111 protein-coding genes and 1 pseudogene (2 of these 112 running past the window's edge) are annotated in these 112,818 nt (G+C 54.3%); 73 read left to right on the top strand and 39 right to left on the bottom strand.

Features of this window, described 5'->3' with window-relative positions; translation table 11 throughout:
* The 12 genes from GXP72_RS12475 to GXP72_RS12420 all read left to right on the top strand — a co-directional run.
* On the top strand, nucleotides 1-90 hold the end of the coding sequence (locus GXP72_RS12475) for a DUF4128 domain-containing protein (protein ID WP_100121980.1). 321 nt of this gene lie to the left of the window's left edge; the window shows 90 of its 411 coding nt (coding positions 322-411); the start codon falls outside the window, past its left edge; the stop codon is at nucleotides 88-90.
* Nucleotides 91-159: 69 nt separating this feature from the next.
* Nucleotides 160-831, top strand: a complete 672-nt coding sequence (locus tag GXP72_RS12470) for a phage tail protein (RefSeq protein WP_100121981.1) — start codon at nucleotides 160-162, stop codon at nucleotides 829-831.
* Between the two features lie 65 nt (nucleotides 832-896).
* Nucleotides 897-1,208, top strand: a complete 312-nt coding sequence (locus GXP72_RS12465; RefSeq protein ID WP_100121982.1) for a phage tail assembly chaperone — start codon at nucleotides 897-899, stop codon at nucleotides 1,206-1,208.
* The gene (locus tag GXP72_RS12460) at nucleotides 1,205-1,519 is read left to right on the top strand and encodes a DUF1799 domain-containing protein (RefSeq protein WP_084832933.1); all 315 of its coding nucleotides are present in this window, start codon (nucleotides 1,205-1,207) and stop codon (nucleotides 1,517-1,519) included. The genes GXP72_RS12465 and GXP72_RS12460 overlap by 4 nt, the downstream gene beginning before the upstream one ends.
* Nucleotides 1,516-4,428: a phage tail tape measure protein gene (locus tag GXP72_RS12455; protein WP_100121983.1), complete on the top strand. Its 2,913-nt coding sequence runs from the start codon at nucleotides 1,516-1,518 to the stop codon at nucleotides 4,426-4,428. The genes GXP72_RS12460 and GXP72_RS12455 overlap by 4 nt, the downstream gene beginning before the upstream one ends.
* A 335-nt stretch (nucleotides 4,429-4,763) precedes the next feature.
* Complete coding sequence (locus GXP72_RS12450; protein WP_100121984.1) at nucleotides 4,764-5,111, top strand: phage tail protein; 348 nt, start codon at nucleotides 4,764-4,766, stop codon at nucleotides 5,109-5,111.
* Nucleotides 5,108-5,863 (top strand): phage minor tail protein L, encoded by a 756-nt coding sequence (locus GXP72_RS12445; protein ID WP_208762933.1) that lies wholly within the window; start codon nucleotides 5,108-5,110, stop codon nucleotides 5,861-5,863. Before GXP72_RS12450 ends, GXP72_RS12445 begins: the two co-directional genes overlap by 4 nt.
* 1 nt (nucleotide 5,864) lies before the next feature.
* Nucleotides 5,865-6,587, top strand: coding sequence for a C40 family peptidase (locus tag GXP72_RS12440; RefSeq protein ID WP_100121985.1), 723 nt, complete (start codon nucleotides 5,865-5,867; stop codon nucleotides 6,585-6,587).
* A complete protein-coding gene (locus GXP72_RS12435) occupies nucleotides 6,587-7,177 on the top strand; it encodes a tail assembly protein (protein ID WP_100121986.1) in 591 nt (196 codons plus the stop codon). Before GXP72_RS12440 ends, GXP72_RS12435 begins: the two co-directional genes overlap by 1 nt.
* 48 nt (nucleotides 7,178-7,225) lie before the next feature.
* Nucleotides 7,226-10,438: a host specificity protein J gene (locus GXP72_RS12430; RefSeq protein WP_208762932.1), complete on the top strand. Its 3,213-nt coding sequence runs from the start codon at nucleotides 7,226-7,228 to the stop codon at nucleotides 10,436-10,438.
* Nucleotides 10,438-11,391 (top strand): DUF6453 family protein, encoded by a 954-nt coding sequence (locus tag GXP72_RS12425; RefSeq protein WP_265350051.1) that lies wholly within the window; start codon nucleotides 10,438-10,440, stop codon nucleotides 11,389-11,391. The genes GXP72_RS12430 and GXP72_RS12425 overlap by 1 nt, the downstream gene beginning before the upstream one ends.
* A gap of 47 nt (nucleotides 11,392-11,438) precedes the next feature.
* Nucleotides 11,439-12,554: a tail fiber domain-containing protein gene (locus tag GXP72_RS12420; RefSeq protein WP_208762931.1), complete on the top strand. Its 1,116-nt coding sequence runs from the start codon at nucleotides 11,439-11,441 to the stop codon at nucleotides 12,552-12,554.
* A 13-nt stretch (nucleotides 12,555-12,567) separates the two neighbouring features.
* Here the strand turns inward: GXP72_RS12420 and GXP72_RS12415 are convergent, their stop codons facing one another.
* Complete coding sequence (locus GXP72_RS12415; RefSeq protein WP_238599003.1) at nucleotides 12,568-13,020, bottom strand: hypothetical protein; 453 nt, start codon at nucleotides 13,018-13,020, stop codon at nucleotides 12,568-12,570.
* 364 nt (nucleotides 13,021-13,384) lie between these two features.
* On the opposite strand from GXP72_RS12415, the gene GXP72_RS12410 reads away from it, so the two are divergent.
* The 3 genes from GXP72_RS12410 (at nucleotide 13,385) to GXP72_RS12400 (ending at nucleotide 15,805) form a co-directional block, all read left to right on the top strand.
* Entirely contained in the window at nucleotides 13,385-13,942 is a 558-nt protein-coding gene (locus tag GXP72_RS12410) for a recombinase family protein (RefSeq protein ID WP_100122122.1), read from the top strand.
* Between the two features lie 172 nt (nucleotides 13,943-14,114).
* The gene (locus GXP72_RS12405; RefSeq protein WP_100122046.1) at nucleotides 14,115-14,534 is read left to right on the top strand and encodes a translesion error-prone DNA polymerase V autoproteolytic subunit; all 420 of its coding nucleotides are present in this window, start codon (nucleotides 14,115-14,117) and stop codon (nucleotides 14,532-14,534) included.
* A 2-nt stretch (nucleotides 14,535-14,536) separates the two neighbouring features.
* On the top strand, nucleotides 14,537-15,805 hold the full coding sequence (locus tag GXP72_RS12400; protein WP_100122047.1) for a Y-family DNA polymerase: 1,269 nt from the start codon (nucleotides 14,537-14,539) through the stop codon (nucleotides 15,803-15,805).
* A gap of 376 nt (nucleotides 15,806-16,181) precedes the next feature.
* Here GXP72_RS12400 and GXP72_RS12395 read toward each other — a convergent pair whose 3' ends face one another.
* Together GXP72_RS12395 and GXP72_RS12390 are read right to left on the bottom strand one after the other, a co-directional pair.
* Complete coding sequence (locus GXP72_RS12395; RefSeq protein ID WP_126328652.1) at nucleotides 16,182-16,520, bottom strand: hypothetical protein; 339 nt, start codon at nucleotides 16,518-16,520, stop codon at nucleotides 16,182-16,184.
* Nucleotides 16,521-16,693: 173 nt separating this feature from the next.
* Nucleotides 16,694-16,921 (bottom strand): hypothetical protein, encoded by a 228-nt coding sequence (locus GXP72_RS12390; RefSeq protein ID WP_025910815.1) that lies wholly within the window; start codon nucleotides 16,919-16,921, stop codon nucleotides 16,694-16,696.
* 148 nt (nucleotides 16,922-17,069) lie between these two features.
* Between GXP72_RS12390 and GXP72_RS22640 the strand changes: the two genes are divergently transcribed.
* Nucleotides 17,070-17,234 carry a YnfU family zinc-binding protein gene (locus tag GXP72_RS22640; RefSeq protein ID WP_213758942.1) on the top strand — a complete coding sequence of 55 codons (165 nt, stop codon included), beginning with the start codon at nucleotides 17,070-17,072 and terminating at the stop codon, nucleotides 17,232-17,234.
* Nucleotides 17,235-17,474: 240 nt separating this feature from the next.
* Here the strand turns inward: GXP72_RS22640 and GXP72_RS12385 are convergent, their stop codons facing one another.
* Nucleotides 17,475-17,693, bottom strand: a complete 219-nt coding sequence (locus tag GXP72_RS12385; protein WP_126328651.1) for a cold shock domain-containing protein — start codon at nucleotides 17,691-17,693, stop codon at nucleotides 17,475-17,477.
* 288 nt (nucleotides 17,694-17,981) lie between these two features.
* On the opposite strand from GXP72_RS12385, the gene cspF reads away from it, so the two are divergent.
* Nucleotides 17,982-18,194, top strand: a complete 213-nt coding sequence (gene cspF / locus GXP72_RS12380) for a cold shock-like protein CspF (RefSeq protein WP_244319915.1) — start codon at nucleotides 17,982-17,984, stop codon at nucleotides 18,192-18,194.
* 51 nt (nucleotides 18,195-18,245) lie between these two features.
* On the opposite strand, the gene GXP72_RS12375 is transcribed toward cspF, so the two are convergent.
* A complete protein-coding gene (locus GXP72_RS12375; protein ID WP_208762930.1) occupies nucleotides 18,246-18,920 on the bottom strand; it encodes an SOS response-associated peptidase in 675 nt (224 codons plus the stop codon).
* Between the two features lie 531 nt (nucleotides 18,921-19,451).
* Between GXP72_RS12375 and GXP72_RS12370 the strand changes: the two genes are divergently transcribed.
* The 9 genes from GXP72_RS12370 to GXP72_RS22635 all read left to right on the top strand — a co-directional run bounded on the left by GXP72_RS12370 (nucleotide 19,452) and on the right by GXP72_RS22635 (nucleotide 25,285).
* Nucleotides 19,452-19,772 carry a cupin domain-containing protein gene (locus GXP72_RS12370; RefSeq protein WP_208762929.1) on the top strand — a complete coding sequence of 107 codons (321 nt, stop codon included), beginning with the start codon at nucleotides 19,452-19,454 and terminating at the stop codon, nucleotides 19,770-19,772.
* Nucleotides 19,773-20,055: 283 nt separating this feature from the next.
* On the top strand, nucleotides 20,056-21,579 hold the full coding sequence (locus tag GXP72_RS12365) for a cyclic diguanylate phosphodiesterase (protein WP_208762928.1): 1,524 nt from the start codon (nucleotides 20,056-20,058) through the stop codon (nucleotides 21,577-21,579).
* Between the two features lie 95 nt (nucleotides 21,580-21,674).
* Nucleotides 21,675-22,019, top strand: coding sequence for a DUF1294 domain-containing protein (locus GXP72_RS12360; RefSeq protein WP_048991959.1), 345 nt, complete (start codon nucleotides 21,675-21,677; stop codon nucleotides 22,017-22,019).
* A gap of 72 nt (nucleotides 22,020-22,091) precedes the next feature.
* Nucleotides 22,092-22,532, top strand: coding sequence for a VOC family protein (locus GXP72_RS12355; protein ID WP_024907226.1), 441 nt, complete (start codon nucleotides 22,092-22,094; stop codon nucleotides 22,530-22,532).
* Between the two features lie 153 nt (nucleotides 22,533-22,685).
* Complete coding sequence (locus GXP72_RS12350; RefSeq protein WP_024907227.1) at nucleotides 22,686-23,135, top strand: hypothetical protein; 450 nt, start codon at nucleotides 22,686-22,688, stop codon at nucleotides 23,133-23,135.
* 258 nt (nucleotides 23,136-23,393) lie between these two features.
* Complete coding sequence (locus GXP72_RS12345; RefSeq protein ID WP_208762927.1) at nucleotides 23,394-24,425, top strand: methyltransferase; 1,032 nt, start codon at nucleotides 23,394-23,396, stop codon at nucleotides 24,423-24,425.
* 90 nt (nucleotides 24,426-24,515) lie between these two features.
* Nucleotides 24,516-24,713, top strand: coding sequence for a hypothetical protein (locus GXP72_RS12340; protein ID WP_023312007.1), 198 nt, complete (start codon nucleotides 24,516-24,518; stop codon nucleotides 24,711-24,713).
* 3 nt (nucleotides 24,714-24,716) lie between these two features.
* A complete protein-coding gene (locus tag GXP72_RS12335; RefSeq protein ID WP_032647497.1) occupies nucleotides 24,717-25,139 on the top strand; it encodes a GFA family protein in 423 nt (140 codons plus the stop codon).
* A 68-nt stretch (nucleotides 25,140-25,207) separates the two neighbouring features.
* A complete protein-coding gene (locus tag GXP72_RS22635) occupies nucleotides 25,208-25,285 on the top strand; it encodes a hypothetical protein (RefSeq protein WP_223239581.1) in 78 nt (25 codons plus the stop codon).
* A gap of 61 nt (nucleotides 25,286-25,346) precedes the next feature.
* Here the strand turns inward: GXP72_RS22635 and GXP72_RS22775 are convergent, their stop codons facing one another.
* The 3 genes from GXP72_RS22775 to nifJ form a co-directional block, all read right to left on the bottom strand.
* A complete protein-coding gene (locus GXP72_RS22775) occupies nucleotides 25,347-25,472 on the bottom strand; it encodes a hypothetical protein (RefSeq protein WP_280115393.1) in 126 nt (41 codons plus the stop codon).
* 147 nt (nucleotides 25,473-25,619) lie between these two features.
* On the bottom strand, nucleotides 25,620-26,729 hold the full coding sequence (ompC, locus tag GXP72_RS12330) for a porin OmpC (protein ID WP_024907230.1): 1,110 nt from the start codon (nucleotides 26,727-26,729) through the stop codon (nucleotides 25,620-25,622).
* Between the two features lie 388 nt (nucleotides 26,730-27,117).
* Nucleotides 27,118-30,642 carry a pyruvate:ferredoxin (flavodoxin) oxidoreductase gene (gene nifJ, locus GXP72_RS12325; RefSeq protein WP_208762926.1) on the bottom strand — a complete coding sequence of 1,175 codons (3,525 nt, stop codon included), beginning with the start codon at nucleotides 30,640-30,642 and terminating at the stop codon, nucleotides 27,118-27,120.
* Between the two features lie 271 nt (nucleotides 30,643-30,913).
* Here nifJ and GXP72_RS12320 point away from each other — a divergent pair, with 271 nt between their 5' ends.
* Nucleotides 30,914-31,180, top strand: a complete 267-nt coding sequence (locus GXP72_RS12320; RefSeq protein ID WP_024907232.1) for a DUF333 domain-containing protein — start codon at nucleotides 30,914-30,916, stop codon at nucleotides 31,178-31,180.
* On the opposite strand, the gene hslJ is transcribed toward GXP72_RS12320, so the two are convergent.
* The 6 genes from hslJ to GXP72_RS22630 all read right to left on the bottom strand — a co-directional run bounded on the left by hslJ (nucleotide 31,181) and on the right by GXP72_RS22630 (nucleotide 35,268).
* Entirely contained in the window at nucleotides 31,181-31,618 is a 438-nt protein-coding gene (gene hslJ, locus GXP72_RS12315; protein ID WP_208762925.1) for a heat shock protein HslJ, read from the bottom strand.
* Nucleotides 31,619-31,746: 128 nt separating this feature from the next.
* The gene (locus GXP72_RS12310) at nucleotides 31,747-31,875 is read right to left on the bottom strand and encodes a DUF2474 domain-containing protein (protein WP_090416742.1); all 129 of its coding nucleotides are present in this window, start codon (nucleotides 31,873-31,875) and stop codon (nucleotides 31,747-31,749) included.
* Nucleotides 31,875-32,885 (bottom strand): cytochrome d ubiquinol oxidase subunit II, encoded by a 1,011-nt coding sequence (gene cydB, locus GXP72_RS12305; protein ID WP_090416744.1) that lies wholly within the window; start codon nucleotides 32,883-32,885, stop codon nucleotides 31,875-31,877. Before cydB ends, GXP72_RS12310 begins: the two co-directional genes overlap by 1 nt.
* On the bottom strand, nucleotides 32,885-34,285 hold the full coding sequence (locus GXP72_RS12300) for a cytochrome ubiquinol oxidase subunit I (RefSeq protein ID WP_090416746.1): 1,401 nt from the start codon (nucleotides 34,283-34,285) through the stop codon (nucleotides 32,885-32,887). Before GXP72_RS12300 ends, cydB begins: the two co-directional genes overlap by 1 nt.
* A gap of 120 nt (nucleotides 34,286-34,405) precedes the next feature.
* Complete coding sequence (locus GXP72_RS12295; RefSeq protein ID WP_244319914.1) at nucleotides 34,406-34,900, bottom strand: YbjP/YqhG family protein; 495 nt, start codon at nucleotides 34,898-34,900, stop codon at nucleotides 34,406-34,408.
* Nucleotides 34,897-35,268: a hypothetical protein gene (locus GXP72_RS22630; RefSeq protein ID WP_090416748.1), complete on the bottom strand. Its 372-nt coding sequence runs from the start codon at nucleotides 35,266-35,268 to the stop codon at nucleotides 34,897-34,899. Before GXP72_RS22630 ends, GXP72_RS12295 begins: the two co-directional genes overlap by 4 nt.
* 459 nt (nucleotides 35,269-35,727) lie before the next feature.
* On the opposite strand from GXP72_RS22630, the gene GXP72_RS12290 reads away from it, so the two are divergent.
* The 9 genes from GXP72_RS12290 (at nucleotide 35,728) to GXP72_RS12250 (ending at nucleotide 44,245) form a co-directional block, all read left to right on the top strand.
* Nucleotides 35,728-35,916: a hypothetical protein gene (locus tag GXP72_RS12290; protein WP_032645155.1), complete on the top strand. Its 189-nt coding sequence runs from the start codon at nucleotides 35,728-35,730 to the stop codon at nucleotides 35,914-35,916.
* A gap of 82 nt (nucleotides 35,917-35,998) precedes the next feature.
* Complete coding sequence (locus tag GXP72_RS12285) at nucleotides 35,999-37,408, top strand: PLP-dependent aminotransferase family protein (RefSeq protein WP_090416750.1); 1,410 nt, start codon at nucleotides 35,999-36,001, stop codon at nucleotides 37,406-37,408.
* A 271-nt stretch (nucleotides 37,409-37,679) separates the two neighbouring features.
* Nucleotides 37,680-38,825 (top strand): putative ABC transporter substrate-binding protein YdcS, encoded by a 1,146-nt coding sequence (gene ydcS, locus GXP72_RS12280; protein WP_024907240.1) that lies wholly within the window; start codon nucleotides 37,680-37,682, stop codon nucleotides 38,823-38,825.
* A 17-nt stretch (nucleotides 38,826-38,842) separates the two neighbouring features.
* Complete coding sequence (locus GXP72_RS12275) at nucleotides 38,843-39,856, top strand: ABC transporter ATP-binding protein (RefSeq protein ID WP_090416751.1); 1,014 nt, start codon at nucleotides 38,843-38,845, stop codon at nucleotides 39,854-39,856.
* Between the two features lies 1 nt (nucleotide 39,857).
* On the top strand, nucleotides 39,858-40,802 hold the full coding sequence (locus tag GXP72_RS12270; RefSeq protein ID WP_061715038.1) for an ABC transporter permease: 945 nt from the start codon (nucleotides 39,858-39,860) through the stop codon (nucleotides 40,800-40,802).
* On the top strand, nucleotides 40,792-41,598 hold the full coding sequence (locus tag GXP72_RS12265; protein WP_024907243.1) for an ABC transporter permease: 807 nt from the start codon (nucleotides 40,792-40,794) through the stop codon (nucleotides 41,596-41,598). Before GXP72_RS12270 ends, GXP72_RS12265 begins: the two co-directional genes overlap by 11 nt.
* A 24-nt stretch (nucleotides 41,599-41,622) precedes the next feature.
* Nucleotides 41,623-43,047 carry an aminobutyraldehyde dehydrogenase gene (gene patD / locus GXP72_RS12260; RefSeq protein WP_208762924.1) on the top strand — a complete coding sequence of 475 codons (1,425 nt, stop codon included), beginning with the start codon at nucleotides 41,623-41,625 and terminating at the stop codon, nucleotides 43,045-43,047.
* Nucleotides 43,048-43,229: 182 nt separating this feature from the next.
* Nucleotides 43,230-43,403 (top strand): GhoT/OrtT family toxin, encoded by a 174-nt coding sequence (locus GXP72_RS12255; RefSeq protein WP_013096478.1) that lies wholly within the window; start codon nucleotides 43,230-43,232, stop codon nucleotides 43,401-43,403.
* A gap of 86 nt (nucleotides 43,404-43,489) precedes the next feature.
* Nucleotides 43,490-44,245, top strand: coding sequence for an alpha/beta hydrolase (locus GXP72_RS12250; RefSeq protein ID WP_208762923.1), 756 nt, complete (start codon nucleotides 43,490-43,492; stop codon nucleotides 44,243-44,245).
* A 71-nt stretch (nucleotides 44,246-44,316) separates the two neighbouring features.
* Here GXP72_RS12250 and GXP72_RS12245 read toward each other — a convergent pair whose 3' ends face one another.
* From GXP72_RS12245 to GXP72_RS12235, 3 genes are read right to left on the bottom strand one after another with little or no spacing between them, the layout of a single operon-like run.
* Nucleotides 44,317-46,494 carry a virulence factor SrfC family protein gene (locus tag GXP72_RS12245; protein WP_208762922.1) on the bottom strand — a complete coding sequence of 726 codons (2,178 nt, stop codon included), beginning with the start codon at nucleotides 46,492-46,494 and terminating at the stop codon, nucleotides 44,317-44,319.
* Nucleotides 46,491-49,472, bottom strand: a complete 2,982-nt coding sequence (locus GXP72_RS12240; protein WP_048991988.1) for a virulence factor SrfB — start codon at nucleotides 49,470-49,472, stop codon at nucleotides 46,491-46,493. Before GXP72_RS12240 ends, GXP72_RS12245 begins: the two co-directional genes overlap by 4 nt.
* A 4-nt stretch (nucleotides 49,473-49,476) precedes the next feature.
* Nucleotides 49,477-50,823, bottom strand: a complete 1,347-nt coding sequence (locus GXP72_RS12235) for an SrfA family protein (RefSeq protein ID WP_208762921.1) — start codon at nucleotides 50,821-50,823, stop codon at nucleotides 49,477-49,479.
* A gap of 283 nt (nucleotides 50,824-51,106) precedes the next feature.
* Here GXP72_RS12235 and GXP72_RS12230 point away from each other — a divergent pair, with 283 nt between their 5' ends.
* Nucleotides 51,107-52,705, top strand: a complete 1,599-nt coding sequence (locus GXP72_RS12230) for an ABC transporter substrate-binding protein (RefSeq protein ID WP_090416762.1) — start codon at nucleotides 51,107-51,109, stop codon at nucleotides 52,703-52,705.
* Nucleotides 52,706-52,801: 96 nt separating this feature from the next.
* Nucleotides 52,802-53,035: a YdcY family protein gene (locus tag GXP72_RS12225; protein ID WP_032647472.1), complete on the top strand. Its 234-nt coding sequence runs from the start codon at nucleotides 52,802-52,804 to the stop codon at nucleotides 53,033-53,035.
* Between the two features lie 3 nt (nucleotides 53,036-53,038).
* On the opposite strand, the gene GXP72_RS12220 is transcribed toward GXP72_RS12225, so the two are convergent.
* Together GXP72_RS12220 and GXP72_RS12215 are read right to left on the bottom strand one after the other, a co-directional pair.
* On the bottom strand, nucleotides 53,039-53,488 hold the full coding sequence (locus GXP72_RS12220; protein WP_008501299.1) for a DMT family transporter: 450 nt from the start codon (nucleotides 53,486-53,488) through the stop codon (nucleotides 53,039-53,041).
* Nucleotides 53,485-54,003, bottom strand: coding sequence for a GNAT family N-acetyltransferase (locus tag GXP72_RS12215; protein WP_032647470.1), 519 nt, complete (start codon nucleotides 54,001-54,003; stop codon nucleotides 53,485-53,487). Before GXP72_RS12215 ends, GXP72_RS12220 begins: the two co-directional genes overlap by 4 nt.
* A 148-nt stretch (nucleotides 54,004-54,151) precedes the next feature.
* Here GXP72_RS12215 and GXP72_RS12210 point away from each other — a divergent pair, with 148 nt between their 5' ends.
* The 3 genes from GXP72_RS12210 to GXP72_RS12200 all read left to right on the top strand — a co-directional run bounded on the left by GXP72_RS12210 (nucleotide 54,152) and on the right by GXP72_RS12200 (nucleotide 56,757).
* Nucleotides 54,152-54,727 carry a helix-turn-helix domain-containing protein gene (locus GXP72_RS12210; protein WP_008501301.1) on the top strand — a complete coding sequence of 192 codons (576 nt, stop codon included), beginning with the start codon at nucleotides 54,152-54,154 and terminating at the stop codon, nucleotides 54,725-54,727.
* A 65-nt stretch (nucleotides 54,728-54,792) separates the two neighbouring features.
* Nucleotides 54,793-55,833, top strand: a complete 1,041-nt coding sequence (locus GXP72_RS12205; protein WP_090416764.1) for an NADP-dependent oxidoreductase — start codon at nucleotides 54,793-54,795, stop codon at nucleotides 55,831-55,833.
* A 255-nt stretch (nucleotides 55,834-56,088) separates the two neighbouring features.
* The gene (locus GXP72_RS12200) at nucleotides 56,089-56,757 is read left to right on the top strand and encodes a GntR family transcriptional regulator (RefSeq protein WP_024909654.1); all 669 of its coding nucleotides are present in this window, start codon (nucleotides 56,089-56,091) and stop codon (nucleotides 56,755-56,757) included.
* A 118-nt stretch (nucleotides 56,758-56,875) separates the two neighbouring features.
* Here GXP72_RS12200 and pqqU read toward each other — a convergent pair whose 3' ends face one another.
* Nucleotides 56,876-58,990, bottom strand: coding sequence for a TonB-dependent receptor PqqU (gene pqqU, locus GXP72_RS12195; protein ID WP_024909653.1), 2,115 nt, complete (start codon nucleotides 58,988-58,990; stop codon nucleotides 56,876-56,878).
* A 242-nt stretch (nucleotides 58,991-59,232) separates the two neighbouring features.
* Here pqqU and GXP72_RS12190 point away from each other — a divergent pair, with 242 nt between their 5' ends.
* Nucleotides 59,233-60,294: a YncE family protein gene (locus GXP72_RS12190; RefSeq protein ID WP_090416766.1), complete on the top strand. Its 1,062-nt coding sequence runs from the start codon at nucleotides 59,233-59,235 to the stop codon at nucleotides 60,292-60,294.
* Nucleotides 60,295-60,345: 51 nt separating this feature from the next.
* Here GXP72_RS12190 and ansP read toward each other — a convergent pair whose 3' ends face one another.
* Both ansP and GXP72_RS12180 read right to left on the bottom strand, forming a co-directional pair.
* Nucleotides 60,346-61,842, bottom strand: coding sequence for an L-asparagine permease (gene ansP / locus GXP72_RS12185; protein ID WP_024909651.1), 1,497 nt, complete (start codon nucleotides 61,840-61,842; stop codon nucleotides 60,346-60,348).
* Between the two features lie 304 nt (nucleotides 61,843-62,146).
* A complete protein-coding gene (locus GXP72_RS12180) occupies nucleotides 62,147-63,061 on the bottom strand; it encodes a LysR family transcriptional regulator (RefSeq protein WP_063621792.1) in 915 nt (304 codons plus the stop codon).
* A 108-nt stretch (nucleotides 63,062-63,169) separates the two neighbouring features.
* On the opposite strand from GXP72_RS12180, the gene GXP72_RS12175 reads away from it, so the two are divergent.
* Entirely contained in the window at nucleotides 63,170-63,568 is a 399-nt protein-coding gene (locus tag GXP72_RS12175) for a cupin domain-containing protein (RefSeq protein ID WP_024909649.1), read from the top strand.
* Here GXP72_RS12175 and GXP72_RS12170 read toward each other — a convergent pair.
* Complete coding sequence (locus GXP72_RS12170) at nucleotides 63,565-65,100, bottom strand: methyl-accepting chemotaxis protein (protein WP_061715049.1); 1,536 nt, start codon at nucleotides 65,098-65,100, stop codon at nucleotides 63,565-63,567. The two genes, GXP72_RS12175 and GXP72_RS12170, sit on opposite strands and share 4 nt — an antisense overlap.
* 345 nt (nucleotides 65,101-65,445) lie before the next feature.
* Here GXP72_RS12170 and GXP72_RS12165 point away from each other — a divergent pair, with 345 nt between their 5' ends.
* The 11 genes and pseudogenes from GXP72_RS12165 (at nucleotide 65,446) to GXP72_RS12110 (ending at nucleotide 75,715) form a co-directional block, all read left to right on the top strand.
* Nucleotides 65,446-65,985 (top strand): AAA family ATPase, encoded by a 540-nt coding sequence (locus GXP72_RS12165; RefSeq protein WP_090418162.1) that lies wholly within the window; start codon nucleotides 65,446-65,448, stop codon nucleotides 65,983-65,985.
* A gap of 110 nt (nucleotides 65,986-66,095) precedes the next feature.
* On the top strand, nucleotides 66,096-67,097 hold the full coding sequence (locus GXP72_RS12160) for an LLM class flavin-dependent oxidoreductase (protein ID WP_208762920.1): 1,002 nt from the start codon (nucleotides 66,096-66,098) through the stop codon (nucleotides 67,095-67,097).
* A complete protein-coding gene (locus GXP72_RS12155) occupies nucleotides 67,094-68,215 on the top strand; it encodes a M20 peptidase aminoacylase family protein (RefSeq protein ID WP_090416769.1) in 1,122 nt (373 codons plus the stop codon). Before GXP72_RS12160 ends, GXP72_RS12155 begins: the two co-directional genes overlap by 4 nt.
* Nucleotides 68,216-68,231: 16 nt before the next feature.
* Nucleotides 68,232-70,495: pseudogene (locus GXP72_RS22625) on the top strand (NtaA/DmoA family FMN-dependent monooxygenase).
* Nucleotides 70,496-70,504: 9 nt separating this feature from the next.
* Nucleotides 70,505-71,014, top strand: coding sequence for a GNAT family N-acetyltransferase (locus GXP72_RS12140; RefSeq protein WP_008501765.1), 510 nt, complete (start codon nucleotides 70,505-70,507; stop codon nucleotides 71,012-71,014).
* Nucleotides 71,015-71,023: 9 nt separating this feature from the next.
* Nucleotides 71,024-71,950, top strand: a complete 927-nt coding sequence (locus GXP72_RS12135) for an amino acid ABC transporter permease (protein WP_023327573.1) — start codon at nucleotides 71,024-71,026, stop codon at nucleotides 71,948-71,950.
* The gene (locus tag GXP72_RS12130) at nucleotides 71,934-72,707 is read left to right on the top strand and encodes an amino acid ABC transporter ATP-binding protein (RefSeq protein WP_208762919.1); all 774 of its coding nucleotides are present in this window, start codon (nucleotides 71,934-71,936) and stop codon (nucleotides 72,705-72,707) included. The genes GXP72_RS12135 and GXP72_RS12130 overlap by 17 nt, the downstream gene beginning before the upstream one ends.
* Nucleotides 72,708-72,716: 9 nt before the next feature.
* Nucleotides 72,717-73,604, top strand: coding sequence for an ABC transporter substrate-binding protein (locus GXP72_RS12125; protein ID WP_032647448.1), 888 nt, complete (start codon nucleotides 72,717-72,719; stop codon nucleotides 73,602-73,604).
* 41 nt (nucleotides 73,605-73,645) lie between these two features.
* On the top strand, nucleotides 73,646-74,263 hold the full coding sequence (locus tag GXP72_RS12120) for a glutathione S-transferase family protein (protein WP_090416774.1): 618 nt from the start codon (nucleotides 73,646-73,648) through the stop codon (nucleotides 74,261-74,263).
* A gap of 37 nt (nucleotides 74,264-74,300) precedes the next feature.
* Nucleotides 74,301-74,531, top strand: coding sequence for a tautomerase PptA (gene pptA, locus GXP72_RS12115; protein ID WP_024909599.1), 231 nt, complete (start codon nucleotides 74,301-74,303; stop codon nucleotides 74,529-74,531).
* Between the two features lie 182 nt (nucleotides 74,532-74,713).
* Nucleotides 74,714-75,715: a Kdo(2)-lipid IV(A) acyltransferase gene (locus GXP72_RS12110; RefSeq protein WP_048992015.1), complete on the top strand. Its 1,002-nt coding sequence runs from the start codon at nucleotides 74,714-74,716 to the stop codon at nucleotides 75,713-75,715.
* 44 nt (nucleotides 75,716-75,759) lie between these two features.
* Here the strand turns inward: GXP72_RS12110 and GXP72_RS12105 are convergent, their stop codons facing one another.
* Nucleotides 75,760-77,445 carry an NAD-dependent malic enzyme gene (locus tag GXP72_RS12105; RefSeq protein ID WP_090416776.1) on the bottom strand — a complete coding sequence of 562 codons (1,686 nt, stop codon included), beginning with the start codon at nucleotides 77,443-77,445 and terminating at the stop codon, nucleotides 75,760-75,762.
* Between the two features lie 32 nt (nucleotides 77,446-77,477).
* On the bottom strand, nucleotides 77,478-78,425 hold the full coding sequence (locus GXP72_RS12100) for an AEC family transporter (RefSeq protein WP_024909596.1): 948 nt from the start codon (nucleotides 78,423-78,425) through the stop codon (nucleotides 77,478-77,480).
* A gap of 405 nt (nucleotides 78,426-78,830) precedes the next feature.
* Here GXP72_RS12100 and GXP72_RS12095 point away from each other — a divergent pair, with 405 nt between their 5' ends.
* Nucleotides 78,831-80,162 carry a 2-hydroxycarboxylate transporter family protein gene (locus GXP72_RS12095; protein ID WP_033145663.1) on the top strand — a complete coding sequence of 444 codons (1,332 nt, stop codon included), beginning with the start codon at nucleotides 78,831-78,833 and terminating at the stop codon, nucleotides 80,160-80,162.
* A 121-nt stretch (nucleotides 80,163-80,283) separates the two neighbouring features.
* Complete coding sequence (locus GXP72_RS12090) at nucleotides 80,284-80,919, top strand: helix-turn-helix domain-containing protein (protein WP_024909594.1); 636 nt, start codon at nucleotides 80,284-80,286, stop codon at nucleotides 80,917-80,919.
* A 26-nt stretch (nucleotides 80,920-80,945) separates the two neighbouring features.
* On the opposite strand, the gene GXP72_RS12085 is transcribed toward GXP72_RS12090, so the two are convergent.
* The gene (locus GXP72_RS12085) at nucleotides 80,946-82,424 is read right to left on the bottom strand and encodes a PLP-dependent aminotransferase family protein (RefSeq protein WP_157189248.1); all 1,479 of its coding nucleotides are present in this window, start codon (nucleotides 82,422-82,424) and stop codon (nucleotides 80,946-80,948) included.
* A gap of 164 nt (nucleotides 82,425-82,588) precedes the next feature.
* Here GXP72_RS12085 and GXP72_RS12080 point away from each other — a divergent pair, with 164 nt between their 5' ends.
* Nucleotides 82,589-83,044: a GNAT family N-acetyltransferase gene (locus GXP72_RS12080; RefSeq protein WP_048992019.1), complete on the top strand. Its 456-nt coding sequence runs from the start codon at nucleotides 82,589-82,591 to the stop codon at nucleotides 83,042-83,044.
* Between the two features lie 58 nt (nucleotides 83,045-83,102).
* Here GXP72_RS12080 and GXP72_RS12075 read toward each other — a convergent pair whose 3' ends face one another.
* The gene (locus GXP72_RS12075) at nucleotides 83,103-83,405 is read right to left on the bottom strand and encodes a helix-turn-helix domain-containing protein (RefSeq protein ID WP_024909591.1); all 303 of its coding nucleotides are present in this window, start codon (nucleotides 83,403-83,405) and stop codon (nucleotides 83,103-83,105) included.
* 160 nt (nucleotides 83,406-83,565) lie between these two features.
* Between GXP72_RS12075 and fusA the strand changes: the two genes are divergently transcribed.
* Nucleotides 83,566-85,665: an elongation factor G gene (gene fusA / locus GXP72_RS12070; RefSeq protein ID WP_032647431.1), complete on the top strand. Its 2,100-nt coding sequence runs from the start codon at nucleotides 83,566-83,568 to the stop codon at nucleotides 85,663-85,665.
* Nucleotides 85,666-85,742: 77 nt separating this feature from the next.
* On the opposite strand, the gene GXP72_RS12065 is transcribed toward fusA, so the two are convergent.
* From GXP72_RS12065 to GXP72_RS12055, 3 genes are all read right to left on the bottom strand, one after another.
* Nucleotides 85,743-86,168, bottom strand: coding sequence for a DUF3828 domain-containing protein (locus tag GXP72_RS12065; protein ID WP_090416784.1), 426 nt, complete (start codon nucleotides 86,166-86,168; stop codon nucleotides 85,743-85,745).
* The gene (locus tag GXP72_RS12060; RefSeq protein ID WP_024909588.1) at nucleotides 86,168-86,530 is read right to left on the bottom strand and encodes a hypothetical protein; all 363 of its coding nucleotides are present in this window, start codon (nucleotides 86,528-86,530) and stop codon (nucleotides 86,168-86,170) included. Before GXP72_RS12060 ends, GXP72_RS12065 begins: the two co-directional genes overlap by 1 nt.
* A gap of 126 nt (nucleotides 86,531-86,656) precedes the next feature.
* The gene (locus GXP72_RS12055; RefSeq protein WP_033145657.1) at nucleotides 86,657-87,229 is read right to left on the bottom strand and encodes a flavin reductase family protein; all 573 of its coding nucleotides are present in this window, start codon (nucleotides 87,227-87,229) and stop codon (nucleotides 86,657-86,659) included.
* 108 nt (nucleotides 87,230-87,337) lie between these two features.
* Here GXP72_RS12055 and nhoA point away from each other — a divergent pair, with 108 nt between their 5' ends.
* Complete coding sequence (gene nhoA / locus GXP72_RS12050; RefSeq protein WP_090416786.1) at nucleotides 87,338-88,183, top strand: N-hydroxyarylamine O-acetyltransferase; 846 nt, start codon at nucleotides 87,338-87,340, stop codon at nucleotides 88,181-88,183.
* A gap of 38 nt (nucleotides 88,184-88,221) precedes the next feature.
* On the opposite strand, the gene GXP72_RS12045 is transcribed toward nhoA, so the two are convergent.
* Nucleotides 88,222-89,151, bottom strand: coding sequence for a LysR family transcriptional regulator (locus GXP72_RS12045; protein ID WP_090416788.1), 930 nt, complete (start codon nucleotides 89,149-89,151; stop codon nucleotides 88,222-88,224).
* Between the two features lie 154 nt (nucleotides 89,152-89,305).
* Between GXP72_RS12045 and GXP72_RS12040 the strand changes: the two genes are divergently transcribed.
* The 12 genes from GXP72_RS12040 (at nucleotide 89,306) to GXP72_RS11985 (ending at nucleotide 102,590) form a co-directional block, all read left to right on the top strand.
* Entirely contained in the window at nucleotides 89,306-90,394 is a 1,089-nt protein-coding gene (locus GXP72_RS12040) for a 4-oxalomesaconate tautomerase (RefSeq protein WP_090416789.1), read from the top strand.
* A gap of 73 nt (nucleotides 90,395-90,467) precedes the next feature.
* A complete protein-coding gene (locus GXP72_RS12035) occupies nucleotides 90,468-91,712 on the top strand; it encodes an MFS transporter (RefSeq protein ID WP_032647424.1) in 1,245 nt (414 codons plus the stop codon).
* 70 nt (nucleotides 91,713-91,782) lie between these two features.
* On the top strand, nucleotides 91,783-92,646 hold the full coding sequence (locus GXP72_RS12030) for a fumarylacetoacetate hydrolase family protein (protein ID WP_090416791.1): 864 nt from the start codon (nucleotides 91,783-91,785) through the stop codon (nucleotides 92,644-92,646).
* Nucleotides 92,647-92,664: 18 nt separating this feature from the next.
* Complete coding sequence (gene citC, locus GXP72_RS12025; RefSeq protein WP_208762918.1) at nucleotides 92,665-93,732, top strand: [citrate (pro-3S)-lyase] ligase; 1,068 nt, start codon at nucleotides 92,665-92,667, stop codon at nucleotides 93,730-93,732.
* 24 nt (nucleotides 93,733-93,756) lie between these two features.
* Nucleotides 93,757-94,047, top strand: a complete 291-nt coding sequence (gene citD / locus GXP72_RS12020) for a citrate lyase acyl carrier protein (protein WP_032647419.1) — start codon at nucleotides 93,757-93,759, stop codon at nucleotides 94,045-94,047.
* Entirely contained in the window at nucleotides 94,047-94,922 is an 876-nt protein-coding gene (citE, locus tag GXP72_RS12015; protein ID WP_090416793.1) for a citrate (pro-3S)-lyase subunit beta, read from the top strand. Before citD ends, citE begins: the two co-directional genes overlap by 1 nt.
* Nucleotides 94,923-94,950: 28 nt before the next feature.
* Entirely contained in the window at nucleotides 94,951-96,471 is a 1,521-nt protein-coding gene (gene citF / locus GXP72_RS12010) for a citrate lyase subunit alpha (protein WP_090416795.1), read from the top strand.
* A 5-nt stretch (nucleotides 96,472-96,476) separates the two neighbouring features.
* Nucleotides 96,477-97,016 (top strand): citrate lyase holo-[acyl-carrier protein] synthase, encoded by a 540-nt coding sequence (gene citX, locus GXP72_RS12005; RefSeq protein ID WP_090416797.1) that lies wholly within the window; start codon nucleotides 96,477-96,479, stop codon nucleotides 97,014-97,016.
* Nucleotides 96,991-97,866 (top strand): triphosphoribosyl-dephospho-CoA synthase CitG, encoded by an 876-nt coding sequence (citG, locus tag GXP72_RS12000; protein WP_090416799.1) that lies wholly within the window; start codon nucleotides 96,991-96,993, stop codon nucleotides 97,864-97,866. Before citX ends, citG begins: the two co-directional genes overlap by 26 nt.
* 27 nt (nucleotides 97,867-97,893) lie before the next feature.
* Complete coding sequence (locus tag GXP72_RS11995; RefSeq protein ID WP_090416801.1) at nucleotides 97,894-98,442, top strand: alpha/beta hydrolase; 549 nt, start codon at nucleotides 97,894-97,896, stop codon at nucleotides 98,440-98,442.
* A 17-nt stretch (nucleotides 98,443-98,459) separates the two neighbouring features.
* Complete coding sequence (locus GXP72_RS11990) at nucleotides 98,460-101,054, top strand: bifunctional aconitate hydratase 2/2-methylisocitrate dehydratase (protein WP_208762917.1); 2,595 nt, start codon at nucleotides 98,460-98,462, stop codon at nucleotides 101,052-101,054.
* A gap of 96 nt (nucleotides 101,055-101,150) precedes the next feature.
* Nucleotides 101,151-102,590 carry an anion permease gene (locus tag GXP72_RS11985; RefSeq protein WP_090416806.1) on the top strand — a complete coding sequence of 480 codons (1,440 nt, stop codon included), beginning with the start codon at nucleotides 101,151-101,153 and terminating at the stop codon, nucleotides 102,588-102,590.
* Between the two features lie 57 nt (nucleotides 102,591-102,647).
* Here GXP72_RS11985 and GXP72_RS11980 read toward each other — a convergent pair whose 3' ends face one another.
* Nucleotides 102,648-103,241 (bottom strand): TetR family transcriptional regulator, encoded by a 594-nt coding sequence (locus GXP72_RS11980; protein WP_090416809.1) that lies wholly within the window; start codon nucleotides 103,239-103,241, stop codon nucleotides 102,648-102,650.
* A gap of 116 nt (nucleotides 103,242-103,357) precedes the next feature.
* Here GXP72_RS11980 and GXP72_RS11975 point away from each other — a divergent pair, with 116 nt between their 5' ends.
* The gene (locus tag GXP72_RS11975) at nucleotides 103,358-104,845 is read left to right on the top strand and encodes an MFS transporter (RefSeq protein ID WP_090416811.1); all 1,488 of its coding nucleotides are present in this window, start codon (nucleotides 103,358-103,360) and stop codon (nucleotides 104,843-104,845) included.
* Nucleotides 104,846-104,934: 89 nt separating this feature from the next.
* Complete coding sequence (locus GXP72_RS11970) at nucleotides 104,935-106,818, top strand: KUP/HAK/KT family potassium transporter (protein ID WP_090418165.1); 1,884 nt, start codon at nucleotides 104,935-104,937, stop codon at nucleotides 106,816-106,818.
* Nucleotides 106,819-106,854: 36 nt separating this feature from the next.
* Here the strand turns inward: GXP72_RS11970 and GXP72_RS11965 are convergent, their stop codons facing one another.
* The 7 genes in view from GXP72_RS11965 to GXP72_RS11935 are tightly spaced (at most 28 nt apart) and all read right to left on the bottom strand, a layout consistent with a single transcriptional unit that may run on beyond the window.
* Nucleotides 106,855-108,081 carry a Zn-dependent hydrolase gene (locus tag GXP72_RS11965; RefSeq protein WP_090416813.1) on the bottom strand — a complete coding sequence of 409 codons (1,227 nt, stop codon included), beginning with the start codon at nucleotides 108,079-108,081 and terminating at the stop codon, nucleotides 106,855-106,857.
* Complete coding sequence (locus GXP72_RS11960) at nucleotides 108,078-108,560, bottom strand: L-2-amino-thiazoline-4-carboxylic acid hydrolase (protein ID WP_090416815.1); 483 nt, start codon at nucleotides 108,558-108,560, stop codon at nucleotides 108,078-108,080. The genes GXP72_RS11965 and GXP72_RS11960 overlap by 4 nt, the downstream gene beginning before the upstream one ends.
* A 17-nt stretch (nucleotides 108,561-108,577) precedes the next feature.
* A complete protein-coding gene (locus GXP72_RS11955; protein WP_090416817.1) occupies nucleotides 108,578-109,735 on the bottom strand; it encodes a branched-chain amino acid ABC transporter substrate-binding protein in 1,158 nt (385 codons plus the stop codon).
* A 28-nt stretch (nucleotides 109,736-109,763) separates the two neighbouring features.
* Nucleotides 109,764-110,483: an ABC transporter ATP-binding protein gene (locus GXP72_RS11950; protein WP_208762916.1), complete on the bottom strand. Its 720-nt coding sequence runs from the start codon at nucleotides 110,481-110,483 to the stop codon at nucleotides 109,764-109,766.
* Nucleotides 110,476-111,243, bottom strand: coding sequence for an ABC transporter ATP-binding protein (locus GXP72_RS11945; protein WP_208762915.1), 768 nt, complete (start codon nucleotides 111,241-111,243; stop codon nucleotides 110,476-110,478). Before GXP72_RS11945 ends, GXP72_RS11950 begins: the two co-directional genes overlap by 8 nt.
* A complete protein-coding gene (locus GXP72_RS11940) occupies nucleotides 111,240-112,346 on the bottom strand; it encodes an ABC transporter ATP-binding protein (protein WP_208762914.1) in 1,107 nt (368 codons plus the stop codon). The genes GXP72_RS11945 and GXP72_RS11940 overlap by 4 nt, the downstream gene beginning before the upstream one ends.
* 8 nt (nucleotides 112,347-112,354) lie before the next feature.
* Nucleotides 112,355-112,818, bottom strand: the 3' end of a protein-coding gene (locus tag GXP72_RS11935) for a branched-chain amino acid ABC transporter permease (protein WP_208762913.1). It continues 487 nt past the right edge of the window; only the last 464 of its 951 coding nucleotides appear in the window; its start codon lies off the right edge, out of view — the gene reads right to left on this strand; its stop codon occupies nucleotides 112,355-112,357.

Below are 112,818 nucleotides of genomic sequence, written 5' to 3'. Positions count from 1 at the left end.
AGCGAGCCTGGTATATTCCGCGGGATCCCTACACCAGTGTCCTACACCGTCCCTGTCAGCCTGAATTATCGGGCAGACATTACCAGCTGATTCCCTCTCTGATGTTCCACAACTGACCGGCCTTGAGCCGACTTTCCCGTTTCTAAAGGAGTAACCAATATGGGCTTTGCATTGCCTAACGGCGCTCACGTCTATCTGGCATCGGGTTATGGCCCAGCCATTACTTTCACCGGGGCGACTAACGCCGAAAATATGGTGATCACCGTGAGTGAAGCGGATGCACTGAAGGTGGGTGATATTGTTCATGTGAACTGCAACTGGTCCGGTGTTGATAACGTCATTGCAAAAATTGATGCGATTGCAGAAAGCGCCGTAACTCTTCGCAACATCAATACCACCAACAAAAACAAATATGCCGCTGGTGGCGGTACCGGTTCGATCCGCAAGGTGCTTGAATGGACCGAGCTGCCACAAATTACTGAGGTGTCGAAATCTGGTGGCGATCAGAACACCACACAGATTCAGTTCCTCAGCGATGATCGCCAGCGCAACCTGAATACCTATAAATCCGCTGTCTCTCAGACTTACTCGATCGCTCACGACTCCACGCTCCCGGTATATCCGTTGCTGCGCCAACTGGACGAAGACGAAGAGACTGTTGCGGCTTACATGTACGTGCCGAAGGCGAAGGAGAACCGGTATTGGGCGGCCACGGTATCCTTTGATGACACGCCGACTACTGCGGTTAACGAGGTAGAGACAGTGAGTGTGGTGCTAAACCTGCAGTCACCGGCGATGACGTTCTACAAGGTGACTGACGCTGCCGCCTAACCCGTCAGAGCTTTCAATATTCTATGCCTCCCATTGTGGAGGCTTTTTTCCGTTAAGAGGTATCGATGGCGACCAAATTCACTCTTCAGCCCAAACCAACATTTAAAGCCAATGTCTCGATCCCCCGCGCTGGCGATGAGGATGGCGTGCTGACGTTCACTTTCAACCACAAGCCACTTAAAGAACTGGCTGACCTCGAAAAACTCGAAGGTAAAACCGCCACAGATTTTCTGATGGAAATCATTGCTGGCTGGGCACTTCCCGATGCATTCAACGCGGAAAACCTGTCGGTGCTGCTGGAAAACTATCCGGCGGCGATGAAGGCCATCCCGGAAATCTACTACCGCGAGCTGATGGGGCAGCGTGAAAAAAACTGATAGCGGTTGCCTCTGCGTTCTATACGCCTGAACCCACAGCGGCAGACCTGGCGCCTTACGGGCTTACGCCGGATGACTATGACGATAATTTCGTCGATGTCTGGCCCGATATCTGGCCTTCATTCCTGGTGTTTCAGGCTGTCAGCACGCAATGGCGAACGGGAATGGGCGGCGCGTCCGGGCTCGACTATAACGTTTTGCCCTGGGTAATGCGCCTGCACCACGTCGACGACGAGGCAACCGCGCTTTCGGACATCCGAATCATGGAGAGCGCCGCACTAAAAGTTATGCATAAAGAGAGGGCGGAATGAGTAACGATATCGCCACGATTTCCCTGCGTGTAAATACCAGTGAGCTGGAGCGTGGTAACCAGGCACTGGATCGCTTTCAGGAGACCGCGTCCGCCGCGGCAGGTAAAGCGGATGACCTGAACAGTACGTTCCGTACCGGTATCGATAACCAAAAGAAAAACAGTGAAAGCCTGAAGCAACAGCGCCAGGAGCTGCAGAACCTGCTGAATAAAATTAGCCCGGTGAACAAGGCGCTGGATGAACTGGACACGATCCAGGAGAGCCTGGCGAAGTTTCGTGGTAAAGGGCTGGTAGGGGATGAAGACTTTACTCGCTACAACAGCGTGCTTGAGACGACCCGAGCTAAACTGGCGCAGGTTATGGAGTCTGAGACCGCAGAGGGGCGGGCTCGCATTGAACAGGCACAGGCAGCGCAGCGTGCAGTTGCGGCGGGCAAAACCTTTATCGATTCGCTGGAAGAGCAGGTCACAGCAATCGGAAAAACGCGCGCAGAACTGTTAGAGCTAAAAGCTGCCCAACTCGGCGTATCCGATCGTGCTGCACCAATGATCGCAAAGCTGAAAGAGCAGGAAGAAGCATGGAAGTCTGGGGCTATCAGCGCGGGCCAATATCGCAATGCTATGCGTTATCTCCCGATGCAAATGACCGACATTGTGACTTCACTGGCTTCCGGTATGCCGGTTTATATGGTTGCTATTCAGCAGGGCGGTCAGCTCCGTGACTCGTTTGGCGGTGTAGGCAATGCTCTGAAAGCGATGTTGTCGATGGTGACTCCTGCCCGAGTGGCCATTGGTGGCCTGGCTGGTGCCGTTCTGATTGCGGCAAAAGCGGGGTCGGACTACTTTACCGCCTACGACGAAATCAACAAGGCCATTATCAGGACTGGCAACATTGCCGGCACGTCAGCGCTCCAGATTATGGCTTCCTCCCAGTCTATTGCTGCCTCTACTGGCGCGACTGTAGGAACCGTTCAGAGTTTGATGACTGAGCTGGTTGGCATGGGATCGCTGACACAGCAGCAACTTGAAAAAGCAGCGGGCTCCACGGCGCTGGCGGTTCAGACCGGTATAGTCTCGGCGCAGGACATCACCAAAGCCTATAAGGACATCGAAAAAGACCCTGTTAAAGCGCTGCAGAGTCTCAACGAACAATATAATTTCCTGACCGTTTCACAACTTAAGCATGTTGACGATCTGATAAAGCAAAAGGACCAGACCGCGGCCGTTACGCAGGCTATGGACCTGTTTGGCGATACGATGGCAAAACGCGGAGAGCAGGCTTACGACTCGCTGACACCGTTTGGTCGCCTGTGGCTGGATATAAAGGGCTGGGCGTCTGAGGCCATGCAGAGTATCGGTCAGTGGGTAGCTGAGCTGGCATCAAACACTCTGAAGGAATTCAACGCAATTTATTACAGCGTTGCGATCGTTTTCCAGAAGCTGAACCAGATCATTTCTTCCTCTATCGCTGCCGCGATTAACCTCGTTCCCGACTGGGCGAAAACAGATACTTTGCAGGGATGGCAGGACTACAACAAACAAATGGCCGGCGCTTATGGCGACAGCGTTTCTCAGCTGAAAAAAGAATGGGATGCGGCTGATTTTAGTGCAGGTAAATACCTCGATACGTCCAGAAAGATAAGTACCGCAACCACCCAGAAGGATCGGGAAGGAGTCGCTTCTTTTGGCAAAAAGACCAAAACCGGAAAGCAGGGCCCTTTATCGGCTGGCGATCGCAGCACGGATGCTGCCCAGGCCGAATTACTGGCGCTTCAGGCACAGTTACGCGCGCTGCAGCAGCATAAAGGGCTGAACGACACTATCAGCCAGCAGCGCAAAGATCTGTGGACGACTGAAGCGAAATTTCAGGTGCTGGAGGAGGCCTCGCGCTCACGTTCACTGACAAAGCAGGAAAAATCCCTGCTGGCGAGTAAAGACCAGGTGCTTCAGTTGGCACGGCAGAAAGCCCTGTTAGGTGATCAGATTACCGCACAGGAACAGCTGAACAAGCGAATGGATACCTCGCAGAAATACGGCACTCAGATGGCAGAGAAACAGGCTGCATTAGTGAACGGTGCCGGGATGAGTGACCGTCAGGCACAACGTGAGCTGGCAAAGAGCCAGGTTTCCTCTGGCTGGATCAACTCCGGCGGCACGCTTGACGACGAGGGCTATCAGAAACAGCTTAAGGCAGCTAACGATTACTATGATGCTGAGGATCAGCTACGCGGTGACTGGCTGACAGGCGCGAAAAAGGGATGGGCTGATTTCGAAGAGAGCGCGACCAATGTGTACTCCCAGGTGCAGACGGTTACTAGTAACGCGTTCACCGGGATGGCCAGCACCCTGACTGATTTCTTCACAACAGGTAAATCTAACTTCTCAGATTTCCTTTCCACTTTCCTCAAGGGCATCGCCCAGATGCTGACCCAACTGGCTCTGGTTAATGGAATGAAGTCAGCGTTTGGTGGAACCGGTATCGGCGCGTTCTTTGGTTTCTCAGGTGGTGGTTTGGTCCCCGGTTTTGATGGAGGCGGCTACACGGGAGATGGCGGTAAATACCAACCGAAAGGCGTTGTACACGGCGGTGAGTTTGTCTTTACGAAGGAAGCGACCAATGCGCTGGGTGTCGGCAATCTGTATGCGCTTATGCGTGGAGCTCAGGGGTATGCAAACGGCGGTTATGTTGGGCGCGCCCCGATGTATGGGCTGCAATCGAATGCAGCTGGTGGCGTAACCGTTCAAACTTCCGTGGTCGTTCAAAATCAGAACACACACCAGCAGACTTCCGGCAATAACGATGCTATTTCTCGGGCTTACAAACAGACCATCGATCAATCTGTTCGTGCTGGAATTGCTAAGGAGTTGCAACCCGGAAGGTTGATTTGGAACGCTATGAAAAGCCGTTGAAAAATTGATAGCAGTCCCTAGTTTGAGCCTGCTATCACAGGATTAATTATTTACGTGGCAGATACTTATGGGTTGTATATGTCCCACCCTTGTGTGAGGAGCCTTTCCCGTTTGTATAATGACCACGAGAACCTTTTGCATAAGTGATCGAGGGCGCCACAAGCATTAAAGAAAGAACGGCAACTAGTAGTGTTTTCATAAGAACTCGCTGTGTAGTGAAGTAGTGTAAAAGCCATTCAAATATACGTAATGAATAGGCAGTAGGAGAAAAAATTCTTTCTGGCACTATTCGAATTCAACCCGCTTCCGCGGGTTTTTTTATGCCCGGAGGAAAAGTGACGATCGAAACATTTACCTGGCGAACCCAGATTCAAGCGGGAATGGAAGGGGAGTTCACTTACGCAACACGCTCTGCATCCTTCGGAGACGGCTTTGAACAGATCGCCGGTGAAGGCATCAACCCTGAAAAACAGTCATGGCCGATGACCTTAACGGGGAAAAAAGCTGAGATGCTCGATGCGCTGAGGTTTTGCCGCAAGCACATCACAAAATCCTTTATCTGGACGTCTCCTGTTGGCGAAACCGGTTTATACCGGATTGAAGCTGATTCTATTAAAGCCCAGCCGCTCTCCAGCAAAGTGATGACCATAAAAGCAACCTTCAAACAGGCATATGCACCATGATTACTGAAGATTATCAACGCCTCGAACCGGGTGAAAAAATACGTCTTCTTGAGGTAGACGGTTCTGCGTTTGGTCTGGACGACGTTCTGCGCTTTCACGCTTATAACCTCCCGCATACTGAAGAAGAGATTGCGGCTGCTGGTGGCGACGAATCAAAGTTAAAGGCGAAGAGTATCTGGTGGCAAGGCGAAGAGTATAGTGCCTGGCCATATAAGCTTGAGGGACTGGAAACTTCAACCGATGGCAATAGCGCCCAGCCGACGCTAACCGTTGCCAACATTGACAGCTCTATCACTGCGCTCTGTCTGGCCTATGACGATATGCTGCAGGCCAAAGTAACGATTCATGACACTTTTGCGCATTACCTGGATGCACGTAATTTTCCGGATGGAAATCCCACTGCAGATCCCCTTCAGGTGAGGAAACGGGTTTTCTACATTGACGGTAAAAATAGTGAGTTGCCCGGCGAGAGTATTGAGTTTGTTCTTACCAGCCCGATGGACCTGCAGGGATTGATGATCCCGACGCGCCAGCTTCATTCCCTGTGTACTTGGTGCATCCGGAATAAGTACCGCATCGGTGATGGATGCGATTATACCGGCATGCTTTACTTCGACAGAAACAACAATCCGGTAAGCGATCCCTCATTGGATGAATGCAACGGCACGCTCACCGCATGCAAGCTTCGGTTTGGTGAACACAATGAACTTCCTTTCGGTGGTTTTCCGGGAACATCTTTGATCAGGAGCTAATATGCGTCAGAAAACAATTCAGGACATCCTGGCGCATGCAGCGAAAGAATATCCCCGCGAATGCTGTGGCGTGATAGCGCAGAAAAGCCGGGTTGAACGCTATTTCCCATGCCGTAATCTGTCTGCTGAACCAACGGAACAGTTTCACCTTTCACCAGTGGATTACGCCGCTGCTGAAGACTGGGGGACGATAACGGGAATCGTACATAGCCACCCTGACGCGACGACCCAACCAAGCGAACTGGACAAGGCTCAATGCGATGCAACGTTGCTGCCCTGGCATATTGTCAGTTGGCCGGAAGGAGACTTTCGTACCATTTCTCCCCGCGGAGAATTGCCGCTGCTCGGGCGCCCGTTTGTGCTCGGACACTACGACTGTTGGGGGCTGGTGATGAGCTATTTCCGGCAGGAGCATGATGTCGAACTTCAGGATTACCGTGTTGATTATCCCTGGTGGGAAAACGACTATCCGGACAACTTCTATCAGGATTGCTGGTATGAGTGCGGATTCCGTGAATTCGACGGGCCGCCAAAACCTGGCGATATGGTGATCATGCAGGTTCAGGCTGATAAGTGGAATCACGCGGGGATTCTGCTGGAAGGCAACATGCTACTGCATCATCTTTATGGTCACCTCAGTCAACGTGTGCCATATGGAGGTTACTGGATGGAGAGAACCATGAAAATTGTCAGGCATAAAAGCATAATCATGCAGGAGGGATAATGTGCGAATCCGTCCGTACTATTCGCCTATATGGTGTTTTGGGGACTACGTTTGGCCGCGAATTCCAACTTTCGGTAGCCTCACCAAAAGAAGCCATCCGCGCATTGTGCGTTATCGTGCCAGGTTTCGAGCGTTTTTTAAATACCAGTAAGCAGCGCGGGCTTACTTACGCTGTATTCAGTGGAAAGCGTAACCTGAACGATGATGAACTCTCTATGGATCAAAGTAGTGCTGATATCCGTATTGCGCCTGTTATCCTCGGGAGTAAACGTGGTGGAATATTCCAGACCATCTTAGGCGTGGCTTTGGTCGCAGTAGGTGCTGTGGCGTCATACTTTGGCGGTGGTGCTGTTGGCGTTCCTCTAATGCAATTTGGCGCTGCGATGGCCCTTGGCGGTGTCGTACAAATGCTTTCTCCACAGACAACCGGGCTCGCCAGTAAGCAATCTGCGGATAACCAAGCCAGCTACGCCTTTGGTGGAGTAACAAACACGACAGCCCAAGGGAATCCAGTACCACTTCTTTATGGCCGCCGGCGAATCGGCGGCGCGATTATTTCTGCCGGGATTTATGTCGAAGATCAGCAATAAATACCTTCTTTCAGGCCACCTCTGGGTGGCTTTTTTTATGGGCGCAATATGGCTATAGCAACCGCTATTAAAGGCCGCAAGGGCGGCAGTTCAAGCTCAAGAACTCCTACAGAACAGCCAGACGATCTGCAGTCAGTAGCCAAGGCAAAAATCCTTCTCGCGCTGGGAGAGGGGGAACTTGCTGGTGGCCTTACTGCGCGCGATATTTATCTCGATGGCACTGCACTTGAAAACGCAGATGGTTCGCAGAACTTCAGCGGTGTGGCGTGGGAGTTTCGTTCTGGAACTCAGGCGCAAAACTACATTCAAGGGATCCCGGGTACTGAAAACGAAATTAACGTGGGTACCGAAATTTCCAGCACCACTGCATGGATGCGCACGTTCACCAATACGCAGCTTTCAGCTGTTCGCCTGCGTCTAAAATGGCCTTCTCTCTTCAAACAGGAGGACGATGGCGATCTGGTTGGCTATTCGGTCAACTACGCAATTGACCTGCAGACAGATGGCGGCACCTGGCAGACAGTGCTGAATACCAGCGTGACCGGGAAAACGACGTCAGGTTATGAGCGCAGCCACCGTATTGATTTACCTCAGGCTGGCAGCACCTGGACCATCAGGCTGCGCAAGATTACAGCCGATGCCAATAGCGCGAAGATTGGCGACACGATGACGCTGCAAAGCTTCACAGAAGTAATCGACGCCAAACTGCGCTATCCGAACACCGCGCTACTGTACATCGAATTTGATTCGAGCCAGTTCAATGGCTCAATACCGCAAATTTCCTGCGAGCCTCGCGGGCGAGTTATTCGTGTGCCCGATAACTATGACCCCGAAACACGAACGTACAGCGGCACCTGGACGGGCGCATTTAAGTGGGCATGGACGGATAACCCTGCGTGGATATTTTACGATCTGGTGGTCACTGACCGCTTCGGCCTTGGTAATCGGCTAACGGCAGCCAATATCGACAAATGGACGCTTTATCAGGTCGCTCAATATTGTGATCAACCGGTACCGGATGGTAAGGGAGGTAGCGGAACTGAACCTCGTTACACCTGCAACGTATACATTCAGGATCGGAATGACGCTTACACCGTCCTGCGTGACTTCGCCGCCATTTTTCGAGGCATGACCTACTGGGGAGACGACCAGATTGTTGCCCTTGCAGACATGCCCAGAGATGTCGATTTTACCTACACGCATGCTAACGTTGTCGACGGCAAATTCGTATATTCCAGCAGCACAACCAAAAGTCGCTATACAAACGCTCTTGTATCCTGGTCTGATCCGGCAAATGGCTATGCTGATGCAATGGAGCCAGTCTTCGAACAGGAGCTGGTGGCGCGCTATGGTTTCAACCAGCTCGAGATCACCGCCATCGGTTGCACCCGGCAGTCTGAGGCTAACAGGAAAGGGCGCTGGGGGATCCTGACCAACAATAAAGATAGGATTGTAACGTTTGACGTTGGTCTGGACGGTAATATTCCTCAGCCGGGCTACATAATTGCTGTTTCTGATCGAAATCTTTCAGGGAGAGATTTAGGCGGTCGATTATCCGCGGTTAATGGTCGTGTACTCAAACTTGACCGGGTACCAAGTGCTAAGGCCGGTGACAGGATAATGGTAAACCTGCCGTCGGGTATCACCCAATCCCGAACGATTCAGTCCCTGTCAGGTGAAATGGTCACCGTGACCACCGCTTTTAGTGAACTTCCGCAGGCTGAGGCTGTATGGGTTATTGAATCTGATGAACTTTATGCGCAGCTGTACAGGGTAATTAGTGTCACCGATAACAATGACGGGACATATACCATCACGGGGGCAAATCACGATCCGGATAAATATGCCCGTATCGATACAGGTGCCGTTATAGATCAGCGGCCGGTGAGTGTCATTCCTCCTAGTAATCAGTCGCCGCCTGCGAACATCGTGATCAGCTCGTTTTCTGTGGTTCAGCAGAACATTAGCGTTGAGACCATGCGCGTGAGCTGGAATCAGGCGCAGAACGCTATCGCCTATGAAGCGCAATGGCGCCGCAACGACGGAAACTGGGTGAACATGCCGCGCAGCTCCACTACGTCATTCGACGTCCCTGGGATTTATGCCGGGCGCTACCTGGTGCGCGTGCGCGCAATCAATGCCGCTGAAATTTCCTCAGGTTGGGGATATTCGGAGGAGAAGGAGCTGACCGGCAAAGTAGGAAATCCACCTAAGCCAGTAGGATTCACGGCCACGGGCATTAACTGGGGCATTCGTCTTAACTGGGGCTTCCCTGCAAATACCGGCGATACGCTAAAAACTGAAATTCAGTACACAGCCAACAGTGACTTTTCGGATCCTCTCCTGCTCACAGACGTGCCTTATCCATCTGCGGAATACACTCAGCTCGGCCTTAAAGCTGGGCAGGAATTCTGGTACCGCGCGCAGCTGGTTGACAGAACGGGTAACGAGTCCGGGTATACAGAATGGATCAGGGGGATGTCTAACGATAACGCCGATGATTATCTGGGTGATATCGCAGACGATTTTCTTACATCTGCTGATGGGGAGCGCCTCACTGGTGACATTGATACCAACATTGAGGGAATTCTTCAGAACGCCCTGGCGAACCACGGAACAGTCGAGCACCAGTGGGCACAATACGGGGAAGTGCGTGCCGATATCCTGGTTGTCAAAACGACCATTGCTGACGTGAGCCAAGCAATGGCGGAGATGTCCACTCAGGTGCAGGCGCAGTTTAACGATGTGACGGCAGCTCTTGAAGATAAGCTGACTGCAGTCGTGGACGCCACCGGCGCATCAGCCATTTATACGCTGAAAACGGGTGTCAGGATTAATGGCGTGATGTACAACGCCGGGATGTCGATTGCCGTCCTGGCGGAGGCAGGAAAACCGGTAGTAACCAGGGTTGGATTTAACGCTAACCAGTTCGTGCTGATGAGTGGCAGTGGTGATACCCAGTATTCGCCGTTCGCTGTGGTTAATGGCCAGGTATTTATCAGCTCAGCGTTTATTCAGGATGGCAGCATTACTAACGCGAAGATAGGTAATTACATACGCTCATCAAACTATGTGGCTGGTCCTGGTGGTGCCGGGTGGAATATTGATAAGGGCGGGAATTGTGAGCTTCATGGGGCGCTTTACGCTACCAGCGGCAACTTCGCGTTCACCGGTAACGGTAACGGCGTCACCATTGACGGGAAGGGAGTAAAAGTCGACCTCGGCGGTGGTGATCTGATGATTCTTGGGGAGTGGCCATAATGCCAAGAGGATTACGAATACCTTATAACGACGGAGGACCGGCAATGGAAATAACAGCCGGGCTCCGCTGCCCTTCGTTTTGCCAGAATGTTAGCGATGCCGGTTCGGGGAACCAGTTCACAATTAACCAGCGAGTTGATGGAAGTCAGATCGTCCTTATTCCGCGCAATACTGTCGACAGATTTTGGGTGGGCACCAATCTGATTCCAACCATTGTCATGCTGGATGGTTTTACCGTAAACGGCAATACCATGACCATGAACAACTGGCGGAGTGATGGCCTTGGGAGCTCTCGTACTTTTGCCTCATCAATCTGGCAAATTCTACCGACCTCTTCAGGTAGGGGATTGCTGATTAAGGACAGCACGGATTTCCTCTCAATCACTGATGCCACGATGTCTGGCTACTGCGTCTGGCGCGGCACTGTCACTTTCACCGGGAGCTGGGCTACACCGACGACAAATATCTCACGCGACCGCTATATGGTGTTCGCAAAGTGGAGTGCTGATAACGTCACCATTGAATTCGACGGCTCGAATATTATTGCGACAATAGACCATGCTGGTCTCGATCAGGATGCGACCGTTACCATGCAGATCGCTATTTTTGCCAGTGGCGTAAGCCCGACGCCTGGGAGGGGGCTAAATATCATTAAGGGAGGTGTCTGTGTGTTCTCCACCACGCGCAGGCCATTTGTGTACCGGAACCAGACCTATACACCATCATGGTCAAATACCAATATTGGCGAGGGCATGATTTTGCTTGGCCGCTATGGCTATAACAGCGAGGTTTACACCGGCTGGGACTATTTGAAATGGGCGGGCCTGATCCGCAGCGGCAATCTGGTGCGCGCCGGGAGGGGAAGAAATGCTGCTTCGTGGACATCGAAATACAGCGTCGTAGGACGAAGGCTGACAAGTCTATCCATCCCCGTTATTGATGCAATTTACTGACAACCCGCTCTGGCGGGTTTTTTATTATCTGAATTCAGGAGTCCATTATGTCGGCAGGAACCATTACCCTGACAAACGGGTCCGCTATTGTTGGCGGTTCCGGAACCTCATTCGCAACCGAACTCGCCGCAGGTGATTTCATTGTTTCGACTGTGGGCGGTGTGCCGTACACGCTGCCGGTGAAAACGGTCGACAGTAATACCCAGCTGACGCTGGTCAGCAACTATACCGGGCCTACTCGATCCGGTGCGGCCTGGTCAGCGGTTCCCCGTGTGGCGCTGAACATGGTCACTGCTGCGCTGGTGGCGCAAAGTGCTGAAGCGCTGCGTGGACTAAATTACGACAAACAGAACTGGCAGCAGGTTTACAGCGCAGCCGGAAACATCACAGTGAAACTGCCAGACGGCACTACCTTCACCGGCCCATCATGGAAATATCTGTCTGACAATATGGCAACCAAGAGCGGTGGGGCCGTACCTGTTAACCAGGGCGGTACCGGTTCGACAACCGAATCAGGCGCTCGCAAAAACCTCGGTTTGGGAGATCTGGCAACTGAAAACAGTAGTGGTATCAGAAAGCAACTTCTAAAAGTTGACCCACAACTAGGAAGCACGGTTGAACTTAATGTTTTTATTCCCGGTGCCGGTGTGAAAAATGGTTCGGGATTAGTTTTCAAACGTCCTGCATCTGATGGTTATGTCATCATGCAGTACAACACCTCAGGAGATTATGAGGTCAGTAACGTAATCATGGGAATCGATACTGCGTCACGTAACGTTTCTTGGGATTTCCAGTTGTCAGGAAACGCTGTTGCGAATGCCGGCTCATGGCTGAGCAATTCCGATAAAGAGATCAAAACCAACATAAAGGTTATAGAAAACCCGCTTGATAAAATGCGAATGATGCATGGATATACCTGGGAGCGTCTGGATGATGCACCTCCTGGGCAGGGTTTTATTGCACAGGAGCTTATGAAAGTCATGCCGACGGCAGTTTTTGAGGGAGGACGTACCGAACTTAAAGACGGTACGGTAGTTGAGAAAACCTTATCGGTAGATGTGCCTGGTGCATCAGCAGCACTTCACCATGAGGCTATCCTTGCTTTAATGGATGAAGTTAGCGGGATCAAAAGGATGATGAGCGAGCTGACTGCTGGGAGGTAGTCGTCTCAGCAACTTACTTTTTTTGGTTGAATAAACAATCAGCGGGCATTTCCACCCGCACGCAGACGAACTGGTCAGCAGGGATATCGACAGGATCTCCATCGTTTATACCGTCCTGTTCGTTCCTGGCGAATGCTGGTGCATCAGAGTGTGTACGATGATAGGTTTTGACCAACACAGAACCATCGGCATTAACCTCATAATCCAGCCAAATCAGCGGTTGTTTATTCCGGTCTGTGGGAATCTCAAACCCTCCGTCGATCCCCCCCCAGGCAGCGTCTGAATTGAGTGCTTCACAACCTTCAATCAGATATTGGCCGACATCCAGACGAGAGACAGTAACCCCTGCTGATTCGTCGTTAGTTTCATAATCACCATCTTTAAAGATCTTCACTACTGGAGAAGCTCGCTTAAGAAAACCGTTCGCATCGACCGTTGTATTATGTGAGTGCCACAGCTCCATCACCGTAATATTTCCAGTAGGTATTGTGGAACTGTAAGATGCCTTTGCAATGAACGCCCTGTTTGACTGCCCATACCCTATACCCAATTCTCCCCACTCAGATGATGTCGGACCCGGCAATACCTGAATTACACAACTTTCAGGAAACAATGCCCCAGCTACTCCCGGCTCATATATCCCATCCCAGATTTTTTGAACTGGGTTTGCTGATGATCCTCGCCCGGAATGGACGGTTGCAATGTCTCCAGGATTTAAACCAACATTTTTCAGAGCTGCACTTCCTAAACCGACGTTTTATAGATTGCTCCTGAGCGGCCTAGCCGATAACTTCACCTGATTTTTTTGCAGAAATAACTGGGTGAAAAATATGCAAATTGGCTATGTAAGGGTGTCAACAAATGACCAAAATACGGATCTTCAGCGGCAAGCGCTAGAACGCGCAGGATGTGAACAGATTTTCGAAGAAAAAATGAGCGGAACTGTGGCAAACCGGCCAGCACTCAAAAAGCTTCTAAAGGCATTGAATGAGGGGGATACGCTGGTGGTTTGGAAGCTGGACCGCCTTGGGCGCAGCATGCGTAATCTGGTGCTGCTGGTGGACGAACTCCGGCAGCGCGGTATCCACTTTAAGAGCCTCACAGACAGTATCGATACATCAAGCCCGATGGGTCGCTTCATCTTTCATATCATGTCAGCCCTGGCGGAAATGGAGAGGGAGTTGATTGTGGAACGCACCCGGGCAGGTCTTGCTGCAGCTCGTGAGAAAGGGCGAATCGGCGGCAGGCGTCCGAAGCTTACCCAGGACCAATGGGCGCAGGCCGGGCGGTTGATAGCGAACGGTGTGGACAGGAAGCAGGTAGCGATAATTTATGACGTTGCCGTCTGCACGTTGTATAAAAAATTCCCAGTTTCAAAATCGGCTTAAATCTGTTCACACTGAGTTGCGGCCATAAAATTTACAAAACTCATAATTCGAAGTTGGATAGAAACTTAGAAACGAAACGGCGAAGCTTTAAGCAGAGATGGTAGTGTCTCCATCTTGCGGACATTTACAAATAAAACTACTGTATATAAAAGCAGTATTTGAGGTGTGTGCAATGGAATTCATCAGGCCAACAGAACTGCGAGAAATTATCGCTCTCCCGCTTTTCAGTGACTTAGTACAGTGTGGTTTTCCAAGCCCTGCTGCTGATTACGTTGAACAGCGTATCGATCTCAATGAGTTACTGGTTTCCCACCCGAGCTCAACATACTTCGTCAAAGCCGCGGGTGATTCAATGCTCGAAGCCGGGATCAGCGATGGTGATCTGCTGGTGGTGGACAGCTCGCGCACAGCTGAGCACGGTGACATTGTCATTGCCGCGGTGGAAGGGGAATTCACTGTTAAGCGTCTGCAGCTGCGCCCGACCGTGCAACTCAATCCTATGAACAGCGCTTACTCGCCGATAATTGTCGGCAGCGAGGACACGCTTGATGTGTTCGGTGTCGTGACTTTCATCGTGAAATCGGCGAGCTGAACATGTTTGCGCTCTGTGATGTGAATTCGTTCTATGCATCATGCGAGACGGTGTTTCGGCCCGACTTAAAAGGGTGCCCAGTGGTTGTTCTTTCGAATAATGACGGCTGTGTAATAGCACGCAGCGCCGAGGCCAAAGCCGCTGGAATTACTATGGGAGAGCCATTCTTTAAGCAAAAGGATCTATTCCGGCGCGCTGGTGTGGTTTGCTTCAGCAGTAATTACGAGTTGTACGCAGATATGTCGAACCGGGTAATGACGACGCTTGAGGAAATGAGCCCCCGCGTCGAAATTTACAGCATCGACGAAGCTTTTTGCGACCTGACTGGCGTTCGCAACTGCCGGGACCTGACTGACTTCGGGAAAGAAATCCGCTCTAAGGTTCTGAAGCGTACACACCTGACTGTCGGGGTTGGCATTGCTCAGACAAAAACACTCGCTAAACTGGCAAACCACGCCGCCAAGAAATGGCAGCGCCAGACTGGTGGGGTGGTTGATTTGTCCAATATCGACCGGCAGCGTCGGTTGTTGGCTATTGTGCCTGTAGAGGACGTGTGGGGCGTCGGCAGGCGTATAAGTAAGAAGCTTAACGCCATGGGCATCAAAACGGCTTTGGACCTCTCAGAACAAAGCACCTGGATTATCCGCAAACACTTTAACGTGGTACTCGAGCGAACGGTCAGGGAGCTGCGCGGCGAGCCATGCCTCGAGCTGGAGGAGTTTGCACCAGCTAAGCAGGAAATCGTCTGCAGCCGGTCTTTTGGTGAACGCGTCACAGAATATGAGCAGATGCGTCAGGCCATCTGCAGCTATGCGGCCCGTGGTGCTGAAAAGCTTCGTGGTGAGCACCAGTATTGCCGGTTTATCTCTGCGTTCGTGAAAACCTCTCCCTTTGCGCTTAACGAGCCGTATTACGGTAACAGTGCGTCCATGAAGCTTCTTACCCCCACTCAGGATTCACGCGACATCATTAACGCCGCGGTAAAGTGCCTGGACAAAATCTGGAAAGACGGACACCGTTACCAGAAAGCCGGCATTATGCTGGGTGACTTCTTTAGCCATGGTGTGGCCCAGCTCAACTTGTTCGACGAGAACGCGCCGCGCGCTGGTAGCGATAGGTTGATGGAAGTTCTGGATTATCTGAACGCGAAAGATGGAAAGGGAACGCTTTATTTTGCCGGGCAGGGCATACAGCAGCAATGGCAGATGAAACGGGATATGTTATCTCCACGATATACTACGAGGTATTCAGACCTAATAAAAGTTAGATGATTCTTTAAACGGTATATTCATTCGAACCTAATTATCGGCTATGAGTATTAAGAGTAATATGTCTACTACTATGCTTTTGTAATGTAAATAAGCCCCTGCAATTATACAGGGGCTTATGGATATGATGCCGGGTGCCTCCCGGTGAGTCATTGAGCTAACCACTCGTGACTCGCTGCTTCAGAAATTCACGATGAGCCGCTTGATATACAAATCATCAGGTTAGTTAGCCCTGCCGCTGAGGAGGATTCATCATAAAACCGAATGTAACAGCAATGCTTAGCAAATGATACAAAATTTACTGATGTGCCTCATGATTTTCTTTCGCAGTTTTCACGGTCACGGTATTTTCAGATGGTGAAGGTTAAAATATCGATGTTCATTTTTTTACTTTAAGTCTTGAAACAAAGGTTAAGGTTTTATCTTCTGGGCAAATCATTAGAAAAATTGCTGTGGGAGACTCTTCTAAACGTGTAATTCCATGCAGCATCTGGTAGAGTCTTTTTTTTAGTTTTTCTGCTCCATCTTTTTCAGACTCCCACTCTAAAACTGCCTGACCCTCTGAACCAATGAATGCATGGGATGGAAGTTTAACGCCTCGGTTTGACTTACTTGAATAGTTTCGGTCATGCAAGAGACCTAAGATAAGAGGGTTAATATTATTATCTGAGAATGGGGCTTCAATAACTATTAATACTGTGTAATATAGAATTTTCATGGAAGCCTTATGGTTTCTTCAGCAATAAAGTCATATTGCCATGGTGTTGGATGTACATGTCTTAATTATAAATGTTTGTGTGGGGGTAAAAAAAAGCCTGCGTTAAGCAGGCTATAATAATTAAACGTAGTTATAATAATGATTTCATGAACGTTGGCGTTGAATCCCTTGCGTCAAAGATACTTCTGCGCCGCATCTAATATTTCCTGAGAGGTAAGCTCTCGATCTGATGCCACATAGACCACTTCATGGTCACCTGTTAAAGAGGGAAAACCTGCTGACATTATCTGAAGGTTTATCACTTCTCCATTAGGATATTCTTCGCGTATTGATGTCACACCTTTAAGCACAGTGATAACTTTACTTGGCTTACCATTAAAAAAAATGATTACTTTTTTCATATATCACCATGTATTTTGAGGGCTTTTAGCCCCTGCAGGTGTTCGAAAGGGGGCTGTTTGTTCATTTTTTTTGCCTCTATCGAAATTAAAACAAGCATTATACTGACTTAACGTGTACTGTAACGGTCCATTTGAACTGGAGAAGTCTATGTCAGCACGTAAAAACACTCAATTCCGCCGAAATTATTTAGTAAAATGTCCTTGTCCAAACTGCTCAAAAGATTCCGAACATAGTTACAATCGTGTACAAAAGGGGGCTCAATTGGTGTGCCCATACTGCTGTGCTTTATTCAAATCTCCCCAGCGCTTCTAAAAAATTAAAAAAAATAAGAAGTGATGCTTTTAGAGGCTGCCTAACCTCTTACGCACTTTAATATTTTATAAGCAGTTAGCTTCTGCTTTGAGACTGTTCATGCAGCAGTCCTGCATTTCATCACATCGGTCAGCAAACTTGATGGTAAGTAAATATGCTGGCCTGTTGTAATGATGTGCGTAACCGAACAATCACCTTCCACTGATAAAGTCATGCTGGCTTAAGTAAACCATCTAAAAATTATCTATCGCAAAGTGTTACCTTGGCAGCGATTGGACCTTTAGTTCCAGCTATGATAGCGAATTTGACTTTTTGTCCTTCAAATAGAGTATTAAATTTTTCTCCCAGCAGGGAAGAAGTGTGAACAAGAACATCTTTACTTCCATCGAGTGGGGAGATAAAGCCAAACCCCTTATCTTCGTTAAACCACTTAACAAGGCCTATGATTTTAGATGACATACAAACTCCGTTTGAACATTTCAAACTGACAAGCAAGCTCATGATAAGAAACGTATGCTGGTATATGTTTGGACTCAAGAGGAGGAGGTATCAGAGATAACACCTGGTTATGAGAACGGCTTTTGGAAAAGTTAGATTCATCATCGCAACGAATCAGTCAAACCATTAAGGCACGTGCTGAATGATTAAGCAAATTTTATTTTAGCCTTCCGGAAGGCCAATAAAATAGGATTAGCTATTATTAACCAATCCTGTATAGTCAAATCTGGATTGCCATTAGGAAAATATTTGTCTCGTAAAATGACAGGAATTGTCAAAAGTTTTGACTTCAAGAGCGGAAAGGGATTGGTTATCCCATCAGATGGCAGAAAAGATGTTTTTTTACATATTTCTGCATTAAGTAATAATGAAAGCCAAACGTTAAAACCTGGCGTTCGTGTTGAATTTTATCGTATAAATGGGCTTAGTGGTCCGATGGCTGCAAATATATTTCTTTCTTAAAGTGAGATAAAATTGAACCAAATATAAAGTACACATCAAAAGTACATCAGATTATATATCTATTTGTTCTATCAATTTTCTCCCCTGATTTTTTACATTTCCTACTTCACGGGTCACAGCATGCCAGATAAACATCTCAGCTGGTACAGAGCCGTCAGATACAATCTCTTCCGCTTCTTTCCCTCCAACGTCCTGGCGCATCCATTCCCGGGCCGCTTCAGGCGATAGGACCAGGGGCCGGCGGTCGTGAATATCCACTAAGCCTTTGTCAGCGGCAGACGTTACTATCAGAAAACCTTCTGCCTCATCGCCTCGCTCGAACGGCGTGCTTCCGATCGCCGCCATGAATATGGGCTGGCCGTCTACCCGGTGAATGAAGTAGGGCTGTTTCTTGTCGCCTTCATTCTTCCATTCAAACCAGCCATCTGCAAAGCAGATCGCCCGGCCATGCTGCCATAGCGGTTTAAACATTCTGCTTGTGGCCGCCGTCTCTACGCGCGCGTTAATCAGTGGCTGCTTATCCCACCACCCGGGCGCGTAGCCCCAGAACACCGGATCGAGATGCAGTTGCTCGTCTCGTTCGCTCAGCAGCAGGACTTTGGTTCCTGGCGCAACGTTGTACCGGCCAATAGGTTCCGGGTCATAGGCAATGTCACGATCGGCTTCGTCGGCCAGGTAAGCCAGATATTCTTCACGGGTTTGTGCTTGTGCAAAACGTCCACACATAGAAACCTCCAGTCAGTCAGACTGAAAGTATAGGGCAGGGAGAAAAAGAGGTACGTACTGAGTAAAGTTAGGGGCAAATTTAGGGGCAAATTTAGGGGCAAAAATGCGGAATAGAGGCAAAAAAAGGGCACTGAAAATGTAGATCTGGGTAGCTTTAGGGAGAAGTTATTATGCTATAACTAATTGAATAAGCGGAGAAAATAAATGATATCAATGAGTTGGGAAAATCAGCGTAGCTTATTCAGGTTGTATTGTTCTTTTTTGTTAATCTCTTGATTCTCTTGCATTGAGTACTACCTTCGGAGCCAGCGGGGCAAAAATTGTATGCCGCGTATGGTACGGATTCCGGCGGCGAATGCCAGCACGTTTTGCAGCGAGGTTATATCTGGCGTTGCAACACTGTCAGCGTGCGCTGTGGTTTCAAGACCTCCTATAGCATCTTACTCGTCCTGGTTTTCCATATTTGTTCTAAGACGGGAGGAAACTTGTATGGCATAAGAGCGTTAAACGAACATCAAAAGGAATGACGTTATGTCGCTATATGACCTCAAAACCGAAGCACTTGCATTACCGGAGACTTGGCACTCTCATATATTAGGCCGTATTGGAACTGCGAATCTCAAAGTTTTACGCATGGATGAACACTCAGTGATTGAAGAGGTTCATGAGTATGACGAGGGGTTACTGGTCATTGATGGGCGTCTGGAGCTGAGCGTGAAGGGTAAAAAAATCTCTGTGACGTCTGGACAACTTTATGTAGCCAAAGCTGGCACTCCCCATACTGTCGAAACAGGCAGTTTTGGCACACTGGTTATCATTGATTTACCAGAAACGGAAGTGGCCTCGCTTTAAGCAGCTTGCGATGAAGTGTCAGGGTGTCGTTTTGATCTGGCTCTCAGTCTACCTGAAATTAATGAAAACGTATCAGCAGGGCTGCCATTCGGTGGCCTTATATCTTTCCCCTCGATGATGTCGTTTATTGCGCCATGGGAGCAGACCAAATATTCGGGTCAGAATGAAAATTTTCGACGCCTGACATGGTAATTATTATGTTATCTACCATGATTAAGACGATGACAATTCAATCGCTTCAGCATCGCTGAAGCGGTTACCTCACTCTAATCGAGAACCCTAAATGCGCCATGCATCTATCCCCGTAGCTGCAGCCACGGCAATATTTTTGCTGGGCGTTTTTATCATCAATTTACAGGTTTGGTATTCTGCACGGGCTGACAGCCTTGCAGGGGCGCACTATGTTGTGCGGAACATGAACGTCATTCTTAAAGAAGCCCGTCATGCGACCCAGATAGCAATGCAGCTTGCTGAGAATGAGTGTGATGCTGAAGGACAGTATCGGCTCGGCACTGAAGCGGCATTACAACCGCATCTGAGAACGATCGTTATTCTGAAACAAGATGCGGTATGGTGCTCCTCTTTACCGGGAAATCGCGTGTTGTTGGTTAACGGCTCAGCGCTGCCTCAGGCATCATTGCTACTCGTTCCAGCGAAAAGTACGGTCAACGGCCTGCCGGTTCTCTTATACCAGACAAATCATGCCGGAAGCCGAATCATGGTGAGCATCAGTGACAGCCATATCCGGGATGCGCTGAATATGCCATTACGTGGCGTGGGATATTCACTGAACGTCGGCGATCGTATCTTAGGCCAATCAGGCGATGTGTTGACGGCAGCCCATTCGAACAAAGATGTACTGACGGTAAAAGATGCTGATTTTCCTTTCGCGATTCAATTTAACGCTCCGCCTCTGTTTAGCCTGACGAGATTATTCGACCAGGCCGGTGGGGTGTTGTTATTTCTGTTGCTCATTTCCTCTCTTCCTGCTTATCTTTTGCAGCGTTATCTCTCTAAGGATATTTCGCCTGAGGAATCTCTGCGTACTGCCATCTACAGAAATGAAATTATTCCCTATTACCAACCCGTCGTGAGCGGAAAAGAGGGCACCTTGCGTGGCGTAGAAGTGCTGGCCAGATGGAAGCATCCGCAATCGGGGTTTATTTCTCCCGCGTCCTTTATTCCTCTCGCTGAAAAATCAGGGTTAATTATTCCGTTAACTCAAAGTTTAATGAGACAGGTTGCAAAGCAGATGAATTCTATTTCAACGTTGCTGCCAGAAGGGTTTCACGTAGGAATGAACTTCAGCGCTTCTCATATCGTTGCGTCCACCTTTGTTGAAGAGTGCCTCCACTACAAACACAGTTTTATTCAACAGGATCTTAATCTTGTCGTTGAGGTGACCGAGCGCGAACCGCTCCACATCGATGAACATCTCGTTAAGACGCTGAATGAGCTGCATAACAACGGATTTGCTATTGCCCTGGATGACTTTGGTACGGGATACTCAGGTCTATCCTATCTGCAAGCGCTGCATATTGATTACATTAAAATCGACCAAAGCTTTGTTGCCAGGGTTAACGCGAATGAGGATTCAACGTTGATCCTGGATTCGGTGCTGGAGTTGGCAAAAAAACTTTCAATTAGTATCGTGGCGGAAGGTGTTGAAACAGAAGAGCAGCTTGATTACCTCACGCGCAATCATATCCGTTTTTTACAGGGTTTTTTCTTCTATAAACCTCTTCCTTTCAAGGAGCTGCTCAAAGTTCTCTTGTCGAAGCCAAAAGTTAAAGTGAGGGTGGAATGAGGTTTAACCCGCAATCAGCGTTTCAGCCTGAAACATTTCTAAGATAGCGTATACTCCCTCTTCCAAAACCGCTCAACAACCCGGTGGCTTGTGCTATGACCCTCAATCGCTTTTGTTACTTACTCCTGATCTTTGCTGCAATCGGTAGCTTTCTGGCCTCGAATCCTGTGGTGATGTGGTTTCTGCTGATCAATGTGCTGACGTTGGCTCTGTATGGCGCTGATAAAATGGCGGCGCGTAAAGGGATGCGCAGGGTACCGGAAGCTACGTTGCTGGTATTTGGCGTGACAGGAGGTTGGCCTGGCGCCATTGTGGGCCAGCAGCTTTTTCGCCATAAAACCCAAAAGCAGCCCTTCAAAACCTACTTTTTCTTAAGCGTCGTGGTCAGCATCGGCATGATGGCGGTGCTTTACCATTTCTCTCCTGTTTCTTCTTTATGAACGTATTGACATCAAGTTAACTTGAGCTTTTAAGATGCCAGCACTACGTTGATAAGGGAGTAACATCTTAAAATGAAAGAGATTGATGTAGGTTTCACTCATGTCGCGTTTATGGTCAGAGACCTGGAAAAGAGTATTGCCTTCTATCGTCGCTATGCCGGTATGGAGGTCATTCATTTGCGTGAACCCGATATGCCTGATGCAAGAAAAGTGGCATGGCTTAGCGACCATACTCGTCCTTTTGCACTTGTTCTTGTACAGGCCGATACCGTGACCGATACGCCGCTGGGTAGCTTCGGGCATCTGGGTATTGCCTGCGCGACCCGCGAAGAAATTGACAGAAAAACCGCGATGGCCACCGCTGAAGGCGTGCTAAGGAAAGCGCCTGAGAACGTAGGCGATCCCGTCGGCTACTATGTCTTTTTTGCCGATCCCGATGGAAATACGTTAGAACTGTCATTTGGACAGCGTGTCGGTCTGGAAGCGATTCGAACGATGAATCGGGATAAATAACGCGGGTAAACGTCCGGAACGAAGAAATGGGGCGCATCGCACGTCGTTAATTAATCCTCCATCACTGCCAATAGTAGTAGGACTATTCTTAAGTGGTTGCTGTTTTTTGCACAATCTGAATAATACGTGCAACAACAAGGAAGACAACATCCCATGAAAATAAATTCTATTATACTGGCAGTGCTGTCTGTCTTTTCTGCGCCTTCCTGGTCTGCTTTTCAGGAACGGGAATATAATACCTGGTATATCAAAAATGCGGTCCTTTATGATATGACACAAACCTCGGAAGGCTTTCCCGTCATGGTGAGTGTTTCTCAGCCAGGGCGAAAATCCGCTAACTTGCTGGTGTCATATATTACTGAAGGCCGTTGTGGTGATAATAACCTTCCGCTAAATGTGAATGGTAAAGTCCTGCCCGCTAAATATGATTGTGTTCAGATAGGGCAGAACAGAATTGAACATTTTTCAGTGGTGGATGCGGACAGCGTCAATGGCATGGTGACGCATTTGAAATCTGATTTCACTATTCTCCTGCAAAACGATATCAAAATTTGGGCGGCAAATATAAAAACGCCAAAATACGGGCTGGCACCGAGATTCTAACGATGAAATGTCTGTCTCGCGACAGGTATTATTTCTATCATGGTAATCATTTATGAAATAATAGTGTCGTGGTGTTATTAATCAAAATAAGGGGTAAGTGGCCCTGTTTTTTTACGTATTGAAATGGACTGTATGCTAAACGGTACGAAACCGCACAAATAATCCTTTCTGATATTATGGATAAAGCTCACTACCAGACTTACGCTTGCTAGCGGCGTTTTAGTTGTTCAGCACATCTTTACTGGTAAGGAGCAGAATATGTCGCAACGTAATAGTCTGGATTTACTAAGCCGTAAAGAGGGAATGTGTCTGTTAGAGCAAAGCATGGGTTTTGTCTGGCAGGCAGCACTTCGGGCGGTCGCGGTATTAGGGGTCGCAGATCGTCTGGTTGAAGGAAAAAAATCCGTTACGCAACTGGCGGAGGAGCTTAGTGTCGATGGCGACTATCTTCATCGGATCATGCGCTTATTGTCCTCTCGCGGGGTGTTCAACGAATTATCTGAAGCTGAATACAGTCTTAGCCATTCAGCACAATTCCTCTGTTCTGAGCATGAATTTTCCTTGCGTGCGGCGGTGCTCATGCTGACAGACCCAACATTCTGGCAGCCAGCGGCTAAAATGGATGAAATATTGCAAGGCAAACCTGTTTTTAATGATTTGTTTGGCAAGCCTTTTTACGACTACTGGCAGCATGATGACACGATGACTGACAGCAACATTTTTCATGCGGGTATGGCCTCTATGTCATCCGTAGAGAATGAAGTCATCGCAGATAGCTATTCGTTCCCTCAAAACGCTGTCGTTGCCGATATCGCCGGTGGGCTGGGTAACTTATTGTTGGCCGTTTTACGTCGAAATCCGACCTTAACGGGGATCCTCTTCGATCAAAAAGACGTGCTTGAGCGGAATCGACTGCACCTGTTAAAGGATAATCGTCGATGGAAGACCGTTGAGGGCAGCTTTTTTGAATCCTGTCCTGTAGCGGACATTTACCTGCTTAAATATATTTTGATGGACTGGCCTGATGAGAAGGCCATTCAGATCCTTCAATGCTGCAGAAAGGCTATGAAAGAAAACTCCCGGCTATTAATTTTTGAGCCGCTTATTAAAAAAGAAAATAATGAACAGGGACGATTTGAAATTGACCTTCTTCTGTTAACAAGTTTTGATGGAGGGCGGGCACGAACAGAGTCTGAGTATCAGGCCTTGTTTGAACAGAGCAATCTGAAATTGAACAAAATAATAGACACCCGTTCGTATTTGTCGATTTTAGAAGTCATACCTGCCTGAACTGTTTAAATAATATTCACAGAGCATGTGCCCGGCATTCCGTTTTACCGTATTCCTGCTACGCTTGTCTCTTGTACCAGGAGCATGAATATGAAAAACAAAGATGAACAAACCGGATTAGTGGGGCTGGCGATTGGGGCCGCCGTCATTGGGCTGGTTTCAGCGCAGAAACCGATCCATCGCAACAGTATTGTCGATGAGCTGGTCAGGCTGGGCAGGCAAAAAGGCGATGGTGTAGAAGACGAGGTTTTCGTGAAAGCCGCCGAGTTGGTGAGAAAAGGGGTATAGCCTATGGCTGAATGTCGTAATGCGCAGTGCCATTGCGGTGCGGTGGCCTTTACCGTTGCGCTCACGGATGGCCTGAATACCGCGCGGCGCTGCAGCTGTTCTTTTTGTCGCATGCGGGGTGCGGTCGTCGTCTCTGCGCCGCTGTCAGGGATTACCGTGACAAAAGGTGAGGATAAGCTCACGGAGTACCGTTTTAACACGGGAACGGCACGGCACTTCTTCTGCTCGGTGTGCGGGATCTACACGTTCCATCAGCGGCGTTCCAATCCAAACGAATACGGCGTGAATGTTGCCTGCTTTGAAAACGTCTCACCGTTCGATTTCTCTGAGGTGAAGGTAATGGACGGGGTAAACCATCCCTCGGATGGAGACAGCGGGGTGTTTGGCTATCTCTCTTTTCGCAAGAAAGGGACAGTTGAGGCGTAATTGCCGCCTGGCCATTCTTTAATCAGCCTGGCTATAGTGGAGGGTGGTTATCTGAAACAGGAGAGACTATGCTCTGTGTTGAAAAAGACGATCCGCGAGAGGCGCCTGAATCAGGTGATAAAAAGCCTCAACCGGTGAAAAAATAACGCGACCTGTGCGTTTATCCGCCACCGGCACTGCTGGTGGCTTTTTGTTTCCGGAACACAGTTAACCACCATCCAGATGGTTTAACAGCGCGCCGAGATGCCCGACAACATCAGCAAAATCAAAAATTAACGCCATCCACAGCAAGGCTAAAAGGGCAAGTACGGCAAGGGATACACGACCAAACAACGCTGTTATCCTTAGTGACGAAAGGGCTATCACCTGAGTTTAACCCGTTTTCTTTCAACTTACCTTCAACCAACCCTTTTCTGAAACTGTCTTTTGTGACGTACTTCAAAAAAAATTGAGCCCGCATCATAATGCGGGCTCTGGCAATCAGAACTGGTAAACCAGACCTAACGCGACGACATCATCCGTGCCGATGCCGTTGTTTTTGTAGAAGCTGTCATCTTCATCCAGCAGGTTAATTTTGTAATCAACGTAGGTGGACATGTTTTTATTGAAGTAGTAGGTCGCGCCTACGTCAGCGTATTTAACCAGATCCTGATCGCCCTGACCGTTGCCCAGATCCTTACCTTTAGACTGGAGGTATGAAAGGGTCGGACGCAGGCCGAAGTCGAACTGGTACTGCGCGGTCACTTCGAAGTTCTGGGTTTTGTTCGCCACGGCGTCGGTGTTATCACCGTACGGCGTCATATTGCGGGTTTCAGAATACATTGCCGCCAGGTAGATGTTATTGGCGTCATATTTCAGGCCCGCAGTCCATGCATCCGCTTTGTCGCCGCCCGCTGTGGTATGCATCACCTGCTCGTTGGTACGGTCAGAAGAGGTGTAGGCTGCACCTGCGGTAATGCCCATGCCGAAGTCATAGGTAGTAGAGATACCGAAGCCGTCGCCGTTCTCGTGACGCGTGTCGCGACCGTTGTTGGTGCCTTCCTGGTTGTTGCTGGCGTCTTCATTTTTGCCCTGATACTGCAGCGCAAAGTTCAGACCCTGCACCAGACCATAGAAGTCGGTGTTACGGTAGGTGGCCACGCCGTTGGCACGGCCGGTCATGAAGTTGTCGGCTTTAGTGTAGGAGTCACCGCCGAACTCAGGCAGCATATCGGTCCAGCCTTCCACGTCGTACAGCACGCCATAGTTACGACCGTAATCAAAGGAACCGTAGTCGCCCACCTTCACACCAGCGAAGGCCAGACGCGTCCAGGACTGGTTATCAGACCCTTCGGTGTTATTGGCCTGAATGTTGTATTCCCACTGTGCGTAGCCGGTCATCATGTCGTTGATCTGGGTTTCGCCTTTGAAGCCCAGACGCATATAGGTTTGATCCCCGTCAGCGCCTTTATCATCGGAGAAATAGTGCAGACCATCTACTTTTCCGTACAGATCTAATTTGTTGCCGTCTTTATTATAAATCTCTGCTGCATGAGTTGCGCCAGCCATTAACAGAGCCGGAATCATCAGGGCCAGTACTTTTCTTTGCATTGTGATATTCCTTTGCAGTTGTTTTTATTTAATTACCTGTTGAACTTCCTGAATGAGAAAGTTGTCTCATGCTAAATCACTCCTGTGTAAGAGTAATAAATTATAATTGTTACGAACTAAGTAAAATCTAAACCGAATAAATCAATGGTAATGGTCATCTGTTTGATGAATGTATTAATGCAAAACATAATAAATTAAAATTATTAATCAGGCATTAGTTAAGCTATTCTTGGCGGCGTTATATGCCTTTAAGATTATTTATCCATAATTCGCGTGAATAATATTTAGGAAACTAAATAGATATTTATTGATTATCTGGATTCGCCCGGTGTGAATACACCGGGTTTTTTTATGGCAAAAAAAAGCCCGGACACGCCGGGCTGAGAAACTAGTCGCTGGTCGATTTTTCGGCTTTACCCGCCAGCTGCGCCAGGAAATCATAACGTTTTTGCAGATCGGCCGCGGCGTCTTTCCAGAGCTGTTCGGCCACTTCCGGCTGCTGCGCGTTAAGGCGACGGAAGCGTTGTTCCTGCATCAACGTCTCGGCCAGGGCATCTGACGGCGGACGTGAATCCAGCGCCAGCGGTAACTTACCCTCGTCCGCACGGCGCGGGTCGAACCGGTACAGCGGCCAGAAGCCGGTCGCGGTCAGCTGACGCATCTGGTCGTGGCTGAGTGCCAGGTCGTAGCCGTGCTCTTCACAAGGGCTGTAGGCAATGATCAGCGACGGGCCTGGATACGCTTCCGCTTCCTGGATGGCTTTTACCGTCTGGTTAAGCTGGGCACCCAGCGAGATTTGCGCGACGTAAACGTGACCGTACATCATCATGCTCACACCGAGATCTTTGCGCGCCTTGCGTTTACCGTGTTCACCGAATTTCGTCACAGCGCCTAACGGTGTGGCTTTCGACGCCTGGCCACCGGTATTGGAATAACACTGTGTATCCAGAACCAGGATATTGACGTTTTCAGTCAGGCTCAACACGTGATCCAGTCCGCCAAAGCCGATATCGTAAGCCCAGCCGTCACCACCAATCAGCCAGATCGATTTTTCGACCAGGGCGTCAGCGTCGGTCAGCAGCTGTTCAGCGCCCGCCACGCCCTGAAGCGCGCGACGCAGCTCAGCAACCTGCTCACGCCGTTCTTCAGGCGTCGCGTCCGCGTGAAGCGCGTCATTAAGCTCAGCAGGGAGCTGCCCGGCAAACTGTTCCAGCAGGCGCATCACGCGTGCGCGGTGCTGGTCAACGGTCAGGCGGAAGCCCAGGCCGAATTCGGCGTTATCCTCGAACAGCGAGTTTGCCCACGCGGGACCGCGACCGTTGGCGTCAGTAGTGTACGGTGTGGAGGGCAGGTTACCGCCATAGATAGACGAACAGCCAGTAGCGTTGGCAATCAGCATGCGGTCACCGTACAGCTGGGTAAGCAGCTTGATATACGGCGTCTCACCACAGCCGGAACAGGCTCCGGAATACTCAAACAGCGGCGTAATCAGCTGTGACGTACGAATATCAATGCGTTCCAGTTTGCTACGATCGATTTCCGGCAGATTCAGGAAGAAGTCATAATTGACCTTCTCCTCTTCAACGTGCTCCAGACGCGACATCATATTGATGGCTTTAATCTCCGGATCCTGCCTGTCTTTCGCCGGACAGACCTCGACGCAGAGGTTACAGCCGGTGCAGTCTTCCGGCGCGACCTGCAGAACGTATTTCTGTCCGCGCATATCGCGGGATTTCACATCCAGCGAATGCAGGCTGGCTGGTGCAGTTTCCATCTCTTCCGGTGCAACCACCTTGGCACGTATGGCAGAGTGCGGGCAGGCTGCCACGCAGTGGTTGCACTGGGTACACAGCTCTTCCTTCCAGATGGGGATCGCTTCGGCGATGTTTCGTTTTTCCCAGCGGGTGGTGCCCATCGGCCAGGTGCCATCTGGCGGCAGCGCAGAGACGGGCAGGGCATCACCCAGCCCGGCCAGCATCGCCGCCGTCACGGTCTTCACGAAATCAGGCGCCGCATCGGACACGACCGGAGGGCGGTTCGGACTTGCGGCATTGACCGGCTGCAGCGGGACTTCGAACAGCGACTCGCGTGCCAGCGCCAGCGCCTGCCAGTTACGTTCGACCAGCTCCTGGCCCTTGCTACTATAGCTTTTAGCAATCGCACCCTGCAGTTCTACCAGCGCGCTGTCGCCCGGGAGGATATTGGTCAGATGGAAGAAGGCCATCTGCATTACGGTATTAATACGTGCAGCAAGGCCACATTCGCGGGCAATTTTTGCGGCGTTAACCACATAGAAACGGGCTTTTTTCTGGTTTAGCACCGCCTGCACTTCCTGCGGCAGGCGCGCCCAGACTTCGTCCGCGCTGTATGGCGTATTCAGGAGGAAAATACCGCCGGGCTTCAGGCGCTCGGCCATCTGGTATTTATCGATAAACTGCAGCTGGTGACAGCCAACAAAATCAGCCTGAGAAATAAGATACGCAGAGCGGATGGGCTGTTCGCTCACCCGCAGATGGGAAACAGTCAGACCGCCGGCTTTCTTGGAGTCATAGACAAAATACCCCTGGGCGTACCACGGCGTGGAGTTACCGATGATTTTAATGTTGTTTTTGGTCGCAGAGACGCTGCCGTCACTGCCCAGACCATAGAACAGCGCCTCAAGTTTGGCGGTTGAGGGCAGGGTGTTTTCCGGCAGCGACAGGGACAGATTCGTCACATCATCATAAATGCCGACGGTAAAGCGCGGCTTGGGCTTCGCTTCGCTGAGCTCGTTGAATACCGCCAGCACGCAGTCCGGACCAAACTCCTTGGACGATAACCCATAGCGACCCCCGATCACGCGCGGCAGTGTTTCACGTTCGCCGTGATTAAAGGCCTCGGCCAGAGCAGTCATCACATCCAGATACAGCGGTTCCGCCTGGGCGCCCGGCTCCTTGGTGCGATCGAGCACCGCAACGGTACGCGCGGTCCCCGGCAGCGCAGAGAGCAGATGTTTCGCCGAGAACGGACGATAGAGACGTACTTTAAGCACGCCAACTTTTTCGCCGCGCGTCAGCAGCTCATCAACAACTTCCTCGCAGGTGCCGATGGCCGAGCCCATCAACACAATGACCCGTTCCGCCTGTGGATGGCCGTAGTACTCAAAGGGTTTGTATTCCCGGCCGGTCGCGGCGGCAAAGTCATTCATCGCCTGTTCAACATGGTCGTAAACCGCGTTGTACCACGGGTTCGTGGCCTCGCGGGACTGGAAATAGGTATCGGGGTTCGCCGATGTGCCGCGAATAACCGGGTGTTCAGGGTTAAGGGCCCGGGCGCGATGCGCGTCGATGTCCGTCTGCGGAAGCAGATTCAGGATAGTATCGTCAGCCAGCGGGACGATTTTGTTGATTTCGTGAGAGGTGCGGAAACCATCAAAGAAGTGAATAAACGGCACGCGGCTTTTGAGCGTGGCAATATGCGAAATTAAGGCAAAGTCCTGAGCTTCCTGAACGCTGCTGGCGCACAGCATCGCGCAGCCGGTCTGGCGTACGGCCATCACGTCAGAGTGATCGCCAAAGATAGAGAGCGCGTGGGTGGCAACGGTACGCGCCGCGACGTGCAGAACGAAGGGGGTCAGTTGCCCGGCGAGTTTGTACAGCGTCGGGATCATTAACAACAATCCCTGAGAAGAGGTAAACGACGTGGAAAGCGCGCCGGTCTGAAGCGCGCCGTGCACCGTGGCAATCGCACCGGCTTCCGACTGCATTTCAACCACTCGCGGGACATCGCCCCAGACGTTTTTTAACCCGTTACCCGCCCAGGCATCCGCCTGCTCAGCCATGGTAGAACTTGGCGTAATTGGGTAGATGGCGATAACTTCACTGGTGCGAAACGCGACTGAGGCAACTGCACCATTACCGTCAATAGTTTGCATAGGACAACACCCTTACATTGCGCAAAAAATAGGGGTCTGTATTACGGCAACAAACCCTGAATATTATCTGTGTATTCTAGCAAATGGGTGATTTTACGATTTTCGCTTTTGTGTCCTCGGTATTCTCGCCATCAATGAGTAGATCAAACTTTTGGCGAAAAAATTGCGAGAAATTGTTTCTGAAGCGCATAAATACGCACTTTCGCTCTCGACGACACGGGATGTGATGCCTATTATGCATAGGTTTCGCTTTATTCATGGGGGAGAGAGCATGCGCTCAGCATTTTGGTTAGGGTGTGCCGCATTATTGTTGTCGGCATGTAGCAGTGAACCCGTTCAGCAGGCAACGGCAGCCCACGTGGCGCCGGGAATGAAGGCGGCGATGTCCAGCTCGGGTCAGGCTAACTGCGCAATGATTGGCGGTTCGCTGTCCGTCGCCCGTCAGCTGGATGGTTCTGCTATTGGGATGTGCGCCTTACCAAATGGCAAACGCTGTAGCGAACAGTCGCTTGCCGTTGGAAGCTGCGGTAACTACTGATTATTCTGCACGCTTAAACATCAGCGTTTTATCGGCCGTGGCCAGCGTTAACTGGTCTTCAGTCAGGTCGACCTGCGCCCCTTTGCGCAGCATGTCGCCGATGGCCTGATCCAGCTCATTCAGCTGCGGTTCAGTACAAAGCTTGCGCGTCATGGCCAGCGTTTTAACCTTAAGCTCGCCTTCGGACAATTTCCCCTGTCCGTTGAAGCGGTTACACATCTGGCCAGAAACGCTGATGTTATTAACCAGGCTGATATCTGGCAGCGCGCTAAAACCGATCTCAGGTTGCGTTGTCGCACTCTTCACTGCCTTACCGTTTACATTTTCCAGCACAAAGCGGTGGTTCTGAAGTTGCTCCGGCTGAACGGAGGCTTTACCCGGATTAACGCAGCCGGTAAGGACAAGACTAATAACGCTTAACGCAATGAGCTTTTTCATTTTTCTTCTCAAACTATTAACACTGTGAATCTTTTTCCAGTGTAACGATACTCTGCCGTGCGTTAATGGGGTTTATCTGAAAGTGCGGGGGGAGGTACCGGGCAACGCAGCGGTTGCCCGGGATGACGTTAATGCGATTTAAACCCTGCCGCCGTCATCAGCATACGGAAGAGCATACTGACCGCAGCCAGCGCCAGTACGCTGCCGCCCCAGATAATGACCAGCCACAGCAATCTTTTCCAGACCGGTTGTTGCATCAGTGATAACCCTCCCCATGCTGAACTTTGCCGCGAAACACGTAGTAGCTCCAGAAGGTGTAGACCAGAATAACGGGAATGATCAACAGCGCGCCGACCAGCATAAAGCCCTGGCTTTGCGTCGGTGCGGCCGCCTGCCACAGGGTGATCGACGGTGGAATGATATGCGGCCAGATGCTGATCCCCAGCCCGCTAAAGCCGAGGAAGATCAGCCCCAGCGTCAGAATAAACGGACGGCTATGGCTGTCGGGATTATTCAGGCAGCGCCACTGGTACAGACTAAACATCACCACCAGCGCCGGGACGGGCAGCAGATAAAACAGATTCGGCAGCGTAAACCAGCGCGCAGCGATGGCCGGTTGTGCCAGCGGTGTCCAGAGGCTGATCGCCGCAATAAACGCCAGCAGCACGATTAACAGCGTTTTTGACACCTCACGCATCCGCTGCTGCAATGCGTTTTCGCTTTTCATCACCAGCCAGGTCGAGCCTAACAGCGCATAAGCCACCACCAGCCCCGCGCCGCAAAACAGGTTAAACGCGGTAAACCAGTCAAAGGGGCCGCCGGTATAGGCCCGACCGGTGACGGCAAAGCCGTTAATGACGGCGCCTACCGTCACGCCCTGGGTAAACGTCGCCAGAATTGAACCGCCTATAAACGCCTTATCCCAGAAGGGACGGTGAGCCGGGGTGGCTTTAAAGCGAAACTCAAATGCCACCCCGCGGAAAATAAGTCCGATCAGCATTAACGTCAGCGGAATGGTCAGGGCATCAACGATGACCGCATAGGCCAGCGGAAACGCGCCGAACAGGGCGGCTCCGCCGAGCACCAGCCAGGTCTCATTTCCGTCCCAGACCGGCGCGACGCTGTTGACCATCACGTCGCGATCGTCGGCGTTTTGCGTTGCCGGGAACAGAATGCCGATCCCCAGATCAAAACCGTCCATGACGATATACATCAGCGTGGCAAAGACGATGATGACAAACCAGATAATGGAAAGATCGATACCCATTATGGCTGCTCCTTGTGTTCAGTTGTGACGGCAGAAAGCGGGCGCGCCGGACGTCCGTCGGACTCGGTGGCGAAAGATTCATGCGGCTCCGGGCCTTTTCGGATGAGGCGCACCATATAGCTGTAACCCACGCCGAATACCGAGGTATAGACGACGAAGAAGGCCAGCAGGCTCACGCTCATGTGCAGATCGCCATGGGCAGACACCGCATCCTTCGTTCGCTGGAGTCCGTAGACCACCCACGGCTGGCGGCCCACTTCGGTGGTGATCCACCCGGCCAGGATGGCAATCAGTCCGGATGGTCCCATCAACAGCGCAAACCACAGGAAAGGTCGGGAAGAATAAACGCGCTTTTTATAGCGCAGCCAGAGAGCCGTCACCCCAAGCAGCAGCATCAGCATGCCCAGACCCGCCATAATGCGGAACGACCAGAAGACGATGGTGGAGTTCGGGCGGTCTTCCTTTGGAAACTCTTTGAGCGCCGGTACCTGTTTATCCAGACTGTGCGTCAGAATAAGGCTGCCGAGCGCGGGGATCTCCAGCCCAAAGCGGGTGCGCTCCTGCTCCATATCCGGCCAGCCAAACAGCAGCAGCGGGGTTGGCTCACCCGGCGGGTTTTCCCAGTGGCCTTCAATGGCGGCAATCTTGGCGGGCTGGTGCTTTAAGGTGTTCAACCCGTGCATATCGCCAACCATGGCCTGGATGGGGGCGACAATCAGCGTCATCCACAGAGCCATCGAAAACATCGCGCGGATGGCAGGGGTATTATTGCCGCGCAGCAGATGCCATGCCGCCGATGCGCCCACAAACAGGGCGCTGCTCAGGAACGCGGCTATCGACATGTGCAGCAGGCGGTAAGGGAAGGAGGGGTTAAACACCACCGCGAACCAGTCTACCGGTACCACCTGACCGTTGACGATCTCATAGCCCTGCGGGGTCTGCATCCAGCTGTTCGAGGAGAGGATCCAGAAGGTGGAGATGATGGTCCCCAGCGCTACCATGCAGGTAGCGAAGAAGTGCAGTCCCGGCCCGACTTTGTTCCAGCCGAACAGCATTACGCCGAGGAATCCGGCTTCGAGGAAGAAGGCGGTAAGCACTTCATAAGTCAGCAGCGGGCCGGTAATACTGCCCGCAAACTGCGAAAAGCCGCTCCAGTTGGTGCCAAACTGGTAGGCCATCACCAGCCCGGAGACCACGCCCATGCCAAAGTTGACGGCAAAAATCTTCGACCAGAAATGGTACAGGGAGCGCCAGACCGGATTTTTAGTTTTCAACCACAGCCCTTCGAGTACGGCAAGGTAGCTTGCGAGACCAATGGTGATGGCCGGGAAAATAATGTGAAAGGATACGGTAAAGGCAAACTGTATCCGTGCAAGGTGAAAAGCATCTAAACCAAACATGCAAAACTCCGCGATGTAATTATGTCGATGCCATTCTAAGCCGCGCCAGCTCTGGGTTGCAGAAACAGACCCGGCATATTTACCTATAACAGTTTGCCAGTGTATTATTTATAGATGTGCTTAAAGTCCGCTTTCCGTTAATGACTTTGCTCGAGTAATTGCTCCAGCATTAAATATGGGGTGCTCGTAGCGATCGGTTACGTCACTCACGCGGTAAATTTTCCACTTTCCGTCTTCACGACGCATATAGACTTCAAGATTAAGAAACCCGCCGTTCTCAATACCAATCCTGACAGGAAGAACTTCGCCATTGATGAACTGATGCGCCACACCAACCTCAAGCCGCTTCACCCAGGAGGGATCATAATCCTGAATATAAGCGAAATAATCTGACCCCAGGATTTCCTGTTCAGGAATCGACTCTATCTCGTTAAGTCGGGATAGTGTATCTGCCGCAACGTACTCTCTAAGCTGAGGGTATTCACTATCACTTTCCGCAAAAAACGTCAGATATGTGGAATAAAATTCTTCCGCTCGTTCGGCAGCATTCTGCTGAGGTACGCACGTACAAGCTGATAATAATAACGGCAAAGTAATTATAATCCCCCTCATCATCTACTCATCCTGTAAATCTTATAGGTTGGTTGTGCGCGGCGGTAACCCGGCCCGGGGTACATACTGAGCTGGGTAAAATCTGAGATCCACCGGGTGCCGTCGAACATTGTCATATGGCCGCTTGAATTTCCCCCAGGATAGGGCTGTATTACAGCGACATCTCCGCTAAGCAACGTCGAACCGGGAGGAACCTCCCTAAAACCTGCACGCAAAAGTTTTGGTCCATAATCCTTCGCATCATGTGTGCGTTCAAGCGTAATGCCGCCAGCGATTATGGCACGACGTGTAAACTTCGCGCATTCGTTATGAGAGTGTCCAAGCGCATGCGAGCGGAGGTAAGAAACAGCCGCGTTTTTATTCCAACTCATTGATAATTCCTTTCTGTAAGGTAAGGGCGCAATTCCTGCTTGAGCAAGACAAGTATCAGAGTGTTCATTAGCCTGTTGTTAATACTCTGTGGTTGGTGAGATGAGTAGGCAAAAAATGTTATATATTATGTTTATATTTCATGTGGTTATGTATGTATGGTCGAGGATTGTAAAGATCAATATTTAAAAAGCTGGACGAGCATCAGGGAATAAAAACATTCTTTTTATGAATTTTCCGCATTAAACCGCTTGCTTTGTCGTCAGCGCCGTGCGTTAATGGTCTTCTGGTTTTGAGTCCAAATAAATATCTGACGTAGTTTTATAAAGCAGTTCTCATCACGTTGTGCCTCTCCGCAGCCTCTCTTGGGTCTTTATCTACATTCCGATTCGTTTTGTTTAAAACCATTATGCCCAATCGGCCCATTAGTAATTTACGTTTTAACGTTTCAGGAGAATCCTATGACTTCTTATATCCATTTTCGCTGCCCATGCTGCCATGGTTCGCAGTACCGTACCTCAGCCTTTGATGTTTCTGAGAAAAACCCGTTTGGCGCGAAATGCATTTTTTGCAAATCGCCGATGATCACGCTCGACCACCTGGCCGCCGCGCATTCCGCTCAGAGCCACGTGACCGAATACCGTAAGTAATTCATCTTCCAGACTATAACAGTTAGCTAAATCTTCTCTTTTTCTCCTGCTGATATACACTGTCGGTCATAAGGAGAATCTGATGAAAAAATACCAGCGTCTGGCGCAACAAATTATCTCGCAGATTGAGCTTGGCGTATGGCTGCCGGGCGATAAGCTGCCTTCCCTGCGAGAGCAGGTGGCAAGCAGCGGCATGAGTTTTATGACCGTTGGCCACGCGTATCAGATGCTGGAAAGTCAGGGGCGCATTGTCGCCAGACCGCAGTCGGGCTATTACGTTGCCTCGCGCCCGACCGCACACCAGCCTGCGCCACCCGCTCAGGTGATGCGTGACGAAGCGGTGGATATCAATACCTACATCTTCGACGTCTTACAGGCCAGCCGCGACCCGTCCGTTGTTCCTTTTGCCTCCGCGTTTCCCGATCCCCGTCTTTTCCCGCTTCAGCAGCTCAACCGCTCGCTGGCGAACGTCAGTAAAACCGCGACGGCGATGAGTGTGATTGAGAACCTGCCGCCGGGTAACGTCGATCTTCGCCACGCCATTGCCCGTCGCTACGCGCAGCAGGGGATGAACATCTCCCCGGAAGAGATCGTGATCACCGCAGGCGCGCTCGAGGCGCTGAATCTTAGCCTGCAGGCGGTGACCGAGCCGGGTGACTGGGTGATTGTCGAAAACCCCTGTTTCTACGGCGCGCTGCAGGCGCTGGAACGCCTGAAGCTTAAAGCGTTGTCGATTGCGACAGACGTCCGCGAGGGGATCGATCTCAACGCCCTTGAACAGGCGCTGAATGAGTACCCGGTTAAAGCCTGCTGGATCATGACCAACAGCCAAAACCCGCTCGGCTTCACGCTGAGCGCGGAGAAAAAAGCGCAGCTTGTCGCGCTGTTAACACAGCACAACGTCCCGCTGATTGAAGATGACGTCTACAGCGAACTCTATTTTGGCCGCGACAAGCCGCTCCCGGCGAAAGCGTGGGATCGTCAGGACATGACGCTTCACTGCTCGTCCTTTTCAAAATGTCTGGTGGCCGGTTTTCGCATCGGCTGGGTGGCAGCAGGAAAACACGCGCGGCGCATTCAGCAGCTACAGCTGATGAGCACGCTCTCAACCAGTTCTCCCATGCAGCTGGCGCTGGTGGATTACCTGGCGACCAAACGCTACGACGCTCACCTGCGCCGCCTGCGGCGTACGCTGGCCGAGCGAAAGCAGCAGGCCTGGCAGTCACTTCTGCGCCATATGCCTGCCGGCGTCAAAATTCACCATAACGACAGCGGCTATTTTTTGTGGCTGGAGCTTCCGGCACAGTTGGATGCGGGGCTGCTGAGCGAAAAGGCCTTAACGCACCACATCAGCATTGCTCCCGGAAAGATGTTTTCCACCTCTGACGCGTGGACGCCATTCTTTCGTTTTAATACCTCCTGGGCCTGGGGAGAGCGGGAAGAGCAGGCGGTCATTCAGTTAGGAAAATTAATTAGCACGATGCTGGAATAATGCTTTCTCCGTTATTTAAATAATCAATTCTTATCCTGATGACGGCACTGCGAATATTTCGCGGTGACCTGTCATAGGAAATCTGCATACCGTCTCTCGCGCCTAACTCCTTGTCTATAATACAGTTAACGGGGAATGCGCCCTCGGTCACACCTTGATGAAATTTCCTGAAGCCGTACGGTGCGGCGCATTTGCGCGGTCTACGTTTAATAAGGGAGATATTTTTACGGCACGGCTGCCGCTAAATTTCATTGCGACAGGAGTAACTCTTATGAGCAAAAATTTTGCCCGCAGCAGCCTGTGTGCGCTCGGCATGACTATCATGACAGCGCAAGCCGCAGAACCCCCCAAGGCCATTGGCGATGGGGAAGGTCGACTGGATATTATCGCCTGGCCGGGATACATCGAGCGGGGACAGACGGATAAAAACTACGACTGGGTCACCCAGTTTGAAAAAGAGACCGGGTGTGCGGTCAACGTCAAAACGGCGGCCACGTCGGATGAAATGGTCAGCCTGATGGCGAAGGGGGGATACGATCTGGTCACCGCCTCGGGTGACGCCTCCCTGCGGCTGATCATGGGCAAACGCGTCCAGCCGATTAACCCGGATCTTATTCCCAACTGGAAAACCCTCGACGAACGGATTGTGAAAGGAGAATGGTTTAACGTCGGGGGCAAGGTCTACGGCACGCCGTACCAGTGGGGGCCAAACCTGTTGATGTACAACACCAAAACCTTCCCGACGCCGCCGGACAGCTGGAGCGTGGTCTTTACTAAACAGGATCTGCCTGACGGTAAAACCAATCAGGGACGCGTACAGGCGTATGACGGCCCGATTTATATCGCCGATGCGGCGCTGTTCGTCAAAGCCACGCAGCCGCAGCTGGGTATCAAAGACCCGTACCAGCTCACCGAAGCACAGTATGCCGCCGTGCTTAAGGTGCTTCGCGACCAGCATGCCCTGATCCACCGCTACTGGCACGACACCACCGTCCAGATGAGCGACTTCAAAAATGAAGGCGTCGTGGCCTCCAGCGCCTGGCCGTATCAGGCGAATGCTCTGAAGGCCGAGAACCAGCCCATTGCCACCGTCTTCCCGAAAGAGGGGGTGACAGGCTGGGCGGACACCACCATGCTCCACGCGCAGGCTAAACACCCGATGTGCGCCTACAAATGGATGAACTGGTCGCTGACGCCGAAAGTGCAGGGCGATCTGGCTGCATGGTTTGGTTCCTTGCCTGTGGTTCCGGAAGGGTGTAAAGCCAGCACGCTGCTGGGCGATAAAGGCTGCGAAACAAACGGTTATAATGAGTTCGACAAAATCATGTTCTGGAAAACCCCCATCGCAGAAGGCGGCAAATTTGTCCCTTACAGCCGCTGGACGCAGGATTACATCGCCATCATGGGCGGTCGTTAATTGCCCGGGAGCAGAACATGACGTACGCGGTCGAGTTTAATAATGTTTCCCGCCTGTACGGCGACGTACGGGCGGTGGATGGGGTCACCATTGCGATTCGTGACGGAGAGTTTTTCTCCATGCTGGGGCCTTCGGGCTCCGGCAAAACCACCTGCCTGCGCCTGATAGCCGGTTTTGAACAGCTGTCAGGCGGGACGATCTCTATCTTCGGCAAAGAGGCGAGCGAGCTGCCTCCCTGGGAGCGGGATGTAAACACCGTGTTTCAGGACTATGCGCTGTTCCCGCATATGTCGATCCTCGACAATGTTGCCTACGGGCTGATGGTCAAAGGCGTCGACAAGAAAAAACGCCATGCCCAGGCCCGTGATGCCCTGGAAAAAGTGGGCCTCAGCTTTGCCGTTGCCCGCAAACCATCGCAACTTTCCGGTGGCCAGCGTCAGCGTGTCGCCATTGCCCGCGCGCTGGTGAATGAACCGCGCGTCCTGCTGCTGGACGAGCCTTTAGGGGCGCTCGATCTCAAGCTGCGGGAACAGATGCAGTTCGAGCTGAAGAAGCTTCAGCAGGAACTCGGTATCACCTTTATTTTTGTCACCCACGATCAGGGCGAGGCCCTTTCCATGTCAGATCGGGTGGCGGTGTTCAATAACGGGCGCATCGAGCAGGTAGATACCCCGCGCGATCTCTACATGCGTCCGCGCACGCCGTTTGTTGCCGGTTTTGTCGGCACCTCTAACGTCTTCGATGCGGGCCTTGCGCAGAAAATATGCGGCATGGAAGGCAGCTATTCCCTGCGCCCGGAACATATTCGCCTTAATGAGGGCGGAGACGTTCAGGTTCAGGGCGTCGTGCAGGCCGTTCAGTATCAGGGGGCGGCCACGCGTCTGGAGCTAAAGCTCGCCGATGGTGCCAAACTGCTGGTGAGCCAGGCTAATCTCAGTGAAACCTCGTCGCTGAGCGGCATTGCGCCGGGGCAGGCGGTCATGGCGTCATGGTCACGCGAGGCGATGATTCGCCTGCACGAGGAGAGGTGAAATGGATATGAGTGTCGCGCATCCTCCCGCCTCGCGCGGCCGCTTAAGCCGCATGACCGCACTGTTCTGGCGCAAGCCGTCGCTCGGCCTGTTCCTGCTTCTGCTCGCGCCGCTGATGTGGTTTGGCATCGTCTATTTAGGATCGCTGCTGACGCTGCTGTGGCAGGGGTTTTACACCTTTGACGATTTCACCATGGCCGTCACGCCGGACCTGACCCTGGCGAACATTCTGGCGCTCTTCAACCCGGCAAACTACGACATCATCCTGCGCACGTTAACGATGGCGATTGCGGTGACCATTGCCAGCGCTATCCTGGCATTCCCGATGGCGTGGTACATGGCACGATACACCCGCGGCAAGTGGAAAGCGTTTTTCTATATCGCCGTGATGCTGCCAATGTGGGCGAGCTACATCGTCAAAGCCTATGCCTGGACGCTGCTGCTGGCGAAGGACGGGGTAGCGCAGTGGTTTCTTAGTCATATGGGGCTGGAGCCGATCCTGACCTCACTCCTTACGCTCCCGTCAATTGGCGGCAACACCTTGTCCACCTCCGGGCTGGGACGGTTTCTGGTCTTCGTCTATATCTGGCTGCCGTTTATGATCCTGCCGGTTCAGGCGGCGCTGGAACGCCTGCCGGCCTCGCTGCTGCAGGCCTCAGCCGACCTTGGCGCGCGTCCTCGCCAGACTTTTCGCTATGTCGTTCTGCCGCTGGCCATTCCGGGCATTGCGGCGGGCTCAATCTTCACCTTTTCTCTGACGCTGGGAGATTTCATCGTTCCGCAGCTGGTGGGGCCGCCGGGCTACTTCATCGGTAACATGGTCTACTCGCAGCAGGGTGCCATTGGCAACATGCCCATGGCCGCCGCGTTCACGCTGGTGCCCATCGTGCTGATTTCTCTTTATCTGGCGTTCGTGAAACGTCTGGGAGCATTCGATGCACTCTGAACGCGCACCGCTGTTCCTGAAAGTGGCAGCGTGGGGAGGCGTCATCTTCCTGCACTTCCCGCTGCTGATTATCGCGACCTACGCCTTCAACACCGAAGACGCTGCCTTCAGCTTTCCGCCGCAGGGGCTGACGCTGAAGTGGTTTAGCGTGGCGGCGGGGCGCGGCGATATTATTGAATCCGTGACGTTGTCACTTCAAATTGCGGCGCTATCTACCGCAATTGCCCTTGTGCTTGGCACGCTTGCTGCAGCGGCGCTGTGGCGAAGCGAGTTTTTTGGCAAGAATGCGATTTCGCTGTTGCTGCTGTTGCCGATTGCATTACCGGGGATCATCACCGGCCTGGCGCTGCTGACGGCCTTCAAAACGATCAACCTTGAACCGGGGTTTTTCACCATCGTGGTCGGACACGCCACCTTTTGCGTGGTAGTGGTGTTTAACAACGTGATTGCCCGATTCAGACGCACCTCCTGGAGCCTGGTGGAAGCGTCGATGGATCTCGGGGCCGACGGATGGCAAACCTTCCGCTATGTGGTGCTGCCCAATCTGGGTTCCGCGCTGCTGGCCGGGGGAATGCTGGCGTTTGCCCTGTCGTTTGACGAGATCATCGTCACGACGTTTACCGCGGGACACGAGCGCACGTTACCGCTGTGGTTGCTCAATCAGCTCGGGCGTCCACGCGACGTGCCGGTCACCAACGTCGTTGCTCTGCTGGTGATGCTGGTGACAACTCTCCCCATTCTGGGAGCCTGGTGGCTCACCCGCGACGGCGAGAACATCGCTGGTGGCGGGAAATAACTTCGATTTAAACAGGACAACGCTATGCAAAACCAACTGCTGATTAATGGTCAACTGATTACTGGCGAAGGGGAAAAGCAGCCGGTTTACAATCCCGCCACCGGAGAAGTGCTGCTGGACATCGCTGAAGCCTCTGCCGCGCAGGTCGATGCTGCCGTTCGGGCTGCCGATCGTGCCTTTATCGAGTGGGGGCAAACCACCCCGAAAGCCCGTGCAGAGTGCTTACTGAAACTGGCTGACGCCATCGAAGAACATGCCGACACTTTCGCGAAGCTGGAATCCCTCAACTGCGGCAAGCCGCTGCACTGCGCTCTGGGTGATGAAATTCCGGCGGTGGTGGACGTTTTCCGCTTCTTTGCCGGGGCGGCCCGCTGCCTGAACGGCCTGGCAGCGGGGGAATACCTTGAAGGACACACCTCGATGATTCGCCGTGACCCGGTGGGCGTGGTCGCCTCTATTGCACCATGGAACTATCCGCTGATGATGGCGGCGTGGAAGCTCGCGCCCGCGCTGGCGGCAGGAAACTGCGTGGTGATTAAGCCCTCAGAGATCACCCCGCTGACCGCGCTGAAGCTGGGAGAACTGGCAAAAGATATCTTCCCCGCAGGCGTTCTGAACGTGCTGTTTGGGCGGGGGAAAACGGTCGGCGATCCGCTGACCGGGCATGAAAAAGTCCGCATGGTTTCGCTGACCGGTTCGATTGCGACCGGGGAACATATCATCGGCCATACGGCGTCCTCCATTAAACGCACCCACATGGAGCTGGGCGGTAAAGCGCCGGTTATTGTCTTTGATGATGCCGACCTGGATGCGGTTGTCGAAGGGGTGCGGACGTTTGGTTTCTACAATGCCGGACAGGACTGTACGGCGGCCTGTCGTATTTATGCCCAGAAAGGCATTTATGCCGCGCTGGTGGAAAAGCTGGGCGCAGCGGTCGCCAGCCTTAAAATGGGTGCACCGGAGGATGCCTCTACCGAACTAGGACCTCTCAGCTCGGCCGCCCATCTTTCTCGCGTCTGTCAGGCCGTCGATGACGCGAAAGCGCTCGGCCATATCCGCGTTGTAACTGGCGGGAGCAAAAAAGAGGGGGCAGGCTACTACTTCCAGCCAACCCTGCTGGCGGGGGCAAAACAGGACGATGCCATCGTTCAGCGCGAGGTGTTTGGCCCGGTGGTGAGCGTCACCGAGTTTGACGATGAGGCGCAGGTGCTGGCCTGGGCGAACGATTCGCAGTATGGACTGGCGTCATCGGTCTGGACCAAAGACGTGGGCCGCGCTCATCGCCTGAGCGCGCGCCTGCAGTACGGCTGCACCTGGGTGAATACCCATTTTATGCTGGTGAGCGAAATGCCGCACGGCGGCATGAAATTATCCGGCTACGGCAAAGATATGTCGGTCTACGGGCTTGAGGATTATACGGTCGTGCGGCATGTGATGATCAAACACTAATCCGCTCAGCCTGGTCGCATTTGCGGCCAGGCGCTCTCCTTGCCCGCCACATGTGTTACGTAAGATACTCAATTGTTATTAGCCATAATTTTTAAGTGGTTATTCTGTAACGAAAAAACTTGATCTGTGTCAACATATGACGCATATTGCGTGCGGTTATTTTTTCGGCTCTGGTATACAGAATGACGTTGTATCAAAAGATGTTGGTTTTTTACGCAATCATGGCTTCCATCTGTGCATTAATTACCTGGTTCCTCTCCAAAGACCGCAAACGTATCCGCCTGCTCAGCGCTTTTCTGGTGGGGTCAACCTGGCCAATGAGCTTTCCCGTTGCGCTGCTGGTCTCGCTTTTCTAAAGCACGCTTCCAGTTTTAAAAGATGAACATAGCATTTCTGATGTGATAACTGTATAAATACACAGTGCATCATAAAGGGAGTGCTTATGAACAGTTTTTACTCGCAGCAGGCTGGTTGCACCGTACGCTGGCACGACTTGCCCGGTACCGGCGATCCCGTGGTGTTCATTCACGGGCTGGGCTGCGCCTCTTCCTATGAATATCCCCGCGTCGTTCGTGACCCGCTGTTTGGCGAACGCAGAGCGATTCTCATCGACTTGCCAGGCAGCGGCTACAGCGATAAGCCTCTGCACTACAGCTATAAAACCACTGACCAGGCCCACGTCGTCGCGGAACTGATTGACCATCTTGAACTGGATTCCTTCTGGTTATACGGCCACAGCATGGGCGGCAGTATTGCTATCGAAACGGCGGGGCTGCTGGCAACGCGCGTGAAGGGACTGATGGTGTCAGAGCCCAATTTTCACGCGGGTGGGGGCATGTTCAGCCGGTCTATAGCAGCGCAAACCGAGCAACAGTTTCTGGAGCAAGGTTATGACGCCATGCTCAGCGCAGAAAAAACAGCGTGGGCAGGGTGCCTGCAGAGCAATGCCGCTTATGCCGTCTGGCGCGGTGCATCCAGCCTGGTGGCGGGCGTTGAACCGGAATGGGAAGCGCAGTTTCTGTCACTTCCTTGCCCGGTGACGCTGATTTTCGGTGAGCTATCTCTGCCGGATGACGATGTGGAAAATCTAGAGCAGAAGGGTGTTGAGGTAAAAATTATCCCTGCGGCGGGGCATTCAATGTCGTGGGAAAACCCGTCTGCGCTGGCACAGACGTTAGCTGAGTGTATGACGGTGTGATCGTTGTGCAATTTATTATCGTTGCAAAATGTAGGCCGGGTAAGCGCAGCGCCACCCGGCATGAAGGGCGGCTACTTTATTAAAGCCTGTAGTGCCTGACGTGCGTCAGGCTGAACATCATGCGGATGCTGGTAATCAATGTTCTCTATCGCGCGGCTATAGAGGGCGACCAGCCAGTCGTAAACGTACGCGGTGGCCGCATGCACAGGCTGTTCTCCCAGGCGCGTCAGACGAGGCTCGGCGCTACTGACCACTGGCGTGACGAAGATGGCCTGGCCCTTGCGGATGCGGCTTGCCGGACGCGTCGCCACGGGCGTCTGGTCGTAACCCAGCCAGCCAATGAAATTGCCCATCACGGCATGCAGTTGCGCAGCGCTACTTTTATCCGCTTCGACGATACGCTGAAGCTGTTGAGGCAGATCAAGCCGGTAGCTGGTGGTCACCAGCACATCCGCGATTTGCTGTAACACCGCAGGTTCCAGCCCCAGACGGGCGGCCGCGGCCTCATTGCGGCTCCACTGGCGCAGATGATTTATCCAGACTCTGTGCGCCAGTCGCGCTTTGTCTTTTGTCTGGAACAGGCCGTTGCTTTCCTGTGCATTCTCGGCAAACAGGTCAATGGTGTCCGTAAACAACCCGTTCACCTGCTCCTCGCGAGGCTGCTGAACGGCGAGCAGCGTTTCAAAGGCCTTCAGCGGCGGCAGCAGGCCTTCAAGCAGTTCGCCGTGGCGGGCGGCGCTGCTTTGCAGCGTGCGCACCATGTTTTCAGCCTGAGCACGTCTTGTCCCCGGCTCCTCAACCAGCGGCGTCAGATAGCTTTGCATCAGCGATGAGAGCTCCTGTCGCAGCAGGCCTTTCAGCGTGCTGAGGCGCTTCTGTCGCTGCGCGGGCAGCGTGGCCTGAGACAGCCACTCGATGACGCGCTGCATGCTGTGGCTGTCCAGGGCCTGCAGCGTGCCCCAGCGTAAGCCCGGCTTACCGAGCAGATGCTGTACGGCTTCGTCGAGGTTCTGCCGGGTAGTAAAGCGGGCGTCATGCGGGGTGATCGCCCACACCAGACCTGGAAGGGCAGACTCTTCAGCAGGCTGCGTCTCCTTCACCCAGTTCATTAACACTTTTGCTTTTTTAGCCGTCTGTTCGTGCTGCGCCGTCGCGTTACAAATCACCAGCACATCAGGCTGAAGCTGTTGACGGTAATGCTCGAGCAGCCACTGGGATTTCGCCTGGCGTAGCGGGTCGGCACGGTTATCTTCAAAAACCGGAATATCAATAATATCGACGTTATCCAGCGCGCCGTTCTCAACCGGCAACACCAGCTCGCGGGTCAGGAAGGCCAGCACATCGACGGGGGTACTGATGGCGTTAAGCATTTCACCGCTATTCAGCGGATGAAGCAGCGTCTCCTGCGCGTCCTGAAGGTCTAACGTGCCGTCGTGCGTCAGGAATCCTTCACCCGGCAGCCCAAAGCTGTCCACCAGCAGGCTAAGCGGGGCAGCAAGATCGCTGACATGGCTGGTCTGGTGCAGCACGTGGGCCAGTTTTAACCACTGCTGGGTCAACTCCTGCTGCTCGCCCCACAGCAGGGACCAGACGCTGGCCCGCGTGCTGAGATCGAGCGATGGCACCAGCTGGGCAAACTCATACCAGAGGGCATCATCAATTTGCTGTTTCGCTGCGGGTACGGTGCTTTGCCAGAAGCGGGCAATCGCTCCCACCTCCTGAGCAGTGATACCGGGCACGCCCTGCGGCTGGCGCAGCCCGCGCCATTTCTCCAGACGTGTCTCAATGACCGCCTTATCCACTGCGCGCATCTGCGGGTGCAGGGTCGTGCGGGCAATAAACAGCTGTACCAGCTCGGCCTCGGTGACCAGACGCAGACGCAGCGGGAACGCCTCATCAGCCACCTCCGGGGTTTCCCGGGTGAAGCGGACGGCCATGTTGGTCAGGGCATGTCCCGGATTGATATGCGAAAAATAGTCAAAGGTGCGCTGGCCTGGCGTTACGTTAAGGCGTCCATTGCCGCTGCCGCACAGAGACAGCAGCAGGTGCGCTTTCGCGCTCTGCGAATGACCGTAAAGCCCAATGCTGCTCTGGCGAGTCATGGCGCGTTCAATGGCCTGCTCCCGCGCCTGCACCGCGTTGATGCGAGCAAGCAGGGCGTCAGCATCGTTATCCAGCACTGGGGCGTTCAGGCGCGTCTCATTAATCCACCCGATTAAGGCCTGAGTGGTGGTCGTGGTCGCTGTCATTTCAGGTATACGCTCCCGCTGTCGATCCAGTAGTGGCTGCCGCTGTGTCGGCGGTCGGCCAAAGTATTCAGTTTGAAGGTTAGTGCGTCAGGCGCAACCGGCGTGCCGTCCTGCAGCCAGGCATCGCTCAGCTCGAAGGCCTCCGGGCCTTCCTGCTTGCTGCCGCCGCAGAGTTTCAGCCGCACGTTCAGCACGCCGTCACCGGCAATGGCTTTGGCCAGTTCAGCCGAGTTAATGCTGAGCGTGTAGAGCGGCGTGGCAGGCCAGCGCGCGTTCGCCAGTTGGCGGAAGCCGAGGGTGACGTTACCGCGCAGCGGGAAGTGCAGACGCGCGTCAAGCTTAGCGCCGGGCTTATCGAGATCGATATCCTGATACCAGACGTTTTCCTCGCGCAGGGTATTGACGGTGTTATCCAGCACGCCGAGATAGCGCACGGTGGAATACGCGCCAATGTCCGCGGCTTTAAAGTTGAAGCGCGGCAGACGCAGATCGAGCGCCAGGCTGCAGAGCATGGCGCCCACCGCGGCTGTCGATTTAGGGTTGCCAATGCGCCCCTGCTGGCTGAACGGATACCACTCGTGCACCTGGTATTTATCCAGCCAGACGATGCGATTGACCGGCACCGGCTGCAGGTGGCGAATGAGCGCCTGAACCCCAGGCAGGCAGCCGGGGCGTCCGGTGATCAGCAGAATATCGCAGCTGTAATGGGAAATCGCCTCACACACCGCGTGGAGCGGGGAGGCCAGCGTAAACTGCCCAGCCAGCATCGCATCCTGCATTTCGCGGAAGTTCACATGCAGCGGCACCGCGAACAGATCGAAAGCGTCTGAACCCGCAGGCAGGGCATGATCGATCGCCTGCTGCAGGTAATTCATCACGTTGCGGGTCGGCTTCTGAGGCAGCAGATCGCCAAAGGTGGCATGCAGACCGGCCAGCGGATCGTCAACGTCGCTGGATTCCCATCCGGCAAGAATGGCATGGCCAATTGGCATAAAGAGCTGCAGCGCCGTTTGCTGACGCAGCACGGCCTGGGTATCAATGCGCCCGGAGTCACCGAACAGCGAGGCCATCAGCAGCGAGGCATCCGCGATACCGGATTTCTGCAGCTGCGTTTGCAGAGCGGGCAATACGTAGCGCTGAATCACGTCCAGAAGCGTATCGTCACCCGCGACCTTAAAGCCTTCACGGAACAGCAGCTGCGGGGTGATTTTGACGTTATTGCCGGAACCGTCGTCCAGTTGGTAATGGGTGATCGCCATATCCGTTGTCCCGCCGCCAATGTCGATGGACGCGACGCGCAGCGCGCGTCCCGGCTGGCTACCCGGCTCAGGCTCACGGTCCGGGCGGGCCAGGGAGGCGAAGAAGGCTTCGGTCTGACCGCCAAAGCGGGAGATGGCTTCGTTATACAGCCAGACCAGCTGACCGCAGCTGGCTTCATCCCACTCCATCTGGATTTCAGGTACCGGCACCACGCTTTTTTCCTGCTGTTTGCGGGTGACAAAATCCTCATCCTGCGGGTGCCAGCCCATCGCTTTCCAGACGATGGCGATGGCTTCAAACATGCGGCGACGGAAAATCTCGCGCTCCTGCTTTGGCATGGCCGAGGGCAGAGTCAGGATCAGGGTGCGCAGCTGGCGCGGCGACGCCGGGAAGCCCAGACGCAAGCGTGTGGCGACGCTATTGATCTGTCCCAGCGCCTGCGCCAGCAGCTCGCACAGCATGTGCGTCATCAGGGTGCTGCGGCTGTACTGCGGCGAGAAGACCGGCAGGCGCTCGTCCTGCGGCAGCGTGAAGAGCGGCTCGCCGTCATCGTTCATCAGGTTCATCAGCGGGAATGCGGTGGCAAGCGGTTCACGCTGGGTTTTGCTGTTCATCTGGCTAAAGCGCCAGTCCTGCACGACCGGGGTTTCATCCCACAGGTAGCGACGCGGGCTGGAGATACCGCTGTTGCCTTCGGTTCCCAGACGCTGCATCGCCAGTTTGCGGGCTTCATCACCGACCCGCACAATCGACGGCCAGACAAAGGCATCTTCGCGACCGCTTTCAACCGAGAAGTGCTGCTTGCCAAAACGCGCTTCCGAAAACTCGAGACGGCTGGTGAACAGCGGCTCGTTCAGGAATTGCGGCTCGCTGAGCGAGCGAACCTGCAGCTCGGCGGTCTGGCGCAGCCCATCGTTCGCATCGCCGTGGTCTTCAATAATGACGCCGCAGGTGTGGGTATTACCCACGTCGAGGATCAGGTCAACCGGAATGGCTGGCGTGCTGAGCGTATGGGTAACAAATTTCACTTCCGGCACGGTGAGCTGTTCACCGAGCATGGTCAGCACGTTGAGCCAGTGGGCCTGATACTCAAATCCGCGCATCGCCTGCTGGAGATCGCGTTCTGAGCGGTTTTCAACGCCGTCGGCATACTGGGTAAAGGCCTCGCGCAGCCAGCCGTCAATCCAGGTCTGATCGAGGAAACTTTCTACCTCGTTATCGCGCCAGGCCAGCGCGAAACGGGTCCCGTTGAGAATATCGTTTTCAACCGGGGACAGGGCGGACGTGGCGTGTTCAGCAATCTGGCTGTCAAGGGCGAGCGTGACGCGGTGCGTATTGCCTGCCGTATCGGGCGTATCAAGCCTGCGCACCTGAACGCGTGCCCAGTTATCCGGCCCCTCAACAAAGGTTCGCGGTGGGTTAAAGCGCAGGAACGGAACCGGAAGCCAGACGCCGTCCAGCACCGTCAGAGACTGATGCAGCGGGATGGTGGTTTCCGGTTTGACCACTTCAGGCTGCCCGCCGTTCGTTCCCGGCAGGGTATAGCGACCGTTGACCAGGTCGAAATCGAGGCGCAACAGCGGGCCGTTCGCGGTTTTACGTACGAAGCGCCCGTTGCTGGCGGTGTCCTGCGGTGTCAGACCGAAATCAAGGAACTGCACGCCGCTGTTGGCAATAAGCGTGACGCTTTGTTTATAGTCGCAAAGATTAACCAGCATAGGATCAGGCACCTGCTTTCTTGAACGTCAGTGGGACGACGGTGTTGGCATCATAACGGGCGCGACATTCCGCGATATCGCTGGTGCCGGCTTTACAGGCAACCTCCGGCATCGGGTAGCGGGAACCGTCGGTGCAGCGGGCGGTTCCGCGACTTTTAATCATCAGCTCGCCATTGCTGTGCAGCCCGGAGAAGACCTCCGCACGGCAGACCACGTTATCGCCATGGACAACCCGGGCGAAACCTTTGTTGTTCTGGATCTGATAGCGCATTGATGGCGGCTTGCCGGTAACCGGATCTTTCACGTCGAGAACCGCACGCCAGGTGCCATTCAGGAAACGCGTCGATCCCGCTTTTACCTGATTCGCTTCCATCACCATGGCGTCTTTCGGGATGGCGACAATCACCACCGGAGCGGCTGTTTGTGCAGGCGCCGGAACTACTTCTTTTTCTTTGCTGGCCACGACCTCCGCCTGATGCAGCGGTAATTTCATCGCCAGTGGCTCAACCGCTTTGATCGGTTTTGGCGCAATCTCGACGGGCTCTGGTGCAGGCGCTGGAGCGGGCTCAGCGGAAGGCGACTGTTTTGGCCACAGCAGTGGAGCGGCAATGGCGGCGACGATCACGGCGGCAACCGGCAGCGTCCACAGGGGGACGCGGCGCTTTTTCGCGACAATCGCCGGGGGCGTTTCCTGAACGACTTGCGCCACGACCGGGGCCGGTTCAGGCTCATACAGATCTTCCGGCGTAATGCGCACCACCGTGGAAGGGGCGATCAGCGGCTCGTCAGCCTGTTCAAAGGTCACCAGCGGTTCTGGCTCAGGTTCCGGTTCAGGATCTTCAATGACAACGGGAGCAGGCTCAGGGACCAGCGATTCACGCAGGCAGTCGAGGACATCGTCACGCGCACTCTCGTTCAGGTTTACAAACCCCCAGAAGCTGATGACCGGCTTTCCGTCTACCAGGAAGAGGAAGTTTTCACCCGGGAACTGAAACGCCTTCGACAGCAGAGAACCAAAAAGCTGCTGCGCGGTTTTGGGCGACTGCAGGCATTTCTTGCTCAACGACTCGACGCTGGCGAGCGTGTTTTCCAGATAGCGCAGGGCGCGATAACGGTCATCTTCATCGGCCGCTTTCCAGCTGGTTACGCTCCCTTCGACAGGGGAATACCAGTCCACGCGGTCACCGCTGTCGTTGACCTGAGGAATTGCCAGACAGTCGACGATGGCCTGTTGTTTGCGCAACCGGAGCGCTTCCCGGATTTGTAACGCTGATTCGAAAACGGCTTGTCCGCCGCCGCCAACGGCCTGAAAGTCATCCAGATTACCGCTGCGTAAAAGAGTTTTTGCCACGATTTGATCCCATATACTTCTTCACACCGTTACTTTAACGAAACGAGGAAGCAAACAAACGGAGGAAGAGACGCTAAAAGCGCCGATTTCTTGCGGCATAGAAAGTGACGGTTGTGCTTGACGAATAATGGCCCTTAAGGCAAATCACCTTTTTGGACGCTGGCGGTTAAAACAGCAAAAAACGCGGCTTTAGAATAACCTGATAGTGTTTCGTTATTTGCCAGGTCAAAACGCCTGTGCTGTTATTACTGTCCTATATAATAAAACTGTCAGGGTTATAACCATGTCTACAGGGAAAACACTGCTCGCCCTTGCGCTGAGCGCGCTGTTACCAGCCGGTGCCGCATGGGCGGCAAACAACGACACGCTTATTTACTGTTCTGAAGCGTCCCCCGAGTCCTTCAACCCGCAAATCGCCAGCTCTGGCCCATCTTTTGTGGCCAGCTCTCAGGTACTGTACAACCGCCTGATCAATTTCGACCCGGTGAAAAACACTCCGGTGCCGTCGCTGGCGGAGTCCTGGACGATTTCACCGGACGGCAAGACCTATACCTTTACCCTGCGTAAAGGGGTGAAGTTCAACAGCAACAAATACTTCAAACCGACGCGCGACTTTAATGCCGATGACGTTATTTTCTCGGTCATGCGTCAGAAAGACCCTAAACACCCGTACCACAACGTGTCGCAGGGCAACTACGAATACTTTAACGATGTGGGTCTCGATAAGCTGATCCAGGACGTTAAAAAGGTCGATGATTACCACGTTCAGTTCACCCTGAGCGAGCCCAACGCCGCGTTCCTGGCCGACTGGGGGATGGATTTCGCCTCGATTCTCTCCGCTGAATACGCCGACGCGATGCTGAAAAAAGGCACGCCTGAAAACGTAGACACCTGGCCGATTGGTACCGGGCCTTACGTGCTGCAGCAGTACAAAGTGGATTCGCTGATCCGCTACGTTGCGAACCCGAACTACTGGGAAGGTGAAGTGCCGACGAAGCATCTCATCTTCTCCATTACGCCAAACGTGGAAACCCGTCTGGCGAAGCTGCAGACCAACGAGTGCCAGATTATTCCTGCGCCGTCCCCGGTTCAGTTTGACGCCATCAAGAACAACAAAGACCTGACGCTGCACTCGGTCGATGCGCTTAACGTCGGTTATCTGGCGTTTAACACCGAGAAAAAGCCGTTTGATAACGTGCTGGTGCGTCAGGCGCTTAACTATGCGACCGACAAGAAGGCCATCGTTAATGCGGTCTTTATGGGATCGGGCGCGGTGGCAAAATCGCCGATCCCGCCAAATATGCTGGGCTTCAATAAAGACCTGAAGGACTACAGCTACGATCCTGAAAAAGCGAAAGCCCTGCTGAAGCAGGCGGGCCTGGAGAAGGGCGCGGAAGTCACGCTGTGGTCAATGCCGGTTCAGCGTCCGTATAACCCGAACTCGCGTCGTATTGCGGAGATGATCCAGAGCGACTGGGCCAAAGTTGGCGTGAAGGCCAAAATTGTCTCCTACGAGTGGGGCGAATATCTCTCCGGAATGCGTAAAGGTGAACATGACTCCGCGCTGTTTGGCTGGATGTCCGACAACGGCGACCCGGACAACTTTGCCGACGTGCTGCTCGGCTGCAACAGCATTAAAACCGGCTCAAACGCCGCGCGCTGGTGCGATAAGGGGTATGATTCCCTGGTACAAAAAGCGAAGCTGACCAGCAGCCCGGCCGAGCGCGCGAAGCTCTATAGCCAGGCGCAGGAGATTTTCTACCAGCAGGCGCCGTGGATCGCGCTGGCCAACGGGAAAACGTTCTACGCGACCCGCAGCAACGTGACCGGGTACAGCGTAAGCCTGATGGGCAGCGATTTCTCGAAAGCGAAGCTGAACTGATCGTGTGCCCGGTGGCGCTGCGCTTACCGGGCCTACGGTTCCCCCTGTAGGCCGGGTAAGGCGTAGACGCCACCCGGCAATTCACAAGGAGTGACAATGTCACATTTAAACGAAGTTACTGCCCGCGTCGATGCCGCCATCGAAGAGAGCGTCATCACCCACATGAACGAACTGCTGATTGAATTAAGCGATGATGCAGAGCTAAGCCGTGAAGATCGCTACACTCAGCAGCAGCGTCTGCGCACCGCGATTTCGCATCACGGTAAGCAGCATAAAGAAGAGATGGACGCGCGTGAGGAACAGCTGACGAAAGGCGGTACCATACTGTAACGATCAAAACTGGCGTCGCGCCACCAGCCAGGCCCCCACGACCAGCATCACCGCGCCGCACACCGGGCCAATCAGGGCGCGAAGCGGAATACCATGGCTCCTCAGCACGTCCAGCACCAACCCGCCAATCAGCTGGCTTGCGACCAGCACGGCGATGGTCGTCGCCGCGCCAACATTCTGATAGCCGCTGATGCTGGCAAACACGAAAAACGACCCCAGCAGCCCCGGGATAAGCGTCCACCAGCGCACCGTTGCGGCCAGCTCGCTGAATCCGGCCACGCCCTGTTTCAGCAGCAGAATACTGACAAACAGCACAATGCCGACCAGCGAATTCAGCAGCATCGCGATGAGAATGGTGGAGGAGGACTGGGTGATACGCACCATCAGGGTGTTTTGCACCACCAGACCGATGCCCGCCGCCACCAGAAACGCCAGCGTCAGTGACTGATTCATGGGATAGCGTCCGGATCGCTGCGCTCGTCCAGCTGCAGCTGCATAAAGGTTAAGTCCAGCCAGCGGCCAAACTTGGTTCCCACCTGCGGCATTTGTCCGGTCGTCACAAAGCCGAGCGTCTCATGGAGATGAATCGAGGCATGGTTTTGCGCTTCAATGCCGGCCACCATCACGTGTTTACCGATAGCGCGGGCCTCGTTAATCAGCGCCTTCATTAGCGTGCGGCCAATCCCTTTACCCTGATGGGCCGGGTGGACGTAGACCGAATGCTCAACCGTATGACGGAAACCGTCGAAGGCGCGCCAGTCGCCGAAAGAGGCGTAACCGGTGATGACACCGTCTTCTTCGCTCACCAGAACCGGATAACCCGCCAACGTGCGCGCCTCAAACCACGCGATTCGGTTATCGGTATCGACGGTTTTATCGTTCCAGATCGCGGCAGTATGCAGCACCGCGTGGTTGTAAATCTCGCCTATCGCAGCGCAGTCTTCTTTGCAGGCATGACGAACGATCATGATGAAGCCTCTGTGTGTTGTTCACTATAGTATTACGTTATCGCTACGATATTACACAACTGTATCCCCCGATCGCTACGGCATAAGCCATATTTTTTTGTTATCAAAAGCCCATTGAAATGCCGTTCATACACTATAGTATGACGTCATGAACACCATAACAGACACGATGAATCAACGGATTAGCGCAAGAATTCGCCTTGAACGCGAGTCTCGCGGGTGGTCCCTCAGCGAGCTGGCGGACCGGGCAGGGGTCTCACGCGCGATGATCCACAAGATAGAGCGCGGAGACAGTAGCCCGACGGCCACCTTGCTTGCCCGCCTGTCTGGCGCGTTTGGCATCAGCATGTCAACGCTGATTGCCCGGGCCGAAATGCAGGAGGGCAAGCTGCTGCGCCTGGCAAACCAGCCCGTCTGGCGCGATCCGCAGACGCACTACCTCCGCCGCCATGTTTCTCCCCGTACCGATCTGCCCATCGACCTGGTTCAGGTGGAACTGCCTGCGGGCAGCGATGTTCCTATGCCTGCCTCTTCTTACGCGCTGGCACGTCAGCTTATCTGGCTGCAGTCCGGTGAGCTGGTGTTCCAGGAGGGCGATACGCGCCACGAGATGCACGCCGGAGACTGTCTCGAGCTGGGGCCGCCGAATGACTGCCGGTTCATCAACGAGACGAATGAAACCTGCATCTATCTGGTTGTACGCCTCAACCAGTCTGGCTCGTAATGCTAATGCGATAACGCTGAACGTGAGCCAGGCTGTAATGACATTTGTACCAGAAGGAGATCCTGATGAATCACTCTGTTTCGCATAACCGCCGCTGGGTGCTGGCCTCTCGTCCACAGGGCGCACCGGTCGCGGAAAATTTTCGTCTGGAAACGCAGCCTGTTCCGGAACCGGGTGCGGGGCAGCTTCTGCTTCGTACCGTCTGGCTGTCGCTGGATCCTTATATGCGGGGTCGCATGAGCGACGCGCCATCCTATTCACCGCCGGTTGAGCTCGGTGCGGTGATGGTGGGGGGAACGGTCAGCCGCGTTGAACAGTCAAACCATCCAGAATTCAAAGCCGGTGAATGGGTGCTGGGCTACAGCGGCTGGCAGGAGTATGAACTTTCGGACGGCAGTGGCCTGGTGAAGCTGGGCGAAAATCCGTCTCATCCTTCCTGGTCGCTGGGCGTACTGGGCATGCCGGGCTTTACCGCCTATATGGGGCTGCTGGATATCGGGCAACCGAAAGCGGGTGAAACGCTGGTGGTGGCTGCGGCGACCGGCCCGGTTGGCGCGACAGTAGGGCAGATCGGCAAAATCAAAGGTTGCCGGGTGGTCGGCGTGGCTGGTGGCCCAGAGAAATGCCGCCATGCCGTTGAGGTTCTCGGCTTTGACCTGTGTCTGGATCACCATGCGGCGGATTTTGCCGACCAGCTGAAACACGCCTGTCCGAACGGTATTGATGTCTATTATGAAAACGTCGGCGGGAAAGTGTTTGATGCCGTGCTGCCCCTGCTGAACACCTCCGCGCGCGTGCCGGTGTGTGGCCTGGTGAGCGGCTATAACGCGACGGGCCTGCCTGACGGGCCGGACCGCCTGCCGCTCCTGATGGCGACCCTTCTCAAGAAACGCATTCGTATGCAGGGCTTTATTATCGGCCAGGATTATGGACACCGCATTCATGAGTTCCAGGAAGAGATGGGGCGCTGGGTGCAAGAGGGGAAAATCCACTATCGCGAACAGGTGACGGACGGGCTGGAAAACGCCCCCGAGGCGCTGATTGGCCTGCTGGAAGGACGAAACTTCGGCAAAGTCGTGATTCGCGTCGCGAGTGACAATAAATAAAGCGCACAATGGCGGGGTTTCCCGCCATATTTATTTGTGAAGATACGATATATTGTCTTTAATTACTGGACAGGGTTTTTCGCGCCATCATCCCGGATGAGGCCGAAAACGATAAAAAAATGATGTTTGCTTTTTTTGGCTGTTTTACGTACTTCCCACCACCAGGCATGACGATACAGGATATATCGTACCGGCGCCGTTTTATTAAAACTGGCGTTTAAAAATAGCATTAAGTTTTAGCTACAGGAATTCCACATGCTTGATTTGGATCACTTAGAAAAAGCCCAAAGGGTTAGCCTTACCATGCAGGTTGAACACAGTTTGAAAGGGGCGTTAATTACAGGCTCCCTCAAACCAGGAGCACGACTGATTACGAAAGAGATTGCTGATAAATTAGGCACCAGTATTACGCCGGTCCGCGAAGCGCTGCTACGTCTGGTCTCCTCAGGCGCGCTTCACGCCACGCCAGCGCAGGCATTTCTGGTCCCTGAGGTGACGCTGGAGCGTTATAACGAGATTAACGCCATCAGAAAACAGCTTGAGCCGATGGCGGTTGCTGCTGCATGCCAGAATATGTCAGACGGCAAGCTGGAGGCGTTGCGCAAAATGTCAGAGGCCTTCCATGAGGCTATGCGCAATGGAAACGTTCAGCAGGCATTGCATGCAAATCGCATCTTCCGGTTTACGCTTTATCAATATGCGGAAATGCCTACGCTTAATGCCTTAATTGAACAGTTATGGGTGCGCATCGGACCCTGTATGAACTACCTGCATCAGGAACTTAACGACATCAAAACGTCAACGTATCACTATGATGAGCTTCTTTCAGCCCTTGAGCGGAGAGATGTGGATGCCAGCCAGAAGGCAATTGATAAGTTGATTGATGAAGCGGATTTTCTTTTACAGCGACAATATTTTAACTGAGAGATTATTTAACAGAGCGACTATATACTGCGCCTAATTATTTATTTGGTGAATAACTCCTGATGGCTTATTGCCATCAGGAGGGTTATTTCATTAATAAAATAAACTTTTCTTTTTCTTACTCGAAGCGATAAGAGACCGACAGCCCGACGCCATAGTTACGGCCTGGTGCAGGTTCGTAATAACGGCCGTTGGACTCGTTGACAATAACCGAGCCCGCGTACTCTTTATCGAACAGGTTATCGACGCGGCCAAAGACATCCATTCCCCAGTTGCCGTAGTTAAACTTATACCCGGTATTCAACCCGACTACCGTGTACGACGGCGCTTTCGCGGTGTTTTCGTCGTCGGCCATGATGTCGCTCATGTAACGCACGTCCGTGCCCGCGTACCAGCCTTCCTCCGGCTGCCAGCCAAACGAGGCAAAGCCCATGTTGCGCGCAATCCCCGGCATGCGGTTACCGTTACAGTCTGCGTCACTGCAGACGTTAGTCCGGTAGGTGGCATCCAGGTACGTCCACGCCATCTTCAGCTTCCAGTTCTCAGCGAACTGCTGATCCAGAGAAACTTCAACACCCTGACGGCGTGTTTTCCCGGCATTTTTATAGGTTGTGCGGCCGCCGGAACTGGAGTCCACCACGATCTCATCATCCGTATCGGTGCGGAACAACGCCGCCGTCAGCAGGCCGTTGCCGATGCGGGTTTTGCTGCCCACTTCATAGGTGTTGTTCGTGGATGGCTTCAGGCCAATATTCAGACCGCCCTGATTATCGGCACGGTAGGAGAGTTCGTTGATGGTTGGCGTTTCAAATCCACGCCCTGCGGCAGCGTAGAGGTTCCACCCGTCAGTCACCGCATACTTAACGGCGCCCGCCGGGAGCCACTTGTGATAGCTCGCGTCACCGCTGTCGTCGCCGTTGCCCGGCGTAACGTAATGGTCGTTGGAATCAAACCAGACCGAACTGTAGCGGACACCCGCATCGACAGAGAGTTTCTGCGTCAGCTGCCAGCTGCTCTGCAAATAAGGATCGACGTTCCACATCAGGTTACGTTCGTCACGACGTTTATCGCCTTTGACGCCGTAGTCCGGCACGCCGTTGCTCATCACAAAGTTCTCGTAGCCGCGACGATCTTCACTCAGGTTTTCGTAGTTCAGACCGGTGGTAAAGGTCACCGGAACCAGCAGCTCGCCGCGGTGCGTCCAGCGGGTATCCACGCCCTGATAGTGGCGCTGCATATCAATCACCCCGCCGGAGTGAGTGGCTTTTAGCTGCGGCTGATACGGAATCGACTGGTACTGCGTCATTTCACGCTCGCCGGCGTACATCATTACGCTGAGGTCGTCCTGAGCGCTGAGCTGGCGATCGTAGCGCAGGCCGGCCTGGGTCTGTTTGATGGTCTTACGGGTGTTGTACTGATCGCCACGCGGAGACTGACGCGGATTATTCTGCCACTCCTGATAGCTCAGACCGCCCGGATCGTTGGCCTTCATGTCTACGCTGTTGAAGATTAGCGTCAGCTTGCTGACGTCATCAATACGCACGCCCAGCTTGGCGTTGGCCAGATTCTTCCGCGCGCCGCTGTGGTCGCGATAGCCCTGGGTGGTGAAACGGGTGGTGGAAACGGTGTAGTCCACATCGCCTGCGTGGGTGCCGTCGCCCATCGCGCCGGTGGCCTTCATGCCGTAGCGCCAGGTACCGTAACTGCCGTAATAGCTGCTGGCTTCAATGGTTGGCGGCTGCTGCCCGGTCTGGGTGTTGATGTTAATCACGCCGCCAGAGGCGTTGCCATACAGGGCAGAGAAGGGGCCGCGCAGCACTTCAACGCTCTCCACGCTGGAGAGATCGATGTTGGAGGTCTGGCCCTGTCCGTCCGGCATGGTGGCAGGGATACCGTCGACGTACATACGGATACCGCGCACGCCAAACGTTGAGCGGGCGCCAAACCCACGCATCGAAAGCTGGAGATCCTGAGCATAGTTCTGGCGGTTCTGAATTTGCAGTCCCGGGACGCTGCCGAGGGATTCAGACAGGTTGATGCGAGGCGCGGCGTGGCGCATGTCATCGCCATTGACGACGCTGACCGCGGCCGGGGTATCCAGCTCCGATACGGTTTGCGGCGTGGCGCTGACGATCATGGTCTGTTCCTCCGCGCTCATAGCGGTGAGCGGCGCGAAAGTAACGGGAACCAGCAGCAGCGGGAGAGAGGCCTTACGGGCAGAAATGATTTTCATGAATAAAACCGGTTGTGGTGTATAAACGAACCAAATGGAACATGTCCATACATGTTAAAGGTTTTGTAAATGTTTTGAAAACTATAACCGCACATTGCGTTAATGAAAGGTGGTGTGGGAAAGAAAAACTCCACATTCAGTTGATTAATGATTACTATTCTCATTATCAAAAGGCGATGCCATGACGTTGCCTGCCGGAAGTGATGTCAGCCCAAACCCCTCTTTTCAGAAAAGGAATTGTTATGTCTTTACGTCATCTGTGCTCGCCGCGTCTGAGCCTGTCACTGCTGTCTGCCACTTTACTGCTCGCCGGGACGTTCCAGGCGCATGCCGCCGAAGAGATGCTGCGTAAAGCGGTGGGCAAAGGGGCGTATGAAATGGCCGTGAGCCAGCAGGAGAATGCGCTGTGGGTGGCGACCTCGCAAAGCCGCAAAACCGATAAGGGCGGGGTTGTTTACCGTCTTGATCCGGTCACGCTGGACGTGACGCAGGCGATTCACAGCGATCTGAAACCCTTTGGTGCCACTCTCGACAGCGCGACGCAAACCTTGTGGTTTGGCAACACCATCAACGGCGCGGTAACCGCGATTGATGCAAAAACGGGCGACGTAAAAGGACGTCTGGTGCTGGACGGGCGTCAACGCAGCGAAACCGTCAAACCGCTGCAGCCGCGCCAGCTGGTGGCGGATGACGCGAGCAACACGATTTACATCACTGGTGTCGGCAAAGAGAGCGTGATTTGGGTCGTGGATGGCGCAACGCTGAAGCTGAAAGAGACCATTGCCAATACTGGCACCTACAGCACCGGTCTGGCGCTGGATGCGCAGGCGAAACGTCTCTATACCACGAATGCGGACGGTGAACTGGTGACGATTGATACGGCCAGCAACAAGATTATCAGCCGTAAAAAAGTGCAGGACGACGGGAAAGAGCACTTCTATCTGAACCTGAGCCTCGACGCTGCCGGTCAGCGTGCGTTCCTGACTGATTCAAAACAGCCGGAAGTGCTGGTAGTGAGCCTGAAAGACGGCAGCGTGATCGAGAAAATCGCCGCGCCGGAATCCCTGGCGGTCCTGTTTAACCCGGCCCGCAACGAAGCCTACGTGACCCACCGTGAAGCCGGCAAGGTGAGCGTGATTGATGCGAAAACGTATAAGGTGACTAAAACGTTCGACACGCCGGTCTACCCGAACAGCCTGGCGCTTTCTGCCGATGGTAAAACGCTGTATGTGACGGTGAAACAAAAATCCACCCGCCAGCAGGAAGCCACCCAGCCTGACGATGTCATTAGTATCGCGCTGTAAGATAAAAAAAGGGAAGGCATTTGCCTTCCCTTTTTAATGCTTTCTGGATGCTTAACGCGAGGTTTCTTCCACCAGCGGTGCGTCGTGTTTTTCATCGTCGTGATGAACCGGCGCGGTGCTGTGGATCTCGTGAACGCGCTTACGCACGCCGAACCAGCCGGCAATCAGCAGTACCGCCAGCAGCGGAATCGTCGCGATGGTGTAGGTACCGTTCGGATAGTCGAACGCCATCAGCACCAGCACGCTGAACAGGAAGAGCAGGGTGAGCCAGGAGGTCACCGGTGCGCCCGGCATCTTGAAGCTCACATCAGCCGCTTTGCCTTCTTTAATCGCCTTGCGCAGACGCATCTGGCAGACCACGATAAAGCCCCAGGAAGCGATAATCCCCAGTGCAGCCACGTTCAGAACGATCTCAAATACGCGGGACGGCACCAGATAGTTCAGGAACACGCCAAAGACGTAAACCACCAGCGTGGCCAGAATCCCTGCATAGGGAACCTGCTGCTTGCTCATCTTCGACATGAACTTCGGCGCGGAACCGCCCATCGACATGGAGCGCAGGATACGACCGGTAGAGTAAAGGCCGGAGTTCAGGCTGGAGAGCGCCGCCGTCAGGACCACGATGTTCATGATGCTGCCCACGTAAGGCACGCCCAGCTTAGAGAAGAAGGTCACGAACGGACTCTGGCCCGCCTGATAGGCAGTCCATGGCAGCAGCAGAACCAGCAGCACCACGGAACCGACGTAGAACAGACCGATACGCCAGATCACGCTGTTGATGGCTTTTGGCACCATCGTCTGCGGATCTTTACATTCACCTGCCGCGGTGCCCACCAGTTCGATAGAGGCGAAGGCGAACACGACGCCCTGAACCAGTACCAGCGCAGGCAGCAGACCGTGCGGGAAGAATCCGCCGTTATCGGTTATCAGGTGGAAGCCGGTGGCATTGCCATCCAGCGGCTTACCGCTGCCGAGGAAGACGGTACCCACGACCAGGAACACCACGATGGCCAGCACTTTTACCAGCGCAAACCAGAACTCCATCTCCGCGAACCACTTCACGCCGATCATGTTCATGGTGCCGACAATCGCCAGCGCACCAAGCGCAAACACCCACTGAGGCACATCACCAAACGCGCCCCAGTAGTGCATATACAGCGCAACGGCGGTGATATCGACAATACCCGTCATCGCCCAGTTGACGAAGTACATCCAGCCCGCAACGTAAGCCGCTTTTTCACCGAGGAATTCACGGGCGTAAGAGACGAAGCTTCCGCTGGAAGGGCGATGCAGTACCAGTTCGCCCAGCGCGCGGAGAATGAAGAAAGAGAAGATCCCGCACACCAGATAGACCAGGGCGAGAGCCGGGCCAGCCATCTGCAGGCGTGCACCAGCACCTAAAAACAGACCCGTTCCGATAGCGCCGCCGATGGCGATCATTTGAACCTGACGGTTGCCCATCGCTTTGTGGTAGCCCTCTTCGTGAGAGTTCAACCAGCGACGTTTAGCAGCATGATGATCGGCTGCGCTTTTATTGCTTGTTTTCATTGAGTTACCTGTTTGCCTGTCTGAACCATTATCGTGATAGTCCTGCCTGGCAGAAAGCAATACAAACGATTGCTTCTGCGCAAACACATGTCGCCTTCCCAGTCATTCTGCGTATGGATAAGGCGAAACATGGCGAGGCATCCTACCTGCAATTCATAAGCGACGCAAAATATAACCGTGCCGAAAGTGATGCACGTCGAAGGAAATCGTGTGGTCAGAGCAGACGGGGATCACAACACGCTGAATCGTGATGAGTTTTTAGTCAAAACAATGGCGAGGTTGATTATTTAATCATCAGATTCTCTTAATTATTACCAGATGGTATAAATTTTTGCTGCTGCAGGGCATCGAGAAGTAACCTGAACGCGGTTGTGTGCTGCCGACGGCTCGGATAATAGAGGTGATATCCTTCAAACGTGGGGCACCACGATTCAAGGACCCTGACCAGCCGTCCCTGATTCAGAGCGTCCAGAACCGAGGACTCGGGCACGTAGGCTAATCCGAGGCCATTTTCCGCGGCGTCGATACGCTGCGACAGGTTATTCAGCGTAAGCTGTCCGTCAACCCGCACGCGAAGCTCGCGCCCGTCGCGCTCAAATTCCCAGTCATATAATCCCCCTCGGGTGGGCAGGCGGAGATTGATACAGCGGTGTTCACCCAGCTGCTCCGGCACGAGCGGCACGCCAAAACGAGCCAGGTAATCCGGGGAGCCGACGACCGCCATGCGCATGTCCGGCGCAATCCGCACCGCAATCATATCTTTTGCCACCTGTTCACCCAGGCGAACCCCCGCGTCGAAGCGGCCATCTACGATATCTGTCAGGCCATTGTCGATCGTCACTTCAACGTTAATGTCAGGATACTGCAGCATAAAAGGCTTCAGTACCGGCCAGAGCACGGCGTCCATCGCGTGCTCGCCGGCGACGATGCGGATAGCGCCTGCGGGTTTGTCGCGGGTGCTGCGAAGTGCCGTGAGTTCCTGTTCGATCTCCAGCAGATGCGGGCTGAGGCGCGAAAAAAGCTGCTCACCCGCGGGTGTCGGAACCACGCTGCGGGTTGTGCGGGTTAACAGGCGAACGTCTAATCGCGCCTCAAGCTTGCGCATCGCATGGCTCAGTGCCGATTGCGAGACGCCCAGCTGCGCCGCTGCGCGCGTAAAGCTACGCTCGCGGGCCACCACCATAAAGGAGAGCAGATCGTTGAAATTATCTTTTAGCATCGTGGTTCTATTTATGAGTTTCAGTCATGTGTCCTATCTGATTATGCACCCTAATGCTCCCGAGTGCTTTGCGCTACTGTTAACGCAACAGTCAACGAGGAGCAAAAGATGAAAATTATCCGCAGCGGTTCAATACCTTCAGTACGAGGACCGGAAGCCTGGTTTACCGGGACTGTTCGGATTGACGCACCCTTTCAGGCGACCGAACCTGCCAGCGTCGGCGGGGCAACCGTAACCTTTGAGCCGGGCGCGCGCACGGCCTGGCATACGCATCCCCTGGGACAAACGCTGATTGTGACGCAGGGTCGTGGCTGGTTACAGGAGTGGGGCAAAGAGGCGGAAATCCTGAATCAGGGCGATATCGCCTGGATCCCACCCGGCGTGAAGCACTGGCACGGCGCAAATGCGCAAACGGCGATGACGCATCTTGCCATCGCCGAAGCGGTAAACGGCAGCCCGGTAACATGGCTGGAAAAAGTGACTGACGAGCAGTACCCGAACGGCTAACCGCCAAAAACGGAAATTGCCTGCTGCAGGCGCGTCGTCCGCTGCGTCAGGTGATTCGCAGCGTGAGTGACGTTATCCACCATCCCCGTATTGCTCTGGGTCATTGCGCCGATACGGGAGAGGGAGGCGTTGATCAGCGTCAGCGCCTGGGTTTGTTCCTGCGTGGCGTGGCCGATCTCCTTAATCAAGGTGGAAACCTGCAGAACATGGTCGATCATGACCGTCAGCTGTGATTCGGTTTGTACCACCTTCTCCACGCCAGCGTTGACGCTGGCAACGTTTTTCTCGATCAGCGCTTTTATCTCTTTCGCCGCCGTCGCGGAGTGTTGCGCAAGATTGCGCACCTCCGCCGCCACCACGGCAAAGCCGCGGCCGGCTTCACCCGCGCGAGCCGCTTCCACGGCGGCATTCAGCGCAAGAATATTGGTCTGGAAGGCAATGCGATCGATAACGCTGATAATATCGACGATCTGGCCGTTATCCTGCGACACGGACTGCATCATACCGATGGTCTCTTTCATCATCGCTTCACCGCAGTGGGCGCTGTCGCTGGTGCGATCCGCCATCTGGATCGCTTCATTCGCGGTTTCTGCCGTCTGCTTCACCGCGCTGGCGATCTCTTCCACCGCAGATGCGGTTTGCTGCAGAAAGTCTGCGGTTTCTTCAGAGCGCGTTTGCAGCGCCGCACCTTCTTTCGCGACCTGCTGGCTGATGGTGCCAATCCCGCTGATTTGCGCCCCGACATCGTCAACCAGCGAATTCAGGTTCAAACCTGATTGATTCACCAGGCGCATCATCAGCCCGATGTCATCGATCCTGTCAAAATGGTAATAGTCCGTTTTACGTCCTGAAACCACGCGCTGCATCTGTTGAACAATAGATTTTACCGGCCGTGCGATCTGCGCGTGAAGATAACAGGCAAGGGCAGAAAAGAGCAGCGCCAGACTCCCCGACTGCACAAGTTTATCAGGGAAGAAATACACCGCCAGGCAGGAGAGTAACGCTGTTGTCGCAATACCAAGATGGATTCGTTTACAGGTGCTGAGACATTTAAAAAGCGACATAAAGGAAAATAAACCGCGTCGAACCAACAGTCCTTTATAAAAACGATAATGTTTTAATTCGTTATTACGCACTTTTGCATACAGTCTTTCACTGGCTGCGATCTCTTCCCGTGCGGGGATATTTCGCACCGAAATATAGCCCGTCAGGGATCCACCCTGCCAGACCGGCGTCACGTTGGCCCGCACCCAGTAGTGATCGCCATTATGACGACGGTTCTTCACCAGCCCTGTCCAGGTCTCGCCCTGCTGCAGGGTAAACCACATGTCGCCAAACGCTTCGGCAGGCATGTCGGGATGGCGGATGAGGTTATGCGGCTCACCAAGAAGATGTTCTTCTTTATATCCGCTGGCTTCAATAAAAGCGGAATTAGCATAGGTAATATGACTTTTTGTATCGGTGGTCGACATTAACGTCGAACCATCGTTAAGCAAATACTCGTTTTGTGTAACGGGAGTGTTACGCCTCATGAGTAACTCCATGATGTTGTGCAAGAATAAAAAAACGTCCGGAAAGCACTCCGGCAAGATTAATGAGATTATTTTTATAACTGTCTGCTGCTTATTCTCTCTGAAATTTTGGCTGTCTGAAATACTCGCTACATATTATTTTTAAACGGTTAACGCTATCGAATGTAATAAAAATGAAAACATTTTCAGGGGCGTTTTTGGGAGGCGCTGTAAATAAATGACATAAGCCAAACTGTAAGAGGGAGATCGCTTCCCGGGAAAAATTGTCATGCTGAAATAGCGTTTCGTTAACAGGATGAAAACGCTATGATTTGGTCTCATTTTCGTAAATACAGGGAGGCTGAGGTGAAAATTAACGTCATAGGAACCAGCGGAAGTGGAAAAAGCACGCTGGCGAAGCAGATTGCGACCGAACTGGCTATTCCCTGTATCGAGATGGACAGACTCTACTGGCAGGCTGACTGGCAGGGCACGCCGGACGACGAGTTTCAGGCAAAGCTGGAGCAGGCGCTACAGGCGTCGCCAGACTGGGTGCTGGACGGTAACTACAACCGCACGCGGCCTGTGAAATGGCGCGATGTAGATGTGGTGGTGTGGGTGGATTATGGGTTTATCCGCACCCTCTGGCAGGCCGTCACCCGAGCAATAAAGCGGGCCTGGCATAAGCACGAGCTCTGGCCGGGAACGGGGAATAAAGAGAGTTTCCGGCGCGCGTTCTTCAGCAGAGAATCGATTATCATCTGGACGATTAAAACCTGGCGTAACAACCGCAAGCGCTATGAAGCCGATCTGCAAAACCCGCAATATAGCCATATTCGCTTCGTCCGCATTACCCGTCGGGAGCAGGTGGAAACGCTGATTGCCTCCTTAAAGTCTTATTCTTAGCGGGGTTTTATATATCTGTTTTCCGGCAAACTAAATGTAAATTAATTGTTTCTCAGTGGTGAAATGCGCCTTTAATAATGACGACATGTTAAGTCAAACGAGAACGCAACATGTCATGGCGAATCAGCATTCTGGATAAAAGCCCCATCGCTGAAAACGAAACGGCTGCCGATGCACTGGCGCGTACCCTGGCGCTGGCGCAGCAGGCAGAAAATCTGGGGTATCACCGCTTCTGGATTGCCGAACACCACAACACCCCACAGCTTGCCAGCCCTTCCCCGGAGCTGCTGATTGCCTGGATCCTCGGGCAAACCACGCGCATTCGCGTCGGGTCCGGCGGCGTAATGCTTCAGCACTACAGCCCCTATAAAGTCGCCGAGAACTTCAACGTCCTGACCGCGCTGGCGCCTGGCCGCGTGGATCTCGGCGTCGGGAAAGCCCCCGGCGGATTACCGCTCTCAACCCGCGCGCTGCAGCAGGGCCTGAATCAACAGGAAAAGGGCAGCTTTGCCGAACAGCTGGCCCAGCTCGACCGCTGGATCCGTCCTGAGCATCACGCTACTGAAGAAGCCGTCCGCGCCACGCCGCTGCCGCCGCTGCCTGCTGAAGGTTTCCTGCTGGGCGCGAGTACCGAAAGCGCGCTGCTGGCCGCCAGGCTCGACTGGCACTTTGTGTTTGCCGCACACCTGAACGGTGACCCGGATCTGCTGCGCGAGGTGGTATCGACCTGGCGTGAGAACAGCGCGCGGGACGTGATAGTGGCAGTACAGGCGATTGTCGCGCCGACGCAGACCGAGGCAGACGCGCTGGCGCAGAAGGTCGAAGTGTGGGGCGTTGAGCTGGCAAACGGGCAGCGCGTCACCGTGGCCAGCGAAGAGCAGGCCTACGCTTTTGCGCGTCAGGCGGGCAGTGAGCCGGTGCGCATTGCACGCCGGGCGCAGTCGCTGCTGGCGGGCACCGCGGAGTCGGTAGTGGAACAGCTCAACGCGCTGCATCAGCAGTGGGGCATTGACGAATTTATCATCGACACGCCGGTAGCAGAGGGAGCAACGCGCGTCGCGTCGCTGCGTCTGCTTGCCGAGGCGCGTCTTAACAAGGAGGTCACCGTATGAGCTTTGGCGAACAGCTGATTGCCTGGCGTCGCGAACTGCACCAGAACCCGGAGCTCTCCGGCCAGGAAGTGGAGACCACGACGCGCCTGCGCCAGTGGCTGACGAATGCCGGGATTACCCCGCAGCCTTACGACCTGTCTACCGGGCTGGTGGCGGAAATCGGCTCGGGCAGCAAACTGATTGCGCTGCGGGCGGATATTGATGCCCTGCCGATTGAAGAGCGCAGCGGCGTGCCGTTTAGCTCGCAGCATGCAGGCGTAATGCATGCCTGCGGACACGATATCCACACCAGCGTCATCCTCGGTGCCGCGTTAAAGCTGAAAGAGCGAGAGGCCTCGCTTAACGGCCGGGTGCGGATCCTGTTTCAGCCTGCCGAAGAGAACTTTGGCGGTGCGAAGAGCATGGTGCGCGCCGGTGCCCTGCGCGATGTCAGCGCGATTTTCGGTATGCACAACGAGCCCGGCCTGCCGGTCGGTGAGTTCGCCACCCGCGGCGGGCCGTTCTACGCCAACGTTGACCGCTTCGTGATCCGCATTACCGGCAAAGGCGCGCACGCCGCACGTCCTCATGAAGGCAACGACGCGATTGTGCTGGCGAGTCAGCTGGTAACGGCGCTGCAAAGCGTCGCCAGCCGCAACGTCAACACGCTGGATTCCGTGGTGCTGAGCGTGACGCGCATTGCGGGCGGTAACACCTGGAACGTGCTGCCGGAAAGCGTCGAGCTGGAAGGCACGCTGCGTACCCATCGCACGGAAGTGCAGCAGAATGTGAAAGCCCGCGTGGGCGAAATCGCTGCCGGGTTTGCCAGCGCCTTTAGCGCGCAGATTGATATCACCTGGTATGCCGGGCCCACCGCGCTGGTGAATGACGAACGCTGGGCCGATTTCGCCACCTCGGTCGCCCGGGACGCCGGATACGAAACCCGGCACGCCGAGCTGCATATGGGCGGGGAAGATTTTGCGGTCTATCTGCAGCAGATCCCGGGGGCGTTTGTCAGCATCGGCAGCAACAGCCCGTATGGTTTACATCATCCGGCATTTAATCCGGATGAAGCCTTAATTGAGCCCGCTGCCCGCTATTTTGCACAGCTTGCGGAAAAAGCCCTGCAACACGTTTAATTCTTAAGAGGTGAATATGTCTGCACATCGTCAACTGCGGCTGGGGACCATTTTGCATGGTGCATCCGGAAATATGTCCGCCTGGCGTCACCCTGAGGCCGTCGCCGATGCCAGTATCAATTTTGATTTCGTCAAAGCGACGGCGTTAAAGGCGGAGGAGGGCAAACTCGATTTTTTATTCGTTGCCGACGGTCTCTATATAAACGAGAAATCGATCCCGCATTTTTTAAACCGCTTTGAACCGCTGACGGTGTTATCCGCTCTCGCCAGCATCACCTCGCGCCTGGGGCTGGTGGGAACCTTATCCACCTCCTACAGCGAGCCCTTCACCACGGCGCGCCAGTTCGCCAGCCTCGACCATCTGAGCAACGGACGCGCGGGCTGGAACGTGGTGACCTCGCCGCTGGAAGGGTCGGCGAAGAACTTTTCCCGCGAAAAACACCCCGAGCATGCGCTGCGCTACCGGATCGCCGATGAGTATCTCGACGTGGTGAAAGGGCTGTGGGATTCCTGGGAAGGTGATGCGTTCGTACGTAATAAAGAGAGCGGACAATTCTTTGACGCGTCAAAGCTTCACACCCTGGATCATCACGGTGATTTCTTCCAGGTCGCCGGGCCGCTGAATATTGGCCGCACCCCGCAGGGGCGTCCGATTGTCTTTCAGGCCGGGGCGTCGGACGACGGGAAAAAGCTGGCGGCGAAACATGCCGACGCCATTTTTACCCATCACGAGACGCTCGACGAGGCAAAAGCCTTTTACCGCGACGTGAAGCAGCAGCTGGAAACAAACGGTCGCCGCGCGTCTGACTTGCATATATTCCAGGGCGTCAGCGTGATTGTGGGAAAAGACGCCGAAGACGTGGAAAACCAGTACCAGACCACGGCGGCGCTGGTGTCGATTAACGATGCCCTCAATTACCTGGGGCGCTATTTCGAACATCATGATTTCAGCCAGTATCCGCTCGACGAGCCGTTCCCGGATATCGGCGATTTAGGCAAAAACAGCTTCCGCAGTACCACCGATGAAATTAAGCGTAACGCCCGCGAGCGCAGCTTAACCCTGCGTCAGGTAGCCCTTGAAGCTGCATCACCGCGCCCGCGCTTTTCCGGTACGCCGGAAGAGGTGGCTGACGGTCTGCAGGCCTGGTTTGAAGGCTATGCCGCTGACGGCTTCATCATTCAGGGCGGTACGCCGGATACCTTCCCGCGCTTTGTTGACCAGGTGGTGCCCATTCTTCAGGCCCGCGGCCTGTTCCGTACCGACTATCCGGGCACCACGCTGCGCGAAAGCCTGGGTTTAGACCAACCGAAAAACCAGTTCACACAACAATAAAAGAGAACCCCGCTATGCAGAAATCATCGCTTATTCTGGCGCTCGCGCTGGCCTTTACCCCTGCCGTCTGGGCAGAGAATGTGAATATTAACGGCACCGGCGTGAGCATCGAGGCCAATAAAACGCCGGTTAACACTGCCAAAAACAATGATGCGGTGGCACAGCTGCCGAAAGACTATCGCTTTGCCGTGCCGGGGAAATTTACCGTGGCGGTTGCGGGGCTCAATCAACCGCCGCTGACGGTCTTCTCCGACGACAACAAAACGCTGCTGGGGAGCGAGGTTGACGTCGCCCGTCTGGTCGCCGACAGCCTCGGGCTGGAGCTGAACGTGGTGCCCACCTCCTGGGAAGACTGGCCGCTGGGCGTGGCCTCCGGGAAATACGATGCCGCCATCAGCAACATCACCGTCACTAAAGAGCGCAAACAGAAGTTTGATTTTGCCACCTACCGAAAAGATTCCCTCGGGTTCTACGTGAAATCAACCAGCCCGATCAAGTCGCTTGAGAAGGCTGAGGACATCGCCGGGCTGAGGATTATCGTCGGCTCCGGCACCAACCAGGAGGCCATTCTGCTCGCATGGAATGCCGAAAACCTGAAGAAGGGGCTGAAGCCCTTTACCCCGATCTACACCAAAGACGATGCGGCCCAAACCCTGGCGCTGCAGTCCGGGCGCGCGGATGCCTACTTCGGTCCGAACGTGATTGGCGCCTGGAAAGCGGCGCTGAACGGGAAAACCAAACTGGTGGGCAGCGTCGACGGCGGCTGGCCGAAGGCGGCACACATCGCGGTGACGCTGAAAAAAGGCAGCGGACTGGTTGAGCCGGTGCAAACCGCGCTGAACGGCGTCATCAAAAACGGCGATTACGACAAAGTGCTCAACCGCTGGGGGGAAGGGGTTGAGCGCATTCCTCAGTCCGAAGTGAACCCGGCTGGCCTGGGCGATTAAGGAGGCGTGATGAGCGAACGATTTCGTGATGTATCACCGGAAGATGCCGAACTTCAGCCCATTATCGAGGGGCTGTTCGGTGAATATGCCGCCCGCTACGGGGACTACTTCTCTAAAGACGCGGAAGTGGAGCTCACCGAGTGGTATTTAGCGCCGCAGGGGTTGTTTATCGTCCTGGAGCGCGACGGGAAGATTATCGCCACCGGCGCGTACAAACCGTTCGACGAACGCACCGCGGAAATCAAACGCATCTGGACGGACAAAACCCTGCGTCAGCAGGGGCTTGCCGGGCGCGTGGTGCAGGAGCTGGAGCGCAGGGCGGTGCTGGCAGGGTACAGTCAGATCTACCTGACAACCGGCTTTCGTCAGCCGGAGGCGGTCAGGCTCTATCTTAGCCAGGGCTATCAGCCGCAGTTCGATCTGAACCGCGATCCGGAAGAGTACAGCCAGCCGCCGTTTGACGGTCGGCTGCGTTTCACCAAAACGCTGGTACGTGAAGCGTTCAGTAAAACCGCATGAGGAACGACGATGAGCAACGTTGAAACCATTAAGGTGGTCCCGGCGCGTTATCCGCTGCGGGCCGTCGGCGCCGCGGTGGCGCTGTTTGTCCTGGCGGTCGTGATTCAGTCCGTGGCCTTTAACCCGCGCTGGGAGTGGGCGGTGTTCGCCCGCTGGTTCTTCGACCCGGTGATCCTCGAAGGTGTCGGACAGACCCTGCTACTGACGCTGATCGGCACCGCGCTGAGCGTGGTGTTTGGCGGCATGCTGGCCCTGGCGAGACTCTCTTCATCCTGGCTGCTCAGCAGCCTGGCGTGGGCGTACATCTGGCTGTTTCGGTCGCTGCCGCTGATTGTGGTGCTGATCATTCTGTACAACTTTTCATATCTCTACGACACGCTCTCGCTCGGCGTGCCTTTCACCGGCATCACCTGGGGCAGCTTTGAAACCATCAACGTGCTGGGGCAATTTTCTACCGCCGTGGTGGGGCTAACCCTGGTGCAGAGCGCCTATACCGCCGAGATCATTCGCGGGGGCTTCCTCGGGGTCGATCACGGCCAGTATGAGGCCGCCGCCGCGCTCGGCCTGCCGGCCTGGCGCCGCACGGTGCGCATCATTTTGCCTCAGGCGCTGCGCACCATTCTGCCGTCGGGGTTCAATGAAATCATCAGCCTCGCCAAGGGCACGGCGATGGTGTACGTCCTGGCGATGCCGGAGCTGTTTTATACCATCCAGATGATCTACAACCGCACGCAGGAGGTGATCCCGCTGCTGATGGTCGGTGCCGCCTGGTACCTGGCGATCACCACCGTCCTGTCCGCTATCCAGTACGGTGTTGAACGCGCACTTGCCCGCAGCGAACGCCGCTCTGCCGTTAATCAGAACCGTGCCGCTCGTCGTACCCGTTCTGTCACCACCACGCCAGCACAGGAGCCTATCCATGCAAGCCTCTCCTGAAGGACATATTTCGATTACCGGCGTCAGCAAATTTTTTGGCCGCCATAAGGCGCTCGACAACGTTTCGCTTGAGATCCCGCCCGGGTCCGTGACGGTCATTCTCGGGCCGTCCGGGTCAGGCAAATCAACCTTGCTGCGCACCATTAATCACCTGGAGCGCGTCGATGAAGGCTTTATTCAGATCGACGGGGATTACATTGGCTACCGTCGTCAGGGAGACAGGCTCTACGAGCTGAAGGAGAAGGAGATCCTCAAACAGCGCGTCAACGTGGGCTATGTGTTCCAGAACTTCAATCTCTTTCCGCATCTCACGGTGCTGGAAAACCTGATTGAGGCGCCCATCGCGCATAAAAAGCTCAGCAAAAAAGAGGCGGTAGAAAGGGCGTACAGCCTGCTGGACGTGATCGGGCTGCGGGATAAAGCCGATGCCTGGTCGCGGCATCTCTCCGGCGGGCAACAGCAGCGTATTGCCATTGCCCGTGCGCTGGCGTTACGTCCTCGCGTGATGCTGTTTGATGAACCCACCTCGGCGCTGGATCCGGAGCTGGTAGGGGAAGTGCTGGACGTAATCAAAAAACTGGCCCGGTCCGGGACTACGCTGGTGGTGGTCACTCACGAGATCGGCTTTGCCCGGGAAGTGGCGGATCAGGTGGTATTTATGGTCGACGGAAAAATTGTCGAGCAGGGAAGCAGTGACGAGGTATTAAACCGTCCGTCACATGCGCGAACGCGCCAGTTTCTCTCCAAAGTCTTATAAGGAGTGCCAATGAAATACGGACTTCTGGCGGGGCTGGTCTTCACGACGGCGAGCCACGCCAGCATCGATCTGAAAGCCAACGAGCAGCCGCTGCCGGTGACGGTGGATCGTCAGGCCGTGGCAAAGATCCCCGCCAGTTACAAATTCGTGGAGCCGGGTACGCTGACGGTCGCCGTCTCAATGCTGAACTCCCCGCCGCTGGCGCTGCTGGCCAGCGATAACCGTACGCGCATTGGCAGCGACCCGGATATCGCCCGCCTGCTGGCGGGCAGCCTGGGGCTGAAGCTGAAGCTGGTGCCGACGGCGTGGGAAGACTGGCCGCTGGGGATCGCCTCAGGGCGCTACGACGTGGCGCTGGTGAACATTGCGGTGACCGAACAGCGTAAAGAGAAGTTTGATTTTGCGACCTACCGCGTCGACTCGCTGGCGTTTTCGGTGAAATCCACGAGCGAGATCCAGTCAATCAAAAGCGCGGAAGATCTGGCCGGGAAAAGGGTGATTGTCGGCTCCGGTACGAATCAGGAACGCATTCTGCTGGGCTGGAACGAAGAGAACAAAAAGGCGGGGCGCGAGCCTGCGCTGCCGGTTTATCTCCACGATGATGCCTCGGGCAATCTCTATATCCAGTCCGGAAGGGCGGATGTGTTCTTCGGGCCGCAGTCGGTTTCAGCCTATAAAGCGGCGCTCACAGGTAAAACCCGCGTGGTCGGTTTAGGGCCGAAAAAAGCCTATGTCGCGACCACGACCAAAAAAGGCAATGAGCTGGTGTACGCGTTACAGGCGGCGCTGGACGGCGCGATCAAGCGGGGAGATTACCAGAAGGTGCTGGCGCGCTGGGGCGAACAGGGCGAAGCGGTGGCACAGTCGGAGGTCAACCCGCCTGGGATAACCTACTAATGGTGCTCTACACTTAGGATTTTCACTCCTGAGGGGGCAACATGATTAAACTCTATGGCGTACCCGGCTGGGGCTCGGCGATCGGTGAAGTGATGCTAACCCTGGCTGATATCCCTTATCAATTTATCAACGTGGACGGGTTTGACCAGCCCGGCCAGCAGCGTGAGCTGCTGCAAAAGCTCAACCCGCTGTGTCAGGTGCCGACGCTGGCGCTGGAAAATGGTGCCATCATGACCGAAACGGCGGCGATTGCCCTGATGGTGCTCGACAGATGTCCCGACCTTGCTCCGCCCGTGGGGCAGGCCGAACGCCAGCAGTTTCAGCGTCTGCTGATCTGGTTTGTGGCCAACGTCTATCCCACATTTACGTATGCAGACTATCCGGAACGCTGGGTGCCGGATGCGCCGGAACAGCTGCAAAAAAACTGCATCGCATACCGGAAATCCCTCTATTTGTGGTTCGAAAGCCAGCTTATGGCCGCCCCGTTTGCGCTGGGGGAACGGCTGACGCTGCTGGATGTGTATATTGCGGTGGCGCGCACCTGGGGGCCTCGTCATGCCTGGTTTGCCGAAAACACCCCTAAATTCACGGCAATTGCGGACACCGTATGTCAGCTACCGGAACTGCACAAGGTGTTAAAGGCAAACAATATTATCTGATAACGTGTAATCCTCATTCACAACCGGAAGCCTGCACATGCCACACGTAGATATCAAATGTTTTCCCCGTGATTTGAACGACGAACAAAAAACGGCCCTGGCGGCGGATATTGCCGACGTGATTATTCGCCATTTCAACAGCAAAGACAGTTCCGTGTCGGTGGCGTTGAACCAGATCGCGCCTGAAGACTGGAAGGCGCAGGTCTGGGATACCGAAATTGGACCGAAGCTGGAGGAGCTTATTAAGAAGCCCGGGTATTCGATGTAGGATCTTTGCCGGGGAGCGAATAAGTCCTTCCCGGCTTGTTTTCCCGTTTTCGCAAAAATCGATAAAAATGCGTTTTGTCTTATCCGCTACACTTAACGTTTCTGGCTGACATATTATTAATCCTTAGGAAAGATCTTCAACAGAATCAATTAAGGACAGACACGTTAAAGGATAATTTTCTGATGACAAAATTACCCCGTTTTTCATTCGCCTTTCTTCATCCCCGTTACTGGCTAAGCTGGGCCGGCATTGCCGCGCTGTGGCTCATCATGCTGCTCCCTTATCCGCTTCTGTTCAGAATCGGTCATGGCCTTGGTCGACTGGCGATGCGCTTGCTTCCCCGCCGCGTCGAAATTGCCCGCCGCAACCTGGAGCTTTGTTTCCCGGAGATGAAAAAGGCGGAGCGAGAGTCATTGCTGCAGCGTAATTTTGAATCGGTAGGAATGGGGGTGATCGAGACCGGGATGGCATGGTTCTGGCCCGAGTGGCGGGTGAAGAAATACTTTACCGTGCGGGGTTATGAGCACATGGAAAAGGCCAGGGCGCAGGGAAAGGGCGTGGTGCTGGTGGGGATGCATTTTCTGACGCTTGAGCTAGGCGCGCGGATATTTGGCATGCTTAACCCCGGTATCGGGGTGTATCGTCCTAATAATAATGCCCTGCTGGACTGGCTTCAGACGCGCGGGCGCCTGCGTTCCAATAAAACCATGCTCGATCGTCATGATTTAAAGGGCATGATCCGCTCGCTGAAGCAAAATGAAATTTTGTGGTACGCCCCGGACCATGACTATGGCAAAACCAATAGCGTATTTGTGCCGTTCTTTGCGGTGCCGGATGCCGCGACGACCGCTGGAAGCTATATGCTGGTCAAAAGCGCTAAGCCTGCCGTCATTCCCTTTGTGCCGCGCCGTAAGGCGGATGGCACCGGTTACGAGCTGATCATTCTGGAAGATATCAGCGAGGCGTTGCAGGGCGGCGATAAAGAAGCCGTGGCGACGCAGATGAACAGGGCGATTGAACACGCTGTACGGATGGCGCCAGAACAGTATATGTGGCTGCACCGGCGCTTCAAAACGCGTCCCGAAGGTGTACCTGACCGGTATGACCGCCGCAAGAGCGTGGCCCCACGGGGTGATATTCTCTCCGCCAGCGATTTTTCTGACCGATCAGGCATACAGCACTAAAGCCTCAGCGATGCCCTCACCCTGCGGTGAGGGCATGACCGTCGCTACAGCGCGGATCGGCGGTACGGCGCATAGTCCGCCTGCCACCACGTCTTCTCGATACGCGCCATCAACGTCTCATCATCTATCGCCGGTGCCACGCCCTGTTCAATCGCAGCCCGGGCGACGGCGACGGCAATCTGGCGTGAGACCGTTTCAATCTGATCTACCGGCGGCAGCAATCCACCTTTTTCCGTGGTGACCAGAGGAGACTGCGCGGCCAGGCTGCGGCTAGCTGCCATCAGCATCTCTTCCGTGACCCGGCGCGCGTTACAGGCCAGAACGCCCAGCCCCAGACCAGGGAAGATATAGGCGTTGTTACACTGGGCAATCTCGTAGTGTGCATTCTCCCAGAATACCGGCGCGAACGGGCTGCCGGTGGCCACCAGCGCGGCTCCCTGGGTCCAGGCGATAAGATCCTGAGGCTGGGCCTCCGCCCGCGACGTCGGGTTTGAGAGCGGCATGATAATCGGACGCGGGCAGTGGCGATGCATCTCTTTGACAATCTCTTCACTGAACAGCCCGGGCTGGCCTGAAACGCCGATCATCACCGTAGGATGCGCGTTCTTCACCACGTCCAGCAGGGAAATATTCTTCGCGTCTACCTGCCAGCGGCTTACGGCGTCGCGCGCGGTAAGCAGGTTTTTCTGGAAATCGAGCAGGTTGGTCATGTCGTCGGTCAGCAGGCCGAAGCGATCGACCATGAAGATCCTGCTGCGGGCTTCGGACTCGGTCAGGCCGTCATCGACCATCAGCGCCACAATTTTTTCAGCGATCCCGCATCCCGCAGAGCCGCTGCCGAGGAAGACCACGCGCTGATCGCGAATGCGCGTGCCCGCCGCGTGGGCCGCTGCGATCAGCGTACCTGCGGTGACCGCTGCCGTGCCCTGGATATCATCATTGAAGCAGCACAGCTGGTCGCGGTAGCGCTGGAGCAGGCGAGTTGCGTTTTTCTGCGCAAAGTCTTCAAACTGCAGGAGAACATTGGGCCAGCGTGCTTTCACGGTGCTGACAAACATATCCATAAACTCAGCGTATTGGTCGTCGCTGATGCGCGGATGACGCCAGCCCATGTACATCGGGTCGTCGAGGTGTTGCTGATTATTGGTGCCGACATCCAGCATAATCGGGAGGGTAGAGGCCGGATGGATCCCCCCGCAGGCGGTATACAGCGACAGCTTACCAATCGGGATGCCCATACCGCCGATACCCTGATCGCCAAGCCCTAAAATACGTTCCCCGTCCGTCACCACAATCACGCGAACGTCGTTGCGTGAAAAACTTTGCAGCATCTCATCAATACGATGACGGTTAGGCCATGAAATAAACAAGCCGCGCGCGCGGCGATAAATCGTAGAGAAATGCTCGCAGGCTTCACCGACCGTCGGGGTATAGATAATCGGTAACGTCTCTTTCAGATGCGAACGCAAGAGATTGTAAAAGAGAGTTTCATTGGTGTCCTGAATATTTCGCAGATAAACATGACGCGAGATATCGCTTTTAAAATGACAGAACTGTACCCAGGCGCGCTCGGTTTGTTCTTCAATGGTTTCAACGTTGTGCGGCAATAAACCATGCAGATTAAAATTATCACGCTCTTCTTTAATAAAAGCGAGTCCTTTATTTAATAGCGGATTCTCCAGCAATACGGCCCCATTGTAAGGGGTGTACAGAACTTCTTTCCGGGACATGGTTAACTCCTGAATTTTTTATATAAAACAGATTAAGAGATGAAATAGATCATAATGCCTTCGGTCACGACCCCGACGGCAGTACCAATTAATATGGAAGAGGATGCGGTATCAATATAGGTGTCGCTGCGTAAAGCAAACATCCCCGCGGCAATAGCGGAAGGCGTTGCGCCAATAATTACGACCTGCTGCAGTAAGGTATGACTCAGGCCAAAGGCGATCCCTGCGGCGGCCATCATTGCCGGCTGAATCAGGTTTTTAATACTGATATTGGTAAATGTCTGCACGTTCAGTTTTGGACGTTCACCGTAAAACAGCAGGCCGAGGGCAAACAGGGACAGTCCGCCGGAAACCTTGCCAACCATCTCAATAGGCATGCTGAGAATGGAAGGGATTTGCACACCGGCGAGACTGAGCAAGACGCCGGAGACCGGGATCCAGACGATAGGGTTGCGAGCCGCTTTGATGAGGTTTTGCACGATCATCGCCCCCGGGTGCAGCGCCTCCAGGCCATCATGACCATTTTTATCACCCATACGAATCAGGACGATGGTCAGAGGGATCATGATAACGCTGGTGATAATGTTACCTATCAGCACACCGATAAATCCTTCCGGCCCAATCAATACCGCCAGGACCGGCGCGCCAAAGTAGGCCATATCAGGAAAGGCGCAAACCAGAGACTGAATGGCGCTGGTTTTGATATCGTGGCGAAAAACATAGCGTGAAATAAACAGCGTCAGTAAATACGACCCCATTAAACCGACAACCAGGACGGCCATAAAGGTCAGGTTTTTAATTTTATTGGGATCGGTATGCAATGCACCAATGAAAAGATGAAAAGGAAGGGCGAAACGAATCACCACGGTTGCCATGACGTTTGCATCTTCTCGCCGGGAATATCCCAGCTTTCCACTTAGCCATCCAAGTAACATAATAAAGACGAGCGGAAACAGTGACTGTAATAGTAATGAAGGCATAGTATTTCCTGTAGGGTATTTTATGTGTTTTATTGCAGCGCTAATCTAGCGCTTAGATAGCAGGGCAGGAGTGACAAGTGTCACACTCTCTCTGGTTTTATTAATTTCAAAAAGATTGCATTAGTTGGATAAGTAATACTTTCGTTAAAAATTGATAAGACGCAAGAATGCGACATGAGTTGCCATAAATAACTTTAGTTACTTAATGCTGAATTAAGTTATTTAAAGGCAAAGAGCCGAATTGTTCACATTTCTCCCTGCAGGTCCGTGATAATTTCACCCTGAGCCTGTTTTTAGAAAAGGCCATCTAAATCATTATTTATATTTAAGAACATTTTTTCGTATCAGGAATAGTTTCAGTTATTCCTTTCTCTGTATATCCGAACACAATTTTCAGGTGATTATATGAAAGATAATCCTGTACCGACTTCTGAGCTGTCTACCTCGCGTTTTGCCTTTGGGCTCAACAATACCGAGGTGGGCACGGTCCCGCTGATGCTGTTCGTCGGGATTGCCGCGATTGTGGCGACATCCGCCTGGGCAGGGCTGCTGCCAAAAAATATGATAGGTGGCCTCGCGGTGATCATGACCCTCGGTTTCGCGTTTGCGAAAGTAGGGCGTCAAATCCCGGTGCTGAAAGATATCGGCGGCCCGGCGATCCTGTGCCTGATGGTGCCCTCCGTGCTGGTCTATTTTGGCGTATTCGGGAAACATACCCTTGATACCGTGCATCTGCTGATGAAAGAGGCGAACCTGCTCTATTTCGTGATTGCCTGCCTGGTGGTCGGCAGCATTCTGGGGATGAACCGGGTGCTGCTGATCCAGGGGATGATGCGCATGTTTGTTCCGCTGGTGGCGGGAACATGCATGGCCGTGCTGAGCGGCCTCATTGTGGGCTCACTGTTTGGTTATACGCCTTACCACACCTTCTTCTTCATCATTGTGCCCATCATTGGCGGCGGAATTGGCGAGGGCATTTTGCCGCTGTCCCTGGCCTATTCGGCAATACTGGGGCAGACGCCGGACGTCTACGTTGCACAGCTGGCACCCGCTGCGGTCGTCGGGAATATCTTCGCCATTATTTGTGCGGGCTCGCTGGCGCGTCTCGGCGCGAAACGTCCTGCGCTTTCGGGAAATGGCATGCTCACGCGGAGTAAAGACGACGCCAGCCTGTTTGCCGGAGCGCAAAGCACGCAGCAGACGGATTTTCATCTGATGGGCGGCGGGTTACTGATGGTGTGCGCGTTTTTCATCGTCGGCGGATTGTTTGAAAAACTGGTCCACATTCCCGGCCCGGTGCTGATGATCCTGATTGCTGTTCTGTGTAAATACTTCAGGGTGATCCCGGCCTCAATGGAGCAGGGCGCGCACAGTTGCTATAAATTCGTCTCGGCTGCGCTGGTCTGGCCGCTGATGATCGGCCTTGGGATGTTATACGTGCCGCTTGAGAGCGTGGTGTCGGTGTTCTCGGTAGGATACGTGGTGGTATGCGGTTCGGTTGTGATTGCGATGGCGCTGAGCGGCTACTTTATCGCGTCGCGTCTGAATATGTATCCTGTGGAAGCGGCCATTGTAACCTGCTGCCACAGCGGGCTGGGCGGAACGGGGGACGTGGCCATTTTGTCCGCGTCTAACCGGATGTCGCTCATGCCGTTCGCGCAGATCGCCACCCGCATCGGCGGCGCGTCGACGGTGATTTTCGCCACGCTGCTGATGGGCTGGATTATGGCGCACTGATTCGAAACGTCAGGATACTGAATCGCAACGACATTTTCAGGATGTCGCTGCGGTTCAGTCCTTTATAAATATCACCGTACTGTATAGAATTACCGCATCCACAGCGACGGGATACCACACGATGACCGGAAGAGTTGATTATCAGATTGAAAAATATCTCCTTACCGAAGCCGCCGAGCCGGAGCGCCTGACGCGCCAGTGGGCGGAGGTGATGGAAGAGTGTCGTGAGCAAAAGTCCGGGGCAGAGGAGCGGTTGCGTCTCGCGTTGCTTAATGTGGATTACGTCACAAGCTTCGAGCTGCCCTTCAGGCTACTTCTCACCCGTGCGCCCCAGTTAATAGACGTTGTCAGAAAAGAGCTTCAGCTCAGTCAGAAAAATGTTCTGTTTAACGGCAAGCGCTTTGGCTGCGTCTATAGCCTGAAAAGGGATCTCGATGGAATACCTGACGAGTTTACCTATCAGCTGAAAACGCGGATCCAGCGCAGTGACGCGACAGGATGTAATGAAGTGCCTTACAGGCAAATTGCCCAGCAGGTCAAAGCCCCAAAGGAACGTCTCAAGCTGGCGCTGGAAAACGGCCTGTCTGTGACGGCACTCGACGGGCTTTTCTGGTTTGGCATTCAGCGCATCGCGGCGGATGTACAGAGGTTAAGGAAAATGGGCGTGAGAATTGTGACGTCGGAGACCGAAGTCTTTGATACGCTGACAAAGACCAGCCGACGGATCCCCGTATATAGCCTTGCTCGCCCGGAATGAGTATTCGCCGCTGAGCAGTCGACGCATCAAACATGACGGAAAATGGCGGCCAGTTTTTTTACAGCGTCTTCTATTTCCCTTTCCGTGTAAGCAGCAAATCCCATCAAAAAACCGGTGGACGCGGGGGGACCTGCATATAAATCGGTGAGCCCAAGTATATCAACACCCGCACGGCGAGCGGCGGTTGCTATCTCTTTCTCGGATATTCCGTGTTTCAGATGACAAGGCATTTGCATTCCCCCCGCTGGTGTTTCACAGGCAACATACTCAGAAAGATACGCATCCATCAGGCTTGCCAGCGTGTCGCGACGAGCAACGTAAATACTCCTCATCTTACGAACATAGGCACCAAAATGGCCTCCCTCCAGAAATTTAGCCAGCGTCAGCTGGGTTATTGAGGCGGTGTGACCATCCATCAATGTCCTCGCCATGGTAAAGGGCTCTGTCAATTCTGAGGGAACGATCATGTAGGCAATACGTAGCCCGGGAAAAAGAGACTTGGTGAACGTGCCGATATAAATTGTCCGGTTGTACGTATCAAGCCCCTGAAGACTGGCCATAGGCTTACCTTCGTAGTGAAACTCACTGTCATAGTCATCCTCAATGATCCAGGCTCCGTAACGGTTTGCCCATTTGACAACTGCCAGTCGTCGGTCAAGAGAGAGCGTCACCCCGGTAGGGTACTGATGAGAAGGCGTAAGGTAGATCGCCCTGGCTGGCTCGGTCAGAGAATTAAGACCGTCAACCGAGATGCCTTTTTCATCAAGAGGAACCGGAATGCAGCGAAGTCCTGCAGCGTTGAACGCTTTATGTGCCCCTTGATAGGAGGGATCTTCAATGACAATCCCGTCTCCGGCATCCATCAGCACGTGGGAACAGAGCGCAAGCGCCTGTTGAGAACTTGTCAGAACGATGATCTGTTCTGCCCTCGCACGCGTTCCGCGCTCCAGGTTGACATATTCCGCAATGGCCCGTCGCAGGTGCTCTATACCCTGTGGTGGACTTTGCTCTAATGCCTGATGCTGAAACTCCTTCAGGACCTGTCGCTGAAGACGCTCCCAGGTTGAAATGGGAAACATGCGGGTTTCAGGAATGCCGGGCGCAAGGGGACGAGGGGAGGAAAATTCGCGGATCCCGCCGCTTTCATAAACGATCTTACCTCGGACGCTGAGTTTTGCTTTTCGTATCTCAGCGGTTGGCTGATGCTGTCGAGGACGGGGTTTTAAAAAGCGCGCGCTGGAAGAGACGAAGCTCCCTCTGCCTGTTTGTCTCTCAATAAAACCTTCGGCATGCAGGCTGGAGTAGGCCACTTCTATGGTATCCCGGGAAACGCTGAGAGAAGCCGCCAGCGCGCGTGAAGCAGGAAGGGCCTTACCGTGAGATAATACCCCTTCCAGTATCAGCGTCCGTATTGCTCTCTGGATCCTTTCATGAAGCGGTAGCGATCCGTTAGCGGGGTCGATAATCCATGCCTTAACCGTTTCAAGCTGCGCGTGCTTAAACATTACGTTGTCCACTTTTCCTCTGTGTCTCTTGATTCTAAAGCAATACTGCATGCAGCAGGATGAAAAATTGGTCTGCTTTGATGGCGAGAATTGGCGGGGCAAAACGTGCCATTCAGCGAATACACTCTTCCTGAAACGAATAAACGGGTGAGAGAAGAGGCAATATGAACAATACGATCGTGACAATTGAGGCAGTTAAAGAACGTGATTTTGAAAGCTGGATGCCACTATGGGGAAAATATCAGGCGTTTTACAACGTCGATCTGTCCGGGGCGATTACAGAACGAACCTGGCAACGATTTTTCAGCCCCGTTGAGCCGCTATTCTGCGTGGTGGCACGATGTAATGGAGAAATAGTGGGTTTTGCGCATTATCTCTTTCACCGTTCGACCTGGGCTGAGAGCGATTACTGCTACCTCGAAGATTTATATGTCTGCGAAGCTGTCAGGGGCAAACACATTGGCAAACAGTTAATAGAATATGTTCAGAGAGAAGCCAGAAAACATCATGCCAGTCATCTTTACTGGCACACGCATGAAGCCAACTATCGCGGGCAACGATTGTACGACTGGATTGCGAAAAAAAGTGGAATGATTGAATATCGTATGCAGGTAAGGTAAATCCCTTTGCTGACGATATGCCCCTTACATCATTAAGGGGCTTTAACCCGATATGCTCTTATGATTTAGCCTGTAAAAGTATCGCCATCAGCCCCGGAAAGCGGGCATCCAGATCCTCTCTGCGCAATGAAATCATGTTTTCTCGTCCCTGCGGACGCTGCCAGATCACGCCGCTGTCGCGCAATACGCGCCAGTGATGGGTCATCGTAGACTTCACCACATCTTCCGGGCGCAGCGCGTTACAGCTGAGTTCGCTGCCATCGGCCAGCCGGCGAATTATCGACAGCCGGAGCGGGTTGCCGAGGGCAAACAGCACATTTTCCAGCAGTATTTGTTCAGTTTCAGGGTGGTTTGGGATCATCGTTTTCCTGCGTATGGCGTCAGATTGAGCTATATCAACAATAGGTCAATCGTTAAAAAATAGTTCGATAATACTCGTACAATAGGACTATTATAGCAAACGAACGAATGCACGACCATCCTGGTCGTCACAGACAAGTCATAAGACTTAAGGAAATATCATGCCCCGACCCATCCCTCTCGAACGTTATCGCAACATCGGTATCTCCGCGCATATCGATGCCGGTAAAACCACCACCACTGAGCGCATCCTGTTTTATACCGGGATGAGCCACAAGCTGGGTGAAGTACACGATGGCGCGGCAACCACTGACTGGATGGCGCAGGAGCAAGAACGCGGGATCACGATTACCTCCGCGGCGGTCAGCTGCTTCTGGCCGGGTATGGACAGAGGATATGAGCCGCACCGGATTAACATCATCGACACCCCGGGGCACGTGGATTTCACCATTGAAGTGGAACGTTCCATGCGCGTACTCGACGGTGCCGTGATGGTGTATGACTCCGTGGGCGGCGTGCAGCCGCAGTCAGAAACCGTCTGGCGTCAGGCCAATAAATATCACGTTCCGCGACTGGCCTTCGTCAACAAAATGGACCGTCCGGGTGCCGATTTCTTCCGCGTCGTGCGGATGATGCAGGAACGCCTGAAGGCCAATCCGGTGCCGATTGTCATCCCGGTGGGTGCTGAAGATCACTTCACCGGCGTGGTGGATCTCATCAAGATGCGCACCATTCTGTGGGACGATGCGACGCAGGGCATGGTGTTTACCTATGCGCCCGTGCCGGATGATTTAGTCAGCACCGCCCGGGAATGGCGGGAAAAAATGGTCTCTGCGGCGGCGGAAGCCAGCGATGAACTGATGGATAAGTACCTGGAGACGGGCGACCTGACGGAAGCGGAAATCATCAAAGGGTTGCGTATTCGCACCATCTCGGGCGAAATCCAGCCGATGCTGTGCGGCAGCGCGTTCAAGAATAAAGGCGTACAGCGCATGCTCGATGCGGTTATTGAGCTCATGCCGTCGCCGCTGGACGTGCCGGCCATTGATGGCGTGGATGAAAAAGGGCAGCACGCCGAGCGTCATCCGAGCGATGATGAGCCGTTCTCGGCCCTGGCGTTCAAGCTGATGAGCGACCCGTATGTCGGGCAGCTGACCTTTATCCGCGTGTACTCTGGCGTGCTGCGCAAAGGCGACGCGGTGTACAACCCGGTGAAAGGGAAGAAAGAGCGTATCGGACGTATTGTGCTGATGCATGCCAACGATCGCCACGAGGTGGACGAACTGCGTGCCGGGGATATCGCGGCCTGTGTCGGGCTGAAAGACGTGACCACCGGCGACACGCTCACCGATCCGAACGCCGTCATTACGCTTGAGCGTATGGAGTTCCCGGATCCGGTGATCTCGCTGGCGATTGAGCCGAAAACCAAAGGCGATCAGGAGAAAATGGGGATTGCGCTGCAGCGTCTGGCAGCGGAAGACCCGTCTTTCCGCCTGCATACTGACGAAGAGTCCGGCCAGACCATTATCTCCGGGATGGGTGAGCTACACCTCGAGATTATCGTCGACCGCATGAAACGTGAGTTTGGCGTCGAGGCAAATATTGGTCGTCCGCAGGTGACCTATCGTGAAACCCTGCGTAAAACGGTGAAGGATATCGAAGGCAAATTTGTCCGTCAGTCCGGCGGTAAAGGCCAGTACGGTCATGTGGTGCTGAGCCTGGAGCCGCTGGAGCCCGGAAGTGGTTTTAAATTTGAAGATGCCACTAAGGGCGGCGTGGTGCCGCGCGAGTATATCCCGTCCGTTGAGAAAGGACTGCGGGAAGCAATGAACAGCGGGGTACTGGCGGGCTATCCGGTCGTCGATGTCAAAGCGACGCTGACGTTTGGCTCGTATCACGATGTCGACTCCTCGGAGATGGCCTTCCGCATGGCGGCGATCCTCGGTTTCAAAGAGGGCGCCCGCAGGGCAGATCCGGTGATCCTTGAGCCGATCATGCACGTGGAGGTGGAAACACCGGAAGAGTACGCCGGTAACATTATGGGCGATCTCTCTTCACGACGCGGCATGGTGCAGGGGATGGCGGAGCAGTACGGCAGCCAGATTATTCGTGCTGACGTGCCGCTGGCAGAGATGTTTGGCTATGCCACGACATTGCGCTCGATGTCCCAGGGACGCGCGACGTATACGATGGAGTTCCATCATTTTGCGGAAGCCCCGCGGAATGTTGCGGATGAGATTATTTCACGGCGTGCGAAGTAGTTAATGAATTGCACACGGTAGCCGCTGGGTTACCGTGTGCTTTTGCCGCTGTAGCAGAGGGCTTTCATATCCGATTATTACTTGATCAGCGTGGCCGATCGAACTTTCCATTTCCCTTCTTCCTGAACGAGACAATCTGCTACAACGTGATTTTGTTTCTTACCAAATGCGAGATAGACGTTTGTGCAAACGGCATCAAAATCAGAGTGTAAGACGGTTATCTGATTCCAGTCTTCATCCCAGTCCTGCGTTTTGATGAACATATCAGCATCGGGCATGTCTTTTTCGTTACTGTCTCCTGAGTACATCTCCTTAATTGCATCAATTGTCCCAGAGGCAACGTATTCATTCATAATGTCTGGATTCAGCACTGGTGGTTTGTCCTGATTCAGCTGAGCGATATACCATTGATTGAATTTAAGCGCAGCCTGGCCTGGGGCATAGTCAGTTTGGGCGACTGCGAACGGAGAGAGGGCAAAAAGAAAAAAGCAGAGTATTTTCATTAGTCGTGCCTGAACAATTCGTAATGAGGCTGTATGTTTCGGTAAGCCTGTCCCGGATACAGGGTGCGTTGTACAAAATCGCTTATCCACTGCTGGCCATCATAAATGCAAACGTGCCCGCTATCGTGACCCACTATATTTTGGATAACGGCTACGTCTCCGGCATGAGGTTGATCGTATACCAGGCGGAATCCAGCGTTGACCAATGTACGCCCCATATCTTTTGCCAGACGCGTATTGGGAATTTTTAATTTTCCCCCCGTTCTGATCGCTTCGGTGACGTAGCGAGCACAATAACCGGTGCTCTTCGGTTGGGCGTGTGATTTGGCATAGGAGATTGCGCCATCTTTATTCCATGACATTGATATTTCCTTAACGGGAGAGTGCTAATGCAGCAACTCCGGAAATATCCTCCGTTTTACAACGCAAGAGTAAACATAAAATGCCATAGAAATTTAATATAATTCAGCCATATATGATTTAAACAATCAATCCAGCGCCTTCACCATCTTCCCGCTCGCCACAAACGTCCCGGCCCCAAGATGATGCAGGGTATTGAGCTTATCCCCATCAAACTGCCAGCGTCCGGCGATAAACGCCCGTTCATCCGCTGCCGCTGAAACTACTTCGCCAAACAGGGTGTCGTATTTCTCTGCCGCGGAGGTCACGGGTAATAACCGGCATTCCATCCACGCCAGGCATTTCTCTTCAATGACCGGCAGGCCGAGCTCCGGGCCATTCACCACCGGGATCCCATAGCAGTTGAATTTGTCCTCATCGCGCCCGCTGACGCTGCCGACCGCGTAAGTCCAGTTGGCCGCCGCCACGCCGGGGATGACGATGCCAAATTTCCCACTGCGTTCAATCAGCTCGCGCGACCAGGTACTTTTGTCCACCACGATTGCGATGCGCGGCGGCTCAAACTCAACGGGCATTGACCATGCGGCGGCCATCACGTTGCGTCTGTCGAGGCTTTCATCCCGACTGGTGATAAGCACAGTAGGGCCGTGGTTCAGCAGACGGCTGGCATGACGTAATTCAACAGGGCGAAAGTGGCTCATAGGATCTCCTCATCTACATCGATGAGTATGACGAAAAAGCACGTAAATCAAAGTGAGTGCGTAAAATTAGTTTATAAACAGAACATCACAATCAAAGGAAACTGATTAATGTCCCCATTCCTGACCGCCTATTTCGCCCGCATCGGCTGGACGCAACCGACCGCTGTTGATATTGATACCCTGCGCGCGCTGCATTTACATCACAACTGTGCGATCCCTTTTGAGAATATGGATGTCGTTCTGCCACGCGAAATCCAGCTTGACGATCGGTGCCTGGTCGACAAGCTGGTCTCCGCGCGCCGCGGAGGGTACTGCTTTGAGCAAAACGGTCTGTTCGAACGCGTATTGCGTGAGGTCGGGTTTACCGTGCGTAGCGTACTGGGACGCGTGATATTAGCGAATCCACCGCAAATGCCGCCGCGCACGCATCGCCTGCTGCTGGTTGAGCTTAACGGCGAGCGCTGGATTGCGGACGTGGGGTTTGGCGGCCAGACGCTGACGGCGCCGATTCGTCTGCTCGCCAGTGAAGAACAAGAGACGCCGCACGGGCTGTATCGTCTGCTGAGCGAGGGTAACGACTGGGTGCTGCAGTTCCGTCACCACGAGCACTGGCAGTCGATGTACCAGTTTGATTTGACGACACAGTATTTCAGTGATTACGTGATGGGGAATTTCTGGTCAGCGCACTGGCCGCAGTCGCACTTCCGTCATCATCTGTTGATGTGCCGCCATCTGCCTGACGGCGGCAAGCTGACGTTAACTAACTTCAACTTTACCCACTGGCAGAATGGCCATGTGAAGGAGCAGATCCACTTGCCGGATGCTGAGGCGCTTTACCAGTTGATGCGGGAACGCTTTGGGCTGGGCGTTGACGATCCTAAGCACGGTTTTTCACTTGCAGAGTTGACTGCGGTGATGGCCGGTTTCGATACACATCCTCAGGCGGGAAAATAATGCGGAAAGGGGCCTCAGCCCCTTTGTCGTATCATGGCTTACAGTTGAGTAAACTTGCCGATCCACGGGCTGTTGTTTTCCGCTGACCAAAGTTGAACAAGCAGCTCTCTGAATTTTTCCGCCGCCGGGCTGAGAGGGGTTTCCCGGCGCTGTACCAGCCCCAGCGTTCGTCGGATAACCGGTTCTATCAGCGGGCGGCTGACAAGGACATGATGTTCATCGGTTGGCATCGCCAGACTCGGCACAACAGACACCCCGAGACCCGCCTCTACCATTCCCAGTGACGTTGACAGATGACGCACCTCGTAAAACCAGTTCGGTTTCCAGTCCATCTTTTCGAAAGCCTGATCGATAAGCGAACGGTTTCCGCTGGAGCGCCTGACGCCAATTAGCTTCATGCCAGCAAGATCGTCCCAGGTGACCAGCGGTTTTTTTGCCAGCGGATTATCCCGTCGGCATGCCAGGACAAAGGGTTCGTTCACCAGCGGCGCAAAATCGATATTAGGATGTGTGATGTTTATCATATTTATGCCGAAATCTGCGTCGCCATTTAACACCGCTTCGAGACAATCGCTGGCGCTGTGCTCAAGTATGCGAATACGGATGTTTGGGTAGTCATTGTTATAATCTCGTATCACGGAAGGCAGAAAATAGAACGCGGCAGTCGGAATACAGGAAACGGTAATAACCCCTGCCTGATGCGTCGCCATCTCTTTAATACTCAGGATCGAGCTTTCATAAAAATCGATTAAATTCTTTGCCTTAGGTAAAAATTCCCGTCCCACAGTTGTGAGCTTAACGCTGCGCGTGGAACGTTCAAACAGTGTTGTCCCTAGGCTCTCTTCCAGCTTCTGAATTCTGCGTGTTAAAGCAGGTTGTGAAATGTGAAGAAATTGAGACGCCTTTGTAAAACATCCGATTTCTGCAATTTTTACAAACGCTTGTATTCCCTGTAATTCATGCTGCATATCCACACCTGATTATTGTTTTCCTAAATCCACGATAACGTAAGGGCTATTAATACGCAAAGCGTATTAATCCTGCTTTTTTCGACATTAGAGTTATCAACAGGAGTGTGAAAACCTAATTGCGTTCCTGATAAACGCGAAATGAGAAAAAGACATGTTAAAGATCCCTTGCGTATTAATGCGTGGCGGTACCTCAAAAGGCCCGCTCATTCTGGCCAGCGACCTGCCAGCGGAAACCGAAGCGCGTGATGCAGTTTTACTCAGCCTGATGGGCGCTGGGCATGAACTCGAAATTGACGGTATTGGCGGGGGAAGTCCGCAAACCAGTAAGGTGGCGATCGTCAGTCCGTCCGACAGTCCGGACGCGGATGTGGATTATCTGTTCGCACAAGTGATGGTGAACGAACGTCGCGTTGATACCACGCCGAACTGCGGCAATATGCTCTGTGCCGTGGGCCCCTTTGCCATTGAAAAGGGACTGGTAAAGGCGCAAAGCCCGGTGACGACGGTGCGTATCCGCAATCTGAACACCGGAACGCTGGTCGATGCCGAAGTACAAACGCCTGAGTATCGCGTCGTTTATGAAGGCGAAACTCAAATCGACGGTGTCCCGGGTACTGCGGCACCGATAGGCTTAACCTTCCTGAATTCTGCGGGTTCCAAAACGGGAAAACTGCTGCCGACCGGTAGCGTGACAAACGTGTTCGACGGTATTGAAGCCACCTGCATTGATATGGCGATGCCGATGGTTTTGATTGACGCGTCGGCGCTGGGCAAAACAGGTGGGGAGTCACCTGCAGAATTAGATGGCGATAGGGGGTTTAAGGAAAGGCTGGAGAACCTGCGCCGTCAGGCTGGCGCGGCGATGGGCTTAGGGGATGTATCCAACAAAGTGATCCCTAAACCGGTTCTTCTTAGCCGGGCGCGTAACGGCGGAACGCTTCAGGTGCGTTATTTCATGCCGCATACCTGCCATAAATCACTGGCGATTACCGGCTCGATTGGTATTTCGACCGCGACGCTTATTGAAGGCTCCGTCGCCGCGAAAATTGTTGCCGATCGTCCAAAGGAATGTTTTACCAACATTATCGATATTGAACACCCAAGTGGAAAAATATCGGTGTCATTGCTAAGAGAGGATGACAATATCGAAAATACCCGTGCAGCGGTTATTCGAACTTCACGAAAGTTATTTGAAGGTGTTGTTTGCGTACCTGAAAAAATGCTCTCTGAAGTTGATTGAATAAAGTCTCAAATAAAAAACTAACCATCTTAAATAATACATTCTGTACCTTAACTATAATACTGAGGTTATTATGGCGTTAACGCATGCTAACAATACCCTGAAAGCACCCGATCCGGCAAAAGCAAGCGCAAATATTCGCGTGATTCTGGCCCTGGCTTTATCCGGGCTTGCGGAACTGGCTTCGTTGTTTTTTATCCAACCACTGCTCCCGATGCTTGCTGTGGAATATAATGTCCCGGTCAGCCAGGTGAGTATTATCTTATCCGCAGAAACGGCATTGCTGGCAATTGGACTGCTGTTTACCGGAACATTATCCGATCACTATGGCAGGAAGCGGTTAATTATTGTCTCTCTTCTGTTGGGCGGCATTCTGACGCTGCTCTGCCCGCTGGTTCAATCCTGGGCAATGCTGGTGGCGCTGCGTGCGGTGATTGGTCTGGCACTGAGCGGCATCGCAGCGGCAGCAACGGCCTATATCAGCGAAGAGGTCGCACCGGTGGCGGCAGGCATCGTGACGGGATACTTTGTTTTCGGTAACTCAATGGGCGGCATGTCCGGGCGTATTGTGGCTAGCCAGCTGATCGACCATGTTTCAATCAATGTGATCTTCTACGGGTTTGCGGTCAGTCTGATTGCAGTTGCCATTCTGGTGAAGTTCCTGCTGCCGGAATCGAAAAACTTTACGCCTACGCAGAACCTTAACGTTATGCGTATGGTGAAAGGGGCGGCATCGCATTTCAAAAACAAAAATCTGGCGCTGGCGTTTGTCATCAGCTTCATTATTTTCGGCGCATTTACCTCACTGTATAACTATCTGGCCTTCTTCCTGAAAGGCGAGCCGTTCCATATTTCACCGGCAAACGCGGGTCTGCTCTCCTTTAGCTTCGCCCTGAGTTTCTTTACGGCGCCACAGGCTGGTCGTTTATCGGCAAAATATGGCGCAATGAAAGTCTTGCGCGTGCTGTTCCTGGTGATGGCCTTAGGGATGCTGCTGACGCTGACGTCGAATGTCGTCACCTTTATTGTTGGCGCTGTGATTTTTACCGGCTGTTTCTTCGGCTGCCATTCTATCGGTTTAAGCTGGGTCAGTAAAAATGCCACGCACGCAAGAGGCCAGGCCGTCGCGCTCTATTTATTCTTCTACTACATGGGCGGTTCGGTGATTGGTTTTATCAACGGTTTTGTCTTCCATTCAATGGGCTGGCAGGGAATGACCGGATTTATTCTGGCATTACTTGGCGTTGGCGTAGTCGTGGCTACGTATCTGGCATCCGGTAATAAGCAGGTACTGGTTCCAGCGCAGTCAGCAGAATAAATAGCATGACAATGTGTTCACGCCCTGGGTGTGAACACAGAATGAGTACGAATATCAATCAGGTATCATTATGAAATTAGCAAGTTATATTCATCAGGGCCGCAAAAGCTACGGGATTTATACGCAACACGGCATTATCGATTTGGGTAATAAAATCGGCCATCAATATGCGACATTGAAAGATCTCCTTCAATGGGATGCGGTCGAGGTTGCCAGACAATATCACGATTACCCTGTGGATATTATGCCTGAAGACATTACCTTCCTGCCCGTTATAGAAGAGCCTGGAAAAATTTTCTGCGTGGGAATGAATTACGCTGAAAAACGAAAAGAGTTTGCTGAGACGAATAATGCGCCGACGCTCTTTATTCGTTTTCCAGACTCGCAAACGGGCCACGCGCGGCCAGTCATGAAACCAGTTCTCTCAAGTGAATTTGATTATGAAGGTGAGCTGGCTGTCATCATCGGCAAGTCTGGCAGCGGCATTGACGCTAAAGAAGCGCTCAGCCATGTCGCGGGCTACAGCTGCTATATGGACGGCTCCGTCCGCGACTGGCAGCACGCCTGGTTCACCGCCGGTAAAAACTGGAAGCAGACCGGCGCCTTCGGCCCCTATATGACCACGGCGGATGAGATCCCCGATCCTCACGCGTTGACCATCCACACCTGGCTGAACGGCATGCTGGTTCAGAATGATTCCACCGGCAGCATGATCCACAAAGTCGCGGATCTCATCGCCTATATCAGTACGTTCACCTCCCTCAGCGCCGGGGACGTCATTATCACCGGCTCGCCCGGTGGCGTCGGGAAAAAACGTAATCCGCCTCTGTTTATGCGCGATGGCGATCGTGTCGAAGTCGAAATCGAAAACATTGGCCGCCTGATGAACACCATCGTGGAAGCGCAACCCCAGCAGCAAGAATTGACCGTCTAAACGCTCAGGAGAGAGACGATGTACACCGCCACAGCGCCAGAATTTGAGGTGATTAACGCCGGTAACGCGAAGGCCAGAGAGGAGGTTGCCTGTTTTCTGGCCCGCAACGGTTTAGGCATTGATAACGATATCGAGCAATTTATCGTTGCGCGCGATCGGCGTCAGCTTGTTGCCTGCACCGGTATTGCGGGTAACACGCTAAAGTGCATTGCCGTGGATGCCGTGTGGCGGGGCACGTCGTTAAGCCTGACGTTAATTCATGAGGCCGAGCTTCTGGCGGCACAAAACGGCGAACATCAGCTCTTTCTTTTTACCTGCCCGGATAACGTAAAGTCGTTTCGCGGATGCGGGTTTTACCCGCTGGTGACAGTCGAGAATTGTGCGGCATTAATGGAGAATACGCCGGTCGGTATTCATCGTTACTGCAGCCAGCTGCGTCGCCATCATTTCGTGCCGGGGAAAAAAATTGGCGCGATCGTGATGAACGCCAATCCATTCACCCTGGGCCATCAATATCTGATCGAGCATGCGGCACGCCAGTGCGACTGGCTGCATGTTTTCGTTGTTCAGGAAGATGTCTCCACTTTTTCGTTTAAAGAACGGTTTGCGATGGTCAGGAACGGAACGCAGCATCTCCCTAATGTCACGGTTCATCCGGGGTCTGCGTATATTATTTCCCGCGGCACATTCCCGGGCTATTTCCTGAAGGATAAGCAGGTTATTGATAAAGCCTACGCTGCCATTGATCTCATGCTTTTCAGAAATTACATCGCCCCCGCGCTGAATATTAACCATCGTTTTGTCGGTACCGAACCGTTTTGCCCGTTAACCGCGGAGTATAACCGGGCGATGCATCGCTGGCTGGAAGATGAAACGAGTACGGCGGCCCGTATTAGTGTGCACGAAATAGAAAGAAAAACGGATGGCAATAATGTTCCGGTGTCGGCTTCAGCCGTTCGTCGTTTATTGAATGAAAACAAAATCTCTGCCGCCAGCCGTATGGTGCCGGCCACCACGCGCGCGTTTCTGAATAAAGAGGTACAGCATCAGTCTTGTTTATCCGAACCGATGTCGGCAGCGGTTTAACCGCATGATCACAGGAAAATTGATATGAAAATTGTGCAAGCCGCAATGGCGGGGACGCTGGAGTCCAGCGACCTGATGGTGAAGGTGAGTCCCGTCGAGAGCGGGCTGGATGTGGTCATCCAGAGCGAAGTGTATAAGCAATTTGGCGAACGTATTACAGAGGTTGTCAATGAAACCCTGGCTTCGTTCAACATCGAGCAGGGGCTGATCGTCGTTGATGATAAAGGCGCGCTGGATTGCGTGATCCGCGCCCGCGTGCAGGCAGCTCTGCTCAGAGGAATGGCCCGGGAAGACATTACATGGGAAACGTTATAATGAAAAAGTTACGCCGCAGTATGTTATTTATTCCCGGTTCAAGTGCCGCCATGCTTTCGACGGCATTTATCTATAAACCTGACTCCATTATGTTTGATCTGGAAGATGCCGTCGCGTTAAAAGAAAAAGACAGCGCCCGTCTTCTGGTATTTCATGCCCTGCAACATCCTATGTACAACGATATTGAAACCGTTGTCAGAATTAATCCTTTGAATACGCCTTTTGGATTAAAAGATCTCGAAGCCGCCGTCAGGGCGGGTGTCGATGTCATTCGTTTACCCAAAACCGACTCCCCGGAAGATATTCATCAGCTCGAACGTGAAATCGTCCGCATCGAAGAAACCTGTGGACGTCCCGTTGGCTCAACCAAATTAATGGCGGCGATAGAATCTGCCGTGGGCGTGATTAACGCTGTCGCCATTGCGAAGTCCTCCGACCGGTTAATGGGTATTGCGCTGGCCGCCTTTGACTACGTGATGGATATGCAAACCGAGCGGGGCGACGGGACAGAGCTCTTCTATGCCCGGTGCGCCGTATTACATGCCGCGCGCGGGGCCGGTATTGACGCCTTCGACGTGGTATACGCCGATGTGAATGATGAGGCCGGTTTCCTGAAAGAAGTGGATCTCATCCGCCGGATGGGCTTCAACGGAAAATCACTGATTAATCCGCGCCAAATTGAAATTCTTCATAACGCCTACGCGCCAACGCAGGAAGAAGTGGACTACGCCGAGCGCGTGATTGCCTCCGCAGAGGAGGGGGAACGCAACGGACTGGGGGTGATTTCGCTGAACGGCAAAATGATCGATGCGCCAATCATCAACCATGCCCGCGTGGTGATCGAACGCAAAAATGCCTCCGGCATTCGTCAGTAATCCCCTATTGCAAGCGACAGGATGAACAATGAAAAACCTAACTGAAACCCTGCATCACATTCCTGGCTCTCGCCGTGAATACGTCGCCTTCAGCGGCGCTAACGCGACGACGCCTTATCTTGCTGACAGCCAGCAAAAGTCACAGCGCAAACTGTTTGCCAGCGTGGACGAGGTGCTGGCCCGCTGCGATCTGCATGACGGCATGACCGTGTCTTTCCATCACGCCTTCCGCGAAGGGGATAAGGTTATCAATTACGTGATGGACAAACTGGCTCAGCGCGGCCTGAAAGGCATCACGCTCGCGTCCAGCTCATTAATGTCCTGCAATACGCCGCTTATAGATCACATACGTAATGGCGTGATCGGCAAAATCTACACCTCCGGAATGCGCGGCGAACTGGCGGATGCGATTTCGCACGGGCTGATGGACGAGCCGGTACAAATCCACTCCCACGGCGGGCGGGTAAATTTGATTCAGAAGGGCGAAATTGCCATTGATGTCGCGTTTCTGGCGGTCTCGTGCAGCGACGAATATGGCAATGCCAGCGGCAACGGCGGCACATCGCAGTGCGGCTCTCTCGGCTATGCGATGGTCGACGCAAAATATGCCAGAAAGGTGGTTTTGCTTACCGAAACCCTGAAGCCGTTCCCCAACCTGCCCGCCAGTATTATTCAGGATCAGGTTGACTATGTGGTGCAGATTGAGAGCGTCGGTGACCCGGCAAAAATCAGCGTAGGTGCCGCCAGGGTCACCAGTAATCCGCGCGAGCTGATGATTGCCCGCTCTGCTGCCGACGTTATCGAACACTCCGGCTATTTCCGCAACGGCTTTTCGATTCAGACCGGTTCAGGGGCGGCGTCAACCGCCTGTACACGGTTTATGGAAACCCGGATGCGCAAACACAATATCGTTGCCCGCTTCGCGCTCGGCGGGATCACCGGCAGCATTGTCGATCTGCATCAGAAAGGGTTAATCGAGAAGATCCTCGATACGCAAAGCTTTGACGGCGCGGCGGCAGCCTCTATGGCGGTCAATCCCGAACACGTGGAAATTTCCACCAACGTCTATGCGAACCCAGCTGCAAAAGCTGCCTGCTGCGACAGGGTGGACGTGGTCATCCTCAGCGCGCTGGAGGTGGACACTCAGTTCAACGTCAATGTCCTGACCGGCTCCGACGGCGTGATGCGCGGTGCGTCGGGCGGACACTGCGACGTCGCCGCGGCGGCCAATCTCACCATTGTGGTTGCCCCGCTGATCCGCAGCCGCATTCCTACCGTCGTCAGGCAGGTCACGACTCTGGTGACGCCGGGCGAAAGTATTGACGTTTTGGTTACCGATCACGGTATTGCCGTGAATCCGGCGCGCCCGGAAATTCGCGAACGCCTGATTAACGCCGGGCTGACCGTCGTAGACATCGACGCCCTGTATCAAAAGGCGCTGCTCATCTCGGGTGAACCCAAGCCTGTTGAGTTCACTGACCGGATCGTCGGCGTGGTGCGCTACCGCGACGGCAGCGTGATTGACGTGGTTCGTCAGGTGAAGGAGTAATCGTCATGACGGATAAAGCCTCGAACGTGAAAGTCACTGTGGAACAGGTGTTGAGCGCGAGAGAACAGCGAGCCCGTCGCCAGCAGGCGTGGCTGTTTCAGTCAGAACATACGGTTATATCCGTCACGCTGGTCTGGCCGGGGGAGGTGAAGGATACCGACCTGGCCAGACGGGTGATGGCCGTCGCGAATCAGGCGCTCGGCGAGGTATTCCGTACGCATCAGTGGACGGTCTGTCGGCATCAGATCCTGCAGCCGGTCACGGGGCCAGAAGCGCTCTGGTCGGTGTCGGCACCCGCGTGGATGATAAAACACGTCACGGCGCATCTGGAAGATAACCATCCTCTGGGACGCCTGTGGGATATCGACGTGTTTTGTCCGAAGACGGGACTGTTGAAAAGAAACGCCATCCAGCAGCCGATGCGCCGATGCTTTATCTGTCATGAACCCGCTCATGTCTGCTCTCGTGCCCGCCGTCATTCGCAGGCCGAACTCACGCGCGTAATCGAGGCGTTAACCGATGACTACTTCGCTTGCCAGATGTAATGCGCCAGAGGTTCAGCGCACCTTCGCTGAGCTGGCTACCGAGGCCATGTATCGGGAAATTCGCTTAACCCCGAAGCCGGGTCTGGTGGATCGCGTAAACAGCGGGGCGCATCGCGACATGGATTTTGCGCTTTTCATAACGAGTATCGCGGCGATTGCGCCCTGGTTCTCGACGTTCTTTAACGTTGGCAGAGAGACGGCTCATCTGACTGGCCCGCAAACGATGCGGGCCATAAGACCGACCGGTCTGGCCTGCGAGCAGGCGATGTTTGACGCCACCGGCGGGGTGAATACCCATAAAGGTGGGATCTTCTCTCTGGGGCTGCTGTGTGCCGCGGCGGGACGTCTGACGCAAAGGGATGAAATGCTTACGCAGCGCAGCTTATGCCGCGAGACCCGCATTATCTGTACCGGCATCGTTGAACAGGAGCTGAAAACGACCGGTATCGCCAGAACGAAGGGCGAGCAGCAGTTCCAGACATACGGGTTTACCGGGGCGAGAGGGGAAGCGGCCAGCGGTTTTATCACCGTTCGCCAGGCGGGTCTCCCGCACCTGCGCACCGCGTCAGGTCAGGGCGAATCCGAAGACGTGGCGCTCTTGAGAATGCTGCTGGGTTTGATGGCGGCGAATCCGGATACCAATCTGGTTTCCCGAGGCGGAATTGAAGGGCTGAATTATGCCAGACGTTATTCAAGGCGATTATTAAAAATAAAACGTCTCACGGCGGATAAATTAGTTATCGCGCTGCTCAGAATGGACGCGGAATTTATCAAACGCAATTTAAGCCCCGGCGGTAGCGCCGATCTTATTTCCGTTGGCTGGTTATTGTCGCAATTTCCACCCGAGTAATCGCGAATAGCGTAACAGGAAAACGTCATGATTGAACAACGCCTGCAGCAGCTCAGTAAGGGTTATACCCTTGTTCTGGTCCCGGGTCTCAGAGACAGCGATGAACATCACTGGCAAAGCTGCTGGGGGCGGCGTTTTTCCTTCTGGAAACGGATCCAGCAGAAAAACTGGTTTGAGCCCGATATCGAAAACTGGGTCTCCGCCATTACCCGCGAGCTGGCAATGTGCCCGCTGCCCGCCATCCTCGTCGGCCACAGCTTTGGCGCGCTGGCGTCATGTCGGCTGCTGCAAACGCGGCGGGTAAACGTCGCCGGGGTGGTGATGGTCGCACCGGCTGAACCCGCTTTTTTCGGCCTCGAAGAGGTCATTCAGCCAACGCCATTACCCGTCCCCTGCATGATATTTGCCAGCCGAGACGATCCTCTGATGCCTTTTGCACGCGCTCACTACTGGTCAACGTGCTGGCGCGGCCATCTCATCGATATCGGTGAGGCCGGACATATTAATTCTGAGTCCGGTTTTGGCGAATGGCCTTACGGACTCGAACGATTAACCGAATTTTGTGAACAACTTTAGCTTTAACAGGAGAACCTATGTTAGATGATTATCATCAGCACCAGAAAGCGCGCGCTGAATCGGGTATTCCGGCGAAACCGTTAACAGCGGAACAAACCGATGCACTTATTTATCGTTTAATAAATGATGCGCCCGCGCATCATTCGCTATTAATCGATTTATTAACCCACAGCGTCCCGCCGGGCGTCGATCCTGCGGCAAAGCTCAAAGCCGATTTTTTATTCAAGGTGGCATTGCAGGAATACCGTGTTAACGGGCTTTCTCCTGAAGCGGCTACGACGCTGCTGGGGTCCATGCAGGGGGGCTATAACGTCCAGCCGCTGATTGAGCTCCTTGACCATCCGAACCTGGCACCGCTGGCCGCTGAGCAGCTCTCTTCTACCATCCTGATCTTTGAAAAATTCAGCCAGGTGGAAGCCAAAGCGCAGAGCGGCAACGTCCGGGCAAAAGAGGTGCTTCACTCCTGGGCAAATGCCGAGTGGTTCACGCGCCGCCCGGCCATACCTGGAAAAATTACCCTGAAGGTGTTTAAGGTTCCCGGTGAGACCAATACCGACGATTTGTCTCCGGCACCGGAGGCGTGGTCACGTCCTGATATTCCGCTGCACGCGCTCTCCATGCTCAGTAACGTCAGGGAAGGGGTAGCACCTGATGAACCCGGCGTACGTGGCCCTTTGCACCAGCTGGCAGAACTCAAAGCGTCGGGCTGGCCGCTGGTGTACGTCGGTGACGTCGTGGGGACCGGATCCTCGCGTAAATCCGCCACCAACTCCATCCTGTGGCACATCGGCAACGATATTCCGTACGTGCCGAATAAACGTAACGGTGGGTTTGTGTTTGGCGGCAAAATCGCGCCCATTTTCTTCAACACGCTGGAAGATTCCGGTGCGCTGCCAATAGAGATGGATGTCTCCGCGCTGACGACCGGGATGCTGATCGATCTTTACCCGTACAAGGGCGAAATTCGTGAGACAGAAAGCCAGCGGCTGGTGATGACCTTTACCCTTAAAACCGAAGTGCTGCTGGACGAAGTACGCGCCGGCGGGCGGATCCCGTTGATTATCGGACGCAGCCTGACCGCGAAAGCGCGGGAATCGCTGAAGCTTGGGCCTTCCGCGGTATTCCGCACGCCCGCTTTGCCTGCGCCATCCGAAACCGGCTTTACGCTGGCACAGAAAATGGTGGGTAAAGCCTGCGGCGTGGCGGGGATCCGCCCCGGGCAGTATTGCGAGCCGAAGATCGCGACCGTGGGATCGCAGGACACCACCGGCGGGATGACGCGCGACGAGCTGACCGACCTGGCCTGCCTCACGTTTTCAGCCGACCTGGTGATGCAGTCTTTCTGCCACACCTCCGCCTACCCTAAGCCGGTAGATGTGCAACTGCATGAAACCCTGCCGCAGTTTATCACCCGCCGGAATGGGGTGGCGCTCAAGCCGGGTGACGGCATTATCCACTCGTGGCTTAACCGCATGCTGCTGCCGGATACGGTAGGCACGGGTGCCGACTCCCATACCCGCTTCCCGCTGGGGATCTCCTTCCCGGGCGGCTCCGGGCTGGTGGCATTCGCCGCGGCAACCGGCATCATGCCGCTGGATATGCCTGAGTCGGTGCTGGTGCGCTTCAAGGGCGAGATGCAGAAAGGGATCACCCTGCGCGACCTGGTGCATGCCATTCCGCTCTACGCCAGAAAGCAGGGGCTGTTGACGGTCGAGAAAAAGAATAAGCGTAACGTTTTCTCGGGCCGGATCCTTGAAATTGAAGGCCTGGAAACGTTAAGCGCAGAGCAGGCGTTTGAACTGGCTGACGCCTCCGCCGAACGCTCCGCTGCCGCGTGCGTTATGCGCCTGGCGGAAGAGAATGTCGCGCAATATCTGCGTTCCAGTGCGGCCTTGCTGCGCTGGATGGTTAAGCAAGGGTATGAGAATGCCGCCACGCTTGAGCGCCGCATTGCTGAAATTGAGGCGTGGCTGGCTAACCCGTCACTGCTCTGCGCCGATCCTGACGCGGAATATGCGGCAGTCATTGAGATCGATCTCAATGAAATCACCGAGCCGGTGGTCTGTGCCCCGGACGATCCGGACGATGCCCGGTTACTTTCGGAGGTTGCCGGCACCCCTATTGAAGAGGTCTTCATTGGCTCCTGCATGACAAACATCGGTCATTTCCGCGCTGCGGGGAAAATCATGGCCGGTGCCAGCGAAAACCAGGCGCGCCTGTGGCTCGCACCGCCGACAAAAATGGATGCACAACAGCTCTCCCGGGAAGGCTATTTTAATCAGTTTATTAAATCCGGGGCGAGAATCGAGCCTGCGGGCTGTTCCCTGTGCATGGGGAACCAGGCGAGGGTGCGTGAGGGGAGCAACGTAGTATCGACGTCCACTCGAAATTTCCCGCATCGTCTGGGAACAAATGCGAAAGTGTTCCTTGCCTCAGCTGAATTAAGCACCGTCGCTGCCATACTGGGTAAAATGCCAACCGTGGAAGACTATTTTAGCTATACGGATAAACTTCACGATGCGCATGAAAATATCTATCGCTATCTCAGTTTTGATACCCTGACCGAATATCAATTCAAAGAGAGTGATAATATCGATATTGTTAGCGTGTGATTTTTAGTTATTCATTTGGCAAATGTATTTAATCGGCGGAGGCCTCTTTCTGGTGCGGCCTCTGCTATTCAGGGACCCTTTTCTCATGGGTGAGATATGCTTAAATCCAATGTTTTAAAAACAATCTTACTTGCCGTAATAATATTACTATCAATATTTATTCCTCCGCCTGATGGATTAACCAAAGAGGCGTGGATACTGGCAGGCATATATCTGTCTGCTATCGTTGGGCTGGTCATTAAACCGTATCCCGAACCCGTCATTATGCTGGTCGCGGTGGCATTAACCTGTTTTACCGTAACAAAATTCCCGGATTCTCCTGTCAAATCAATGGATGTCCTGAGCGGATACGCCTCAGGTACAACCTGGCTGGTGTTTAGCGCCTTTACGCTTAGCGCGGCGTTTGTTACTACCGGTCTGGGGAAACGCCTTGCCTACTGGTTTATCCTCAAGTTTGGCAGCACGACGCTGAGGCTGGGGTATGTGACCGCCTTGCTGGATTTGGTGCTGGCGCCGGCGACCCCCTCAAATACCGCGCGGGCAGGTGGCGTGGTTTTCCCTATTATTAACAGTATCGCGACGGTATTAGGCTCAACGCCAAAAGAGACGCCGTGCAGGGCTGGCCGTTATTTAATGGTCAATGTCTATATGGTGACTAAAACGACCAGCTATATGTTTTTAACGGGCTTTGCCGGAAACGCGTTAGCGCTACAGCTAATTTCTGATATCTTCCATGTTCATATTAGCTGGATAGGCTGGATGCTGGCGGGAGCACCGTTGGGGTTATTGATGCTGTGTATCATTCCCTATATTTGCTATCGCGTTGCCTCCCCGGAAATTAAAAAAATTGATAATGTCGCTATTGCTACCAGCGGCTTGCAAAGCCTCGGGGCAATGAGCCTCAAAGAGAAGGGCCTGGTCGTTATTTTTATCGCTGCATTATTGGGCTGGATCTTTTCTCGTCAGCTTGGGCTCAATGAATCCGCCGTCGCCATTATCGCGATGGGGGCAGCTCTGCTGTTTAATATTATCGGCTGGAGCGATGTGCAGAAAAACAAAGGTGGCTGGAATACCCTTATGTGGTACGGGGGCATCATCGGTCTGAGCGCCACGTTGAGCAAGGAGGGATTTTTCCGCTGGCTGGCTGATTTCCTCTCAGCGCACCTCGATTTTCTCAGCGCGGGGAATATGACCATCGTTATTATCGTGTTTCTCAGCGTACTGGTTCGCTATTTCTTTGCCTCCGGCGGGGCGTACGTCGCGGCGATGGTGCCGGTCTTTGCCACCGTGGGGCTGGTTACCGGAACGGCACCGGTTCTGCTTGCTCTCGCCATTCTGTTTTCCAACTCCTATGGGGGTTGCATCACGCATTATGGCGGCGCAGCGGGGCCGATTATCTTCGCCGCGGGGTACAACGACATCAGGTCATGGTGGACTATCGGCACGCTCGTGGCGTTGTGCACGTTTTTAATCCACATGTTCCTCGGCATTCCCTGGTGGGGCTTCCTGATGCAGCACGGCATGCTGCAGTCTTAACGGATGAGGAGATGGTGAAACGCAGGCCGGGTAAGGCGTCGCCGCCACCCGGCAACATCACTGCTCAGACGGGGTAGTAAACAACTCGAGCGTAATTAATGTATCGAGATGCCTGTTAAACGCGGCCTCGTCCATTTCGGGCATGTTTAAGATATACATCCCGTCAAGACCACACACCAGACCAATCAAGCGCCAGGCAATATTTTCTGCCCGATCGCCTGGACGCAATGCCCCGGCCTTCGTTCCTGCTTTGATTAGCGCCACCGTTTCCTGATGCCACATCTCCATGGTCATCACATAGGCGCCCTTGATGTCGGCATCACGGCTGGCAAGGATCTGGGCTTCACGCCACAGGCGAATATAGGGCTCAAACCTCCCGTCATCGCTGCCGAGCATGGCATGAAGCTGCTCCCGCCAACCGGCCTGTTTACCCGCGACATCCGCATCCAGCAGCTCGCGAATCAACCGTACGAAGGCCAGCGATTTTAACTCCCCGCCGGAGGTAAAATGATGGTGAACCTGTCCGGTGGCGACTCCGGCTTCAGCCGCAACGCGGCGGACCGTCATTGCCGCCAGTCCTTCTGCCAGCGCCACGCGCATGGCGGCCTGTAAGATGGCTTCCCGCCGTTCATCCTTGCTCAGATATCGCATGTTTACTCACTCTCAATGGGAACGAAACGAGTGTAACAAAAAGCTGGACATGCGTTCAACTTTACGTAGGATCTCATCCTGGACATGTGTCCATGTTTTAAAAGAAAAGGAAATTTATGTTTCGTCAGTGGTTAGCGTTAGTGATTATCGTGCTGGTGTATATCCCGGTGGCGATCGACGCGACGGTGCTGCACGTGGCGGCGCCGACATTGAGCATGACGCTGGGTGCCAGCGGCAATGAATTGCTGTGGATCATCGATATTTACTCGCTGGTGATGGCGGGTATGGTGTTGCCTATGGGCGCCCTGGGTGACCGTATCGGTTTTAAACGGCTGTTGATGATTGGCAGTACGCTGTTTGGCCTGTCATCGCTGGCGGCAGCGTTTGCCCCGTCAGCAGGGTGGCTGATTGCGGCGCGCGCCTCGCTGGCAATTGGTGCGGCGATGATTATTCCGGCTACGCTGGCTGGGATCCGTACGCTGTTTATCGACGCGCGGGATCGTAATATTGCGCTCGGCGTCTGGGCGGCGGTCGGTTCCGGTGGGGCGGCGTTTGGCCCGTTGATTGGCGGTATGCTGCTTGAGCATTTTTACTGGGGATCGGTGTTTTTAATTAACGTGCCGATTGTGCTGGTGGTGGTTTCGCTGGCCGCGCGTTTTGTGCCTCCTCAGCACGGCCGCCCGGAGCAGCCGCTGAATATTAGCCATGCAATTATGCTGATTGTGGCGATTTTACTGCTGGTCTACAGTGCGAAAACCGCCCTGAAAGGCGCGCTGTCACCGTGGATAGTCGCGTCCGCGCTGATTACCGGCTCGGTACTGCTGTTTATCTTCGTGCGTATTCAGCTCCGCGCTCGCGTACCGATGATCGACATGCGTCTGTTCTGCCATCGCATCATTTTGAGCGGCGTGGTGATGGCGATGACCGCCATGATTGCCCTGGTCGGGTTTGAGCTGCTGATGGCCCAGGAGCTGCAGTTTGTTCATGGCTTTACGCCGTTTGAAGCGGGCATGTTCATGCTGCCGGTGATGGTCGCCAGCGGGTTCAGCGGGCCGATCGCGGGCGTGCTGGTCGGGCGTTTGGGGCTACGCATTGTCGCGGCCGGCGGAATGGGGCTCAGCGCCGTCAGCTTTATCGGGCTGTCGATGCTCGACTTCAGCACGCAGCAGTGGCAGGCGTGGGGGCTGATGGTGCTGCTCGGCTTCAGTGCCGCCAGCGCGCTGCTGGCCTCGACCTCGGCAATTATGGCGGCCGCGCCGAAGGAGAAAGCCGCCGCCGCGGGAGCAATTGAAACCATGTCCTATGAACTGGGCGCCGGGCTGGGGATCGCCATTTTTGGTCTGCTGTTGACCCGCAGCTTCTCGGCGTCGATTGACCTGCCGCAAGGGCTGAATGCCTCGCTCGTCGATAAAGCCTCGTCATCCATTGGTGAGGCGATGAAGGTGGCGCAGGATCTGACCCCGACGCTGGCGGAATCGGTGATTGAGGCGGCGAAAAGCGCGTTTATCACCTCGCACAGCGTGGCGCTGGGCAGCGCGGGCGGAATGCTGCTGCTGTTGGCAGTGGGGATCTGGTTCAGCCTGGCGAAGGTCAAACCGCAGTAAATTGCGAAGTAATACAGGGCGCGCGGTTGGCGCGGGCGGGGCAGATGGGCTATGTTTTTTACAGGATTATCTGACTCTTGCTGGAAAATATGAGCCTTCACCACAGCAGTGAACCGTCCCAACCGCTCTCCCGGTTAACCCTGCTTGCAGGGGGGGCGCTGGGCGTCGTTTTTGGTGATATCGGCACCAGCCCGCTTTATACCTTTCGGACGGTACTTTCGCTCTCTGAGCATGACCCTACGCCCGGCGTCATACTGGGCCTGCTCTCGCTGATTACCTGGACACTCATCCTGGTGACATCCATAAAATATGCCGCCTTCGCCATGCGAATTGATAATCATGGCGAGGGGGGCATCATGGCATTAATGTCGCTTCTGGTGGAGAAAGGCAAAGGCGGGCGCTGGGTCATTTTTGCCGCCCTGATTGGCGCAGCGTTGATTTACGGTGACGGCGCGATCACCCCGGCCATCTCCGTGCTTTCCGCCCTTGAAGGACTGGAGATGGTGATCCCTGAGTCCCAGCCGTACATCTTACCCCTCACGGTTGCGGTGTTGCTGGCGCTCTTCCTGATCCAGCCTTTTGGTACCGCCCGCATAGGGAAGATATTTGGCCCGGTGATGGCACTGTGGTTCCTGGCGATTGCGGCCCTGGGCGTGCGGGGGATCGTTCAGCACCCCTCGGTACTGTTGGCCCTTAATCCTGCTTACGGCATCGCGTTTTTGTTTTCGAACGGGTATACCAGTTTCCTGGTCCTGGGGGGCGTTTTTCTCTGCGTGACGGGGGCCGAGGCCCTGTATGCAGACATGGGGCATTTTGGTAAAAAGCCGATCTGGCTTGCCTGGTACGGTATCGTCTTTCCTTCGCTGCTGCTCAACTATGCTGGCCAGTCAGCGCTGATTCTGGCCGGTGCCGACAGCAAGCAAAACCTTTTCTACACGCTCTGTCCGCCTGTTCTCCAGGTTCCGCTCATCATACTTGCCGCGCTGGCGACGATCATTGCCAGTCAGGCGATTATTACCGGCGCGTTTTCCATGACGCGCCAGGCCATTCAGCTTGGCTGGTTACCCCGGTTACGCATCAAACAGACGGCGGCAGAAAGCTACGGTCAGATTTATATCGGGATAATAAACTGGCTGCTGATGGTGGTGACCATCGGGCTGGTGGTGTTCTTTAAATCCTCCGATAAGCTTGCCGCGGCGTACGGCATCGCCGTGTCGTTAACCATGCTGATGACCACGGGGCTGTTGTTTGTGGCGATGCGGGAAGTGTGGTGCTGGAGCCGGGTCAGCAGCGCGCTTATTGCCCTCTGTTTCCTGGTGATTGATGCCACCTTCTTGTTTGCCAATCTAATTAAAGTCCTGGAGGGCGGCTATATCCCGCTGCTGATGGCCGCAGCCATTTGTACGGTGATGCTAATCTGGCACCGCGGCGTTAAGGCGGTCTCCGCATCGGTGGGCGAGAAGGGCGTCAGCGTGGATGCGTTCTTTGCCCAGCTTCAGCAAAAGACGGTGCCCAGAGTGGTAGGCTCTGCCGTGTTTTTGACCCGTACACAGAACAATATCCCACCGGTCATGCGCTGGCATGTCGCGCGAAACCGGGCGCTACAGCAGGATGTGTTGTCGCTGACCATTGATATACTCAATGTGCCCTATGTGGGGGAAGAGCAGCGTATCAGGGTGGAACAGCGCGCGCCGGGCTACTGGCACGGCGTGGCGCAATATGGCTTTATGGAACACCCGGACATTCCGCGTTTGTTGCAGGGGGTCAGCGAGATTAACGCGCTTTTTGCCACGGATGATGCCACCTGGTATGTCGGGCATGAAACCATTGTGGCAGGCGAAGGCGGGGCCGGTATGGCGGCCTGGCAACGGCACATTTTTGCCTTCATGAAGCGCAACTGCACGCACGTCATCAACCACTACCACCTTCCCAGCGATCGGGTGGTTGAAATCAGCCGGCGCGTTGCCGTCTAGCGTCGCGCGAAAGCAGGGGGCTGCTTTCGCGCCGTTCTAGCTCTCCTGGGCCGCGGACAGGACGCTGTGCAACAGCACGTTCGCCCCTTTCTCCGACCACTCCGGCAGGATCCTTTCCGCTTCGTTATGGCTGACACCCTTCACGCAGGGGATAAAGATCATGCTGGCGGGCGCAATTTTGCTCACATAGCAGGCGTCGTGTCCCGCACCGGAGACCATCGGTTTCGACGAATAGCCCAGTTCCGCCACGGCCTTCTCCGTACGAGCGAGGCATTCGGCATCAAACGCGATGGGCGCGTAGTCAAAAATGCGCTCAACGAGAGCCGACACGCCGCGCAGGCTCAGGCTTTCAGCCACCTTATGCAGCGCCGCTTCCATGGCTTCCAGAGCCTGCTGCGCCGGATGGCGAAACTCCACGCTGCATTCCACACGAGACGGCACGACGTTGCGCGAGTTTGGCGTAACCTTCGCCATACCGATCGTCGCGCGTCCGTCCGGCGCATGCCGATAGCCAATCTCTTCCACTTTCAATGCAAGCTCAGCGAAGGCGGTCAGCGCGTCACGGCGGCTGTGCATCGGCGTGGTGCCGGCATGGGCGGCAAACCCGTCCAGCGCCAGGGTAAACCAGCGCTGGCCCATTGCCGCGCGGACTGAGCCGATATCGATGGCCTCATCTTCCAGGATCGGGCCCTGTTCGATGTGCAGTTCGTAGCAGGCGTGAACAGGAAACTCGCGGGCAGGGGTTTCACCCCGGTAGCCAATGTTATCCAGCGCTTCACCCACGGTGATGCCATCGTTATCCGCGCGGGCATGGGCGTACGCTTTGCTAAACTGCCCCGTCCAGACCCCTGAAGCGAGCATGGCTGGCGCGAAGCGCGCGCCTTCTTCGTTGGTCCAGTTAACCAGCACGATGTCACGCTCCGTCTCAACGTGATGGTCATTGAGGGTACGCAGCAGCTCAAGCCCGGCCAGCACGCCGTAAACCCCGTCGTAGTTCCCGCCCAGCGGCTGGGTATCCACGTGCGAACCGGTCATGACCGGGGCAAGCTGCGGGTTTTTCCCCGCGCGGCGGATAAACATGTTGCCCATGCTGTCGACATCGCAGGTAAAACCGGCGTCCAGCGCCCAGTCGCGCAGCAGGTTACGCGCAACACGATCTTCCTCGCTCAATGCCAGACGGGTCACGCCACCGGCGGGCGTGCCGCCGATCTGCGCCATCATCTCAAGCGTTGACCACAGCCGTTCGGCGTTGACGCGGATCATGTCTTGTCCTTGCTGCTGCGGTAGCGGAAATCACAGCACGCACCGCCCTGCATAATGGTGGTGGTGCGGGTTAGCTCAACGTCCGGCGCATAGCCAACGATGAATTTTTCATCCCGCGCGCAGGAGAGCAGATGACCAATCTCGCCCAGCCCCATTTCATGATACATCTCCGCGTAGCGACAGCGGGTCACGTTGTAGTTGTACTGCTGGTCGTCGGCGTCGATCACCTTCACCTCCAGCGCGTTATCTTTCTCCCACAGATACTGCAGGGCGATAAAGCTCTTGATGTTCGCGCCGTTGGGTTCTTTGCTGGCAAATGCTTTACCAGCGTCAATCGCGGCCTGCTCAATGGCCTCGCCAATCACCGCCTGGGCGCGGGCTTTCCCTATCTCGCGCACCAGGATTTCATAAATTGGCTTAATAATTTCTGCTTCAATTTTGCGGCGGGCGAGAATGCCCAGCTCGTTATTATCACTCATCACATTGCCTCGCTGCGTTACTTCGCTTTTGCGCCGCCCAGCACGGTCTGCGGCTGCCATTTGCCGTCGACCACCTTGTAGACCGTGAACGACGGCGATTTCAGGTTGCCCTCTTTATCAAACGCGATCTGTCCGGTGACGCCGGAATAGCTGATGGCGCGCAGGGCAGGCAGATACGCGGAAGGCTCAACGGAGTCTGCTTTTTCCATTGCCGCAACCAGCACGCGGGTGGCGTCATAGGCGAACGGGGCGTGCAGTTCGATATGGGTGTGGTAGCGGGACTGGTACGCCTGTTCGAATGCCTTTCCACCCGGCATCTGGTCAACGGGCAGACCCGGCTCCAGCGCCACAACGCCTTCGCCTTCTTTCTGCGCCAGCTTGAGGAACGTCTGGCTGACGAATCCGCCTGCGCCCATCAGCGTGGCATTCATGCCCAGCTGTTTGATGCGACGCGCCAGCGGTGCGGCCTGGCTGTCGACGCCGCCGAAGAAGATCAGATCGGCGTTTTTACTGCGGATGGCGGTCAGTACGGCGCTGAAGTCCACCGTTTTGTCATCCACGTACTGACGATCGACAATTTTCACGCCCTGGGCTTCAAGCGATTTAATAAATTGGTCTGCAAGCCCCTGACCAAATGCGGTACGGTCGTCGATCACCGCAATGCGTTTGGCTTTCAGGGTATTCACCGCGTACTGACCGGCGAGCTGGCCGCCGTCATCGTCGTGTCCCATCACGCGGAAGCTGGTATCAAAACCTTGTTGCGTATAGGCGTGACCGGTCGCGACCGGTGCGACCTGGGCGATGCCCGCATCGTGATAGACACGTGCGGCAGGAATGCTGGTACCGGTGTTCCAGTGACCGACGACGCCCGCCACGCCGCTATCCACCAGACGCTGCGCGACGGCCACGGCGGTGCGCGGGTCGGACTGATCGTCTTCGGACTGCAGTTTGAAGGTCACCGCTTTGCCGCCGATGGTCGGGTGCTGCTTGTTAATGTCGTCAATGGCCAGCTGCGCGCCGTTCTCCAGATCTTTACCGATACGGGCAGACGGGCCGGTGAGCGGGCCCGCGAGACCGATAATCACGGTTTCACTGTCAGCGGCCCACGTCGCCGTCGAGGCAAAGCTGCCGAGGAGGATAGCGGCGCTGAGCGCACTGATTTTTACTGTTTTCATTGTATTTCCCTGATGTTGGCTGGTGTGGTTAAACGGGCATTTCGCCCAAATAAATCTGTGCAATCTGGTCGTCATTGAGCAGCGCTTTCGATTCGCCATGATGAACAATGCTGCCGCTGTCCATCACCCACGCGCTGTCGGTGACTTCCAGCGCGAGACGGGCGTTTTGTTCGATGAGCAGCAGGGCAACGCCGCGCTCGCGCAGGCCGGCAATGACGGCAAAAATGTTTTCAACCATCTTCGGCGCGAGGCCCATCGACGGCTCGTCGAGGATCAGCAGGCGCGGGCGGCTGAGCAGGGCGCGGTTAAGGGCCAACAGCTGTTGCTCACCGCCGGACAGCAGGCCGGCAAGCTGATGCTGGCGTTCGCCCAGGCGCGGGAAGCGCTCGAATATCTCGTTCATTTCGCGATTAAAGGTGACAGTGTCACGCCTGAGCCAGGCGCCCATCTGCAGGTTTTCCAGGACCGTCATGCGGGAGAAGATCCCGCGGCCCTCCGGGACCATCACCAGCCCGTCGCGCAGTAGCGCCTCGGGCCTGTGTCTGCGGACGTCTTTACCGCGGAATTCAATACTGCCGCTAAAGCTTTCCAGTGCGGTAATGGCGCGCACGGTGGAGCTTTTCCCCGCGCCGTTAGCGCCGATCAGCGTCGCCTGTTCACCCTCGTGCAGGGTAAAAGAGACATCCCGGACGGCCTGAATACCGCCGTAATGCACGTCCACACGTTCCACCTTCAGTAATTCAGACATGGGCGTTGCCTCCAAGCCAGGCGGCGATCACTGACGGGTCTCGACGTACGTTCTCCGGCGTGCCGCTGGCGAGCGTTTTGCCGTAATCCAGCACCGTCAGGCGATCGCAGATGCCCATCACCAGCTTGACGTCATGCTCAATCATCAGCAGGGTTTTGCCATCATCGCGCAGGCGGATTAGCAGCTCGCCGAGCGCCACTTTTTCCGCTGCGTTCATCCCGGCGGCGGGTTCGTCCAGCGCCAGCAGCAGCGGATCCGTTGCCAGCGCGCGGGCAATCTCCAGACGGCGTTGATGACCATAGGCCAGATCGCAGGCGCGGTAGTGGGCGAACCTGGCAATGCCGGTGTACTCCAGCCAGTGCCAGGCCAGTTCCCGGGTCTGCCTCTCTTCCTCGCGAGCGCGTTTGTGACGGCTCAGCGCGGCCCACAGGCCGTTACGGGTGCGCACGTGGCGACCCACCATCACGTTTTCCAGCACCGACATGTCGTTAAAGAGGCGCACGTTCTGAAACGTGCGGGCAATCCCGGCGGCGGTGACTTTCTCAATGTGCTTTGGGAAATAGGGCTTATCGGCAATCGAAAATTCACCACTGTCCGCCGGATAAAGCCCGGTGATCAGGTTAAAACAGGTGGTTTTTCCCGCCCCGTTGGGACCAATCAGGCCGTAGATCTCACCCTTGTTCACGGCGATCGAAACGTCATCCACGGCGGTAAGCCCGCCGAAGCGTTTTGACATGTTGCGTACGGTTAACAGGCTCATGCTTTCACCTCCTTGTGGCGAACCGGCCAGATGCCTGAAGGACGCACCAGCATGACCAGTACCAGCGCCAGGCCGTAAAACAGCTGACGCAGCACTTCCGGGTCAATCAGCACCGTACCGAACAGCGCCTGCTGAACTGGCGCTGCCTGACTGCGCAGCAGTTCCGGCAGGGCGGTAAGCAGTATCGCGCCGAGGATCACGCCAGGAATGTGTCCCATACCGCCCAGCACCACCATCGCCAGCACGGCAATGGACTCCTGTAACGTGAAGGATTCCGGGGAGACAAAGCCCTGAAACGCGCCGAACAGGGCACCCGCCACGCCGCCAAAAGAGGCACCCATCGCAAAGGCCAGCAGCTTATAGTTACGCACGTTGATGCCCATCGCGCGCGCCACATCCTCATCTTCACGGATGGCGTGCCAGGCGCGACCAATACGGGAATGCTGCAGGCGCAGGCAGACAAAAATAATCGCCACAATCACCAGCATCAGCAGGTAGTACCACAGCCACAGCGCGGGCACTTTGAAACCAAACCAGTGGTATACGCCGCTGAACTTCAGGCCGAACAGGTTGAGCGTATCCACCCCGGTAATACCCTTCGCACCGTTGGTGATGTTCACCGGTCGGTCGAGGTTGCGCATCAGAATGCGGATAATTTCGCCAAAGCCGAGGGTTACTATCGCCAGGTAGTCCCCGCGCAGCTTCAGCGTAGGAGCACCGAGTAAAATGCCGCAGACCGCCGCGACGAGCGCCGCCAGCGGTATAATCAGCAGATATGAGGTGTGCAGCCCGTCAGGGAACCAGACGCTGAGGACAGGAAATACCGCCAGAAGGTGTGGGGAGGCCATTAGTGCCGCAAGGTAGGCGCCGACCGCGTAAAAGGCGATAAAGCCCATGTCCAGCAGGCCGGTATAGCCCACCACAATATTGAGCCCGAGTGCCAGCATGATGTAGAGCAGGGCGAAGTCGATCACACGTACCCAGTAGTTGCCGCCAAGCTGCGTGGCCATTACGGGAGCAATCAGCAGCGCGAGGCAGAACAGGACCATGCCTGACCAGAATTTGCGCGTCGTCGTCGGGGCCTGAAGTTGAAGTGTTGTCATGGTATTCCTTACGCCCTGTGCGCCACGCGCTCGCCCAGCAGGCCTGCCGGACGGAAGACCAGCACCAGAATCAGGACCATAAAGGCAAAGACATCCTGATAGTTGCTGCCAAAGACGCCGTGGGTGAGTTCCCCCAGATAACCTGCGCCCAGCGCTTCGATAATGCCGAGCAGGATCCCGCCAATCATTGCGCCACGAATGTTACCAATGCCTCCCAGCACGGCGGCGGTAAAGGCTTTGATTCCGGGCAAAAAGCCCATTGAGAAGCTGGCGTTGCCGTAGTTGCTGGCCATCATGACGCCTGCCAGCGCGGCAAATACGCCGCCAATGGCGAACGTCAGGGTAATAATGGCATTGGGGTTAACCCCCATCAGCGTGGCCACGCGCGGGTTTTCCGCCACGGCACGCATGCCGCGGCCCAGGCGGGTGTATTCCACCAGCAGCCATAGCCCGGTCATTACCGCAAGCGCCA

This window comes from Enterobacter sp. SES19, assembly GCF_011765665.1.
In the GTDB taxonomy this organism is placed as follows: Bacteria; Pseudomonadota; Gammaproteobacteria; order Enterobacterales; family Enterobacteriaceae; genus Enterobacter; species Enterobacter pseudoroggenkampii.
This window is presented reverse-complemented; position numbering and strand designations above follow the sequence as displayed.

What these genes read in the sequence shown, in the direction of transcription:
- GXP72_RS12470 (WP_100121981.1), top strand. Translation starts at nt 160, where the DNA reads ATGGGCTTTGCATTGCCTAACGGCGCTCACGTCTATCTGGCATCGGGT.
- GXP72_RS12465 (WP_100121982.1), top strand. Translation starts at nt 897, where the DNA reads ATGGCGACCAAATTCACTCTTCAGCCCAAACCAACATTTAAAGCCAAT.
- GXP72_RS12455 (WP_100121983.1), top strand. Translation starts at nt 1,516, where the DNA reads ATGAGTAACGATATCGCCACGATTTCCCTGCGTGTAAATACCAGTGAG.
- GXP72_RS12445 (WP_208762933.1), top strand. Translation starts at nt 5,108, where the DNA reads ATGATTACTGAAGATTATCAACGCCTCGAACCGGGTGAAAAAATACGT.
- GXP72_RS12440 (WP_100121985.1), top strand. Translation starts at nt 5,865, where the DNA reads ATGCGTCAGAAAACAATTCAGGACATCCTGGCGCATGCAGCGAAAGAA.
- GXP72_RS12435 (WP_100121986.1), top strand. Translation starts at nt 6,587, where the DNA reads ATGTGCGAATCCGTCCGTACTATTCGCCTATATGGTGTTTTGGGGACT.
- GXP72_RS12430 (WP_208762932.1), top strand. Translation starts at nt 7,226, where the DNA reads ATGGCTATAGCAACCGCTATTAAAGGCCGCAAGGGCGGCAGTTCAAGC.
- GXP72_RS12425 (WP_265350051.1), top strand. Translation starts at nt 10,438, where the DNA reads ATGCCAAGAGGATTACGAATACCTTATAACGACGGAGGACCGGCAATG.
- GXP72_RS12420 (WP_208762931.1), top strand. Translation starts at nt 11,439, where the DNA reads ATGTCGGCAGGAACCATTACCCTGACAAACGGGTCCGCTATTGTTGGC.
- GXP72_RS12410 (WP_100122122.1), top strand. Translation starts at nt 13,385, where the DNA reads ATGCAAATTGGCTATGTAAGGGTGTCAACAAATGACCAAAATACGGAT.
- GXP72_RS12405 (WP_100122046.1), top strand. Translation starts at nt 14,115, where the DNA reads ATGGAATTCATCAGGCCAACAGAACTGCGAGAAATTATCGCTCTCCCG.
- GXP72_RS12400 (WP_100122047.1), top strand. Translation starts at nt 14,537, where the DNA reads ATGTTTGCGCTCTGTGATGTGAATTCGTTCTATGCATCATGCGAGACG.
- GXP72_RS12395 (WP_126328652.1), bottom strand. Translation starts at nt 16,520, where the DNA reads ATGAAAATTCTATATTACACAGTATTAATAGTTATTGAAGCCCCATTC.
- GXP72_RS12390 (WP_025910815.1), bottom strand. Translation starts at nt 16,921, where the DNA reads ATGAAAAAAGTAATCATTTTTTTTAATGGTAAGCCAAGTAAAGTTATC.
- GXP72_RS22640 (WP_213758942.1), top strand. Translation starts at nt 17,070, where the DNA reads ATGTCAGCACGTAAAAACACTCAATTCCGCCGAAATTATTTAGTAAAA.
- GXP72_RS12385 (WP_126328651.1), bottom strand. Translation starts at nt 17,693, where the DNA reads ATGTCATCTAAAATCATAGGCCTTGTTAAGTGGTTTAACGAAGATAAG.
- GXP72_RS12375 (WP_208762930.1), bottom strand. Translation starts at nt 18,920, where the DNA reads ATGTGTGGACGTTTTGCACAAGCACAAACCCGTGAAGAATATCTGGCT.
- GXP72_RS12370 (WP_208762929.1), top strand. Translation starts at nt 19,452, where the DNA reads ATGTCGCTATATGACCTCAAAACCGAAGCACTTGCATTACCGGAGACT.
- GXP72_RS12365 (WP_208762928.1), top strand. Translation starts at nt 20,056, where the DNA reads ATGCGCCATGCATCTATCCCCGTAGCTGCAGCCACGGCAATATTTTTG.
- GXP72_RS12360 (WP_048991959.1), top strand. Translation starts at nt 21,675, where the DNA reads ATGACCCTCAATCGCTTTTGTTACTTACTCCTGATCTTTGCTGCAATC.
- GXP72_RS12355 (WP_024907226.1), top strand. Translation starts at nt 22,092, where the DNA reads ATGAAAGAGATTGATGTAGGTTTCACTCATGTCGCGTTTATGGTCAGA.
- GXP72_RS12350 (WP_024907227.1), top strand. Translation starts at nt 22,686, where the DNA reads ATGAAAATAAATTCTATTATACTGGCAGTGCTGTCTGTCTTTTCTGCG.
- GXP72_RS12345 (WP_208762927.1), top strand. Translation starts at nt 23,394, where the DNA reads ATGTCGCAACGTAATAGTCTGGATTTACTAAGCCGTAAAGAGGGAATG.
- GXP72_RS12340 (WP_023312007.1), top strand. Translation starts at nt 24,516, where the DNA reads ATGAAAAACAAAGATGAACAAACCGGATTAGTGGGGCTGGCGATTGGG.
- GXP72_RS12335 (WP_032647497.1), top strand. Translation starts at nt 24,717, where the DNA reads ATGGCTGAATGTCGTAATGCGCAGTGCCATTGCGGTGCGGTGGCCTTT.
- GXP72_RS22635 (WP_223239581.1), top strand. Translation starts at nt 25,208, where the DNA reads ATGCTCTGTGTTGAAAAAGACGATCCGCGAGAGGCGCCTGAATCAGGT.
- ompC (WP_024907230.1), bottom strand. Translation starts at nt 26,729, where the DNA reads ATGCAAAGAAAAGTACTGGCCCTGATGATTCCGGCTCTGTTAATGGCT.
- nifJ (WP_208762926.1), bottom strand. Translation starts at nt 30,642, where the DNA reads ATGCAAACTATTGACGGTAATGGTGCAGTTGCCTCAGTCGCGTTTCGC.
- GXP72_RS12320 (WP_024907232.1), top strand. Translation starts at nt 30,914, where the DNA reads ATGCGCTCAGCATTTTGGTTAGGGTGTGCCGCATTATTGTTGTCGGCA.
- hslJ (WP_208762925.1), bottom strand. Translation starts at nt 31,618, where the DNA reads ATGAAAAAGCTCATTGCGTTAAGCGTTATTAGTCTTGTCCTTACCGGC.
- GXP72_RS12310 (WP_090416742.1), bottom strand. Translation starts at nt 31,875, where the DNA reads ATGCAACAACCGGTCTGGAAAAGATTGCTGTGGCTGGTCATTATCTGG.
- cydB (WP_090416744.1), bottom strand. Translation starts at nt 32,885, where the DNA reads ATGGGTATCGATCTTTCCATTATCTGGTTTGTCATCATCGTCTTTGCC.
- GXP72_RS12300 (WP_090416746.1), bottom strand. Translation starts at nt 34,285, where the DNA reads ATGTTTGGTTTAGATGCTTTTCACCTTGCACGGATACAGTTTGCCTTT.
- GXP72_RS12295 (WP_244319914.1), bottom strand. Translation starts at nt 34,900, where the DNA reads ATGATGAGGGGGATTATAATTACTTTGCCGTTATTATTATCAGCTTGT.
- GXP72_RS22630 (WP_090416748.1), bottom strand. Translation starts at nt 35,268, where the DNA reads ATGAGTTGGAATAAAAACGCGGCTGTTTCTTACCTCCGCTCGCATGCG.
- GXP72_RS12290 (WP_032645155.1), top strand. Translation starts at nt 35,728, where the DNA reads ATGACTTCTTATATCCATTTTCGCTGCCCATGCTGCCATGGTTCGCAG.
- GXP72_RS12285 (WP_090416750.1), top strand. Translation starts at nt 35,999, where the DNA reads ATGAAAAAATACCAGCGTCTGGCGCAACAAATTATCTCGCAGATTGAG.
- ydcS (WP_024907240.1), top strand. Translation starts at nt 37,680, where the DNA reads ATGAGCAAAAATTTTGCCCGCAGCAGCCTGTGTGCGCTCGGCATGACT.
- GXP72_RS12275 (WP_090416751.1), top strand. Translation starts at nt 38,843, where the DNA reads ATGACGTACGCGGTCGAGTTTAATAATGTTTCCCGCCTGTACGGCGAC.
- GXP72_RS12270 (WP_061715038.1), top strand. Translation starts at nt 39,858, where the DNA reads ATGGATATGAGTGTCGCGCATCCTCCCGCCTCGCGCGGCCGCTTAAGC.
- GXP72_RS12265 (WP_024907243.1), top strand. Translation starts at nt 40,792, where the DNA reads ATGCACTCTGAACGCGCACCGCTGTTCCTGAAAGTGGCAGCGTGGGGA.
- patD (WP_208762924.1), top strand. Translation starts at nt 41,623, where the DNA reads ATGCAAAACCAACTGCTGATTAATGGTCAACTGATTACTGGCGAAGGG.
- GXP72_RS12255 (WP_013096478.1), top strand. Translation starts at nt 43,230, where the DNA reads ATGACGTTGTATCAAAAGATGTTGGTTTTTTACGCAATCATGGCTTCC.
- GXP72_RS12250 (WP_208762923.1), top strand. Translation starts at nt 43,490, where the DNA reads ATGAACAGTTTTTACTCGCAGCAGGCTGGTTGCACCGTACGCTGGCAC.
- GXP72_RS12245 (WP_208762922.1), bottom strand. Translation starts at nt 46,494, where the DNA reads ATGACAGCGACCACGACCACCACTCAGGCCTTAATCGGGTGGATTAAT.
- GXP72_RS12240 (WP_048991988.1), bottom strand. Translation starts at nt 49,472, where the DNA reads ATGCTGGTTAATCTTTGCGACTATAAACAAAGCGTCACGCTTATTGCC.
- GXP72_RS12230 (WP_090416762.1), top strand. Translation starts at nt 51,107, where the DNA reads ATGTCTACAGGGAAAACACTGCTCGCCCTTGCGCTGAGCGCGCTGTTA.
- GXP72_RS12225 (WP_032647472.1), top strand. Translation starts at nt 52,802, where the DNA reads ATGTCACATTTAAACGAAGTTACTGCCCGCGTCGATGCCGCCATCGAA.
- GXP72_RS12220 (WP_008501299.1), bottom strand. Translation starts at nt 53,488, where the DNA reads ATGAATCAGTCACTGACGCTGGCGTTTCTGGTGGCGGCGGGCATCGGT.
- GXP72_RS12215 (WP_032647470.1), bottom strand. Translation starts at nt 54,003, where the DNA reads ATGATCGTTCGTCATGCCTGCAAAGAAGACTGCGCTGCGATAGGCGAG.
- GXP72_RS12210 (WP_008501301.1), top strand. Translation starts at nt 54,152, where the DNA reads ATGAACACCATAACAGACACGATGAATCAACGGATTAGCGCAAGAATT.
- GXP72_RS12205 (WP_090416764.1), top strand. Translation starts at nt 54,793, where the DNA reads ATGAATCACTCTGTTTCGCATAACCGCCGCTGGGTGCTGGCCTCTCGT.
- GXP72_RS12200 (WP_024909654.1), top strand. Translation starts at nt 56,089, where the DNA reads ATGCTTGATTTGGATCACTTAGAAAAAGCCCAAAGGGTTAGCCTTACC.
- pqqU (WP_024909653.1), bottom strand. Translation starts at nt 58,990, where the DNA reads ATGAAAATCATTTCTGCCCGTAAGGCCTCTCTCCCGCTGCTGCTGGTT.
- GXP72_RS12190 (WP_090416766.1), top strand. Translation starts at nt 59,233, where the DNA reads ATGTCTTTACGTCATCTGTGCTCGCCGCGTCTGAGCCTGTCACTGCTG.
- ansP (WP_024909651.1), bottom strand. Translation starts at nt 61,842, where the DNA reads ATGAAAACAAGCAATAAAAGCGCAGCCGATCATCATGCTGCTAAACGT.
- GXP72_RS12180 (WP_063621792.1), bottom strand. Translation starts at nt 63,061, where the DNA reads ATGCTAAAAGATAATTTCAACGATCTGCTCTCCTTTATGGTGGTGGCC.
- GXP72_RS12175 (WP_024909649.1), top strand. Translation starts at nt 63,170, where the DNA reads ATGAAAATTATCCGCAGCGGTTCAATACCTTCAGTACGAGGACCGGAA.
- GXP72_RS12170 (WP_061715049.1), bottom strand. Translation starts at nt 65,100, where the DNA reads ATGAGGCGTAACACTCCCGTTACACAAAACGAGTATTTGCTTAACGAT.
- GXP72_RS12160 (WP_208762920.1), top strand. Translation starts at nt 66,096, where the DNA reads ATGTCATGGCGAATCAGCATTCTGGATAAAAGCCCCATCGCTGAAAAC.
- GXP72_RS12155 (WP_090416769.1), top strand. Translation starts at nt 67,094, where the DNA reads ATGAGCTTTGGCGAACAGCTGATTGCCTGGCGTCGCGAACTGCACCAG.
- GXP72_RS12140 (WP_008501765.1), top strand. Translation starts at nt 70,505, where the DNA reads ATGAGCGAACGATTTCGTGATGTATCACCGGAAGATGCCGAACTTCAG.
- GXP72_RS12135 (WP_023327573.1), top strand. Translation starts at nt 71,024, where the DNA reads ATGAGCAACGTTGAAACCATTAAGGTGGTCCCGGCGCGTTATCCGCTG.
- GXP72_RS12130 (WP_208762919.1), top strand. Translation starts at nt 71,934, where the DNA reads ATGCAAGCCTCTCCTGAAGGACATATTTCGATTACCGGCGTCAGCAAA.
- GXP72_RS12125 (WP_032647448.1), top strand. Translation starts at nt 72,717, where the DNA reads ATGAAATACGGACTTCTGGCGGGGCTGGTCTTCACGACGGCGAGCCAC.
- GXP72_RS12120 (WP_090416774.1), top strand. Translation starts at nt 73,646, where the DNA reads ATGATTAAACTCTATGGCGTACCCGGCTGGGGCTCGGCGATCGGTGAA.
- pptA (WP_024909599.1), top strand. Translation starts at nt 74,301, where the DNA reads ATGCCACACGTAGATATCAAATGTTTTCCCCGTGATTTGAACGACGAA.
- GXP72_RS12110 (WP_048992015.1), top strand. Translation starts at nt 74,714, where the DNA reads ATGACAAAATTACCCCGTTTTTCATTCGCCTTTCTTCATCCCCGTTAC.
- GXP72_RS12105 (WP_090416776.1), bottom strand. Translation starts at nt 77,445, where the DNA reads ATGTCCCGGAAAGAAGTTCTGTACACCCCTTACAATGGGGCCGTATTG.
- GXP72_RS12100 (WP_024909596.1), bottom strand. Translation starts at nt 78,425, where the DNA reads ATGCCTTCATTACTATTACAGTCACTGTTTCCGCTCGTCTTTATTATG.
- GXP72_RS12095 (WP_033145663.1), top strand. Translation starts at nt 78,831, where the DNA reads ATGAAAGATAATCCTGTACCGACTTCTGAGCTGTCTACCTCGCGTTTT.
- GXP72_RS12090 (WP_024909594.1), top strand. Translation starts at nt 80,284, where the DNA reads ATGACCGGAAGAGTTGATTATCAGATTGAAAAATATCTCCTTACCGAA.
- GXP72_RS12085 (WP_157189248.1), bottom strand. Translation starts at nt 82,424, where the DNA reads ATGTTTAAGCACGCGCAGCTTGAAACGGTTAAGGCATGGATTATCGAC.
- GXP72_RS12080 (WP_048992019.1), top strand. Translation starts at nt 82,589, where the DNA reads ATGAACAATACGATCGTGACAATTGAGGCAGTTAAAGAACGTGATTTT.
- GXP72_RS12075 (WP_024909591.1), bottom strand. Translation starts at nt 83,405, where the DNA reads ATGATCCCAAACCACCCTGAAACTGAACAAATACTGCTGGAAAATGTG.
- fusA (WP_032647431.1), top strand. Translation starts at nt 83,566, where the DNA reads ATGCCCCGACCCATCCCTCTCGAACGTTATCGCAACATCGGTATCTCC.
- GXP72_RS12065 (WP_090416784.1), bottom strand. Translation starts at nt 86,168, where the DNA reads ATGAAAATACTCTGCTTTTTTCTTTTTGCCCTCTCTCCGTTCGCAGTC.
- GXP72_RS12060 (WP_024909588.1), bottom strand. Translation starts at nt 86,530, where the DNA reads ATGTCATGGAATAAAGATGGCGCAATCTCCTATGCCAAATCACACGCC.
- GXP72_RS12055 (WP_033145657.1), bottom strand. Translation starts at nt 87,229, where the DNA reads ATGAGCCACTTTCGCCCTGTTGAATTACGTCATGCCAGCCGTCTGCTG.
- nhoA (WP_090416786.1), top strand. Translation starts at nt 87,338, where the DNA reads ATGTCCCCATTCCTGACCGCCTATTTCGCCCGCATCGGCTGGACGCAA.
- GXP72_RS12045 (WP_090416788.1), bottom strand. Translation starts at nt 89,151, where the DNA reads ATGCAGCATGAATTACAGGGAATACAAGCGTTTGTAAAAATTGCAGAA.
- GXP72_RS12040 (WP_090416789.1), top strand. Translation starts at nt 89,306, where the DNA reads ATGTTAAAGATCCCTTGCGTATTAATGCGTGGCGGTACCTCAAAAGGC.
- GXP72_RS12035 (WP_032647424.1), top strand. Translation starts at nt 90,468, where the DNA reads ATGGCGTTAACGCATGCTAACAATACCCTGAAAGCACCCGATCCGGCA.
- GXP72_RS12030 (WP_090416791.1), top strand. Translation starts at nt 91,783, where the DNA reads ATGAAATTAGCAAGTTATATTCATCAGGGCCGCAAAAGCTACGGGATT.
- citC (WP_208762918.1), top strand. Translation starts at nt 92,665, where the DNA reads ATGTACACCGCCACAGCGCCAGAATTTGAGGTGATTAACGCCGGTAAC.
- citD (WP_032647419.1), top strand. Translation starts at nt 93,757, where the DNA reads ATGAAAATTGTGCAAGCCGCAATGGCGGGGACGCTGGAGTCCAGCGAC.
- citE (WP_090416793.1), top strand. Translation starts at nt 94,047, where the DNA reads ATGAAAAAGTTACGCCGCAGTATGTTATTTATTCCCGGTTCAAGTGCC.
- citF (WP_090416795.1), top strand. Translation starts at nt 94,951, where the DNA reads ATGAAAAACCTAACTGAAACCCTGCATCACATTCCTGGCTCTCGCCGT.
- citX (WP_090416797.1), top strand. Translation starts at nt 96,477, where the DNA reads ATGACGGATAAAGCCTCGAACGTGAAAGTCACTGTGGAACAGGTGTTG.
- citG (WP_090416799.1), top strand. Translation starts at nt 96,991, where the DNA reads ATGACTACTTCGCTTGCCAGATGTAATGCGCCAGAGGTTCAGCGCACC.
- GXP72_RS11995 (WP_090416801.1), top strand. Translation starts at nt 97,894, where the DNA reads ATGATTGAACAACGCCTGCAGCAGCTCAGTAAGGGTTATACCCTTGTT.
- GXP72_RS11990 (WP_208762917.1), top strand. Translation starts at nt 98,460, where the DNA reads ATGTTAGATGATTATCATCAGCACCAGAAAGCGCGCGCTGAATCGGGT.
- GXP72_RS11985 (WP_090416806.1), top strand. Translation starts at nt 101,151, where the DNA reads ATGCTTAAATCCAATGTTTTAAAAACAATCTTACTTGCCGTAATAATA.
- GXP72_RS11980 (WP_090416809.1), bottom strand. Translation starts at nt 103,241, where the DNA reads ATGCGATATCTGAGCAAGGATGAACGGCGGGAAGCCATCTTACAGGCC.
- GXP72_RS11975 (WP_090416811.1), top strand. Translation starts at nt 103,358, where the DNA reads ATGTTTCGTCAGTGGTTAGCGTTAGTGATTATCGTGCTGGTGTATATC.
- GXP72_RS11970 (WP_090418165.1), top strand. Translation starts at nt 104,935, where the DNA reads ATGAGCCTTCACCACAGCAGTGAACCGTCCCAACCGCTCTCCCGGTTA.
- GXP72_RS11965 (WP_090416813.1), bottom strand. Translation starts at nt 108,081, where the DNA reads ATGATCCGCGTCAACGCCGAACGGCTGTGGTCAACGCTTGAGATGATG.
- GXP72_RS11960 (WP_090416815.1), bottom strand. Translation starts at nt 108,560, where the DNA reads ATGAGTGATAATAACGAGCTGGGCATTCTCGCCCGCCGCAAAATTGAA.
- GXP72_RS11955 (WP_090416817.1), bottom strand. Translation starts at nt 109,735, where the DNA reads ATGAAAACAGTAAAAATCAGTGCGCTCAGCGCCGCTATCCTCCTCGGC.
- GXP72_RS11950 (WP_208762916.1), bottom strand. Translation starts at nt 110,483, where the DNA reads ATGTCTGAATTACTGAAGGTGGAACGTGTGGACGTGCATTACGGCGGT.
- GXP72_RS11945 (WP_208762915.1), bottom strand. Translation starts at nt 111,243, where the DNA reads ATGAGCCTGTTAACCGTACGCAACATGTCAAAACGCTTCGGCGGGCTT.
- GXP72_RS11940 (WP_208762914.1), bottom strand. Translation starts at nt 112,346, where the DNA reads ATGACAACACTTCAACTTCAGGCCCCGACGACGACGCGCAAATTCTGG.